The 115343-nt window shown below is 46.7% G+C and carries 103 protein-coding genes, 6 tRNA genes, 3 rRNA genes, 1 pseudogene and 1 riboswitch (2 of these 114 cut by a window edge); of the genes and pseudogenes, 30 read left to right on the plus strand and 83 right to left on the minus strand.

Annotation, left to right across the window (positions count from 1 at the left end):
* The 14 genes from AC07KQ_RS08985 to AC07KQ_RS09050 form a co-directional block, all read right to left on the minus strand.
* Nucleotides 1-691, minus strand: the 5' portion of a protein-coding gene (locus tag AC07KQ_RS08985; protein WP_011674604.1) for a serine hydrolase domain-containing protein. It extends 467 nt beyond the left edge of the window; 691 of the gene's 1158 nt are visible here — the first part of the coding sequence; its start codon is at nt 689-691; the stop codon falls past the left edge of the window.
* Between the two features lie 265 nt (nt 692-956).
* Entirely contained in the window at nt 957-1784 is an 828-nt protein-coding gene (nadE, locus tag AC07KQ_RS08990; protein WP_003566083.1) for an ammonia-dependent NAD(+) synthetase, read from the minus strand.
* Between the two features lie 2 nt (nt 1785-1786).
* Nucleotides 1787-2980, minus strand: a complete 1194-nt coding sequence (locus tag AC07KQ_RS08995) for a serine hydrolase domain-containing protein (protein ID WP_123018556.1) — start codon at nt 2978-2980, stop codon at nt 1787-1789.
* Between the two features lie 3 nt (nt 2981-2983).
* Entirely contained in the window at nt 2984-4447 is a 1464-nt protein-coding gene (locus AC07KQ_RS09000; RefSeq protein ID WP_003566087.1) for a nicotinate phosphoribosyltransferase, read from the minus strand.
* Between the two features lie 612 nt (nt 4448-5059).
* Entirely contained in the window at nt 5060-5761 is a 702-nt protein-coding gene (locus AC07KQ_RS09005) for a GntR family transcriptional regulator (RefSeq protein ID WP_003566099.1), read from the minus strand.
* Between the two features lie 24 nt (nt 5762-5785).
* Complete coding sequence (gene nagA / locus AC07KQ_RS09010) at nt 5786-6931, minus strand: N-acetylglucosamine-6-phosphate deacetylase (protein ID WP_016373103.1); 1146 nt, start codon at nt 6929-6931, stop codon at nt 5786-5788.
* 106 nt (nt 6932-7037) lie between these two features.
* Complete coding sequence (proC, locus tag AC07KQ_RS09015) at nt 7038-7835, minus strand: pyrroline-5-carboxylate reductase (protein ID WP_019894106.1); 798 nt, start codon at nt 7833-7835, stop codon at nt 7038-7040.
* Nucleotides 7836-7847: 12 nt separating this feature from the next.
* Nucleotides 7848-9824 carry a S9 family peptidase gene (locus AC07KQ_RS09020; protein ID WP_173959213.1) on the minus strand — a complete coding sequence of 659 codons (1977 nt, stop codon included), beginning with the start codon at nt 9822-9824 and terminating at the stop codon, nt 7848-7850.
* A gap of 137 nt (nt 9825-9961) precedes the next feature.
* Nucleotides 9962-10042: transfer RNA gene (locus AC07KQ_RS09025), tRNA-Tyr, on the minus strand.
* Between the two features lie 110 nt (nt 10043-10152).
* A complete protein-coding gene (locus tag AC07KQ_RS09030; protein ID WP_173959214.1) occupies nt 10153-10980 on the minus strand; it encodes a metallophosphoesterase in 828 nt (275 codons plus the stop codon).
* 61 nt (nt 10981-11041) lie between these two features.
* A complete protein-coding gene (locus tag AC07KQ_RS09035; protein ID WP_003566109.1) occupies nt 11042-12508 on the minus strand; it encodes a peptide MFS transporter in 1467 nt (488 codons plus the stop codon).
* Between the two features lie 351 nt (nt 12509-12859).
* Complete coding sequence (locus AC07KQ_RS09040; RefSeq protein ID WP_173959215.1) at nt 12860-15178, minus strand: ABC transporter ATP-binding protein/permease; 2319 nt, start codon at nt 15176-15178, stop codon at nt 12860-12862.
* Between the two features lie 426 nt (nt 15179-15604).
* Nucleotides 15605-15979 carry a hypothetical protein gene (locus tag AC07KQ_RS09045; protein WP_003566829.1) on the minus strand — a complete coding sequence of 125 codons (375 nt, stop codon included), beginning with the start codon at nt 15977-15979 and terminating at the stop codon, nt 15605-15607.
* A gap of 139 nt (nt 15980-16118) precedes the next feature.
* Entirely contained in the window at nt 16119-16541 is a 423-nt protein-coding gene (locus AC07KQ_RS09050; protein ID WP_003566828.1) for a hypothetical protein, read from the minus strand.
* Between the two features lie 562 nt (nt 16542-17103).
* Here AC07KQ_RS09050 and AC07KQ_RS09055 point away from each other — a divergent pair.
* Nucleotides 17104-18426, plus strand: a pseudogene (locus tag AC07KQ_RS09055) (MFS transporter); the annotation flags it as partial.
* Between the two features lie 10 nt (nt 18427-18436).
* Here the strand turns inward: AC07KQ_RS09055 and AC07KQ_RS09060 are convergent.
* Entirely contained in the window at nt 18437-19435 is a 999-nt protein-coding gene (locus AC07KQ_RS09060; RefSeq protein WP_016377049.1) for an IS30 family transposase, read from the minus strand.
* Nucleotides 19436-19747: 312 nt separating this feature from the next.
* Between AC07KQ_RS09060 and AC07KQ_RS09065 the strand changes: the two genes are divergently transcribed.
* Complete coding sequence (locus AC07KQ_RS09065; RefSeq protein WP_173959217.1) at nt 19748-20884, plus strand: alpha-L-fucosidase; 1137 nt, start codon at nt 19748-19750, stop codon at nt 20882-20884.
* A 108-nt stretch (nt 20885-20992) separates the two neighbouring features.
* Here AC07KQ_RS09065 and AC07KQ_RS09070 read toward each other — a convergent pair whose 3' ends face one another.
* From AC07KQ_RS09070 to AC07KQ_RS09105, 8 genes are all read right to left on the minus strand, one after another.
* Entirely contained in the window at nt 20993-21310 is a 318-nt protein-coding gene (locus AC07KQ_RS09070; RefSeq protein WP_003566825.1) for a thioredoxin domain-containing protein, read from the minus strand.
* Nucleotides 21311-21481: 171 nt separating this feature from the next.
* Complete coding sequence (locus AC07KQ_RS09075) at nt 21482-23149, minus strand: phosphoenolpyruvate carboxykinase (ATP) (protein ID WP_173959218.1); 1668 nt, start codon at nt 23147-23149, stop codon at nt 21482-21484.
* Between the two features lie 214 nt (nt 23150-23363).
* Complete coding sequence (locus AC07KQ_RS09080) at nt 23364-23531, minus strand: FeoB-associated Cys-rich membrane protein (RefSeq protein WP_003566823.1); 168 nt, start codon at nt 23529-23531, stop codon at nt 23364-23366.
* A gap of 35 nt (nt 23532-23566) precedes the next feature.
* Nucleotides 23567-25678: a ferrous iron transport protein B gene (feoB, locus tag AC07KQ_RS09085; protein ID WP_016388561.1), complete on the minus strand. Its 2112-nt coding sequence runs from the start codon at nt 25676-25678 to the stop codon at nt 23567-23569.
* Entirely contained in the window at nt 25665-26156 is a 492-nt protein-coding gene (locus AC07KQ_RS09090; RefSeq protein WP_003579810.1) for a FeoA family protein, read from the minus strand. The genes feoB and AC07KQ_RS09090 overlap by 14 nt, the downstream gene beginning before the upstream one ends.
* A gap of 199 nt (nt 26157-26355) precedes the next feature.
* Complete coding sequence (locus tag AC07KQ_RS09095) at nt 26356-27108, minus strand: SGNH/GDSL hydrolase family protein (protein WP_003594984.1); 753 nt, start codon at nt 27106-27108, stop codon at nt 26356-26358.
* 287 nt (nt 27109-27395) lie between these two features.
* Nucleotides 27396-27468 (minus strand) — tRNA-Thr (locus AC07KQ_RS09100).
* A 4-nt stretch (nt 27469-27472) separates the two neighbouring features.
* Nucleotides 27473-27544: transfer RNA gene (locus AC07KQ_RS09105), tRNA-Glu, on the minus strand.
* A gap of 174 nt (nt 27545-27718) precedes the next feature.
* On the opposite strand from AC07KQ_RS09105, the gene AC07KQ_RS09110 reads away from it, so the two are divergent.
* Together AC07KQ_RS09110 and AC07KQ_RS09115 are read left to right on the plus strand one after the other, a co-directional pair.
* A complete protein-coding gene (locus AC07KQ_RS09110) occupies nt 27719-28357 on the plus strand; it encodes an NAD(P)-dependent oxidoreductase (RefSeq protein WP_016379264.1) in 639 nt (212 codons plus the stop codon).
* Nucleotides 28358-28395: 38 nt separating this feature from the next.
* Nucleotides 28396-28908: a MucBP domain-containing protein gene (locus AC07KQ_RS09115; RefSeq protein WP_003575678.1), complete on the plus strand. Its 513-nt coding sequence runs from the start codon at nt 28396-28398 to the stop codon at nt 28906-28908.
* A gap of 152 nt (nt 28909-29060) precedes the next feature.
* On the opposite strand, the gene AC07KQ_RS09120 is transcribed toward AC07KQ_RS09115, so the two are convergent.
* The 9 genes from AC07KQ_RS09120 to AC07KQ_RS09160 form a co-directional block, all read right to left on the minus strand.
* On the minus strand, nt 29061-29585 hold the full coding sequence (locus AC07KQ_RS09120) for a hypothetical protein (protein ID WP_003566817.1): 525 nt from the start codon (nt 29583-29585) through the stop codon (nt 29061-29063).
* 168 nt (nt 29586-29753) lie between these two features.
* A tRNA-Asn gene (locus tag AC07KQ_RS09125) sits at nt 29754-29826 on the minus strand.
* An 8-nt stretch (nt 29827-29834) separates the two neighbouring features.
* Nucleotides 29835-29951, minus strand: a 5S ribosomal RNA gene (rrf, locus tag AC07KQ_RS09130).
* Nucleotides 29952-30149: 198 nt separating this feature from the next.
* Nucleotides 30150-33067, minus strand: a 23S ribosomal RNA gene (locus AC07KQ_RS09135).
* A gap of 160 nt (nt 33068-33227) precedes the next feature.
* Nucleotides 33228-33300: transfer RNA gene (locus AC07KQ_RS09140), tRNA-Ala, on the minus strand.
* A 34-nt stretch (nt 33301-33334) separates the two neighbouring features.
* Nucleotides 33335-33408, minus strand: a tRNA-Ile gene (locus AC07KQ_RS09145).
* 86 nt (nt 33409-33494) lie between these two features.
* Nucleotides 33495-35064, minus strand: a 16S ribosomal RNA gene (locus AC07KQ_RS09150).
* Together the 16S, 23S and 5S rRNA genes with 3 tRNA genes alongside form the textbook arrangement of a ribosomal RNA operon.
* A gap of 385 nt (nt 35065-35449) precedes the next feature.
* Nucleotides 35450-36733 (minus strand): serine--tRNA ligase, encoded by a 1284-nt coding sequence (serS, locus tag AC07KQ_RS09155; RefSeq protein ID WP_173959220.1) that lies wholly within the window; start codon nt 36731-36733, stop codon nt 35450-35452.
* Nucleotides 36734-37104: 371 nt separating this feature from the next.
* Complete coding sequence (locus AC07KQ_RS09160) at nt 37105-38682, minus strand: helix-turn-helix domain-containing protein (protein ID WP_263774146.1); 1578 nt, start codon at nt 38680-38682, stop codon at nt 37105-37107.
* A gap of 260 nt (nt 38683-38942) precedes the next feature.
* Between AC07KQ_RS09160 and AC07KQ_RS09165 the strand changes: the two genes are divergently transcribed.
* Nucleotides 38943-40472 carry a helix-turn-helix domain-containing protein gene (locus tag AC07KQ_RS09165; protein WP_003566131.1) on the plus strand — a complete coding sequence of 510 codons (1530 nt, stop codon included), beginning with the start codon at nt 38943-38945 and terminating at the stop codon, nt 40470-40472.
* Between the two features lie 63 nt (nt 40473-40535).
* Here the strand turns inward: AC07KQ_RS09165 and AC07KQ_RS09170 are convergent, their stop codons facing one another.
* The 5 genes from AC07KQ_RS09170 to AC07KQ_RS09190 form a co-directional block, all read right to left on the minus strand.
* Nucleotides 40536-41990: an amino acid permease gene (locus AC07KQ_RS09170; protein ID WP_003573317.1), complete on the minus strand. Its 1455-nt coding sequence runs from the start codon at nt 41988-41990 to the stop codon at nt 40536-40538.
* A 634-nt stretch (nt 41991-42624) separates the two neighbouring features.
* Nucleotides 42625-42800: riboswitch (Lysine riboswitch) on the minus strand.
* Nucleotides 42801-42859: 59 nt separating this feature from the next.
* On the minus strand, nt 42860-43570 hold the full coding sequence (gene budA / locus AC07KQ_RS09175) for an acetolactate decarboxylase (RefSeq protein WP_003566135.1): 711 nt from the start codon (nt 43568-43570) through the stop codon (nt 42860-42862).
* 58 nt (nt 43571-43628) lie between these two features.
* Nucleotides 43629-45305 (minus strand): acetolactate synthase AlsS, encoded by a 1677-nt coding sequence (gene alsS, locus AC07KQ_RS09180; RefSeq protein WP_003570709.1) that lies wholly within the window; start codon nt 45303-45305, stop codon nt 43629-43631.
* 310 nt (nt 45306-45615) lie between these two features.
* Entirely contained in the window at nt 45616-46167 is a 552-nt protein-coding gene (locus tag AC07KQ_RS09185; protein ID WP_003566139.1) for a hypothetical protein, read from the minus strand.
* Between the two features lie 119 nt (nt 46168-46286).
* Nucleotides 46287-46811 (minus strand): GNAT family N-acetyltransferase, encoded by a 525-nt coding sequence (locus AC07KQ_RS09190; RefSeq protein WP_003566141.1) that lies wholly within the window; start codon nt 46809-46811, stop codon nt 46287-46289.
* A gap of 602 nt (nt 46812-47413) precedes the next feature.
* Here AC07KQ_RS09190 and AC07KQ_RS09195 point away from each other — a divergent pair.
* From AC07KQ_RS09195 to AC07KQ_RS09210, 4 genes are all read left to right on the plus strand, one after another.
* The gene (locus tag AC07KQ_RS09195) at nt 47414-48448 is read left to right on the plus strand and encodes a DUF916 domain-containing protein (RefSeq protein WP_016379405.1); all 1035 of its coding nucleotides are present in this window, start codon (nt 47414-47416) and stop codon (nt 48446-48448) included.
* 297 nt (nt 48449-48745) lie between these two features.
* The gene (locus AC07KQ_RS09200; protein WP_003566145.1) at nt 48746-49321 is read left to right on the plus strand and encodes a hypothetical protein; all 576 of its coding nucleotides are present in this window, start codon (nt 48746-48748) and stop codon (nt 49319-49321) included.
* Nucleotides 49322-49383: 62 nt separating this feature from the next.
* Nucleotides 49384-49533, plus strand: a complete 150-nt coding sequence (gene rpmG, locus AC07KQ_RS09205) for a 50S ribosomal protein L33 (protein WP_003566154.1) — start codon at nt 49384-49386, stop codon at nt 49531-49533.
* Nucleotides 49534-49750: 217 nt separating this feature from the next.
* A complete protein-coding gene (locus AC07KQ_RS09210) occupies nt 49751-50368 on the plus strand; it encodes a superoxide dismutase (RefSeq protein ID WP_003588188.1) in 618 nt (205 codons plus the stop codon).
* A gap of 103 nt (nt 50369-50471) precedes the next feature.
* Here AC07KQ_RS09210 and AC07KQ_RS09215 read toward each other — a convergent pair whose 3' ends face one another.
* Nucleotides 50472-51353: an RluA family pseudouridine synthase gene (locus AC07KQ_RS09215; protein ID WP_016379406.1), complete on the minus strand. Its 882-nt coding sequence runs from the start codon at nt 51351-51353 to the stop codon at nt 50472-50474.
* 133 nt (nt 51354-51486) lie between these two features.
* Between AC07KQ_RS09215 and AC07KQ_RS09220 the strand changes: the two genes are divergently transcribed.
* Nucleotides 51487-52296 (plus strand): alpha/beta hydrolase, encoded by an 810-nt coding sequence (locus AC07KQ_RS09220; protein WP_016379407.1) that lies wholly within the window; start codon nt 51487-51489, stop codon nt 52294-52296.
* 151 nt (nt 52297-52447) lie between these two features.
* Here the strand turns inward: AC07KQ_RS09220 and AC07KQ_RS09225 are convergent, their stop codons facing one another.
* Complete coding sequence (locus AC07KQ_RS09225) at nt 52448-53029, minus strand: hypothetical protein (protein ID WP_016379408.1); 582 nt, start codon at nt 53027-53029, stop codon at nt 52448-52450.
* A 223-nt stretch (nt 53030-53252) separates the two neighbouring features.
* Here AC07KQ_RS09225 and AC07KQ_RS09230 point away from each other — a divergent pair, with 223 nt between their 5' ends.
* A complete protein-coding gene (locus AC07KQ_RS09230; RefSeq protein ID WP_003566163.1) occupies nt 53253-53678 on the plus strand; it encodes a hypothetical protein in 426 nt (141 codons plus the stop codon).
* Here AC07KQ_RS09230 and citG read toward each other — a convergent pair.
* From citG to AC07KQ_RS09305, 15 genes are all read right to left on the minus strand, one after another.
* Entirely contained in the window at nt 53632-54474 is an 843-nt protein-coding gene (gene citG, locus AC07KQ_RS09235; RefSeq protein ID WP_173959223.1) for a triphosphoribosyl-dephospho-CoA synthase CitG, read from the minus strand. The genes AC07KQ_RS09230 and citG overlap by 47 nt on opposite strands.
* Nucleotides 54467-55162, minus strand: coding sequence for a GntR family transcriptional regulator (locus AC07KQ_RS09240; RefSeq protein ID WP_003566168.1), 696 nt, complete (start codon nt 55160-55162; stop codon nt 54467-54469). Before AC07KQ_RS09240 ends, citG begins: the two co-directional genes overlap by 8 nt.
* A 136-nt stretch (nt 55163-55298) precedes the next feature.
* Nucleotides 55299-56702, minus strand: coding sequence for an oxaloacetate decarboxylase subunit alpha (locus AC07KQ_RS09245; protein ID WP_003599174.1), 1404 nt, complete (start codon nt 56700-56702; stop codon nt 55299-55301).
* 246 nt (nt 56703-56948) lie between these two features.
* Entirely contained in the window at nt 56949-57488 is a 540-nt protein-coding gene (gene citX / locus AC07KQ_RS09250; RefSeq protein WP_016379410.1) for a citrate lyase holo-[acyl-carrier protein] synthase, read from the minus strand.
* Nucleotides 57481-59013: a citrate lyase subunit alpha gene (citF, locus tag AC07KQ_RS09255; RefSeq protein ID WP_003566173.1), complete on the minus strand. Its 1533-nt coding sequence runs from the start codon at nt 59011-59013 to the stop codon at nt 57481-57483. Before citF ends, citX begins: the two co-directional genes overlap by 8 nt.
* Complete coding sequence (locus AC07KQ_RS09260; RefSeq protein ID WP_003566178.1) at nt 59013-59891, minus strand: aldolase/citrate lyase family protein; 879 nt, start codon at nt 59889-59891, stop codon at nt 59013-59015. The genes citF and AC07KQ_RS09260 overlap by 1 nt, the downstream gene beginning before the upstream one ends.
* On the minus strand, nt 59879-60184 hold the full coding sequence (citD, locus tag AC07KQ_RS09265; protein WP_003566181.1) for a citrate lyase acyl carrier protein: 306 nt from the start codon (nt 60182-60184) through the stop codon (nt 59879-59881). Before citD ends, AC07KQ_RS09260 begins: the two co-directional genes overlap by 13 nt.
* Entirely contained in the window at nt 60174-61178 is a 1005-nt protein-coding gene (gene citC / locus AC07KQ_RS09270; protein WP_173959224.1) for a [citrate (pro-3S)-lyase] ligase, read from the minus strand. Before citC ends, citD begins: the two co-directional genes overlap by 11 nt.
* A 1-nt stretch (nt 61179) precedes the next feature.
* A complete protein-coding gene (locus tag AC07KQ_RS09275) occupies nt 61180-61323 on the minus strand; it encodes an OadG-related small transporter subunit (RefSeq protein ID WP_003566186.1) in 144 nt (47 codons plus the stop codon).
* A gap of 173 nt (nt 61324-61496) precedes the next feature.
* Nucleotides 61497-62621 carry a sodium ion-translocating decarboxylase subunit beta gene (locus AC07KQ_RS09280; RefSeq protein WP_003566189.1) on the minus strand — a complete coding sequence of 375 codons (1125 nt, stop codon included), beginning with the start codon at nt 62619-62621 and terminating at the stop codon, nt 61497-61499.
* A gap of 14 nt (nt 62622-62635) precedes the next feature.
* On the minus strand, nt 62636-63034 hold the full coding sequence (locus AC07KQ_RS09285) for an acetyl-CoA carboxylase biotin carboxyl carrier protein subunit (protein ID WP_071252809.1): 399 nt from the start codon (nt 63032-63034) through the stop codon (nt 62636-62638).
* A 5-nt stretch (nt 63035-63039) separates the two neighbouring features.
* On the minus strand, nt 63040-63366 hold the full coding sequence (locus AC07KQ_RS09290) for a hypothetical protein (protein ID WP_003573264.1): 327 nt from the start codon (nt 63364-63366) through the stop codon (nt 63040-63042).
* Nucleotides 63367-63464: 98 nt separating this feature from the next.
* On the minus strand, nt 63465-64814 hold the full coding sequence (locus AC07KQ_RS09295; RefSeq protein ID WP_003579853.1) for a CitMHS family transporter: 1350 nt from the start codon (nt 64812-64814) through the stop codon (nt 63465-63467).
* Between the two features lie 284 nt (nt 64815-65098).
* Nucleotides 65099-65356 (minus strand): hypothetical protein, encoded by a 258-nt coding sequence (locus AC07KQ_RS09300; protein ID WP_003566197.1) that lies wholly within the window; start codon nt 65354-65356, stop codon nt 65099-65101.
* Between the two features lie 74 nt (nt 65357-65430).
* Entirely contained in the window at nt 65431-65997 is a 567-nt protein-coding gene (locus AC07KQ_RS09305; RefSeq protein ID WP_016379574.1) for an RNA 2'-phosphotransferase, read from the minus strand.
* Between the two features lie 47 nt (nt 65998-66044).
* On the opposite strand from AC07KQ_RS09305, the gene AC07KQ_RS09310 reads away from it, so the two are divergent.
* Nucleotides 66045-66539: a GNAT family N-acetyltransferase gene (locus AC07KQ_RS09310; protein WP_003579857.1), complete on the plus strand. Its 495-nt coding sequence runs from the start codon at nt 66045-66047 to the stop codon at nt 66537-66539.
* 14 nt (nt 66540-66553) lie between these two features.
* Here the strand turns inward: AC07KQ_RS09310 and AC07KQ_RS09315 are convergent, their stop codons facing one another.
* Nucleotides 66554-67171, minus strand: a complete 618-nt coding sequence (locus AC07KQ_RS09315; RefSeq protein ID WP_003566203.1) for an NADPH-dependent F420 reductase — start codon at nt 67169-67171, stop codon at nt 66554-66556.
* Nucleotides 67172-67433: 262 nt separating this feature from the next.
* Between AC07KQ_RS09315 and AC07KQ_RS09320 the strand changes: the two genes are divergently transcribed.
* From AC07KQ_RS09320 to AC07KQ_RS09345, 6 genes are all read left to right on the plus strand, one after another.
* Nucleotides 67434-67772 (plus strand): PadR family transcriptional regulator, encoded by a 339-nt coding sequence (locus AC07KQ_RS09320; protein ID WP_003566205.1) that lies wholly within the window; start codon nt 67434-67436, stop codon nt 67770-67772.
* The gene (locus AC07KQ_RS09325) at nt 67769-68626 is read left to right on the plus strand and encodes a hypothetical protein (RefSeq protein WP_003566207.1); all 858 of its coding nucleotides are present in this window, start codon (nt 67769-67771) and stop codon (nt 68624-68626) included. The genes AC07KQ_RS09320 and AC07KQ_RS09325 overlap by 4 nt, the downstream gene beginning before the upstream one ends.
* Before the next feature lie 93 nt (nt 68627-68719).
* Nucleotides 68720-69475 (plus strand): NADPH-dependent oxidoreductase, encoded by a 756-nt coding sequence (locus tag AC07KQ_RS09330; RefSeq protein ID WP_016379573.1) that lies wholly within the window; start codon nt 68720-68722, stop codon nt 69473-69475.
* A 272-nt stretch (nt 69476-69747) separates the two neighbouring features.
* Complete coding sequence (locus AC07KQ_RS09335) at nt 69748-70665, plus strand: ABC transporter ATP-binding protein (RefSeq protein ID WP_016379572.1); 918 nt, start codon at nt 69748-69750, stop codon at nt 70663-70665.
* A complete protein-coding gene (locus tag AC07KQ_RS09340) occupies nt 70652-72268 on the plus strand; it encodes an ABC transporter permease (protein ID WP_480156547.1) in 1617 nt (538 codons plus the stop codon). Before AC07KQ_RS09335 ends, AC07KQ_RS09340 begins: the two co-directional genes overlap by 14 nt.
* Complete coding sequence (locus AC07KQ_RS09345) at nt 72265-72903, plus strand: TetR/AcrR family transcriptional regulator (protein WP_003566214.1); 639 nt, start codon at nt 72265-72267, stop codon at nt 72901-72903. Before AC07KQ_RS09340 ends, AC07KQ_RS09345 begins: the two co-directional genes overlap by 4 nt.
* Nucleotides 72904-72990: 87 nt before the next feature.
* Here the strand turns inward: AC07KQ_RS09345 and AC07KQ_RS09350 are convergent, their stop codons facing one another.
* Complete coding sequence (locus AC07KQ_RS09350) at nt 72991-74400, minus strand: MFS transporter (RefSeq protein WP_016379372.1); 1410 nt, start codon at nt 74398-74400, stop codon at nt 72991-72993.
* 162 nt (nt 74401-74562) lie between these two features.
* Here AC07KQ_RS09350 and AC07KQ_RS09355 point away from each other — a divergent pair, with 162 nt between their 5' ends.
* Together AC07KQ_RS09355 and AC07KQ_RS09360 are read left to right on the plus strand one after the other, a co-directional pair.
* Nucleotides 74563-75300: a sulfite exporter TauE/SafE family protein gene (locus AC07KQ_RS09355; protein WP_012491733.1), complete on the plus strand. Its 738-nt coding sequence runs from the start codon at nt 74563-74565 to the stop codon at nt 75298-75300.
* Nucleotides 75301-75419: 119 nt separating this feature from the next.
* Nucleotides 75420-76457: a helix-turn-helix domain-containing protein gene (locus AC07KQ_RS09360; RefSeq protein ID WP_016379373.1), complete on the plus strand. Its 1038-nt coding sequence runs from the start codon at nt 75420-75422 to the stop codon at nt 76455-76457.
* Nucleotides 76458-76532: 75 nt separating this feature from the next.
* Here AC07KQ_RS09360 and AC07KQ_RS09365 read toward each other — a convergent pair whose 3' ends face one another.
* Complete coding sequence (locus AC07KQ_RS09365) at nt 76533-77399, minus strand: alpha/beta hydrolase (RefSeq protein ID WP_016379374.1); 867 nt, start codon at nt 77397-77399, stop codon at nt 76533-76535.
* Between the two features lie 175 nt (nt 77400-77574).
* On the opposite strand from AC07KQ_RS09365, the gene AC07KQ_RS09370 reads away from it, so the two are divergent.
* The 3 genes from AC07KQ_RS09370 to AC07KQ_RS09380 are packed head-to-tail and all read left to right on the plus strand — an operon-like array spanning nt 77575 to nt 79391.
* Entirely contained in the window at nt 77575-77952 is a 378-nt protein-coding gene (locus AC07KQ_RS09370; RefSeq protein ID WP_003566227.1) for a GntR family transcriptional regulator, read from the plus strand.
* Nucleotides 77942-78658 (plus strand): ATP-binding cassette domain-containing protein, encoded by a 717-nt coding sequence (locus AC07KQ_RS09375; RefSeq protein ID WP_016379376.1) that lies wholly within the window; start codon nt 77942-77944, stop codon nt 78656-78658. The genes AC07KQ_RS09370 and AC07KQ_RS09375 overlap by 11 nt, the downstream gene beginning before the upstream one ends.
* Entirely contained in the window at nt 78651-79391 is a 741-nt protein-coding gene (locus AC07KQ_RS09380; protein WP_014566578.1) for a hypothetical protein, read from the plus strand. The genes AC07KQ_RS09375 and AC07KQ_RS09380 overlap by 8 nt, the downstream gene beginning before the upstream one ends.
* Before the next feature lie 67 nt (nt 79392-79458).
* Here AC07KQ_RS09380 and AC07KQ_RS09385 read toward each other — a convergent pair whose 3' ends face one another.
* From AC07KQ_RS09385 to AC07KQ_RS09455, 15 genes are all read right to left on the minus strand, one after another.
* On the minus strand, nt 79459-80010 hold the full coding sequence (locus tag AC07KQ_RS09385; protein WP_016379377.1) for a GNAT family N-acetyltransferase: 552 nt from the start codon (nt 80008-80010) through the stop codon (nt 79459-79461).
* Nucleotides 80011-80032: 22 nt separating this feature from the next.
* On the minus strand, nt 80033-80911 hold the full coding sequence (locus tag AC07KQ_RS09390) for an ATP-binding cassette domain-containing protein (protein WP_016379378.1): 879 nt from the start codon (nt 80909-80911) through the stop codon (nt 80033-80035).
* Nucleotides 80908-81996 (minus strand): ABC transporter ATP-binding protein, encoded by a 1089-nt coding sequence (locus tag AC07KQ_RS09395; RefSeq protein ID WP_173959225.1) that lies wholly within the window; start codon nt 81994-81996, stop codon nt 80908-80910. Before AC07KQ_RS09395 ends, AC07KQ_RS09390 begins: the two co-directional genes overlap by 4 nt.
* Nucleotides 81997-82046: 50 nt before the next feature.
* Entirely contained in the window at nt 82047-82358 is a 312-nt protein-coding gene (locus AC07KQ_RS09400; RefSeq protein ID WP_016379380.1) for a hypothetical protein, read from the minus strand.
* A 103-nt stretch (nt 82359-82461) separates the two neighbouring features.
* Nucleotides 82462-83445 carry an ABC transporter permease gene (locus tag AC07KQ_RS09405; RefSeq protein WP_003584950.1) on the minus strand — a complete coding sequence of 328 codons (984 nt, stop codon included), beginning with the start codon at nt 83443-83445 and terminating at the stop codon, nt 82462-82464.
* 268 nt (nt 83446-83713) lie between these two features.
* Entirely contained in the window at nt 83714-84667 is a 954-nt protein-coding gene (locus AC07KQ_RS09410; RefSeq protein WP_003591200.1) for an ABC transporter permease, read from the minus strand.
* A gap of 104 nt (nt 84668-84771) precedes the next feature.
* Complete coding sequence (locus tag AC07KQ_RS09415) at nt 84772-86442, minus strand: peptide ABC transporter substrate-binding protein (RefSeq protein ID WP_016379382.1); 1671 nt, start codon at nt 86440-86442, stop codon at nt 84772-84774.
* Nucleotides 86443-86804: 362 nt separating this feature from the next.
* The gene (locus tag AC07KQ_RS09420; RefSeq protein ID WP_003570737.1) at nt 86805-87485 is read right to left on the minus strand and encodes a type 1 glutamine amidotransferase domain-containing protein; all 681 of its coding nucleotides are present in this window, start codon (nt 87483-87485) and stop codon (nt 86805-86807) included.
* A complete protein-coding gene (locus AC07KQ_RS09425) occupies nt 87482-87814 on the minus strand; it encodes an ArsR/SmtB family transcription factor (RefSeq protein ID WP_003566249.1) in 333 nt (110 codons plus the stop codon). The genes AC07KQ_RS09420 and AC07KQ_RS09425 overlap by 4 nt, the downstream gene beginning before the upstream one ends.
* A gap of 211 nt (nt 87815-88025) precedes the next feature.
* Nucleotides 88026-88289, minus strand: a complete 264-nt coding sequence (locus tag AC07KQ_RS09430; protein WP_016379384.1) for a hypothetical protein — start codon at nt 88287-88289, stop codon at nt 88026-88028.
* A gap of 106 nt (nt 88290-88395) precedes the next feature.
* Nucleotides 88396-90051: an ATP-binding cassette domain-containing protein gene (locus AC07KQ_RS09435; RefSeq protein ID WP_480156548.1), complete on the minus strand. Its 1656-nt coding sequence runs from the start codon at nt 90049-90051 to the stop codon at nt 88396-88398.
* Nucleotides 90041-91642, minus strand: a complete 1602-nt coding sequence (locus tag AC07KQ_RS09440; RefSeq protein ID WP_016379385.1) for an ATP-binding cassette domain-containing protein — start codon at nt 91640-91642, stop codon at nt 90041-90043. The genes AC07KQ_RS09435 and AC07KQ_RS09440 overlap by 11 nt, the downstream gene beginning before the upstream one ends.
* 422 nt (nt 91643-92064) lie before the next feature.
* Nucleotides 92065-92463 carry an iron-sulfur cluster biosynthesis family protein gene (locus AC07KQ_RS09445; protein ID WP_003566258.1) on the minus strand — a complete coding sequence of 133 codons (399 nt, stop codon included), beginning with the start codon at nt 92461-92463 and terminating at the stop codon, nt 92065-92067.
* Between the two features lie 91 nt (nt 92464-92554).
* Complete coding sequence (locus tag AC07KQ_RS09450) at nt 92555-92848, minus strand: hypothetical protein (RefSeq protein ID WP_016379338.1); 294 nt, start codon at nt 92846-92848, stop codon at nt 92555-92557.
* Nucleotides 92849-92996: 148 nt separating this feature from the next.
* Nucleotides 92997-96581 (minus strand): LysM peptidoglycan-binding domain-containing protein, encoded by a 3585-nt coding sequence (locus AC07KQ_RS09455; RefSeq protein ID WP_173959227.1) that lies wholly within the window; start codon nt 96579-96581, stop codon nt 92997-92999.
* Between the two features lie 359 nt (nt 96582-96940).
* On the opposite strand from AC07KQ_RS09455, the gene AC07KQ_RS09460 reads away from it, so the two are divergent.
* Nucleotides 96941-97702 carry a matrixin family metalloprotease gene (locus AC07KQ_RS09460; protein ID WP_016379339.1) on the plus strand — a complete coding sequence of 254 codons (762 nt, stop codon included), beginning with the start codon at nt 96941-96943 and terminating at the stop codon, nt 97700-97702.
* Nucleotides 97689-97895, plus strand: coding sequence for a hypothetical protein (locus tag AC07KQ_RS09465; RefSeq protein WP_032675251.1), 207 nt, complete (start codon nt 97689-97691; stop codon nt 97893-97895). Before AC07KQ_RS09460 ends, AC07KQ_RS09465 begins: the two co-directional genes overlap by 14 nt.
* Here AC07KQ_RS09465 and AC07KQ_RS09470 read toward each other — a convergent pair.
* The gene (locus tag AC07KQ_RS09470) at nt 97877-98644 is read right to left on the minus strand and encodes a DeoR/GlpR family DNA-binding transcription regulator (protein ID WP_016379340.1); all 768 of its coding nucleotides are present in this window, start codon (nt 98642-98644) and stop codon (nt 97877-97879) included. The two genes, AC07KQ_RS09465 and AC07KQ_RS09470, sit on opposite strands and share 19 nt — an antisense overlap.
* A gap of 312 nt (nt 98645-98956) precedes the next feature.
* Between AC07KQ_RS09470 and AC07KQ_RS09475 the strand changes: the two genes are divergently transcribed.
* The 3 genes from AC07KQ_RS09475 to AC07KQ_RS09485 all read left to right on the plus strand — a co-directional run bounded on the left by AC07KQ_RS09475 (nt 98957) and on the right by AC07KQ_RS09485 (nt 102602).
* Nucleotides 98957-100552 carry a CAP domain-containing protein gene (locus tag AC07KQ_RS09475; protein ID WP_173959228.1) on the plus strand — a complete coding sequence of 532 codons (1596 nt, stop codon included), beginning with the start codon at nt 98957-98959 and terminating at the stop codon, nt 100550-100552.
* Between the two features lie 700 nt (nt 100553-101252).
* Nucleotides 101253-101582, plus strand: a complete 330-nt coding sequence (locus AC07KQ_RS09480) for a helix-turn-helix domain-containing protein (protein WP_016379342.1) — start codon at nt 101253-101255, stop codon at nt 101580-101582.
* A gap of 372 nt (nt 101583-101954) precedes the next feature.
* Nucleotides 101955-102602, plus strand: a complete 648-nt coding sequence (locus AC07KQ_RS09485) for a DUF4767 domain-containing protein (protein WP_173959229.1) — start codon at nt 101955-101957, stop codon at nt 102600-102602.
* A 144-nt stretch (nt 102603-102746) separates the two neighbouring features.
* On the opposite strand, the gene AC07KQ_RS09490 is transcribed toward AC07KQ_RS09485, so the two are convergent.
* The 6 genes from AC07KQ_RS09490 to coaA form a co-directional block, all read right to left on the minus strand.
* A complete protein-coding gene (locus AC07KQ_RS09490) occupies nt 102747-103583 on the minus strand; it encodes an abortive infection family protein (RefSeq protein ID WP_016379344.1) in 837 nt (278 codons plus the stop codon).
* 494 nt (nt 103584-104077) lie between these two features.
* Complete coding sequence (locus AC07KQ_RS09495; RefSeq protein ID WP_152431422.1) at nt 104078-104305, minus strand: transposase; 228 nt, start codon at nt 104303-104305, stop codon at nt 104078-104080.
* 413 nt (nt 104306-104718) lie between these two features.
* A complete protein-coding gene (locus tag AC07KQ_RS09500) occupies nt 104719-104925 on the minus strand; it encodes a transposase (RefSeq protein WP_016379345.1) in 207 nt (68 codons plus the stop codon).
* A gap of 94 nt (nt 104926-105019) precedes the next feature.
* Nucleotides 105020-106831 carry an RNA-directed DNA polymerase gene (locus tag AC07KQ_RS09505; protein ID WP_173959231.1) on the minus strand — a complete coding sequence of 604 codons (1812 nt, stop codon included), beginning with the start codon at nt 106829-106831 and terminating at the stop codon, nt 105020-105022.
* Between the two features lie 107 nt (nt 106832-106938).
* Nucleotides 106939-108492: a glutamine-hydrolyzing GMP synthase gene (gene guaA / locus AC07KQ_RS09510; protein ID WP_003566292.1), complete on the minus strand. Its 1554-nt coding sequence runs from the start codon at nt 108490-108492 to the stop codon at nt 106939-106941.
* Between the two features lie 172 nt (nt 108493-108664).
* Nucleotides 108665-109591 (minus strand): type I pantothenate kinase, encoded by a 927-nt coding sequence (gene coaA / locus AC07KQ_RS09515; RefSeq protein WP_173959232.1) that lies wholly within the window; start codon nt 109589-109591, stop codon nt 108665-108667.
* Between the two features lie 155 nt (nt 109592-109746).
* Between coaA and AC07KQ_RS09520 the strand changes: the two genes are divergently transcribed.
* Together AC07KQ_RS09520 and AC07KQ_RS09525 are read left to right on the plus strand one after the other, a co-directional pair.
* Nucleotides 109747-110109, plus strand: a complete 363-nt coding sequence (locus AC07KQ_RS09520) for a hypothetical protein (RefSeq protein ID WP_016379349.1) — start codon at nt 109747-109749, stop codon at nt 110107-110109.
* A 46-nt stretch (nt 110110-110155) separates the two neighbouring features.
* Complete coding sequence (locus AC07KQ_RS09525) at nt 110156-110446, plus strand: hypothetical protein (RefSeq protein ID WP_003575717.1); 291 nt, start codon at nt 110156-110158, stop codon at nt 110444-110446.
* A gap of 63 nt (nt 110447-110509) precedes the next feature.
* Here AC07KQ_RS09525 and AC07KQ_RS09530 read toward each other — a convergent pair whose 3' ends face one another.
* The 4 genes from AC07KQ_RS09530 to AC07KQ_RS09545 form a co-directional block, all read right to left on the minus strand.
* A complete protein-coding gene (locus AC07KQ_RS09530; RefSeq protein ID WP_003570749.1) occupies nt 110510-111919 on the minus strand; it encodes a C69 family dipeptidase in 1410 nt (469 codons plus the stop codon).
* A gap of 331 nt (nt 111920-112250) precedes the next feature.
* Nucleotides 112251-112727 (minus strand): acyl-CoA thioesterase, encoded by a 477-nt coding sequence (locus AC07KQ_RS09535; protein ID WP_003566302.1) that lies wholly within the window; start codon nt 112725-112727, stop codon nt 112251-112253.
* Between the two features lie 4 nt (nt 112728-112731).
* Nucleotides 112732-115023, minus strand: coding sequence for an RNA polymerase recycling motor HelD (gene helD / locus AC07KQ_RS09540; RefSeq protein ID WP_003566303.1), 2292 nt, complete (start codon nt 115021-115023; stop codon nt 112732-112734).
* A gap of 288 nt (nt 115024-115311) precedes the next feature.
* On the minus strand, nt 115312-115343 hold the 3' portion of the coding sequence (locus AC07KQ_RS09545) for a hypothetical protein (protein WP_003566305.1). The gene runs 163 nt beyond the window's last position; only the last 32 of its 195 coding nucleotides appear in the window; the start codon falls outside the window, past its right edge — the gene reads right to left on this strand; it ends in the stop codon at nt 115312-115314.

The raw sequence follows: 115343 nt of genomic DNA on the forward strand, positions 1-115343 counted from the left end.
GCTCATATGAACGACCAGCAACTTTTTCTATCACACCAGCAAGTAACACGTAATTAACTGCTTGATAAGCGTAATTATCCTGCGGCAGATAGGTTAAGTTGGCAATCGACCATTGAATAATATTAGCATCATCCATTACAGTTGGTTGATACTTACGCAAACTAAAGCCGCTGCGCATAGCCACCATCATGCGCAAAGTCACTTGATCGCCGGTTTTGATGCCAGTTAGATATTTGCCAACCGGATCATCCAAGCTGAGCTTGCCAGAAGCGGCCAATTGCGCAAGCGCAACCGCAGTCACGGCTTTTTGAATTGAACCAATCTGAAACAGCGTGGTTGGACCGTTCCGGCGATGCGTCGTCGTATCGGCATCACCAACGCCATTGTTAAACACGACTTTGCCGTGCTTAATGATCAGGGCACTGCCAATAAACTTGTCATTGGTCAACTCTTGCTCAAGTGGTTGGCCTTCAGTCGTCGTCGCGGCACGATCCAAGGTCATGGCCAATATTTCTTCTTTTGATTTACCCCGATCCTGACGTACCGCTTTTGTGACTGTCTTTGCGGATTTTGACTTCGTATTCACGGCGGATCGGCTGTTTTGCTGCCAAAGGTACGTTCCCGCACCAATGCTGACTGCACATAAAATCAGCATGACGCCCAACCAAATATAACGATGCTTCCCCGACATCTTAAAACCTACTCCTTTAAATGCATTCACGAGCGCAAAACCTTTATGTGAGGACCTTAAACCTAAATGGCCGCTCCTATACTTCGGTTTCAAACCGGCTCAGTTCACGCTCTTATCTAAACGCGCTCACTGGCCCAGAAAACCGGCCTGCTCACGCTCTTCCAAATTTAACTTTTCTGGACGCAAAAATACCACATTATCCAGCAAAAAGACAGCCCGTCGCATCACTGATTGCTATCGGTGATGCCTTGGCTGTCTTTAAGCGTTATTTCCAAAAATTATCGAAAACCGTGATTGGTAAATGCCGCTTGTGGGCGGTTTTTTGGTACCACTTTTCAATCGTTTCAGCAGCTTGATCACTGACGTCTTTTCCTTCCAAATAATCATCAATGTCTTTGTACTTGACGCCTAACGCAACTTCATCAGGCAGTGCTGGGCGATTGTCTTCAAGATCAGCTGTAGGGGCTTTTTCATACAAGTGTGCCGGTGCGCCTAATACCTTCAAAAGCGCGGCACCTTGTCGTTTGTCCAATCGATACAATGGCGTCAAATCAGCGCCACCATCACCAAATTTGGTGTAAAAGCCAGTCACGGCTTCAGCGGCATGATCCGTGCCAATCACCGCACCGGCATTATTGCCAGCAATCGCATATTGCGCGATCATCCGCATCCGAGCCTTGATGTTGCCTTTGTTGAAATCAGAAATCTTTGACCCATCAGCCTCAACCGCCGCGACCATTGCATCAACACTCGGCTTAATATTCACACGCTTGACAACATCAGCGTGCATAAAGTCGATAGCAGCCATAGCATCGGCTTCATCGGCTTGTTCACCATAAGGCAGACGAACGGCAATAAATTGATAAGCATCGTCGCCGGTTTCTGCTCGCATTTCCTGCATGGCCTTTTCGGTCAAAGCGCCAGCAAGACTCGAATCTTGCCCGCCCGAAATGCCGAGGACATAAGTTTTTAAAAAAGTGTTCTTTTTCAAATAAGCTTTTAAAAAGTCTACACTACGACGAACTTCAGTTTCCGGATCGATTGTTGCTTGAACACCCAATGCTTTGATGATTTCTGCTTGTAATGGACGCATAGTCAAACTCCTTTAATCATATTCAGATACAAATTTTTAATGAGACCTTGGGTTATCTTGTCCGTGTTGGCAAGCAAGACAACCGCATTTTGGCCGCTGGTATCAATCATGGTACCTGCAGATTGCGAAGCCACCACCCCGTGCGTTAAGGTGTAGCTTCCAAAATTATAAACCCCCGCTGTGTACTGACCATTATCCAAATTCCGCAGTGCCTTCAATGAAGCAGTTGAAATGATTTTCCCCTGATTCACCGCCTTGATGATCTGATACAAATCACCCGCACTTGTATAAATATTGCCAGTACCCAGTTCCCGATTATAGTTCACAGAAGGCTCTGTGTACCGTTTTGCGTAAGGATTATTAATGGGACCACTATAACCAAACGCCTGATTCGACTCGTGAAACAACTCTGGCATAAACCCAGAGTGAGTCAATTTCAACTTCTTGAAAATTTCCTGTTGAATCAAATCGGCATACAGTCGGCCAGTCACTTTCTCAATCACACCAGCCAACAAAACATAATTCACTGGTTGGTAATCATAACGAACCGTTCCATAATTTAAGTTGGCAATCGACCAACGGACAATGCCAGCGTCAGAAAGCGAAGCACTCTGCGCACGCGTCAATGATAAGCCGCTACGCATGTTAAGCATCATGCGCAAGGTGACTTGCTTGCCTGTCCTAATGCCGGTCAAGTACTTACTGATCGGGTCAGACAAATGAACTTTGCCTTGTTCAACTAGTCGCATGAGCAACACGGCAGTTAACCCTTTTTGAATCGAACCAATTTGATAAAGTGTCTCCGGACCATTTAAACGTCCAGATTCAGCATCGGCATAGCCAAGTCCTGTGTTCAAAATAATTTTGCCACGTCTGATCATCAACGCAGTACCACTAAAATGATTAGCCTCCAATATTTTCATAAACGGCTTGGCTTCCGCCTGATTAACTGGCTGCATGAGCTTGTCAGTCGCGGATGTCGCTGTTCGCGTTTCATTTTGGAGGCGTTGCTCAACCGCTCGATGTCGGTTCAATTCTGTTTCATACTTACGCCGAGTCCGCTCTTCCTTAGCCTCAATCTGTGGCTTCAAATAAAAATGATCGTAACTCGCATAAGCAGCTATTCCAACTACAAGACCGACTAGTAGGCTAAGGATTAGCCAACGATGCTGCGATCGCCTTTTCGATGCCCTCATAGATTATTCCTCGCGGTCAGCCACCGCTGATTTGACTGCTTTGATTAGATCCATCTTGTTGTCCCAAACCCGTTGCGACAAGTCTACCGGGTAGTCCTGTGGGTTCAGAATGCGTCGATATTCATCCCATAATGCGTTGGTACTCCGAGTGGCATATGCTTGGACTTCTTGTAACGGTGGTGTGTGATAAACTTGCTGGCCTTTGTCATAAATCGTCTGTAGAAGTGGCTTGGCTTCAAAATTTTTAACCGTTTTATTGATGTACGGGAAGTTCGGATGGAACATATAAAGACTTCGTTGTGTATCAATGGTTTCATCTGCCAAGGCAACATAATCGCCTTCAGATTTGCCATCATCTTGACGCGTAATACGCCAAACCTGCTTTTTTCCCGGCGTTGACACTTTCTCAGCATTGTTCGACAATTTGATCGTGTCGCGCATTTTGCCGGCTGCATCTTCAATTGATACCAACTTAAACACGGCGCCCAATGCCGGCTGATCATAGGCGGTAATTAAACGTGTCCCAACACCCCAAATATCGATTTTGGCACCTTGCATCTTCAAGTTCTGAATCGTATTTTCGTCAAGATCGTTTGAGGCGTAAATTTTAGCAGATTCATAACCAGCATCGTCCAATTGTTGCCGAACTCGCTTGGAGATGAAAGCCATGTCACCACTATCGATCCGGACACCAAGAAAGTTGATCTTGCCTTTAAACTCATTCGCAACTTTGATTGCTGCAGGCACACCAGAACGCAAGGTGTCATATGTATCAACGAGGAAAACAACATCCTTATTGCTGCGAGCGTATGCTTTAAAAGCATCGTAATCATTGCCATAGGCCTGAACCAGCGAATGGGCGTGGGTTCCACTGATAGGAATGCCGAATTCCTTACCCGCCAATACATTACTAGTCGCATTGAAGCCACCAATATAAGCGGCCCGTGTGCCCCACAAAGCAGCCGCCGTTTCCTGTGCCCGCCGTGTGCCGAATTCCATCAGGGGGTCCGCACCAGCAACGCTGCGAATACGGGCGGCTTTGGTCGCAACCAACGTTTGATAGTTGATCATATTCAAAACCGCTGTCTCAACCAGCTGTGCTTGCGCCAATGGTCCCTCAATTTGCCAAATCGGCTCGTTGTTGAATACCAAGTCGCCTTCTAAAGCGGACTTAACAGTGCAAGTGAACTTAAGATGCCGTAAATAATCAATAAAAGCATCCGAATAGTCTGTTTGCGACTGCAGATAAGCTAAATCATCTTCAGAAAACTTAAGATGATTCAGGTAGTCCATCACATGTTCCAATCCCGCAAAAACAGCAAACCCCGAACCAAACGGTAAATCCCGAAAAAAGACTTCAAACACGGCATTGCGTTCGCTAATCCCCTGTTCAAAAAAGGTATTCATCATATTTAATTCGTAAAAATCGGTGTGGAGTGTAAGTCCTTCACCCAACTGTGTGGTCATCATGGCTCCCCTTCCGGATAAGTGGCAACAACAAACAAGCGCTCGTATAGGCGCAGTGATGCTTAATTTATAGTTCATCATTATATACCATTCAGAGAAAATGGGACAGAGCGCGAACAGGCGCGGTTAGAAACCGGAGCATAAGTGGCCTCAAGCCTAAAATGGCTGGGCTTTGGCCATTTAGGCTTGAGGTCCTTATGTGCAGGTTTCTGCGCCTGTTCGCGCGTTTCGGAACCAGCACACTGACGGCTGGCCTTTGCCCATTCCTGTCTGAGGTCCTTATGTGCAGGTTTCTGCGCCTGTTCGCGCGTTTTGGAACCAGCACACTGACGGCTGGCCTTTGCCCTTCCTGTCTGAGATCCTTATGTGTAGGCTTCTGCGCCTGTTCGCGCGTTTTGGAACCAGCACACTGACGGCTGGCCTTTGCCCTTCCTGTCTGAGATCCTTATGTGTAGGCTTCTGCGCCTGTTCGCGCATTTCGAAATCAGCATAGCTTAGGCTCAGATTCCTTTTCAAAAAGCATCAAAACCAACGAAAAAAGCCAAAAAACAAGATGCCATCTTGCTCTTTGACCTTTCCAAATGCCTAGCGTTTATAACCAAGCAGCAAACATTACCGTTCTAGATAAAATTCAAATCTTTCGCCAACATACTGCGTTCGAACATATTCAAACGGCGTACCGTCTTGCAAGAATGATACCTGACGCAAACGTAGGATCGCTTCGCCACGTTTGATGTCCAGATACTCTGAGATTCGTTCGCTTGCCAGCATCGCACTGACAGTCTGTTGCGCACCGCCAAGCACATAACCGCCTTTTTTCTCCAAGGTATGGTAAAAACTGGCTGTCATTTCTTTCTTGGTAAAGTTTTTGACGAGGTTGTATGGAACCGCCGCCGTTTCAAAGCTAATCGGAATCTTATCCGCGTAACGAATCCGTTCCATGCGCAAGACTTGTTCTTTAGGCTCAAGTTTAAGTTTTTCAACTTCAGAACTTGTTGGCTGGGCCACGTGGTAGGAGACTGTCTTACTGGATGGCACCTTGCCTTGTGCTTGCATCAGATCCGTAAAGCTTGTGACGCCAGACATTTTCTCTTGGACTTTCTGGTTGGCAACATAGGTGCCGGACCCGACGCGCCGTTCGAGAATGCCTTCATCGACCAATGTTTGAATGGCTTGGCGCAACGTCATCCGTGACACTTTAAACGTGACAGCTAAATCACGCTCAGAAGGAATTCGATCGCCAACGCGCCATTTGCCTGCTTCAATATCTGCCCGAATCGCGTTATGAATTTGAATATAAACTGGTGCATCCATGAATGATCGCCTCCAAATCGTGGTTCAGTCTTCGGTGTCGTGTTTAACGCCATAGCTGTAGGTTGCAACCAAATCGTTATTGCGATCCAAAACGTTGATATCGGCATCTTTCCCGACTTCAAGCGTGCCTTTTGATGTCAGGTTGAATTCCCGTGCTTGGTTAACCGATGACATTTCAACGGCATCAAACAAGGAAGCATCCATGAAACTCATCGCATTCTTAAAGGCATCTTTATACATCAGAACTGAGCCGGCAAGTGTGCCGTCTTTAAGCCGTGCCTGCTTATCTTTGACATAAACTGTTTGACCGCCTAATTCACTCTTACCTTCTGGCATGCCTTTGCTACGCATGGAGTCGGTAACCAATTCGATTCGTTCTGGTCCTTTTTGGTCAAAAGCGAGGCGGAGCATATCAGGCACGATGTGGAAGCCGTCACAGATTAATTCACAATACATGTTGTCTTCAAGCATCGCATGACCGGTAACACCAGGCTCGCGATGGCGCAGGCCACGTTGAGCATTGTAGAGATGCGTCACATGTGTTGCTTTGCTATGCAGCATCTGTTCGCGGGTAGCGTTACTGTGACCAACAGAAGGCACAATGTTGTGCGCCAACAAGTAGTCTTCAAATGCTTGTGACCCTTCGTCTTCTGGCGCATAGGTGATGAGCTTAACCAGACCACCGGATAATTCCTGCCACTGTTTCACTAAATCAACATTAGGATTCTTGATATATTCTTCAGGTTGGGCACCCTTGAAGACCTTACTGATGAATGGGCCTTCAAGATGCACGCCTTGAATAATGTGGTTGCGTTCAGCCGCCTGTTTAACGCCACGCATGGCTTTGTCAATATTATCAGTTGACTGCGTCATGGTCGTTGCAAAAAGGGTCGTCACCCCTTCGTGCGTCATCATTTTCGTTGCCATTTCATCAATCTGATCGGCATCACCGTCCATGGCATCAAAGCCATAACCGCCGTGAGCGTGAACATCAATAAACCCTGGAATCAAGGTTTTCCCTTGAAGGTCAAAAGTCTGTTCACCAGATTGGGCGCGATAATCAAACATGTCGCCAACTGCCAAAATTTTGTCATCGAAACGAACATAGCCGTCATCGATGCGTTCTAATCCAGTATAGATCGTTGCGTGTTTCAATACTGTAACCGTCACAATACCACTCCTAATTGTTTAATGCTTCATTCGACAGATAACATATACCAGTATAACTGGTATAGACCAAGATTACAAGCTATACCTTCGTCGTACAACGTCATACTTATCCTTGACGATCCTTAGCAATGGTTGCGTCCACTCCCTTGATAACGGCAGACATGAGCCCTGCTTGCTCCATCGCCAACAAGCCAGCTACTGTTGTACCACCTGGGCTTGAGACTTGATCAATCAGATCAAATGGCGATTGCTCGCTGGCCAAAACATTTTGGGCACTCCCCATCACTGCTTGAGCAGCAATGGCTGTTGCCTGTTTTTTAGTTAACCCATACTTAACGCCAGCCCGCGATAGGCTATCGATGAATAAGTAAACAAAAGCTGGTGATGACCCTGCCAACGCGACAAATGTCGAAAATTGATCCTCAGGTAACGCCATAGTTTTACCTAAGACGTTCAATAAGTCCAGTAAGCCATCTAATTGACCCGCAACACTATCATTAGCAGCGTAAGCCGTCATCCCCGCGTTGATAGCCACATTCACATTAGGCATAATTCGCAGGACCGGTTGATCTTGACTGCCAAGGGCATCTTCAAGGGTCGCCAGTGAAACACCGGTAAGCATCGAAACAATCGGTACCTGCCGTTGTTTGAGCGTTGGCCCGATTTTCTTTAGAATCGGCACACCAAGTTTGGGGGCAACAGCTAGGAAAACGATATCGGCAGTGTCTGCAACTGCCTGATTGCTCGCGACCGCTTTGGCGCCAATTTTGGCGGCATACGGTTCATAGTGAATCGGTTGCCCGCCATGCAGAACAATTTCCTCAGGCGTGACCGCATTTTTAGCTAACAAACCAGTGATGATCGCCCGTGCCATATTGCCGGCACCAATAAATCCAATTGTCATGGCCTGCCTCCTTTATGCTTGATGACTTTCTTCTGTTGCTGAATGGGTCTTGAACCAATCGACGAGGGCTGCTAATCGCGCTAGTCGCAGATTCGGTAGCCCGCTGCGAGACAGTTCATGCGTGGCATTGGGAAAGCGCATGAACTTAGTATCAACGCCATGCAACTTCAAGCCAATATAAAATTCTTCGCCTTGGCCAATCGGACAGCGTTGATCATTTTCACTGTGCATGACCAACGTCGGGGTTTGGGCAAAGTCGATATGGGCTAGCGGTGAAAAATCCCAAAGGCTTTTCACATCAGATAAATCACCGGTCCATTTTCCTTCGAGTTCCCAAGGTGTGAAGAAGTAGCCGATATCACTTGTACCGTACATACTCAACCAGTTAGCAATGGATCGTTGGGTAACAGCAGCCTTAAATCGGTGAGTATGCGTCACAATCCAGTTCGTCATAAAGCCGCCGTATGATCCGCCAGCCACATACAAACGATCAGGATCAATGGTGGTATCCAACTTCAAGGCTTCATCCACTGATGCCATACAATCCTCATAATCGCCTTGGCCGTAATGTTTAATCACGGCCGCTGTAAAGGCCTCGCCATACCCTAACCCACCGCGCGGATTCGGGCAGATGACGCCGTAGCCTTGAGCAGCCAAGAACTGCATTTCGTGGAAGAAGGTATACCCATAACCAACTGCCGGTCCGCCGTGAACATATAAAATGGCTGGATGAGAAGCTGTCGCCTGCTGTGGCGGGAAATACCAACCTTCAATCTCAAAACCATCGCGCTGGAAGTTAAATGTTTGTGGCGTCACCAACCCCATATCGCGTGTTACCCGACGATTAGGATCATAAATCACGTGTTCTTCTTCAGTCGCCAAATCAAAGTAGCTCAATCGGCTTGGAACCGTCATTGTGCTTTCCGTAAAAACAACCCCGTGATGATCCGGCGTTAAAGCGTAATCAGTTACATGCCGACGTCCGCCAATCAAAGGTGTCAGCTGCTCGTCGGGGCCGCCTGCATACAAGCTCGTTTTCCCGTGGTCAAAACCAATCGTCAGATAATAGTCGGCGGTGGCAAAATCAGCCACTTTTTCAGATAAATCCTGTTGAAAATCGCCATTAACGTGTCCCGGAATATCAAAATCAATATCATCGGCGACATCTTGCAACGTTTTGGTCGCTAAATCATAATGCCACAAGTGACTTTGCGACACATTTGGCAGATGATTGTCCGACCCCACAAGCAGCAATTGCTTGCCATCTGCTGAAAATGCTTCTGGCGATAAGGCCGCTTGCGGTAACTGATCATTAACCATGGTTACCTGTTGATCAGCTAAATTTAACAAATAAGTTGCTTGGCTAAAATCATTTGGGTCATCGGGCAAACGCTCTGCAGTAAATGCCAAGGTCTGTCCGTCTGGAGAAATCGCCCCGACTTCAAATTCATGCTCCCGGCCCATTACCAAACGACTGGTCTTTTGACGCAGGCGTTGGACCCGTAATTCATAAGCGACATGTTCTGGTAATAAGCCGATTCCATTTAACTTATAGGGCACACGTGAGACCGTCACCGGTTGTGGCCACTGCTTATCCGTCTTTTTCGGCTTTGCGCCAACTGTCGTCTGAATAAACAGTGCTTGACTGTCCGCTTGCCAACCAAAGTAGGACACGCCTTCTTTTTCAGCAGAAAATTGCTTGGCAGTACCGCCATTGACCGCCTGTAAGAAAACTTGAGTCGTTTTATCGGATGCTTGACTCAAAAAGGCCAACCACTGCTGATCTGGACTAAGCAGCGGATGCCGATCATGTTTTTGATCAAAGCCATACGCGATAGTGCCGCCACGATGATTGACGAAACAAATGCGCTGATAATAAGTATTATCGGCCTCCGAAATGCGATTTTCCTGAACAAAATAGCCATCATCTGTCGCACTTGGATACGACAATGATACCAATTTAAAAAGATCTGTCGCTTTAATTGCCATACGATCACGCCCTTCCTCATATTGCTTTAAGCGTAGCGGTTGGGCTATACCATGTCAATTAGCTGGACCGCTTGAAATAAAAAAAACGCATGGCCTCCGCCATGCGTTTACGTCTTCTATCGAACTTTAATACTGGATGGAGGAGATAGGATTCGAACCTATGAACCCGAAGGAGCGGATTTACAGTCCGCCGCGTTTAGCCTCTTCGCTACTCCTCCGTGTGATTGCTGCGAATCAACTTAAATAGCATACAAAAATGCGATTCAAAAATCAACAGCATTTGCCTGATTTTTGACCGCATTTTTCGTATCCTTAAAGGTGATAGCGTTCAAGACAACGTTGGCACGGTTAATGTCACAAGCGTCTGCCGCCATTCAGTCCACCAATCTTGACTCTGCCACTCGAATAATCGTTTTAAGCCATATCCAAGCGGCTGATGATAATACGTAGTACCGCTTAAAAGCTTAGGTGCATCGCGAAAATGCTCATGGCCGAACACCACTGCCGACACTCTACCTGTCAGCAAATCGCCGAGTTTGGCCGACCCCATTAGCGCCGTTGCCATCTGCCAAGGCGGACGATCAACTGTATACACCATTGCCTCACGAATCGGCACAAAATGCGTCACATAAATCATCTGGTGCGTCTGATTCGCTTGCAGCGCCGCCTTCGTGGTGGTCAAAACCCGTTGCATTCGCGCAGCATCAGTGACAGGCGCGTCAATGGCACTATCAATCCAAAAGGCGCGTTTCCATTGAGCATATTCCGCATCGGTTTTCATATTGCCCAGCTGTCCTAGCGAATAATCATACCAGCCATTGTTGCCAATAATGACAGCATTGGTGCCAGGCACCGGCAAAATCTTTTCATGCAGATACAGCGGATCAACCGCTGATTGAATTTCATCGTACGTTGCGCCATTCACCATATCGTGATTGCCCGCCAAAAAGCGAATGGTGACTGCAGACCCAACTTCTGCCTGCAGTGCGCGAAAATAAGCCAAAGATTTGGTGAAGTCATTGTAAGTATCACCGGCATTCACATAGATCTGATAATCATGTTCAACCAGATAAGCGGCCTGCTTCTTCAGCATCTCAAAGCCATCGACGCGATTCACATCAAAATGGTTGTCAACACTGAGCGCAATTTTCACCATCAGCGCACCTCCACCAAATTTTGTCAGCAGCATGGACCAAATGACGTTGAAGCTTCGAAGCCTAATTAACACCTTGCATTAATTTTTCGATCCGTGGTGTGAAGAAGGCTAGGACAACCGCAAAGCCAACGGACACCAAACCCACAATGGCGAAATAAGCCACCTCGTGATTTGGCGTATAAAACCGGACAATCTGCGCATTCACGGCTTGTGCCGAGGCATCAGCTAAGAACCACATGCTCATCATTTGTGACGAATAAGCTTTCGGTGCCAGTTTGGTTGTGACTGACAAGCCAACCGGGGAAATTAACATTTCCCCGATTTCAACAATCGCCCAACTCATGACCAGCCATAATGGTGAAACTTTGGCGCTGCTGCCAAACAGCATCACTGGGATAACCATCCATAAATAAGAGGCACCCGCAAAAATCAAACCAAGATAAAACTTTTTCGGCGATGTCGGTTGCCGTTTACCGAGTTTCATCCATAACCATGCAAAAAGCGGCCCATAAAGCAAAATAAACAATGGATTTAAAGTTTGAAAATTACCAGGGAGAATTTTAAAAAAGCCAAAATCCAGCTTTGTCTGTTGGGCCGCAAAAAGCGCCAACACGACAGACCCTTGTTCTTCAATGGCCCAAAAAATCATTGCTGCTAAAAACAGCGGGATATAGGCAATCACCCGTGATCGTTCAGTCTTCGTGACTTTTTTACTACGAATCATGAGCACAAAGTACCAAATCGGCAAGCCAATCGCGATTAAGGTAATCAGGCTGATCACGTTGGCAATCGTCAGCGCATTGAACCCGGCCATCGCCAGTAAAATGACACCCACAGCTGCAATTGCTACCACCACACGGATCACCAACGGGCGAACATCTTCAGGCTTCAACGGATCAGGTGCAGTATTGTCAGCTGGGTTAATATATTTACGCCCGTCAATCACGTAAAAGATCAGGCCGACAAACATACCAATGGCTGCTAGCGAAAAACCAGCATGAAAATTGACTTTATCCGCCATCCACGGAACAAAAATAGGTGCAATGAGCGATCCGAAGTTGATCCCCATGACGAAGATACTAAAGCCAGAATCGCGTCGCAGGTCATCTTCCGGATACAGACTACCGACCATTTCAGACACATTGGGTTTTAATAAGCCCGTGCCCAGAACGATTAAAACAATCGAGCCAAACAGTCCAGTCGCCCCAATTGGCAATGACAAAACAATGTGGCCTAGCATGATCAACACGCCGCCCCAAAAAACGGTTCGCCGTGAGCCTAACAACCGATCACTAATGAAGCCGCCGATTGTAGCACTTAAATAAACCAGTGACCCATAAATCGACATGATCGATAACGCAGTCGGCTGATCAAAACCCAAGCCGCCCTTCTCCACCGCGTAATACATGTAGTAGATCAGAATTGCCCGCATGCCATAGTAACTGAACCGCTCCCAGAATTCAGTCATCGACAGGGTTAATAGCCCCCGGGGATGCCCCATAAACGTGCGATCCTTTGAATTATTCAATTGAAATACATCCTCTCACTAGGAAATGATCCCCTAGCTGCTCTCATGGCACTTCCCTCAAAATGCCAATCAATAAACTATCATTATAGATGTATTTTTTGGTGAAGACAAATAGGCAAGAGCGTGAGCTGGTCCGAGTAGAAACCGGAGCATAAAGTGGCCGCGTTCCTTATGTGTAGGTTTCTGAGCCAGCGAACGCGTTTATGAAGAGCGTGAGCTGGCTCAGTTAAAAAACCAGCACCAAAGCAAAAAAACTGAGTCAACATTCCCAGATGACCGCCTGTTCGTCAAAAACGGTGTGTGGCGCAAATCATCGAGATATGTTGCTCAGTTCTTTTACCTAAATATGCGTTAATCCGCGCGTAAAGCAATCGCAGCGTCTTTGTTGGCTGCCATGCGGGCAGGAATATGACCGCCGAGGACAGTCAGGATGGTACTAATAAGAATGAGGATCACGGCATGAATCGGATTAAGTTGCGCGACATTCGGCAACTCTGTCATGCTATAAAGAATGGCATTGATTGGGAAGGTCAATAACCACGCGATAATGATCCCTAGAATACCGGAACTAACGCCAAGGATAATCGTTTCAGCATCAAACACACGCGTGATATCCTTACGCCGTGCACCCAAAGCCTTCAGTACCCCAATTTCCTTCGTCCGTTCAAGCACGGAAGTATACGTCAGAATTGCAATCATGATCATCGAGGTCACCAGTGAGATGCCAGCGAAGGCCACTAGGACGATAGTAATGGCTGACATAATGCCACCGGTCATGCTGGAAATTGTCCCCGCTAAATCTGTATAGACAACCTGATCGGCTTTTTTCTTACCGCGATTGAATTTATCAAGATAACTCAGAATCTTGTCTTTATCCTTGAAACTGGTTGGATAAATCGTAATCTGCGTGGGTGTTTCCGAACCGCCTAATGCCGTGATCAACTGATCCTTAGTCGCTTTGTCCACACTTTGATTGGTAAAAATGTTCACGTCACTGGCTCGTTGTGCCTTGACGACATCAGAGTCTTTGTTCAATGCCACAAGATCTTTTGTTAACCGATCAGAATAAGCAAACCCTTGGCTAAGCAAGCCATCACTTGTTTTCGAGCGCGTCCGCAGAACACCAGCCACCGTCAGTTCGCGGTTGTCGTTTTGTTTATAAGCATTTGCGTAATCTTTCGTTGGGACATAGACATTGCCAGCAACATTCTGGTAATAGGCATTATTCGAGATTGCCTTGATCTTAGTGCCAACAATCTGGTTAAATTTCACTTTTTGACCATCTTTAACATCAAAACCGAGGTTCTTCAAAGCATTGATGTTCGTCGAGTTGTCCCGATCAACAATCAGAATAACATCCCCATCATGCTTCGGATAACTACCGGCAACAACCTCATAATTTTTCTTCAGATAACTGGTACCGCCTTCTCGATCAACCGGATAAACTGATGAACTAGCGCTTGCCAAGCCACGTTGAGTTTGATTACTGCTTGGCTTAGCTGTCGAAAATTGGACTGGCTTGATGGTACCATTCACGTCACGTAACAGATTCATACCAGTGCCATAAGTGTAGCCAATGTTGTCGGTTAGTTTCTTGCTAATGCCATTAACATAATCAATATACTTTTGATTTAACTTATTGGTGTGCTGCGCCTTATCACTAGCACTTTGCTTAGCCACAACTGTTGAGGTTGTTTTAAAAGTCGATGTCTTTGTATTATCCGCCGCTCCCGCTGTTAAGCTAGTGGCGTTAGTCGAGATCGTAATCGGGAATTGCGCCAAAGTCTCCGCTTGCGTATTATCAATCTGTTTTTGAAAGCCCGAGGAAAGTGCTAAAACCACGGCAATGCCAATAATCCCAATACTGGAAGCAAATGCCGTCAAAAAAGTGCGACCTTTTTTGGTCATAATATTAGTAAATGACAATTTAAGCGCCGTGAAATAACTCATTTTGGTGCGATGCAGGTCAAAGCTGGCAGTTTTTTCTTCGTCTTTGAATGGCCGTGAGTCAGAAAGAATTTTGCCATCCTTGAATTCAATCGTCCGTTCTGCATATTCATGCGCCAGTTGAGGATTATGCGTGACCATGATTACCAACCGCTCGCGAGATAAATCAGCGATTAAGCGCATAATTTCTTCACTAGTTTCGGTATCTAGTGCTCCCGTCGGCTCATCGGCCAATAGAATCGACGGCTCCGAGACAATTGCACGCGCAATGGCCACCCGTTGCATCTGGCCGCCGGAAAGTTGATTGGGTTGCTTACCCATATGTGCCTTCAAACCGACCTTCGTCAAAGCAGCCTCGGCCTTTTTACGGCGGTCTGTTGCTGACACACCACTCAAAGTCAGACCAAGTTCAACGTTTTCCAAAATACTCAGATGCATAATCAGATTGTAGCTTTGAAAAATAAACCCAACCGAGTTATTACGATAGGCATCCCAATCGGCTTCTTTAAAATTTTTGGTTGATCGCCCGTGTAAGAGCAAATCACCGGAATCATAACGATCAAGGCCACCGATTACATTCAGTAACGTCGTTTTCCCCGACCCACTGGGGCCCAAAATGGCGACAAATTCTTGTTCCCGGAATTGAACTGAGACATCGTCAAGCGCTTTGGTCGTATAGTCGCCTGTCTGGTAATATTTTTTAATATGTTTTAAGTCTAGCAATCGTTGTTCTCCCCTTAATGCGTTTTCTGAAATAGAAAATAGTTGAAACGTTCGCTCGCAATCGTGATCTCCAAGCGGGTGTTAACGGCTAATCACTGATCGCACTTTTCTGCCTACGCCAAATCACGCGTTATATTAATGGTGCCCGTTTATACTTTGGAATGAAATAACTTGCCATATCTTAGCATACTTATGAACTACTTGATAATCAGCCCATGGTCTGAATTGGTGCGCTAGTCTAAAAAACGCGCTACTATTTCTCAATGAGATGTCACGCGCAAACTAATCATGCCGCTAACTATCGTTGCATTTAAACGCCAACGATGAGTCGATACCGGTCATGAGCAAAAAGTGGATACGAAAAAACCGAGCCGGGCTACCTGTTCAACAGGTTTGCGGTTCGGTGAATGCATATGTCAGCACTGATTAAGTGGGCTCCCTCAGTAACGGCTGCCAATAAATCAAATCCAGACTATGATCCGGATAGATGTAATAACTAATATTTAATTTTGCGAAAGGATTCGCCATTGCGGCAAGATAAATGGGTTGCGGAGCGTGAGCCAACCCAGCGACTGCGACCAGAATATACTTTGCCATCTGCTCAAATAAAGGTTGTGTGAGCCCAGTGGTTAGCTGAAATTCCAAGTCGACATAAATGAGTTCGCGGGTTTGTCGAGTAAGCGTGATGCGATGAATCGGCATGCCGCCAAAATTACCTTCACGATTGAGATCATCGACCATGCGCTTAATTTGTCTGTGCTTAAACTGTGGCCGCGCAAACATCATGCGCCAAACTGCCATGCCGTCATCCCCTTCTTTGAACGCACTCGCTGGCGCAGAAACCTGCGTGGCACGGTCTCAATCACGTTGAGACTTCGGTTTCTAACCGCGCCAGTTCTAGCTTTGCCTCTATTATGCCACAAAGAAGCGGGTGATCGGCTTAAAAAATTGGGTCGAGGATTTTTGAGAAAGCTGTATCGATCTCAGCTCGAGCAGCCTGTTGTTCGGCTAAACCAGCGGCAAATCGGTCATGATCTACTTTGTCAGTGCCGATTGCTTGAAGCATGTTCAAAACACCGCCACGAATACCGCGCAAACCATTCACCAGTACTTTGTGGAAGGCCGCATAATTACAAGGTGCTGCTTCCGCATCCACACTGTCAACGAATGTACAAAATTTCATCACATTCTTGGTGAAGTACAAACGCAAATGATCGAGACTTTCACTTGCATAGCAATTTCCTTTCTCGATGTTTTTGCACGTGTGCACATATTCCTTAAAAACGGTTTCAAAAACAAGCAGTCGTTCCAAGTTCTGGTTCACAACTTCAACATAGTTTGGTTCTTGGCATCGTGTATGCATTTCATAGTCCCCCCTAGTCTTGTGACTTCATCAACTTACGCTCTTAATTATACCCACTAATGTCTTATAATCAATATAATTATTGTCTAATATTTAAATACCTAACGTTATATAACCCTCCAAAAGCCTATTATTATTACGATTTGCAAACATGACAGCAGTCTGTGAAAACCTTTTTCCTTGATATTGCACGCAATCTATTCAATTATGAAAACTTGTTTTATTTGAGTTGTGCCCCCATGTCTTGACAGACAACTAATTGTGATTTTCATGTTTCATGGCCAGTTGCACTGAAAATAAGATAACAAAAATATTTTTTAAATATTGACAATTTATATCTTAATATTTGACTTCCGGATGCTTGATCTGATTGGCAATTTGAATTTTGCGCCATTAGTTGTTAATTCAGTTACTTTAAAAGAACCTTTCAACAACGTTTCCTCGCAAGTTCGCAGAACATCACCTATAATTTAATCAAGCTGTTCGGTGTTATCCATACAAACATGGGTTACGCACTCTGGCTTTTGCAAGCGCACCGAGACGGCTATCTGGGAGGAACGTTATGAAAGGTTATCCAAAGCAATATCCGCTCGATCGACAGACTTTATTTGGGATCAACACTATGGGGTTAATGAGCACAACAGCTTATTATTTATACACGGCAGTTCTGATGATGTTCATAACTGACTACTCAGGGATCTATTCCGGTGTACCCGGCAAAGCCGCTGCTGTGGCAACGACCCTGTTATTTGTTGGCCGGTTATGGGACGCTGTTAACGACCTCTGGACTGGCTATCTGATCGATATATCGCCGCGAACCCGGTGGGGAAAGTTTAAACCATACGTGTTAATAGGCAGTTTGTTAGCCGGTATTTTGGGTATGATGCTTTTTCACATTCCCCAAAACTTCTCCAATTTCGGTAAAGAGGTTTACCTCTATATCGTTTATTTTCTCTTTATGTTTGCTGCCACGATTATTGTGACGGTTCCGTTGACCAGTACCATGTCAGCCGACCAGGAAGTGCGTGCAAAGTTAATTTCATGGCCACGGATCACCAGCAATATTGTCGGGGTGGTTTTCGCCTTCTTCATGGCGATCGCAACGTATCTAGGGACAAAGCGCAACCCCAATATTCCCTTAACTGTCGATCTGATCGTCATACCATTTCTGATTTTGTCGTTGATCGGCATTGTCATGGTCAAAGAAGGTCCGGTTACCGAGGAGGCTAAGCCGCCAAGATTGCGAGATATTGGTCAGATGATCAAGATCAATCACCCTTTCCGTATCAACTTGTACTTTACCTTTGTCGGTGGGTTTGTTTGGGCATTACTGACCGCAACCTCGCTTTATTACATCAAGTATGCCTTTGGGGTGAAAAATCTCGGCACACAGTCCATGTATTTTGGCCTGCTAACCTTGATCACACTGGTCGCAGGCACTCTTATTTCTCAAAAAGCAATGCAGTACATTTCGGCTATTCGCGGTGTTCAGTGGTGCTATCTGGCCATGGCACCGTTTCTAGTCATCATGTTTATCATTAATGAAATTCATGTCATTGATAATCCGTGGGTCTTCTACTTACTCATCGGTATTGTCATGACCATCGCCGGAGCACAGTTTGTCCCTGCCAATTTAATCATTATGGAAACAATGGACTACAACCGACTCAAACTTAATGCTGGTATGGAAGCGACTATCAATGCCGTGAATATGTTTCTGCAAAAACTGCAATCAGGACTAGCCACAATCGGCGTCGGTGCTGCACTACTGATCGTTGGTTACAACGCCCAAACGCTTGAAAAGGCAACGCATGTGCCAGGCAACTTGTTGCAAAGTTTAGGCGTTGTCCTCTTCGCTATTCCTGCTGTGTTTTCTTTTTTAGCCTGACGAATTGTCAACTCAAGTGCAACTTTTTACCCATGAAGACTTCTGATGGCGTCTTCCAGCCTAAGACCTTGCGTGGTCGATTATTCAGTTGTTCAATGTAAGTCTCAATTTCCTGGTCGCTCTGAAGGTCTAGGTCTGTGTTCTTGGGAAAGTATTCTCTAATCAGTCCGTTGGTGTTTTCGTTAGTTCCTCGTTGTTGAGGCGCGTGTGGGTCAGGAAAGAAGACCTTTGTATTCAGACGTTCTGCCAGCTCCCTGTACCGGGCAAACTCCCTTCCACGGTCAGGAGTCACTGTTCTTACTCGGTTAGCTGGTAAGGCACCAAGCAGCTCAATCATGACGTCTCTAACAGTGTCAGCTTTTGCGTTGGCCGTTCGCTTCGAAAGCAGATAGCGTGATTTACGGTCAACTAATGTTACTAATGCAGAGTGTCCTGTTTTACCGCGTACTGTATCGCCTTCCCAGTGACCAAACCAGCTGCGATTTTCTGCCGACCGGGGTCGGTCGTGAATTGATGGCACGTCATTGAAGCGCCCCCGGCGTTCATTTATGGTGCCTTTGATTTTGCGCGTCTTGCCTCGGTGTCGAAGCAGCCTTGGTAGCCCGCGAGCACCATGGCTCTTCAATGGAACACCGAGATTATCTAGGTAGATACCTCTGTAGATAGTCGAATAGCTGATGCGAATAGGACTGCCTTCTAGTGACAAGCGACCGGCAATCTGCTCAGGCGACCAATGTAGCACCGTGATATATCGAATGACAGCGTCACGAGTCCCCGGTCGATCGAGGATCCGAGGACGCCTGCTAGCCAAGCGAACCCGCCGGTAGCGGTCCTGAGCGGTGGCTGCCGAATAGTTCCGCCAGCCGCCGTTACGTGCAATTTCACGGCTGACTGTACTCTTGGAACGACCTATCTCTTTGGCGATGGTATCAAGAGTTTTGCCTGTAGAGATACCAAGCAGTATCGATTCACGGTCTTTTAAGGTAAGATGGGTGTACGGACTCATAGTCGAGTTCTCCTTGTAGTTGGTCTTGTGGTGATTCCATTTTACAAGGACTCAGGCTATGAGTCTTTTCTATTTGACTAATTTGTTGCACTTGAATTGTAAATCCGTCCTATCTGATTGCCCGCCATTATCCATTGCAAGGTGCCGCTCGTGATGAGATGTACGCTGCTCTAGCTGCTAAACGGGTGACGAATACGCAGTCATCAAAATCTAAATGATGCATCCATCAATCATTTAACTGGCAACACTTTTTCGACCTGAGCAGAAGTGACAGCTTTCGACGTGTATCATGCTCTCAAGGAGACGATCTTCATGACCAAACCTTCAGCTGTTAATATTCATCGCACTAATCCACCAGACTGGTTTAAACAAGCGGATTTCGGCATCATCATTCACTGGGGACCCTATAGTGTGCCAGCTTACGCGCCAGTTAATATTCCTGATTACGGCACTTTAATCAAAACCAAATCATTAGGTTATTTGTTTGAACATCAACCTTATGCGGAGTGGTATGGCAACAGCATGTTATTGCCAAACAGCCCCGTAGCAGCCTATCACCGGACGCATTATGGCAACACCTCTTATGCAGATTTCGCAAAAACGTTCAAGCAGACCGCCCAGAATGTCGATGTGCAGGCCTGGGCCGCAGCATTTGCCAATGCTGGCGCCAAATATGTCGTGATCGTTACAAAGCACCACGACGGCTTTGTCATGTTTGATCCGCACACCAAGAATCCGTACGAACCTGACTATCATTTGAACTTCGACTTTGTCGGTGAACTGGCCCAAGCTGTTCGTGCCCACGGAATGCGTTTTGGAACCTATTATTCATCTTTATTGGACTGGACTTTCCCGCATCTGCCAATCAAAGATTACGGCAGCTTTCTATTGGGCAACGACAAAAGCCAAACTTACAAAGATTATGTATGGCATCAGTGGCACGAATTGATTGATCGATATCACCCAGATGTGCTTTGGAGCGATATCGGCTACCCAGATGATCACCGCTTGGAAACGCTGTTCAAGTATTATTATCAACAAGTCCCAGAAGGTTTAGTGAATGACCGCTGGCAACAATTTCCTGATTGGATGCGAACCAGTTGGATACGACCGATTTTCAATCTCGTTGCGGCGCAGGTTATTAAACGTGACCAACATCACTCAGACGATCTCAGCGAGGTTAAGTTCTATGACTACCGCACCCTTGAATATCGTACTGACTGGCCGCAAACAAATCGTTATTTCGAAATGACACGCGGCATGGACAAAAGTTTTGGTTATAACCGCCTCAGTCGGCCAGAGGACTATATTACTGCAGATGACATCAAGCAATTGATCGCAGAGCTTAGGTCTAAACGCGGTCGACTTTTACTCAATGTTGGTCCGGATATGAACGGCCAAATACCATCTGCCCAGCTCAGCATTCTTCAACAGTTAAGCGATAGGTAGTGGCGTATCTAAAATCATGCCCAGTTTCCTCGTCATGATCATGCAAATCAAAAAGCACCTGACCGCACAAAAACGGTTAGGTGCTTTTTCATGTCAGAAGCTGAAGCCTTACCCAAGTTGATTAATAGCTGTCCAGCTAGCCAACGCTTCAGGTCGGAAACCGCTCCATGTTGCCAATACATCACCCGTCGCATCGTCGCGAACGCGCACAACTGGAAAACGATCATATCCGGCCTCACGAAATTTGACAATTTTTTGGTGACTCCACGCCCGTTTTAACGGATCATTGGCGTTAATATCAACAAGGTTTGATTCACCTCGGTGGTTCGTCGTACGAAAATGTTGACCGTGTTCTGCGAGCCAGCGTTTGGTGAGCCGGCATGACTCGCAGTTAGGCTTTTCATAAATCACAAAATGAATCGCCATACGCTGCACTCCTTTGCATGACGCTGCCATCTTTTTAGTGCAATGGGCTGCGTGTATTGAGGTTAGCTTTACTATCCCCTATTTTAATCATTCATGCAATGCGTATGGGTTTGTCCATGGTTAAATGACGATGGTTACCATCCTAAAACTTGGGGGGTGGGTCTACCTTGCTCACATTGCGGCGGCTTGTTGGTCAAGGGCAGCGATGACGTCTTCAAGCGCACGGCTGGCATCAATAGGCAAACGATCATAACCATCATGGTCAACGTCTTTAGTCGCAATAAACGCCAACCTATCTTCCAAACGTTGACGGAGACGAGCGCGATAATCGTTGTCGCCAAAATCAACATTAAAACCGGATAACGGCAGATACCGCATCTTTGGTAGCAGGCCAAATGGTTTGAAGGCAGCTGTTTCGTCAACAATCTTGGCAATCGCGCCTAACGTATCGGCTGGTTTCACATTTTGACCGTTGTAAGAACCAGTATTCAAAATATAACAAGCTGTTTGGCGTTGTTCAAAGAGTTGGTGGAAATCTTGATAATCCTCCCCCAACGGATAGCTGCGGAATGGGTTCGCAAACGGTTCGATGACAAGATGATCACGATCAACATCACCGATAACGTTTTCCGCTGTTGAGCGTTTGGTTGCCAGCGTCACGCCAAAAGCAGCGGCAAGATCAGGATCTTCCAGTTTCACCACCGGCGGCAAGGTATCATCCTTCATGATCCAGAAAATAGCATCGATACTCTCCGTAAGATGATCCACGCGATTCGGCGTGACGTAACGTGACTTCACGGTTCGTCCATTGCCGTTGCGAATATCTTGCGTCACCAGCGTTTTCTTACCAGCGGCATCTAGGGTCACCCCAACATTTTGAACCGTCAGAAAATACTGAATGCCCGGATCACTCAACGGATAATCCTGAGTTTTATCAAAATATGAAGGCTCAAGCGCCGTTGTTGCACCCGTTTGTCGATCAATCACAAAGGCATCGTCATGTAAGACCTTCACGGGATACTGATCGCCATGACTGGCCAACGTGATCGTTGACTTGCCGGAACCGGACAAGCCAAACGCTGCCATCGTAAAATCGCCGTCCTGTCGCGTATATTGTTTCATACCGCCATGACAGGCGACAAAACCATTCCGATGCGCTGTCGCCCACGCAAGCGTCAACGTGCCTTTTTTCAACTCGCCAAAGTAGCGTAAGCCTAACACGATGGCGGCATTATGCGTTGGATCAAACACGGCCAACCCGTTTGGATACGCCGGATCATGCCAATCGGGATCGGCATAAAGGTAAATATCATCTTCTGGAAGTGGGCGCGATTGTTCATATTCAGCATTGCGTTTTGGCGTATCAATTTGAAAATTCAGCAAGTACGTATACAAATTATTTGCATACGCCTCAGGCAACATCAAATGCGCCTTGATAGCAAAATCAGAGGACAAGCCAACAGTGACATCCCCACGGAGAAAAGTCTTGCGACTCCCTAAAAAGACAGCTTCCCGAGCAATCGCCGCCAGTTTAGTCTCATCCACATCAGGCTGACCAATAATCTGGCGGGCAGCTGCCGTCCGACCAACTACACGGCCGTCATTAGCCACTAATACCTTGGCATCTGGCGGCAATCCCAGTTCAGCCGTATGTTTGATCGGTAAATCCGTGATAATCACACCCGGCGCTGTTTTGGCTAAAGCATAGGCTTGGGCGATGGTAGTAACCTGCTTCACATTCTCCCCGTAAAATGCTGTTTCAACCGTGGCCTTAAGCGCTGAAAAATAGCCGCTCTGACTGGTGATGTCACTGCTTGAAAAACTTTGCTTACTTGTCATGGTTGAATCCCCCTCTTTGAACGTGCTCTTCAGCCCAGGCTGAATCACGCACTATCTTTTTAACAACATGGATGCCAAATGAAAATGTTTGCATGGTTCAATTATACCGAGACGAAGCAGCGGACGCGAGTTTTAAAAAACCCAAACTAGCGATTTGCTTCACTAGTCTGGGCTCGCGCGTTGTTAGCTGTGATACGTTAAAAAATCATGCGGGTTAAGCCTTCCGCCGATTGTTCGCCTGCACCATTTTCGCATGATCGATCAGCGGGCATCCGACTTCTTCACATTGGCTACAACCAGCCTTATTTTTTTTGAAAAATGTACGGTATGCTACAACCGCAATAATTAAAACAACGATACCGCCAATAATCCATGTTGCCATGAGCTAAGACTCCCTTTTTTAAATGAGTTGACAAGTTAATAACTTGAAGCAATTGCCGGAACCGGCCGTTTGATTAACAGCCCATAAACAATGAGTAAAATTGCGACTAAAACTAGCCCGATGCTCATGACACTGGCTTGGCCGGATACCACGAGACTGCCTTGATAAATCAACATCGTGAGAAGATAAGCCACGCCAGTTTGATAGCCCACGGCACGCCATGTCCACCGTGCATCACCAAACTCCTTGTACATCGTACCAATCGCCGCAAAACATGGGGCACACAGCAGATTGAAAACCAAAAAGGCATATCCTGCCATCGCCGGATAGGTAGCGCGCAAGGCCTGCCCAAAGCCGCTGGCACTGCCTGCCCCAAAACTGATATGTAAGGTACCGACACAATTTTCCTTCGCGATCAAACCGGCTAAAGTGGCCACGGTAGCATGCCAGTCGCCAAAACCCAGCGGTGCAAAAACCGGTGCAATGATGGTTCCTAACGCGCGCAGCATACTGTCATTTTCGTCAACCATCTGTAAACCGAAATTGAAATTAGATAAGAACCACAGCAACACGCACGACAGAAAGATAATAGTCCCTGCTTTCTGCACAAAAGCGCGTGCCCGCGACATGACACTGCGATACAAGTTGGTTAGGCGTGGCAAGTGATAGGCTGGCAACTCCATCACAAACGGCGCTGGTGGACCAGCAAATAAGGCTGTTTTTTTAAGAAAAATTCCCGAACAGATCACGGCAATGATCCCCATGAAATAAGCGGATGGTGCCACCCAACTGTTGCTTGGAAAGAACGTGCCGCTGACCAGCGCGATCACCGTCAACTTAGCTGAACACGGCATAAACGTCGTCAACATGATACTCATTCGCCGATCTTTTTCGCTTTCAATCGTCCGCGTCGCCATAATCCCAGGAACCCCGCAACCAGTCGCTATTAAAATTGGAATGAAGCTTTTACCGCTAAGATTAAACCGATGAAACAGCCGATCCATGACAAAAGCAATGCGGGCCATATAGCCGCAGTCTTCTAAAATACCCAAACATAGAAAAAGCATCATAATCTGCGGCAAGAAGCCCAATACGGATCCAATACCGCCAATCAGACCATCGACAATCAGACCGGATAGCCATGGGGCAACAGCCCAACTTTTCAAGGTGCCGCCGACGACACTTGGCAGCCAGCCACCAAAAACCGTGTCATTGAGATAATCACTGCCGATTGTACCAATGGTTTGAATCGATAAATAATAAACGGCCCACATGACCAAGACGAATATTGGCAAAGCCAAATACCGATCTGTCACAATGCGATCGATTTTGTCGCTCATCGACATCACAAAGTCATCTTTGTCAACCACACACATCGCAATGACGCGCGCAATGAAGTCATAACGGGCATTCACAATAATGCTATCGGTTGTATCATCAAACACATGCTCCGCCGTCCGTAAAATTTCATTAATCTGATGTTGTTCGTCTGAAGAAAAGGCCAATTGCTTGACCACTTGCGGATCTTTTTCAAAAACCTTAATGGCATACCACCGCAACCGATCGGCAGGCACCTTCTGGTCAATCACATCTTCAAGCATCGTCAGCGCCGATTCGAGTCGCGCATCATACTCAGGAAAGGCATAAGGCTTTGGTAGCGGCGCCTGAATGGTTTGCACCAACTCCTGTAAGGCAGCCGGTTTAGTTGCTGTCGTGGCAATGACAGGCACCTGTAATGCGTAACTCAGCTTTTTTAAATTAATCGTTCGATGGCCCGTTTTGACCAGCACATCCATCATGTTTAAAGCGACAATTAACGGCCGCCCGGTTTCCATAACTTGCAACGTCAAATAAAGATTACGCTCAAGGTTGGTTGCATCCACCACATTCAAGACCAAGTCTGGTTGATCATTTAGTAAAAAGTCGCGCGTCACGATTTCTTCACTGCTATAAGGTGACAATGAATAGGTGCCTGGAAGATCTTGAATGACTAAGGCATTATCCGCTTTCAGCCGGCCAGATTTACGCTCAACTGTCACCCCTGGCCAGTTACCAATATGCTGCTTAGCGCCGGTTAAGGCATTGAACAACGTGGTTTTCCCGCTGTTAGGATTGCCTACCAATGCTAACGTTTCACGTATCGCCATCGCTTGTCACCTCCGTCACCAGCACATGTGCCGCATCCTGCTTGCGAATGCTCAATTTGTAACCACGGACCGCTAGCTCAATCGGATCACCCAAAGGCGCAATCTGATGAATTTTGACCAACGTGCCTTTGGTGAGACCCATATCCATTAGGCGGTGACGCAACGGTGGATCCCCTTTAATCGTGCGGATCAAGCCTGCCTGCCGCAATGGCAGATCAGCCAAGGCAATGGCAGGGGTATCAGCATCCATGGCAAACGGTCGAACCACGAGTAACGAGGCAATTTCATCGCTAATTGCTAATCGCTGACCTTGAAAAAAAATCACCATGCCTGACAACTTGCTTGCAGGCTGAACCACGGTCACTTTTTTGCCCACGACTAAGCCCATTTCGGCAAGATGCCGCCGCAAAGCGCCACTGCCACCAACGCTCATCAGTAAGTAAGCGCCCGATTCCCGTACATCTATCAAGGCCTGCATCGCACTCATCCCGCTTTCGTCACCAATTTTGTGCTACTGGTAGCATAGCATGTTTTCGCACGAGCAAGGAAAAAAATCAAACAAATGCTAATCTGACAGGCCACTTTTGCATACATGGCCTTGCTCATAGGATTTGAAAAAGCGTCTGTGATCAGTCTCAAGTACTGCGCACAGACGCTAATCGTGACTCCAATTGACTTTATTTAACTTTCGCCAAAACCGCTTTTGCAACGGTTGCGACATAATGCGGCTGGCCCTCTGTGGTCGGGTGCGTTTTGTCCGCTACGAACCAATCATCATGGCCTTCTGACGCCTTGTGCCAATCAACAATGTGCAGATTTTGATAACGATGACTCATTGAAACAAGATCGCGATTAACTTCATCTGTCCAAGTCGTATCTGCATGGACATTAATCCAATATACCTGCCGCTTGCTGCCGAGAGTATTCATAATTGACGCGAACTCAGCATCGGTAAATGTGCCATTGCTTCCCAAGCCGATAATCACCGTGTCAGCAAGCTTGCCTGAAGCCGCTAATGATTTGAACAAATCCGGTGCTTCATAAATTTGTCGACTCACACCAGCATCAAAATAAATCTTCGGGAAAAGTTCCTTGTATAAATATTCGCTACCCAGCATGACCGAATCACCCACTGCTGTCACATCCAGTTGCTTGGCCGCTTGCACTTGATTAAAACTGAGGCCGTCAGCGGCAAAGTCTTTATAAACTGGATCTTTGGCCTTCTCAGAAGCTTGTGTTGCCTCCCGCATCTTTTTAGCCGAAGCTCGCGAGCGAACCGCTGCTTTAGAGCTTGAAGCAGAGGCGGCCGCCGCCTTTGCTTGTGCCTGTTGGTGAACTCCAAACCAAATACCGCCGCCCAATAACACAACAGCCAAGATGGCAATACCCCAGATGAGTCCCTTTTTCGATTTTGTTTCCTGTCTATGCATGCCGCACCCCTTCAAACAATTAAGTTACCGTATGATGATATCATAGAAAGTAGCATGAGTGCGCGAGCGATATATGTAATGCGTGGTGGTTAGTTCAGTGCTTAACCGAAGAAATGTTGATGACAAACGTCTGTCACGAATCAGTTTTGACCTCTTCACGCTGAGTTAATGGCGGCATGTCACTCGAATGAAGCTACACATTGAACAAAAAAATCCTTCCAGTTAATAACTGGAAGGACTAACGTGTTCAATGAGTGACGTTCCACGAAGAATCACTCATGAAAAGATGCCGGCTGCAGGAGTCGAACCTGTGACCCTCGGTTTACGATACCGATGCTCTACCAACTGAGCTAAGCCGGCATACTGACCCGTACGGGATTTGAACCCATGTTACCGCCGTGAAAGGGCGGTGTCTTAACCACTTGACCAACGGGCCATTGCTGAACAACAAGTAAGATTATACAGGAGCACTATCGCACTGTAAAGCATTTTTTGATGCTAAATGAGATCATTGGCAGAATCGTTTTCTAAGTTAAAATGATTGTCCATCTACTTTTTGTAAGTGTATCATGAAAAAGAAACGAATCGTCATGAAAGGATGTTGTTTTAGATGAAGATTGCGATTATTGGTGCCACAGGACATGCAGGTTCGGCTATTTTTAAGGAGGCCCTCAAACGAGGCCATGAAGTGACCGGTTATGTTCGCCATCCAGATAAAAGTGTTGGAATCTTGCCACCGGATGCAGATCTGATTCAACAAGATGCGTTCACGTTGACGCGCGAGCAGTTGACGGGTTATGACGCTGTTATTGATGCTTTTGCGACAACTGTTGAGCAAGCTTATCTCCACATTGATCTGGCCGACCACTTAATTCATGAGTTACGCAACACTGATAAGCCACGTGTGATTTTTATTCTCGGCGCAGGCAGTCTAAAGAATGGCGACCAGACATTGTATGATACACTAAAAAAAGATCCACACGCTGCTGCTTTTATTAATACACCATTGAATCAATTTCGGGAACTGCAGTTGTTACGGTGGACCGATAATGTAAACTGGCTTGGTATTTCGCCAAGCGCTAACTTTCAGCCTGGACCAGCTACAGCCTACGTACGTGGTAAAGACGAGCTGTTGAAAGATGATAGCGGCAAATCTGTCTTAAATAGCGGCACACTTGCCGTTGCCTTGCTAGATGAGCTCGAAAACCCGACCATCAAACAAGCACGCTTCACAGCTCGCAATGCTTAACCGCAACATTTTCTGGACATCACAGAGGAAGGGACATTTTGGCACAAGTAAAATTAACCATTCATTATGTTGATGAGACCGGCAAGTCGCTTGGACCTGAGAACCATCTAACGAACGCGGTGGGTCAGCGTTTTCGGCTAACGGCACCGACTCTGATTGGCTATAACTTTCAGAAGGCTGTTCTACCAGATGGCAGTGAGGTTGGCGATCCTACAGTGGTCGGAGTCATGACCAAAGATGAACAACAACTGATCTTTATTTACAGCGCAACCGCCTCTTTAACGTCACAGCCGACACCAGCAACATTGGTGATTAAATATGTGGATGAACATCAACAAGACTTACGTGATGTGCAGGTCTTGCACACAAAGACAGGTCATCAGTTTGAACTAACGGCACCTTTTTTCCCTGGTTATCAGTACCACCATGCATTACTGCCAGGTGGCATGGTGATGTCAGACCAGACAGTATCAGGCCGATTGATTCGCGCACATAACGAACTCATTTTCTCGTATCGCGTTCACTCACAAAATCACCCCAACAAGATTTAAGATCAAAAGCCATTTCTTCGGGAGTGGCTTTTCTTTTACATAAAAGTGCCTCTTACCTTTTCACACATTCGAGGTGCATTCTTATTAAAAAAACCTGCAACACAACATTCAGCTTTCGAATGATTGTGTTGCAGGTTAATCAATGCTCTGAGTCATTGTCCTGACAAGAAACTAGTTAAGGCGCTTGTTCCACCCTGTTGTTGCAGCGTTTTAGCATCTTGATAAGCCTGATAGTAATCGCCTGATGCAATCGCTTGGCGAATTGGCGTTACAGAACTCTCCTGAAAAAGCGCCGCAGCAGCCATTTCTGCTTGACTATGATTAACACCAGATGCCTTTTGTAAAAGTGAAGCAGCCTGATCTTGATCCTTAGCCGCAGCCATAATCGTACTCATTTTGGTTGCTTTCAACGTATCGGCAGCCCGTTGGATAGCTGCATCGGTTGTCGCATCACCAGTCTTTTGAGCTGTAATGCCGGAAACGAGACGAGCTTTAACTGCAGAATCAACAGGCGTGTCATTACCCGTCACATTACGAACCGTGTTATTCAGTTGAGGGAAAAAGAAAACCCCTGCGATAATGAGCAAGATCAACACACCCATGATAATTGAAAAGATCTTAAGTCCACGATGGGCGTGCTTTTTATTTTGTTGGCGTAATTGTAATCGATTGTCCATGTCTGTCACTTCTTTCATTTGTGATGGCTGGTACATATTATGAGAGTGATCGTACAGCGGGTCAAGTTAAACCAGTTATTCATGACTGGTCCAGCCTGTTCTTAATCCTTGTTTAAAGACCTGCAAATAATATTAAAAAAAGACACCCTTTGCAGGATGTCTCATGAGCTCCGGTTGTCAGGCTCGAACTGACGACAACCTGATTAACAGTCAGGTGCTCTACCAACTGAGCTAAACCGGAATAAAAAAGCGTGGCAGCTTCCTACCCTCGCAGGCAGTTTCCCACCAACTACTCTCGGCGTGAAGAAGCTTAACTTCTGTGTTCGGCATGGGAACAGGTGTATCCTTCTTGCTATCGCCACCACACTTATGAGAACTTTGCGCTCTCAAAACTGGCTATCATTGTTTAATTGCTGCCTTGAACTTAACGTACTTGTCATCGAAACGTGTTCGCAGTCGCAGAAACCTGCACATAAGGACCCTGACCGCAATGGCCAAAGCCCGGCCATCACGCTCAGGCCCGCTTATGCTCCGGTTTCTAACCGCTCCTGCTCACACTCTTACTTGGTTAAGTCCTCGACCGATTAGTACTGGTCCGCTCCATGCATCGCTGCACTTCCACTTCCAGCCTATCTACCTGATCATCTCTCAGGGGTCTTACTTCCATATAGGAATGGGAAATCTCATCTCGAGGGGGGCTTCACACTTAGATGCTTTCAGCGTTTATCCCTGCCGTTCATAGCTACCCAGCGATGCGCCTGGCGGCACAACTGGTACACCAGCGGAACGTCCATCCCGGTCCTCTCGTACTAAGGACAGCTCCTCTCAAATTTCCTGCGCCCGCGACGGATAGGGACCGAACTGTCTCACGACGTTCTGAACCCAGCTCGCGTACCGCTTTAATGGGCGAACAGCCCAACCCTTGGGACCGACTACAGCCCCAGGATGCGATGAGCCGACATCGAGGTGCCAAACCTCCCCGTCGATGTGGACTCTTGGGGGAGATAAGCCTGTTATCCCCAGGGTAGCTTTTATCCGTTGAGCGATGGCCCTTCCATACGGAACCACCGGATCACTAAGCCCGACTTTCGTCCCTGCTCGACTTGTCAGTCTCGCAGTCAAGCTCCCTTATACCTTTACACTCTGCGAATGATTTCCAACCATTCTGAGGGAACCTTTGGGCGCCTCCGTTACATTTTAGGAGGCGACCGCCCCAGTCAAACTGCCTACCTGACACTGTCTCCCGCCACGATTAGTGGCGCGGGTTAGAGTGTTCATACAGCTAGGGTAGTATCCCACCAACGCCTCCATCGAAACTAGCGTTCCGATCTCTACGGCTCCTACCTATCCTGTACAAGCGGTACAAACACTCAATATCAAGCTACAGTAAAGCTCCATGGGGTCTTTCCGTCCTGTCGCGGGTAACCCGCATCTTCACGGGTACTATAATTTCACCGAGTCTCTCGTTGAGACAGTGCCCAAATCATTACGCCTTTCGTGCGGGTCGGAACTTACCCGACAAGGAATTTCGCTACCTTAGGACCGTTATAGTTACGGCCGCCGTTTACTGGGGCTTCAATTCTGGGCTTCGCTTGCGCTAACTCATCCTCTTAACCTTCCAGCACCGGGCAGGCGTCAGCCCCTATACATCATCTTACGATTTAGCAGAGACCTGTGTTTTTGATAAACAGTTGTTTGGGCCTATTCACTGCGGCTGACCTTGCGGTCAGCACCCCTTCTTCCGAAGTTACGGGGTCATTTTGCCGAGTTCCTTAACGAGAGTTCGCTCGCTCACCTGAGGATACTCTCCTCGACTACCTGTGTCGGTTTGCGGTACGGGTAGTTTATTTCTCACTAGAAGCTTTTCTTGGCAGTGTGACATCAGGAACTTCGCTACTATAATTTCGCTCCCCATCACAGCTTGTCCTTAAGACTGCAAGCATTTCACTCGCTGTCAGACTTGCTGCTTGGGCGCACATTTCCAGCCGTGCGCTTTCCTTAGCCTCCTGCGTCCCTCCATCGCTTAAACAAAATAAACTAGTGCAGGAATCTCAACCTGCTTGTCATCGACTACGCCTCTCGGCCTCGCCTTAGATCCCGACTAACCCTGGGAGGACGAGCCTTCCCCAGGAAACCTTAGTCATACGGTGGATCAGATTCTCACTGATCTTTCGCTACTCATGCCGGCATTCTCACTTCTAAGCGCTCCAGCCGTCCTCACGATCGACCTTCAACGCCCTTAGAACGCTCTCCTACCGCGCACCCTTACGGGTGCACCCACAGTTTCGGTATTATGCTTAGCCCCGGTATATTTTCGGCGCAGTGCCACTCGACTAGTGAGCTATTACGCACTCTTTAAATGGTGGCTGCTTCTGAGCCAACATCCTAGTTGTCTGTGCAACGCCACATCCTTTTCCACTTAGCATAAATTTAGGGACCTTAACTGGTGATCTGGGCTGTTCCCCTTTCGACAATGGACCTTATCGCTCACTGTCTGACTCCCGGAGTAAGATCGATGGTATTCGGAGTTTATCTGAATTCAGTAACCCTTGATGGGCCCCTAGTTCAAACAGTGCTCTACCTCCATGATCCATCCTCCGAGGCTAACCCTAAAGCTATTTCGGAGAGAACCAGCTATCTCCAAGTTCGTTTGGAATTTCACCGCTACCCACAACTCATCCCAGCATTTTTCAACATACATGGGTTCGGTCCTCCAGTGTGTTTCACCACACCTTCAACCTGGTCATGGGTAGGTCACTTGGTTTCGGGTCTACATCTGCTTACTCATTCGCCCTGTTCAGACTCGCTTTCGCTACGGCTCCGACTTTTCATCTTAACCTCGCAAGCAAACGTAACTCGCCGGTTCATTCTACAAAAGGCACGCCATTACCCATTAACGGGCTTTGACTAATTGTAGGCACACGGTTTCAGGAACTGTTTCACTCCCCTTCCGGGGTGCTTTTCACCTTTCCCTCACGGTACTGGTTCACTATCGGTCACTAGGGAGTATTTAGCCTTGGGAGATGGTCCTCCCGGATTCCGACGGAATTTCACGTGTTCCGCCGTACTCAGGATCCTGGACGGAGGGTTCGACGTTTCGCTTACAGGGCTTTCACCTTCTGTGGCGCAGCTTTCCAGCTGACTTCGACTACGTCGGACTTTGGTAACTCCAATGTCCAGTCCTACAACCCCGAGAAGCAAGCTTCTCGGTTTGGGCTCTTCCCACTTCGCTCGCCGCTACTATGGGAATCGAGTTTTCTTTCTCTTCCTGCGGGTACTGAGATGTTTCAGTTCCCCGCGTCTGCCGCCGGCCAGCTATGTATTCACTGACAAGCAATACACTGATGTGTACTGGGTTCCCCCATTCGGAAATCTCCGGATCAAAGCTTACTTATAGCTCCCCGAAGCATATCGGTATTAGTTCCGTCCTTCATCGGCTCCTAGTGCCAAGGCATCCACCGTGCGCCCTTTGTAACTTAACCTGTACTGACTTGCGTCAGCGGTTATGCGATGCGAATTTCTTTTTCAGAAACTCATACAAATACGCTGTGTTCTCGGCAATTTAAAACAATTAATACAATGATATCCAGTTTTCAAAGAACAAGGTAGCCGACTTTCGTCGGTCATTGGCCTTTCGGCCAATGGAGGATAACGGGATCGAACCGATGACCTCCTGCTTGCAAAGCAGGCGCTCTCCCAGCTGAGCTAATCCCCCATAAGGGTTGTTCAATTAACAAGCGTACGCTTGATGGGCCTAGATGGACTTGAACCATCGACCTCACGCTTATCAAGCGTGCGCTCTAACCAACTGAGCTATAGGCCCGATAGGCGTGAAGAGGTTATCCTCTCAAAACTAAACAAAGTTTCGTGTGTGCAGGTTTCCGTCAGACTTTCAGTCTGTTTCCTTAGAAAGGAGGTGATCCAGCCGCAGGTTCTCCTACGGCTACCTTGTTACGACTTCACCCTAATCATTTGTCCCACCTTAGACGGCTCGCTCCCTAAAAGGGTTACGCCACCGGCTTCGGGTGTTACAAACTCTCATGGTGTGACGGGCGGTGTGTACAAGGCCCGGGAACGTATTCACCGCGGCGTGCTGATCCGCGATTACTAGCGATTCCGACTTCGTGTAGGCGAGTTGCAGCCTACAGTCCGAACTGAGAATGGCTTTAAGAGATTAGCTTGACCTCGCGGTCTCGCAACTCGTTGTACCATCCATTGTAGCACGTGTGTAGCCCAGGTCATAAGGGGCATGATGATTTGACGTCATCCCCACCTTCCTCCGGTTTGTCACCGGCAGTCTTACTAGAGTGCCCAACTAAATGCTGGCAACTAGTCATAAGGGTTGCGCTCGTTGCGGGACTTAACCCAACATCTCACGACACGAGCTGACGACAACCATGCACCACCTGTCATTTTGCCCCCGAAGGGGAAACCTGATCTCTCAGGTGATCAAAAGATGTCAAGACCTGGTAAGGTTCTTCGCGTTGCTTCGAATTAAACCACATGCTCCACCGCTTGTGCGGGCCCCCGTCAATTCCTTTGAGTTTCAACCTTGCGGTCGTACTCCCCAGGCGGAATGCTTAATGCGTTAGCTGCGGCACTGAAGGGCGGAAACCCTCCAACACCTAGCATTCATCGTTTACGGCATGGACTACCAGGGTATCTAATCCTGTTCGCTACCCATGCTTTCGAGCCTCAGCGTCAGTTACAGACCAGACAGCCGCCTTCGCCACTGGTGTTCTTCCATATATCTACGCATTTCACCGCTACACATGGAGTTCCACTGTCCTCTTCTGCACTCAAGTTTCCCAGTTTCCGATGCGCTTCCTCGGTTAAGCCGAGGGCTTTCACATCAGACTTAAAAAACCGCCTGCGCTCGCTTTACGCCCAATAAATCCGGATAACGCTTGCCACCTACGTATTACCGCGGCTGCTGGCACGTAGTTAGCCGTGGCTTTCTGGTTGGATACCGTCACGCCGACAACAGTTACTCTGCCGACCATTCTTCTCCAACAACAGAGTTTTACGACCCGAAAGCCTTCTTCACTCACGCGGCGTTGCTCCATCAGACTTGCGTCCATTGTGGAAGATTCCCTACTGCTGCCTCCCGTAGGAGTTTGGGCCGTGTCTCAGTCCCAATGTGGCCGATCAACCTCTCAGTTCGGCTACGTATCATCGCCTTGGTGAGCCATTACCTCACCAACTAGCTAATACGCCGCGGGTCCATCCAAAAGCGATAGCTTACGCCATCTTTCAGCCAAGAACCATGCGGTTCTTGGATCTATGCGGTATTAGCATCTGTTTCCAAATGTTATCCCCCACTTAAGGGCAGGTTACCCACGTGTTACTCACCCGTCCGCCACTCGTTCCATGTTGAATCTCGGTGCAAGCACCGATCATCAACGAGAACTCGTTCGACTTGCATGTATTAGGCACGCCGCCAGCGTTCATCCTGAGCCAGGATCAAACTCTCATATAAATATGAGCTGTTCGAATAGCTCGATTTGTTGTTCTAGCGAATTGACTTCGCAAATGTTACTTCTTGCCTCGGTACCGAAGTACCAAGGACCCTGCACATTTAAACGAAACTTTGTTCAGTTTTCAAAGGACGACCTTGTCAAAAGACAACTTTCATATATTATCACTAGCTGTTGAAATATGTCAACAACTTTTTGAATAAACATGCAACCGATATGAATCTCGCAATCGGTTATGAATTTGACAACGGAGAATATATTATCAACTTTACGAACCCGCGTCAACACTTTTTAAATGAGGTTTTGCTAAGAATTTAAAGTCCGAACGTTTGCATTAAAAAAACAGTGAATCATTTGCGATTCACTGCATAAAGATGCATGAAACAATTAATCTTCCTTGGTGATTGCGGTTTGTCCTTGCATGTATGGTACAAGCACATCAGGAATTTTCACAGAACCATCAGCTTGCTGATAATTTTCCAAAATAGAAGCCACTGTTCGCCCTACAGCAAGCCCTGAGCCATTGAGCGTGTGGACAAACTGCAATTTGCCGTCGTCATCACGATAGCGAATTTGTGCACGACGCGCCTGAAAATCAGTGCAATTGCTGCAACTTGAGATCTCACGATAGCGATCTTGCGCTGGCATCCAGACTTCCAGATCATTCGTCTTCGCACTGGTGAAGCTAGCGTCATTACTTGCCAGCGTGATGACATGATAAGGCAATCCGAGCTTTTGCAAAAGATCTTCGGCATCGTGAATCAAGTTTTGAAGTTCTTTCCAAGAATCTTCAGGCTTGCAGAACTTGACCATTTCGACCTTATTAAATTGATGCATCCGGATCAAGCCGCGAGTATCGCGACCGGCACTGCCAGCTTCAGAACGAAAAGCCGGTGTAAGTGCGGTGAAATTAACTGGAAGTTTTTCAGCATCAATAATGTCATTCCGATAATAGTTGACCAGAGGCACTTCTGCTGTTGGAATCAGAGTCAGTGGTTCACCATCATTCGTGATCGTATAGGTCGCATCAGTAAACTTTGGAAATTGACCAGTACCGAACATAGAATCATTGTTAACGAGGTATGGGGGAATGATTTCTTCATACCCTTCTTTTTGGTGCTCATCCAAGAAGAAGTTATAGACGGCGCGTTCAAGACGTGCACCAGCGCCCTTATAGTAAACAAATCTGCTACCGGCAACCTTCGCCGCGCGTTCAAAATCCAGAATGCCTAATTTTTCACCAATATCCCAGTGATGCTTTGGTTCAAAATCAAACGTTGGCATGTTTCCCCATTTGTATTCTTCACGGGAATCGTCTTCATTTAACGACATTGGTACGTCATCGGCCGGAAAGTTTGGCAATCGGACGAGAATATAGGTTACTTTTTCATTTAGCTGGGCGAGTTCTTTGTCTAAAGCCGCAATCTTTTGGCCTACTTCCCGCATGGCCTTAATTTGATCGTCAGCATTTTCTTTGTTCCGTTTCATAACCGCAATTTGGCCTGAAACATCATTGCGCTTGGCTTTAAGCTCTTCAGTTTGAACGGTCACCTGACGCCGGCCCGTATCCAAAGCTAATAATTCATCAATCTCTTCACCTTTAATCGCACGTGCAGCTAACTTTTCCTTGGCCCATTCCGGTTTTTGCCGGATCAGTTTTAGATCTAACATGGTTTGTCCTCCTCATATGGTCATGATGCGTCTGAAATCTCAGTGCACACAAAAAGCCTTCCATCTCGTTGGGACGAAAGGCCATTCCGCGGTGCCACCCAAGTTTGACGCCTATGCGCCACCCTCAATAACTGATAACGGTCAGTGGCCGTGCAGTTCATCACTACCCACTAAGGCGCTGGAATATGGATGGCTAACAGCTTTCACCAACCGCTGTCTCTCTTGATCATCCAATAGACGCTTCAGACGTGTTTGCTATTCATTCTTAAAATTACCGCATTTAGCACTGATTAACAAGCGCCCACACTGTTTTTATTCAAAAATAATGGGAGCCAGTCCTCTTGGCCCAAATGCAAGCAGCTATTTGTCTTTTAATAAATGAACCGGGCATCTTCTAAAACTTTTTTATCCCAAAGTTCACGGAGTAAGGCATACAGTTGGCCGTAATGGTCATTGCTAACATTGATATGCCATGGGAATATCTGTGCCTTGCCGGCTACTTTTTTGACTGGCGCAACCGAAGTCGTGATGACCAAGTCGGCATCTTTCAGATTAGCATTGGGCGATGCTAATTCGACAAATGGAATAGCGTGCAAAAACGCTAGCAAGTCAATATAGCCGGTAATCGTTTGTTCAACAACTGGCGCAACCACAATTTTCTTTGGCGGCTGAAATTGGATGAGTAGTTGGTGCAAGTTGCGATACAGCGCTTCGGCCAAAACATCAATGTACCCGTCAAACGATTCGAGATGTTCTTCATCCACTACTTTTTCAAGCGTGGCTTTGATCTGAGCATAGAAAGCCGGATCATCTTTGGTCTGCTGCATGTTGGAACTGAACTCAGCGAGTAAAGTTGTTGTGAAGTCTTTTTTGAACACCAGCACGCTGACGGTGACACTCAGCATATTGGCTAACAACAAATTATACGTCTCTTCTGGCAACTGCAGATGTAGCTTAAAGTTATATGGAAAACACGCAAAGAAGGCTTGAATCAACTGATAAATTTCGGGATTATAGCGGTTGTACCGTTCGATCACACGTCGCTCAAGCGGGCCATCACTGACAATATACAGCGGCGCAAAATTAAACAGAAAATAGAGCGCATCGCTTTCCCCTTGTTGCTGCTGCTCAGATAAGCCATCTAAAACTGGATGTTCGTCAGTCAGCGCTTCAGCAATTGGTGAAAACAGATTTGGCATTGGATACCGTAAAATCTGTGAATCCGGATCATGCGTCAACACCTGCCCTGTCAAAATGCGTTGATGTGCCACCGCAATGTAATAGAGCAACAATTCACGTGTAACGACATTCACATCGCCGCCTTTAAAGGCTTTAAGAACGGCATCAAGAATTTCGCTGGCACGCTCATGCGTCATATTTTCAAATGGCCAATCCGCGCCATTCGTTGCTAACCAATATGTTAACCCCAAAAAAATTCGGATATTTAATTCTGACCCAATAAACGACAATGTCTCATATGAAAATTGAACCCCACAGGTTTTGGCGTAACCGCGAATAGGTTTCAGATGTCGCAAAATGGTGGCTTTGGAACTATCGGACGCCATTAAAAAGTCATCAAAGTTTTGATAGCGCTTATATAAAACTGCGTCCAAAAAACGATATGGGTTCGACTTTTTCACCAGATCATAGCGAAATTCATCAATTGGAATGGCAAACAACATTTTAGTGGACGCATGCTTGCGACCCAGTATCTCCTCCAGAGAGTTAACCAACCCAGTGTAGGTATTATAGACACTCCCATAGTTACGATTAGTAATCGCCGCAATTTGTTTTAAATTCACATCGCCGACAACCGAATAATGTGCGTGATCACCAGCCAACTGCGTTCTCACCGGCGTCTGCGCAATTCGTGCCGAGATAATGGCGTGAAACAAATTGAGCTTTTCAGCGTCGGACATCGACAAAAAGATGTCGTGATTGGCTTCCATGGACTCCCCACCCCTAAAATACGATTTTGTGTCTTTTATTATACGTCATACTTTGTCAAGACGCAGGTATTCACCCCTGTTACGAGTACAAGTCGGGTCTAAAAACTATACCAAATTGTTATTGTTCATTTACTCGGCTTTAGAAAATAGCGGGTTTCCCTAAAGTTCAATGTTTCACTAACAAACTGTCATCATTTTTACTTTTTTTGTTATAATTGACGTAGGTAGGGGTGAATTGCTTTTAGATAAGGGGGTGTACCATGCTGTATGAACAAACTTTTTTAGATCGCGCTGATCTGCAGAAGTTCCAAATGTTCGCAGCGATCAAAGATACCAATGTGCAAACATACACGATCAATACCCTCAGTCAGCACCTAGACCTTTCCTATCAGCAAGGGTATAACATCTTGCAGGAACTTTTCCGCGACTTGACAGTTTTAACAAAACATCCAGAAAAAATGAAACGGAAACAAATCAGTCTTCTGGTCGATATCGATATTACAGTGGACGATTATCATCTGTATTTGTTGCAGCACGCTATCGCGTTCCAATTTGTCGATTACATTGTGCAAGCTAATCACCCGTCCACAGACAAGTTCTGTCGTGCCCATTATATCAGCCGTTCCACGTTGGTTCGCAAGACGTCTGCTCTCCGTAATCTTCTTAAACGATATCAGCTTAAGTTGTCCTTTAGCGACTTAGGCTTTGCCGGTCAGGAAAGCCGCATCAGATTGTTCTTGTTCGCCTTCTATTGGATTGGCTACCACGGCGTCGATTGGCCATTCAAAGTTTTAGATGAACAAAAAATTGTTCAGGAATACACCGCCTTACCCAGTGCCAAAAAGAATCCGGTCGATATTCTTGAAGAAGTATTGTTTTGGGCCATCAGCCGCGTACGCATAAGTGGCAACCATTTCGTTGACGGCGCGGCGCCATTTGACAAAATTTTCGATGAGTATTCACCTTTTCAATATCCGGTTTACACGAAAGAAATGTTTCCTGCTTACGACACACGGTTTATGAAAAGCGAAAACGACTTCTTCTACTTTCAGCAAAATCGCACCATTACATTTTTACCAACTGACGCCACGAGTGATGCTTTTATCCGCTACCTAAGTGACAAAAAAACCGTGACGACAGATTTCACTAAGCGACTCTTGGCTTTTTTGAATGCTCATGTTCGACCTGACAGTGATTTCGATGTTTATCACGAACACGAGCTAGTTCTGAATCTAGCTCGGATCGCGTTGAACAATGAGTTTCTGGGCGGCGATTTCATGCACATCGTGGATTACTATCAACCTGAAGGGCTGCCATACACAGAGACTAAGCTGTACCATACCTTGCAAACGTTCATCGCTGGTTTGCCAGACACCCCTGCCTACCGTCGTTTTCTTGGTAAAAATGCAGGATTTTTGCGCATTATTCATTATCTTTTGGCTCCTTATTTGCGATACTTCTCAGAAACACCAGTTGTGCAAGTGAAGCTGGTTTACCTAGGACATGATCTCCTCAATCGCCGTTTGGTAAACTTTCTGGACGATCTTAGTGTCGTTGATTTGTTGCCAGATGATGCGCCTTGTCAGGAAGCTGACTTGGTGATTACCAGTGTCGACAATGAAGCCGCCATTAGAGCAGCAGCACCATCGGATTTCAAAGGCGAGGTTGCCACTTGGATTATTGATGATGACGACAGTGCTATTTTCCAACTTTATATGTTGATTCGCCGCCTTTATCTCGGCAAAACAGCTTCAGCACGCTCATCAGAAACTGGTACTTTTAAGTGGTGATAGCATCACCTAAAAAGGCAGTTCCCACTCAGTTCAATGTGTGGAAACTGCCTTTTTGCATCGTTAATTTCGGTGATCTCGGTGAGCGGACAAATCAACTTGGTCTAACGGAATCATTTTTGTCCGATGCTTCACTTTGTACCAGACGAATAAGACAATAAAAAGCGGGATTGACATGTAAGAAACCAGTAATCGACCCCAGGCAAAATTTTGAACTGCCTGCAAATCCTGACCAACGATGACAATGAGACTCATAATAATCGCCAGAATTGGGCCAACCGGAAACCATTTTGCATGATACTTGAGTTCACTCAGATCGTGTCCTTGCTTCACGAAAGCGCGCCGAAAGCGAAAATGTGAGACAGCAATGCCTAACCATGCAAGAAATCCAGTCAGACCAGAAGCTGCAACCAGTAGTTGATAGACATGCGGTCCCATAATGCTGGTTAAAAAGGTGAAAGCACCAACCAAGGTTGTTAACAGCAGTGCTGCAACTGGAATCCCCCGGTTATTCGTTTTCTGGAAAACGCGCGGCGCAAAACCGGAACCACCCATTGCCCACAACATGCGGGTCGAGGCATACATCCCTGAGTTAGCCGAGGACAAAACCGATGTCAAGATGACCGCGTTCATGACGCTGGCCGCTCCTGCTAACCCAATGCGATCAAATACCAAAGTGAATGGCGAAATCGCAACTTGATCGACACTCGCACCTAATAAATTCGGGCTGGTATAGGGAATGATGGCAGCAATGATCGCAATAGATAAAATATAAAAGAGCAAAATTCGCCAAAACACCTGTTTAATCGCTTTAGGAATACTCGTTTCCGGCGTGGCACTTTCTCCCGCGGTAATGCCAATCAGTTCAGTCCCTTGAAAAGAAAAACCAGCAACGACGAAAACGGCTAGGGTAGCTGGCAACCCACCAACAAATGGCGCCGCTCCGGTTGTGTAATTTTTCAAACCAATCGGGCCATTGCCGCCCATGATCCCAACGATGGTCAATAAACCAACAACGAGAAAGACCAGCACTGTGACAATTTTGACTAATGAAAGCCAATACTCAGTTTCACCAAAGGACTTAACAGAAATAATGTTGATGACAAAAATCAACGCTAAGAACCCCATTGAAATCAGCCATCCAGGCACATCTGGCAGCCAAAAATGCATCACGATTGCGGTGGTGGACACATCAACGGCCACCGTGATTGCCCAATTGAACCAATAATTCCAACCAAGTGCGAACCCAAATGCCGGATCAACAAATCGGCTAGCATACTCGGAGAACGACCCCGAAACGGGAACATAGGTAGCCATTTCACCGAGACTGGTCATTAGGAAAAAGACCATCAACCCGATGCCGACATACGCAGCAATGGCCCCGCCTGGTCCAGCGGTGGCAATCGCACTCCCACTGGCAACAAAGAGACCAGTGCCAATGCTGCCGCCTAAGGCAATCATGGAGAGATGGCGAGTTTTGAGTTCACGTTTGACTTGATTTGATTCTGACTGTGCCAATAGTTTGCTCCTTTTGAAGTTTTTGATAGGTTGAGAATGCGAGGCTCGGGGAGCGAGGTTAGCTTTCTGTAACGCGCGAACCAGCCCAGAAACCTGCGCATAAGGACCTTGGACGCGATGGTCAAAACCCGGCCGCCCGTTTAGATTTAAGGCATCTTCGACTGGCGGCCGTAACTGATACTGGGTTAGCTTTCTATAACGCGCTCGCAGTCGCAGAAACCTACACATAAGGACGTCGGCCCTAACGGCTGGCCCGTTTAGATTCACAGCATTTTTCGACTGAGTGGCTCATAATCGGCTCTTGGGTAGCTTTCTATAACGCGCGAACCAGCCCAGAAACCTACACATAAGGACCTTGGACGCAATGGTCAAAACCCGGCCGCCCGTTTAGATTTAAGGCATCTTTCGACTGGCGGCCGTAACTGATACTGGGCTAGCTTTCTATAACGCGCTCGCAGTCGCAGAAACCTACACATAAGGACCTTGAACCTAAATGGCCAAAGCCCGGCCATTTAGGTTCAAGGCCACTTATGTTCCGGTTTCTAAGCGCTCCTGCTCGCGCTCACAAAAAAAGCCAACGGGCGAGAATCAACCCATCAGCTTATCATTTTTCTAACAATGACTAAACGTGATCCGATTCATTAGCGCCCCGCGATGTTCGCGACAGTCCAGCAGATGTTGTCCAACTGGCCCAATGTCGGATTTCTGAACAAATCCGGCATCTCGGCATCCGCCCCTTTTGCAACCGCGCATCTGGCGTTCAGGCCATTGCGGTTGGGATTCATGACAAATGCAACCTCTAATCGTTATTGTTTTACACGTTAACATGTTCGGCCTTCAACAGCAACTGCCTCTCACAAGGCTTTAACTCAATTCTCAGCCTTGCGAATATCGGCTACCAGTGTTGCCGTGTCAAATTTTTGCTTTAAAAAAGCATCGTTGGTTGTCGGCAGATGTAGCTGGAAGTCACTAAACTTTTGCAGAAACAATTCGCCACTGTCGAGTTCGAAGCCAAGAATATGGCCACCCATGTGATGATCAGCGTCAAGAAAATGCAAGTGGAACCCCGGTGACACCGCACCCGCATAGAGATCAGGCGAATAATACCCAATCAATGTACCCTTGATATTCTCAGCGTTGAATTCTTTTTGACCTGAAGCTGTTTCAGTAAGCGTTGGATACGGTGGCTGTTGCGGCAACACCGCGCGTGTATGCATCTGCGTAAACCGCCCCTCAACGCGTACTGCAGCAAAAAGATTGGCCGTTTGAAGGCGTTCCAAAACCGTTTTTTGAAAGCCTGACAAATCAAGTCCTTGTAGTTTGCCTACAGATTTATCAGCTTGATAATGCACGTTTGCAAACGGTACTTCTTCTTCTGACCCGACTTCGCGAACAGCGCCTTGTGCATTGACTTGATAAACTTTGCTATCAATGATCACAAGTTCGCCATCTAGCCCCGTCAAAGTGCCAATACCAGTATTGCCATGCTGCAGCAGTTCTTCAATCTTTTGCGTACCAGCAAACAATCCGGGTACAAGCATTGCCAATGTGCCATGTTGATATAACCGATCAGTATTCACAGATGGTCTCCTCCTATTACGCGATCGCCAAGCGCAATGCTGACGAATGAACAAAAGCTTAGTAAATTTGGTCAGGAAGCATCGCCGCGCCAAGCTCCGCATTATCAGAATAATCAACTGGAATATCAACTAAAACTGGGCCTGGTGTAGCAAACGCCTCATCCAAAACCTGCCCTAATTCACTTGGTTTATTGACCCGCAGTCCCTTTGCTCCAAATGCTTCTGCATACTTCACAAAGTCAACCGGACCAAAGTCAACGCCAGCTGCACGACCGTACTTCATTTCCTCTTGAAATTTTACCATATCATAATGGCCATCATTCCAAATAATATGCACTAAGTCTGCATGCAGGCGCACTGCTGTTTCTAATTCCTGTCCGGAAAAGAGAAAACCGCCATCGCCAGAAACTGAGACCGCCTTTTTCCCTGGGCGAACCAACGTTGCAGCAATCGCCCATGGTAAGGCGACACCGAGCGTTTGCATCCCATTGGAAAACAGCAAATGTCGTGGTTCATAACTTCTGAAGTGCCGGGCCATCCAAATATAATGACTCCCAACGTCAACAGCAACGGTCATTTCATCCGTGACCCGCTCCTGTAAGGCAGCAACAATGCTGAGCGGATGAAGCACTTTTTGATCAGCAATTGCCGGTGGTACATCGCTATCCTGCAGTTTTGCCTGAAGGTCTTCTAAATAACGCTTGCTGCCAGGTGCAACTTGGTAGCCACGTAACAATGGCACCAAAATATCTAACGTTTGCGAAATATCACCAATGAGTTCAGTTTCCGGCTGGAAGTTATGATCAATCTCAGCTGGAACATCATCAATGACAATGATGCGCGCCTTGCCATCCGCATTCCAGTTACGTGGTTCATATTCAACGGGATCGTACCCAATAGCAATGACCAAATCACTATGTTGTAACAACATGTCACCTGGTTGATTGCGGAACAGGCCAACCCGGCCGAAAAAGTTGTCAATCTGACGGTGAGAAATGATGCCAGCACCTTGGAAAGTTTCCACAACAGGTAGTTCCGTTACTGAAAGTAATTCGCGAATCTCTGCTGTTACATCACTTGACGATGCCCGCATTCCTAACAACAACACTGGCAATGACGCTTCCTTGATGGCGTGCGCCAGATACGTCATATCACTGGGGCTAGCCGGTCCAAGTTTTGGTGCGACCAGTGGTTTTATCGGTTCCGAGTTGACTGGCGAATCTGTGACATCTTGCGGAATAGAAACAAAACTTGCACCTTGCTTGCCAGATTCAGCCGCTTGATACGCGTTCGCAATTATTTCACTCACGTTATCGGGGTCCTGAACTTCAGCCGCATATTTGGTGATCGGGGCAAAAAGATCGGCGTTACGCATGCTTTGATGAGAACTTCGCAGCAAATCAGCGCGTTTGACCTGACCGGATAAAGCCAAAACCGGATCACCTTCAGCCGTTGCGGTTACCAAGCCGGTTGCCAAGTTTGATGCTCCCGGTCCTGAAGTTGTCAGAACAACCCCTGGTTTGCCGGTCAAACGACCGATGCCAGCGGCCATAAACGCCGCATTTTGTTCATGTCGCGCAACGATTAGCTGCGGGCTCTTTTCTGATTTAGGATGCTCCAGACTTTCAAAAACCCGGTCAATTTTGGCTCCAGGAATCCCAAAAACATAGTCAATGCCGTGATTCGTTAAACTTTCGACGATCAAATCCGCGCCATAGCGCTTCTCTTCTGCCATTTTGCCACTTCCTCCTGATTGATGTGTTTCATATTACGCTTATTGTGTTTCGATTCAACCCTATTTTTATTGAAAAACAGCAATTAAACAGCAAATTGCTGTTACATTATTTCCATAAATCTGTTTCATTCCATTGACAATGCGGCGTACTTTTCTTACGAATGGTTTGCTAACGCCATCATGCCACAAAAGTTGATCACGACCCAATAGTTTGCCTAGTCTTCGCTGAGCCGCAACACATTAGTTAAAAAAAACACCGCCTCTAAAAGACGATGTTCATTAAATACACTGCATAAGCTGGATAAACAGATCATTGCATCTTACGACTGATTTTGCCAATACCAGTCTGCGGATCAGTCAGTTTAATTGTAAAACCAAATTTAGTGAAAATATGCCGCAGCTTTGTCAAATTAACCTTGTCAAACGAACTAATCGTACCGTCGACTTGGGCAATGTCAGCTTTCGTTGCCAAATTAATGAAAGCTTTCAAAGCAAGCTGGGCCAAGCCCATATTTTCAAAATCGTAGAAAGCGAGCCGGCTCTCCGACCCAAGGGTCTCCAAGACAGTGATGTGCATGCCGTTATCCCAACGATTGGTTTCAAACAAAAGTTGTGACTGATAATCCGCTTTGGAATGGCCATATTTATCAACATTTTCAAAAGGCGTATAAACGTAAATTGAATTTGTTTTTTGCTTTTGCTCATCGAATTTAAAATCAGTAAACACAATATATTGGCTTACCTTTTTTTGGGCTGCGTCCTGCGGTTGATTCATGCTAGACAGCACGGTTAGCCGTGGATCTGCCTCGATCGCTGCAAGCCGCTTGTTATACGCTTGCTGATACTCTGTTTGCACAGTCATCTTGAAACCTCCAGACTATTACTCGTTTTCATTATAACATTTTTCAAACCGATACCTATCTAAAAGAGAAAAACCGGGATGAATTCACCCGGCTTTCATAAAATAGCTATAGTAATTTCTCATTTTTCAAACTGATTGGGGAGTAATCGGTAGTATCGCTCATTGCGCGGTTGATCAGGTGTCAACCCACGAGGGAGCGGCACTTCGAACTGAAAATCAAAGCCAAGACGCTGTAACAAGTTGATGGAAGCGATATTTTCTGGAAAGACACCTGCCCAGACGGCTTGAATACCGTTATGAAATTGATCATCGATCACCAGTCGCAAGCCTTCGGTCATGAAACCACGATGCCAAAAATGGGGATGCAGGATATAGCCGATTTCCCGCGTCATATCATCCCCGGTCAACGGCGATAAATCACGCGGATAGACGCCAATGTTGCCGACAACATGCTGCCGATACACCAATGCCAAATCCTGCTTTTCACGGGCAAATCGTCGAATGTGTTCTAAGGCGGCTGCTTGTGACTTTAAGGGGGTCATGCCGGCTGGTAATGTGGCTTGTTTTAAATGTGCATAGGCGAAATAATCCTCAACGTCAGTCAATTCAAATGGCCGGACAGCGACTCGCGATCCTTTCAGCATCAGCAGCTCCTTTCAGACTAACGGTCTCATGAATTGGAAAGATTTTTCTACTTTGTGAGATCGTCGCAGCTTTTTTTTGGTTTTTTCGCCATATTTTAAAGTGACGAAACTATTTTTCTTTTCATATTATCGAGTATTCGCAACCAGATAACAAGCCCTAGCTCCTTTCATGATGCGTCCATCACAAGCTTCCAACGCTTTGTTTATTGAAATAATCGGTAAAATAAAGTTGTTATCTGGTAACTGTCCGTTATCGCCGACTATATTGAATGCAGTTTAAGCTAGTGACCAACACTTGGACTGGGATTTTTTATAAGAAAGGAGGACGCACCGACCAGAAATGAAACACACATATGTCAAGTTGATGAAACGACTTAAAACAATCGAATCCGAAAACTAGCGACCTTATTCATGCTTATATTTTCGCCAGATGTAGTGATCTTCATTAAAATGGCTGCACTGGTGTGTCGGTTCATCACGATCAACCTGAGCAATTCAACCTGCAGATAGTCACTGACAACTATCTGCTACATAAAAGTTGGATAAAAACATCCACCAATACCGCTTCGACGACGGTATTAGCGGTCTGTGGAGGGTTTATCATGAAAAGAATCGCTTTGTTTGCACTAATGGTGCTAGTGATCAGTCCATTTCTCATTGCAGCAGGGCAAAAGACTACGGCAACAACACCAGAGTTTGCTGTTACACCTGTGCTGCCAAGTAATCAAAAACAGGCAGACGCAGGCTATTTTGACTTGCAGGTCGATCCTGGCCAGCAAGAAGATTTGCAACTTCGAATCAGCAACCTATCTGATCAGGTGCAAACTTATACAATTGCCGTGAACCCTGCTTATACTACCGACAGCGGTGCCATCGCCTTTGATCGCGCTATGCCGCCTTTGAACCAAGATGCACGCCGTTTGAATACGCTCATTAGCGGGCCGGAAAAAGTAAGTGTTCCAGCCAAAACAGAGCGATTGGTCACTTATACGTTAAAAGCACCGAGCCAGCATTTTATTGGCGTTATTTCTGGCGGTTTCTATGTGACGCCTGAAAATGACTCCAGCACCAACAAGTCGGCAAGCGGCGTTAGCTTCACAAATCGTTTTGCTATCGGGATCACCACTATTTTGCGCCAAGATTTCAAGACGCCTAATCCGCCACTACTGGCAATGACAAAAGCAGGCATTGGTACGATTAACCACTATGCCGCCGTCCAAGCAACCATCAGCAATCCTTCTGGCAATCAGTTCGGTGACATCACGAGTGACTATGCCTTAAGCAAAACAGGAACAAAAAAGGCCTTGATAACCGGTCATTTTGTGGGGCAAGCCGTCGCTCCGCACTCCTTTTTCACCCAAAGCATCCTGCTCAATGACCGCAAACTCATGGCTGGTGACTATTCCCTCAAATGGACAGCTAAATCAGGCGACTTTTCTTGGACAAAGACACTTGCCTTTCACTATAGCGGTCATTTACCAAAAAACACCCTACAACCTGTTGTCAACAAACCAAAGACAAAAGCACCTGACAATCCACAACTGCCTTGGATCATTAGCGGTATCGCCATTGCGCTTCTCCTCATCTTGACCGGTACATGGGGCTGGAGCACTTGGCATCGGCGGCATAACCAGTAGAAAAACGTGCTGCCTGCGCGCGATTGGCTTATGATAAAGGGAGAGCGTGAACTGATGCGGTTAGAAACCGGAACATAAGTGGGCTGGGACGCGATGACTGCACTTTGGTCATTGTGGCCAAGGTCCTTATGAGGAGGTTTCTGCGCCAGTGATCGCGTTTAAAAAGAGCGTGAATTGGCGCGGTTAGAAACCGGCATATAAGTGGCCTCAAATGCAATGATGCGCCATGGTCATTGTGCTCGAGGTCCTTGTGAGACGGTTTAGGCGTCAGTGAGCACGTTTAAAGGAGGACTTCCCATGTCAAACAATCGCATGCTCGGAAATGAGTTTCAAACAGCATATGAAAGTGCTGGCGGAACGGATATTTTAAAATTTTTAGCGAATGTCAAGCAGGCATTCCAGTGCATTACGGACTTAACTGCACGAATCACTGGTATGCCAGATTCGGTTAAAAGTGAGTCTGTTTCTCAGTTATTAGTTCAACAATTGGATCAGACAACCTTCGCCGAAAGTGCCGTGCGTCAATGGGAAGACGATTTGCATCGCTTTGCTGCTTATCTCACACCACTAGAACCACCTATCGCAATTCTTGATAGTTGGGATACATTAAATGACTTTTTGGAAGCGAATCAAGCATTATTGAGCTCATTGCAAAACGTGCCTCTATTGACCCAAGAAACTCAAGAAGTCAAAACAACATCGCAGTTGTTCGTCTATCCAGCAGAACCCCTCTTCCAAGTCGTTCAGGCCGACACTGGCGAAAGCGACTCAATTGATTTGGCCGGTTTGGCAGATGCTGATCCTGAAGGTGTCGCTGAAATTGCGCAAAATCACGGTGTTACACCTTTTGCAGCGTTTAATGCCCAGCCTTGATTTTAGGCTGTCAATCCTGTATGCTTGACAGGTTAAATTATGAAAAAGTGAGGTGCTAAAACATGCGGAATAACATCATCTTAGGCAACAATGAAACCGGCGAACGGATCTATTTGACTTCCAAGAACAAGCGGAATACACCTGATCGTTTGCAACTCAAGAAGTATTCACCGAAGCTGCGCAAGCGCGTGGTTTTCACCGAAGTTAAGTAATTATTCAATGACTTCATCAGTCTATATCGCCTCCTATCAGTGTTTATCCTTGGTGGGACGCGATATTTTTTTGTCTTTTTACGACTGCTGATGAGCCACCACTGGCACAACATTATTGTTAACATGAGCAAGTTATTAGGCTGGCCATTCTTCAACATGCTAAAGTTACTTATAGTAAGTGTGTGACGCTGTCCTCAAACAAGAAAGGTTGATTCCTATGACATTTGTTTTGCCAGATTTACCTTTTGACTACGCAGCTCTTGAACCTTACATTGACGCAACAACGATGCACCTTCACCATGACAAGCATCATCAGACATACATTGATAAACTTAATGCCAGTTTAGATGGTGTTCCTCAGGCGGCCGGCAAATCCATTGAGCAACTATTGACAGGGCTTGATGCGCTGCCAGAAAGCGTGCGCGTTTCCGTCCGGAACAATGGCGGCGGACACTATAATCACTCATTGTTTTGGACGATGCTGAGTCCTGAAAGCACCATCAAACCGGACGGCCAATTATTAGCAGATCTTGAAAGTACCTTCGATTCATTTGACAACTTCAAAGCCGAATTCAGTCAAGCAGCTTTATCTGTTTTTGGATCAGGTTGGGCCTGGCTTGTCAAAGACAATGCGACCTTAAAAATTGTGACGACAGCAAATCAAGATTCACCAATCACGTATCATCAATACCCGCTGCTAGGCTTGGACGTCTGGGAGCACGCGTATTACTTGCATTATCAAAATCGCCGACCAGAATATGTGGACGCCTTCTTCAAGGTCATCAACTGGCAGACGGTTGAAAATCGCCTGATGCATCCTGATACAAATGCCTGACGACGTTTGGTCACTAACCTTAATAAAAGCCGAAGTGCAAACACATTTTGCACTTCGGCTTTTTTTCATGTCTTCGTCTGAATCTACTGCACGTCATACTAGGTCAGATTGTTGGCTCAATTTGGGGTGCTTCTGTCAGCAGTTGGTTAAACAAAGCCGGCACCGGCAATTCAGCCGTAATCCGCTTTTCCGAAAAAGGATCCGTAAATTTCAACCGCGTCGCCTGCAAGGCTTGATACGGTATTCGCGCATCTGGCTGACCATAAAGGTGATCGCCAATTAATGGATGACCTAAACTTGCAAAATGAACGCGAATTTGATGTGTCCGACCGGTCAGCAACTGGACATCAACCAAAGTATTGGTTTTTTCTTTTAAAACCCGGTATTTTGTCAGCGCCGTCTGGCCATCAGCTGCCACAATTCGGTGAATGCCATCCGCCGCTAATTTCAGAGGTGCATCAATTTCACCTTTTGGGGATGGCAATTGACCGCTGACAACCGCCAAGTAATGCTTCGTCAGTGTGCGCTGATGTGCTTGATCAAACCGGCCTTGTGCGTATGGATGTTTTGCAGCCAGCACCAGTCCGACAGTATCGCGATCAAGTCGAGTCATGATGGCTGGTTGTGGTGCGTCAATTTTTTGCTCAACCAAATAGCCCGCAATACGATTCAATAAACTCGAATTCGGTGTGTGGGGTCCGGGAACGCTTGTCAATCCAGCTGGTTTTGAGACAATTAGCCAATTAGCATCTTCATAAATGACTTCTAAAGGCGCAAACTCTGGCGTCAGCGTTTTGCTAGTCGGAATTTCAAAGCGGATAATCTGGCCAGCTTCAACCGGACCATTGTCAGATGCTTGCCCATCAACCCAGATCAAATGATCCACTAGCATTTTTTTGAACAAGCGATGACTGACGCCTTGCTCTGCTAGCCAGCGTTTGACCGTTGTCGACCGTGTCACCTTTGTCGTAAATGAATATCGCATACCTTTTTCCTTTCACCATCCCTCTTCCGCACTTAAAACCGAACGAATCGGAATCCAGATTTGCATTTAAACGGGTTTTGGGACTATGGTTAGACTATGGTTAATGTACAAGAATAAGGAGGAACAGGCAAATATGCAAGTGGAAAAAGACGTGATCTACGATAGCGCCTATAATTTAGCCGCCGATCTCTATGTACCTGACGAAGCCAATGGCGGTGCCATCGTGTATGCACACGGCGGTGGCTGGTTTCGCGGCGATAAGGAAAATGAAAGCGATTTAGGTGAATATTTTGCTGATGCCGGCTATCTATTTGCGATTCCGAACTTTCGCTTAGCCCCTAAATATTTATATCCAACAGCACAAAACGATTTCGATCATTTCATCAATTGGTTACTTGCTTCCCCTTATGATTTTGATCGTGAGCGTTTGGGACTTTTGGGGGCAAGTTCAGGCGGCACCATGGTTCTGCAAAACAGTTTAGCTTCCGGCTATCCGCTCGTTGCATGGTCCCCTGTTGTTGATTTTGCCAACTGGGTTCAAAAAAATCAAATGGTAAAGGCTTCTGTGGATGGGAAAAAAGAACTTGGTCTTACCGAGATCCACGAAATTCATGATTCATTTTATAAGTATTTCGTGCAGACTTACCTTGGCGGCTTAGACCCGCGTTTGTTGACCGCGGTCAATCCCACCAACCATTTAACCGATCAATTAGGTCCGGCATTGTTGTTCAATTCAGCTGATGAATTGATGCCACTGCCAAGTGCCTTGCACTTTTTACAACAAGCTGCCATGTTTGGTCGCGATATCGGACTGCATGTTGTGCCCGGAACCGGTCATGCCCGCGACTACACAAGTTTTGCCTTGCCAGAAACCAAGCGCTTTTTTGATCATCACTTGTTTACGACGGTTGAAGACAAAACGTTGAACAAAGCGACAGACTGAGCTTAACAACAAATTCGGCCAGTAAAATAGCGTTGCGATCAACCTTCATTCCGAATGGTGATCGCAACGCTATTTTTATGCGTCAATTTTAAAAAACATCAACCGTCACCGGGTGCAAAGGTCGGTTCACGGTTATCTTAAGTAAAGAACTTCATGCGTGATGCAGAATCAATGGCGATGCGACACCGGGTGCGACCCATTCAAGGCCACCACTAACTGGCACCAAATAAATGGCATCAGCGCCGACATCTGTCGGGATCAAGACAAAACCATTGCCTTCTGGCGTTACCTTATAGCCGGTTTTTGTTGTTACGCCAGCCTGAACAACGGTCAGCTGGTCTGCCGTAATTGTCAGCGTCACGTGCTCATTCTGCCATGTGCCGAGATAAACCGGTGCAGTGTTGCTGACATCCTCAGCTTTGACCGAAGAAGTTGCTTGAGTCGTACTTGCTGTCGAAGCTGTCTCGGTGTGCACAGTCGTAACCGTGCTCGAACGGCTGATCTCTTCAGAAGGTTGTGTTGTTGCCGCTGAGGAATTTGTTACAGCGACTGTCGAAGAGGCGGTCGCATTCTCTTTTTTAGGTTTTACTGTTGCAGCTGGTTGCTTTTTAGGCGTTGTGACAGTGACTGTTTTTGTGTCAGTCCCGGCATTTGCCTGATGCTGATAAAGAGCAGCACCGGAAACCCCACTGAAGGTCAAAATCGCTGTTGCCAACAAAAACCACTTTTTCATGTCATTCACTCCCAACCAGACATACTGTCGTCGACAGGTCCGTTTTTCTTATTATCTCTAGCCTATCATGCTGCCTAATCAAATGTTACAAAACGATGTCAACACAAGCAAATCTTAATAATTGCGGCATTCTCGCTGTCATCTTTTTGTAACATTTAAAAAGCGGTGGTTTCCTCTTGTTGGAGCAAACATATGTTCGTATAATCGATTTGAGGTGATCATCATGACTTATGAAGAAAAAATCGGCACCGAAAGATTCGATGCCATGGTGGCGGATTTTTTCGCAAATCGTTACTTTGATCGCGGCATGCGTAAATGGCAAGGCTACTATCTTTCTGATCATACAGCCGCTTTAAAGAAGCAATCTAAAAGTGAAGCGCTGGTTTATCCCCCGCTGCCCCTTCAGGATCAAGCGGTCATTCGCGCAATCTTGCTACAAGCCTATGCAGAAGGCCAAACAGTAACAGCCCAGCTTAACCTGCAAACGCCTAGTGGTCAGATGCTGCCACCGATTCGCGGCAAGGTTGGCGGTTTAACTGACAGTGACGTGGTTAATATTGCGGATCAAAATATGGCAATCGGATCAATTCGGCACATCGAACTCATCCCATTTGCTGCATCAACGCATCAAAAAAATACGCCAGACTAAGGTAGTCGGCCGTACCGCCGGGGCTCAAATTTCGTGCAATCATTTCGGCGTTTAAAGCGCGCAACCCATTAGGTAGCCGGGACGCCGGTACATGTAACAACGCTTTGGCCGCATCCTGAACAAACCGTAACCCAGCTGGCCCCCCACGGTGCAACACATTAGCATCTTCAACTTGTGCCATCAGATGAACCATCAGCTGCAGATAGCACAGATCGCCGCGTGTCGTGGTTTGCCGTAAGTAAGGCAGGATAACCGTCCGGATCGTCGGGTAGCCGGCTAACGCCTCACCACGCACGCCAGTCACACCATGCTTCATATACAACGCCTCGCCATGACTCAACTGTTTTTTTTCACTGAGATCGCGAAAATCGCCGCTTACGCCTTGTGCAATTTGCGCCACTGCCGGAAAAAGCGGGGCAAAATCATGCATGACTAACTGCTTAAGACTTTGCTTTTGCAACAACCATCCCAAAGCACCCAGTAAAAACCCAAAAGAAAAATTAGCCCCGCGATGCGTATTCACACCTACTGTAGCTGTCATCATCGCTTTTTCAGCCTTTACCCCGATCGTCCGCAATTGCTGGTACAACTGTGGTACCGTTGCCGCCGTTAATCCAGCATGCAGATACTGACCAAAATAAGGGGCCAGCGCATGAATGCTGGCCTCAAAGGTGGTGACGTTCATATCGCGATGAGCGCCATTGGACTCCGGATCAACTAAGCCCGGCTTCGGCGCCAGCAAAACCTCTGCCCGCAGACTCGTGACCGCTGCTTGGGCGATTGTTTGTTCATTCAATGTTCTTTGCCTTCATAACTTTCAGAATATATTGCAATGAGTGGCCCAAATGTTCACGCGTGATCAGTTTGATTTGATCATCATCGCGGTTTAACATCCCCCGATAAATCAGCCAATGTTCCTGAATCGCAAGATTACGCCGATCATCCCCGTTAATACTGATGTCACGAAAATAGATCAAGTAATTTTGTAATTGGTTGACAATCATTTTCAGGCGCAACATATGGCTGGCATCGTAAATAAAGTTATTAAACTCGGTAAATTTGGCCATGACTTCAGGCACCCGTCCAGCATCATTCAACCGATCCGTTTCTTCCAGAAGCGCACGCATCTGTTTAAATTGAGCCGGCGTCATTAGCCGCATTGCCTTACGTGTTGCTAAAACATCTAATTCCTTGCGAATATCAAAAATCTCGTAGGCATCGTTGATCGAAATGCCCTTCACAATGACACCGATACCGGTTTTACGTTCGACCAGATCTTCTTCATCTAATCGTTCAAGCGCATACCGAATCGGTGTCCGACTGATATTGAGATTCTCGGACAAATTCTTTTCGTTAATACGCTCGCCGCTGGGTATTTCCCCTAACAAAATCGTCTTGCGAAGCGCTTCGTACACCGCCTCTTTAATCGGCCGATTCTCCGAAAGATCCAGATTCCTTTTGACTGCTGGCACCACTTGATTCATCGGTCGTTCCCCCTCGCTTCGTGGCCTATTATAGCAAAAAAGCCGTTAACGGGGGTGTTAACGACTTAAGGGAAATGAAGCTAGGAACAACTGGCAACTAGTGTAGCAGGCTCACGCAACGACGGTCAACATCAGATCAATCATGCGTCGGCTCAAAACTTAGCGACACCTTCTGCTCCGGCACATCATAAAACGGATCTTCGCGCCGGCCAAGAAAATCTTTAGCTTGATCTGGGAACAAAGCATAGCTTAAGACATCCTCTTCGTCGTGCGCATATTGCGCAATCGCTTGACGGAAATCAGGCATTTGCGGCTTGATTAAATCCGCGGGACGTTGTGTGACAACCGGTGCATCACCAATGATCTTTTTCACCATTTCGGGTGCAATTGCCACTGGCGGCCGACCATAAAGGCCGCGCACGTAATCCTTAATTTCATTTGGAATCAACTTATAACGCTCACCGCTCATGACATTCATCAAACTTTGTGTGCCCACCATCTGCGACAGCGGTGTGACCAACGGCGGATAGCCTAAGTCAGCTCGGACACGCGGCACTTCCTTCAAAACATCGCCATAGAGCGCTTCTTGTCCTTGATCTTTTAGTTGCGCCAACAGGTTAGACAACATTCCGCCTGGCACCTGATAGATCAAGGATTTAGGTTCAACATCTTTCACGCGCGGATTCAGTTGACCGGACTCGCGGAATCGATCGCGAATCGGCGCAAAGTAAGTGGCGATGTCACTGACCGTGCTTAAATCAACATCAGTCGGATAGCCAAGATCTTGCAACGCAACCAGCATGGATTCTGTTGCTGGCTGACTGGTGCCGCCAGCAAATGGCGAAACCGCGGTATCAATGATATCAGCACCGGCGCGAACTGCTTCCAGATACGTCATCTCAGCCATACCAGCGGTGGCGTGCGTATGCACTTCCAGTGGCACGCTGATTTCCTGCTTAATACCAGTAACCAGATCAAACGCCTTCTGTGGGGTCAAAATGCCTGCCATGTCTTTGATTGCAATTGAATCTGCACCCATGTCAGCCATGTCTTTGGCTAACTTGATGAAGTAGTCGATCGTATGGAAATCACTGGTTGTGTAACAAATAGCAAGTTGGGCATGCCCGCCTGCTTGCTTCGTCGCTTCAAGCGCCGTTCGCAAGTTGCGTGTATCATTCAACGCATCGAAAATACGAATGATATCGATCCCGTTTTCAACTGACTTTGTGACAAAGTCAGTGACCACATCGTCGGCATAGTTCTTGTAACCTAACAAGTTTTGCCCGCGCAAGAGCATTTGCAATTTGGTGTGCTTGACCGCCTTACGAATCTTGCGCAACCGTTCCCACGGATCTTCATTCAGATAACGGAGACAGGCATCAAAAGTTGCCCCGCCCCACATTTCCAAAGATGCATAGCCGGCAGCATCCATCTTATCGAGAATCGGCAAAATATCACTGATCGGCATCCGCGTGGCAATCAGGCTTTGTTGCCCGTCACGCAAAACGGTTTCCATGAATTGGACTTTCTGTTTAGGCATGGGGTTGTCCTCCTTTTAAAACGCATTCACTGACCCAGAAACCTGCACATAAGGACCACAAGTGCAATGGGCAAAGCCCGGCCATCACACTTGTGCCCACATATGCTCCGGTTTCTAAGCGGTCTGGCTCGCGCTCTCTTTAAACGCGCTCGCTGACCCAGAAACCTTTGTGTAAGGACCTCAAGCGCAATGGCCAAAGCCCGGCCACCGCACTTGAGGCCACTTACACGCCGGTTTCTAACCGGGTCAGCTCGCGCTCTCTTTTACGATTGTTTCCACCACTTGTTGTACCTCTGGCAAACCGTGCCGCCGTGATCGGGCACAGGCCTTGGCGTCGCCGCCGCAAACCAGACAGGCACGTGGTGGCAAGGCAAGATCCGTGCGAGAAACTTGATACAGTTCCGCATCGCGTAACGTGATAACATCAAGATCCAGCAGGTCACAGAACCGTTGCTGATTTTCAAACGCGACCATGAGCCGCTTGAGTGACAAAGGTGACAGCGTGGTCAAAAAATAAGCTTCCGGTCCAGTTGGCAATAAGTCAATGTCCGAAGATCGAACGGCCTCGCCAAGTTGCTGCGTCAAGGTCTGCATGACCGCCGAAAAAACGGCTTCAATTCGAGTACCGGTTTTAACCGGTCCAGGAATGCGTAAAGTCACGTGCAAGAGCGTATTGGTTGGTGCAGTCACCAACAACGCTCGCTCTTTAACCACGCGAGCATCTTTGGCAGCCAGCATTTGACCAAGATCAACTTGCGGACCATTTAAAATGGTTAATTTAAACATTGTGAACCACATCGATCAAGGTGCCATCGCGATATTCGATCAAAGCGACCACTTTATCGCCATATTCGATGGCTTCCGGTGTACCAGTAATTTGATAGGCCATCTTTTTCAGATCTTCAATTGAAAACAGCGGCACTTTCAGATTTTTAAACATTTCAATCAAATCAGTCCGTGCGGGATTAATAGCGACGCCGACTTCGGTCACGACAACGTCAACACTGGCACCCGGTGTCACAACAGTATTGACATTTTCAACAATCGTTGGGATCCGACCGCGAACCAGTGGCGCAATCACCATGCTCATTTTGCAGGCAGCACTTGTGTCACTATGGCCACCAGAAGCGCCACGGATAATGCCGTCAGAACCCGTGATCACGTTAACGTTAAAGTTAGTATCAATTTCCAGTGCCGATAAAATCGCAATATCTAACTGATTGATAACTGCACCTTTGCTTAACGGTGACGCGTACATATTAGCATCAATCTCGTAATGATCTGCGTTCTCGCCTAATGAAACCGCAGAGGGATGGTCAAAGTCCTGCACATCGATAATCTTTTCGACAAGGCCTTCCTTCAACAATTCAACCATTGAATTGGTAATGCCACCCAACGCAAAACTAGCTTTGATGTCTTGGTCCAACATCGCTTGCCGCAGAAAACGCGCAACAGCCAGCGAAGAGCCGCCAGTACCGGTCTGGAATGAGAACCCATTTTTGAAGTAGGCCGATTTGGTAATGACCTCTGCCGCATACTCCGCAATTTTTAATTCCTTCGGGTTCTTCGTGAAACGGGTCGCACCTTTGGCAATCCCAGTTGGATCGCCAATCGCATCAACTTGCACGACATAGTCAACGTCGGTTTGCGGAATGCTGATTGGCGTATTCGGATATGGCATTAAACTGTCAGTAATGGCAACAACTTGATCCGCATATTTTGCGTCAATCATGGCATAACCTAACGAGCCACAGGTCGCCTTACCTTTTGTGCCGTTAATGTTGCCGTACTCATCACTGCTAGGGGCACCAAGAAAGGCAACGTCAATATGAATATCGCCACGAGCAATGGCTCGGGCCCGGCCGCCATGTGAGCGAATCACAACTGGATTCTTCATGATGCCGCTTGAAATTGCTGCCCCCACTTTGTCGCGCAAGCCGGAACTGGTGATGTTGGTCACCACACCGTTTTTGATGTGCTCAATCAATGGTTCATGTACATTGGCAATCGAACTTGGCGCAATTGACAGGTTCTTGATCCCCATTTTGGCAATCTCAGCTAGGACCATGTTCATCACATAGTCCCCTTCACGAAAATGATGGTGAAAAGAAATGGTCATGCCGTCCTTCAGCCCAGTTGCTACAATGGCATCGTGAATTGACGCCACGAGTTTGCTGTGATCCGGCTTAACCGGGTTGATGTGGCGGGCATGTTCATCATAAGGCTTAATGTTGGCAAACTCGCCGCCATAAACACCGTATTGATCCGCATATGGTTCTGGGATATCACGGTTGAGTGTATTCTTGACCATCAGTCTACCTCCATTCCTGATGCCTTTGCGAGCGCGATGGTATACTGTGCCCGTTCGACAACTGGCTTATCAACCATCTGCCCGTTCACAGAAACAACCCCCGCGCCCTTAGCTTCGGCTTCTTTCAAGCCAGCAACAATCTCACGTGCTTTTTGAACTTCCGCCAAAGCAGGGGCAAAAACCCCATTAATGACTGGAATTTGCCGTGGATTGATGACGGACTTGCCATCAAAGCCAAGCTGTTTGATTAAGGCGGTTTCGTGGCGCAAACCTTCTTCGTTGTCCACTTGTGTATAGACCGTATCAATCGCCGCGATGCCAGCTTCTCGCGCAGCATGCAGGATATAGTTACGGGCAAAAGACAATTCAGCGCCATCCGTCGAGCGGTGGGTATGTTGACTCGTCAGATAATCTTCTGCACCCAACGCAATCCCAATCATACGTGATGAAGCTTGTGCGATTTCGCGAGCATTCAAAACCCCTTCAGCCGACTCAATTGCAGCCATCATGTGCGTGGTGCCATTTTGAATGCCGTACTTCTCTTCAACTGCTGTGATGACAGCATCAACATCAATAATGTCTTGAGCAGTTTCGGTCTTTGGCAGGCGCACCACATTAATGCCGCCAAGAACCATCGCTTCAATATCTTGATCTCCGCCTGCATCTAACGCATTCACCCGCACAACTGTTTCCACGCTACTGTAATCAAAGGTCTTCAGGGCTGAATAAACCAGCATTCGTGCCGTGTCTTTTTCCTTCAAAGAAACAGCATCTTCAAGGTCAAACATGATCGCATCAGCACCATAAATCGGAGCATCACGTAACATGCCCGGATTGGCACCAGGCACAAACATCATGGTTCTTCTTAATTTATCCATGCGTTGATCTCCTCCCAGTCAAACGTCTTATTGTCAGACGCACGATAAACAGCGGCGATCGTCCGCGCCTTGATGGTACAATCCAAGGCGCCTTTGTCATTCGCGTCAACGGCAACATTTTCGATTCCTAACTTGGCCAAGGTGGCCTCAATGACTGATCGAATTTGATGACCAAACTGTTTTTCTACACTGCTTTGCAGTTGAATGGCGACCCCACTGGTAGCCGGTGACAAGGTGATTTGAATATCACTTGATTCCAGCGTACCAGCAGTCGCAGGATGCTTAATTTCCATGTGTCGATCGCTCCTTTATTTCTTGATAAACTTCTGGATAAACCAATTGCTGCACGGTTTTCCAATCTTGTTGTGCCATTGCCGCGCGAACACGGGTAGCACTAACAACATCGCCGTCAATCATGAGCCGCGGCACGACGATCAGTTCAATTTCCGAACCAAATGTTGCCGCTAGTTCCCGATTGTAAATGGCCGTTACCGGCGACAGCGGTTCCTCACCGACATAGCGACGAGTAATCCCCAATACGGGTGCAATTGCTTGTTTAAAAAGCGCAGCATCCAGCCGAGCTTGGACAGCAGCCACATCGGCATCTGCCCGTTCTTTGAGAAAATAACTCGGAAAAGTAGTATTTGAGACCATATAGTCATTGGTTGGCAACACCACGACGTTTGGCCAGCGAGCGGCAACTTTTCTAACTAGCGTCAACCGCTCATCAGCTGCGAACAAAGACCGTTCCGCTGACAGGACGAAAACATAAACAACTGGGTTGGCTTTGGCCGCCGTCTCAATCAGATAGGCATGGCCACGCGTAATCGGATTGGCATTCATGACAATCGCTGCCGCTGGTTTTTCTGGCCGCCGCTGGTTTTCTAACGAAGCAACATAATCGGTCAAGTTGGGATAACCGCGTTCAAGTAACACAACAGCATCGGTTGCTGCCAGTTGCTTGAAGCCCAATGACAGGAAAAATTTAACGGTGGTCGGTTTGGTATAGACAAAGCTGTGGGTCACACCATCATCGTCAAGCCGATCCAGTAATGCCTGAATTACCTGTGCCAACAAGTTTTCATGCTGGGTTGCCGGTGTAACTGCCACTTCCTTGATGATGTTACCGGAAAGCGAACCAGTTGCCAGTAACGTTTCTCCTTCAAAAATACCAACTGTATAGTCAACCTGATGATCCGCAGCTAACCCGGCAGTCGTCAGCAAGGCTTGCCATGCTGCTGCTTCTTGCGGATTCAATGCCAGCCAGATTCGTTTTAAAGTTGCCATGTTACTTCGCCGCTTTTTTAGCTGGGGCAAATTTCAGTAATAACTTCGCCACGATATAAATAATGAATAAAACGATGAAAACGCCGCCCATACCGATCAGCATCAGTTCACCCGCTTGTTCAACGGCAACTGGGTCAATTTTCATGGAAGTACCTCCCTTTTTAACATGCTCACCAGCGCAGTAACTTGCGTGGGTCTAAACGCGATCTCCAGCCCAGAAACCTGCACATAAGGACCTCAAGCCAAACTGGCCAAGACCCAGCCGGTTTGGCTTGAGGCCACTTATGCTCCGGTTTCTAACCGGGCTGGCTCACGCTCTTATGCGCCAAAGAATGATAGTAACAGTCCGCCGGCAATGACAGAGCCGATTTGACCGGAAACATTAGCGCCAACGGCATACATCAAAACAAAGTTCTGTGGATCTTCATCGGTTGCCATTTTTTGAATCACTCGGCTCGACATTGGGAAAGCGGAAATGCCGGCCGCCCCGATCATTGGGTTAATCTTATCTTTACGGAAAAGATTCAATAATTTGGCGAACAATACACCCCCGACAGAGTCCATGATGAAGGCGAATAATCCAAAAGCAATGATCATCAATGTTTGAATGTTCAAGAATTGATCAGCTTGTAATTTAACGGAAATCGTTAGCCCAAGCAGAATCGACACAATATTGACCAATTCGTTTTGCGCGGTGTTAGACAGCCGATCGAGCACCCCACATTCTCGCAGCAGGTTACCAAACATCAGGAACCCAACTAACGGTAAGGAAATCGGGGCAATAAACCCGGCAATAATCGTGATAATGATTGGAAACAGAATTTTTGTCGTCTTTGAAACGCCTTCTGCCTTATAAGTCATCCGAATCCGGCGTTCATGCTTTGTGGTCACTGCCTTGATGGCCATTGGCTGGATGATCGGCACCAATGCCATATACGAATACGCAGCGACTGTGATGGCCCCTAACAGATTTGGCGCAAGTTGGTTCGAAACGAAAATCGAAGTCGGGCCGTCTGCGGCACCGATGATACCAATTGAAGCCGCTTCTTTGATATTGAAACCGAAGAAGACAGCAACAAAAACGGTGGCAAAGATCCCGAACTGTGCTGCTGCACCGAACAGTAGCATGAATGGGTTTTGTAATAACGGTCCAAAGTCGATCATGGCGCCGATCCCGATGAAAATTAGCAGTGGGAACAGTTCTGTATTGATACCGGCTTTGAATAAAACATCAAGCACCCCCTCTGCTTTGGTGCCGCCAACAACTTGGGTCAAGACGCCTGTTCCTGGAAAGTTGACCAGAATGGCGCCCAAGCCCATGGGAACTAAAAGGGTTGGTTCATATTCTTTTTTGATTCCCAGATACATCAGGAGCGCGCCGATCAGCATCATGGCGATTTGACCTAATGTGATCGTGGTGATTCCGTGAATGAGCGCTTCCATGCCATCCCTCCTCCTTAAATAATGCTGATGAGATTGTCGCCGGAATTGACATTCTGGTTAAGTGTTGCAAACACCTGGCCGATGGTACCTGCCTTAGGCGCCACAATTTCGTTTTCCATCTTCATGGCTTCCAGAATCATCAGCGGCTGATTTTCCGTGACTGCATCACCGTCTTTAACCAAAATCTTGGTGACCGTGCCTGGCATCGGTGCAGTGACAACTTCACCTTCCCCAGTCGGCGCAACCGGAGCTGCAGGTGCTGACGCAGCTGGTGTGGCCGGTGCCGGTGTCGGCGTTGCCGCTGGCGTAGCTGGTGCGGCCGGCGCAGGCTGGGCGGCTGGCGCACCGCCAATTTCTTCCATTTCGACCAAATAGGTTTTCCCATCAATCGTGATCTTGAATTTTCTCAACATCTTCTTCATTCCACCTTTTTCTTGATTGACTTGACCACATAATTGGCATGGCCATCACCAGCCGCAATGGCGCTGGCGATCAAGCCGACGCGTTTTGCTTCAGGATTCTCGACATACAGATGCTTCAGCACTAACTGCGCATCAGGAGCTGTATCGGCTGTGACTGCTGCGGCAATCAGACTGACGGGCAGTTCTGATGCCGGATCAACAGCTAAATAGTTTGGGACATCAATCCAATCATCATCAACCGGCGCGGCCGGTGCTGACATTTGGGGTGGCACTTGTTCTTTTGTAGACGGTGTTTGCTTTCGTCGCCGCAGCCAATTAAACATCTGGACACCTCCTCGCAATATTTTCTTGTTGATAAGTTATATAGTACGGGGAAAAGCCAATCATGATTGGCTTTTCGGTGTATTTTTCAGTTAGGACGTTATTTTTGCGGCAGGTAGAATGGCACGTGACCGAATAACATCACCGTGACAACGAAGATAGCGAACACACCTAACGCATATTTACCAGCTTCGCGCTGCCATTTACCCATGTCCAAGCCGGTCAACCGGAGTAACAGATAGATGAAGGCAACTAATGGTGACAGTAAGTGGAACGCCTGACCCATCAAGGAAGCCAGCGCCATCTGCATGTTGGTGAACCCATATGCTCGACCAGCTGTAGCCAGAACCGGCATCACTCCGAAGTAGAAGCCGTCGTTACTCAGGAAGAAGGTCCCTGGTGCTGAAATCAAAGCAATGACAAGGCCCCAGAAGCCAGCCAATGAATCAGGAATAATGGAAGTGAAACTCTTGGCCAGCGCTTCGGCCATCCCAGTACCTTGGAACAGACCCATGAAGACACCAGCAGCGAAAACAAGAATAACAACTTGGACAGCATCGCCACCGTTGGCACCGATCCGCTTGCTTTGGTCGCCCAGTTTCGGATAGTTGACCATTAAAGCGATACAGGTTCCAACTAAGAACAACAACAATGGTGGCATTGCAATGGCTTTAATGAAGGAACTTGCAACCAACCAAGCAATCAAGACGATTGTCAAAATACCATTGAAAAGGAATAAGTTCGGGCGCCGAATTTCAGAAACTTCTGGGTCGACAACGGAAGTCATTTCATCGATTTCAGCATCCGTTAACTCTCGGACACCCAACCGTTTCCGTTCTGCTCGGCCCATGCGCGGTGCAACGTAGAAAACAACATACGCTAAGGCAAGAATCATACCTGGCAACAGATAGGTCAGAATATCAGCGTCAACTTTCAACACGGCCATTGCTCGGGCAGTTGGGCCGCCCCAAGGCAGTAAGTTCATGATGGTGTTCTGCAAAATAATCAAAACACCTAAGTTCATCATGTTCATGTTGAGCTTTTTATAGATTGGAATAAATGCGGAACAGCAGATCAAAGTTGTCGTCGTACCGTCCCCGTTCAGTGACACGGCCATCGCAACAATCGCGGTTGCCATCAAGACTTTCATCGGATCGCCCTTCGCGATTTTGATCATCCGGGCAGTGATTGGATCAAACAAACCAGCGTCTAACATAATTGAGAAGTACAGAATTGCGAATAAGAGCATGATCCCCGTGTTGGCAGTTGTTGTGAGTCCCTTCAACACGAAATCGCCGATCGTACCTTTATTAGCCACCCCGGCCACCATCGCAATAATCGCAAACAGCAGGGGAATCATAACCAAGGAAGTAAATGGTGAAAGTTTCTTAGTCATGATGACATACATAAAGACCACGATCATGGCGTAAGCAATGACGGTGAGTAACATAGTCCCAACCTCTTTTCATAAGTTTTTGTCTCTACCGTCATAGTACGTGATTATCGTCACGAAATCGCCTCTTTAGCCCGTTTAGAACACTAAAAGAACAATCACTGATCTTCCGATAAGAAAAATGTCAAGGAAAATAGAAAACGCCTCCATCGGCTTAAAATTAACCTTTTAAGTCAATGGAGGCGTCCATCAGTTATGAATCATCTTTGGAAAAAGATAATGCTGGCGTGATGTTCATATATTCACATACCACTAATACAGGTGCGTAATTCTGTATCAGTCTACCAGTCTTGGAAACGTTCTTCTTCGAGCTTTTTTAACAACTCCTGGTAATTTTTCCGCGATGGTGCATGGCTCAAGGTCGTCTGTTGCAGCTCATTAAATCGCTCTGCTAAGTAATATGCAGTCAGATAGAGCGTCAGTTTTCGCTTGACGATCGTCTCTGGATCTTTGTCGTCAGGCACTTGGTGCGATTCAACAACAAGGTTCGCGAACTGTTTCGGATTTAACCGTAAATCATCGGGTTCATCGGCTTTCATCGTGATACCTCCTTTTTTAAGTATGCCTAATACTAACATAAAAAAACGACCGTAATCTGTCATTGAAAAACATTTTACGGTCTTCGAAAGTATGAAGTTAGATAATGTAAAAATCTTGCTGGCAGCTCAGAAACAAGCCACACACGACTGCTCGTGGGATAAAAGAGGATCCCGTTTTTGGCTGCATCACGGGCGGCAATGCGATAAATAACTGGATGAGTGTCATGACGGGCACCGACTTGCTGAGCAGTGGCGACATCTTCAGACAGATGCACAAAATCCCGATTCATCGGCAGTAAGCCTTCCTTAGCAATCACAGTGGCCGCCTGATGTGAGGTGCCATGATACAGCCACTGCGGTGGTTCAGTTGCTGGTGTGAGCGGCATGACTGGCACACTGTGACCGTAAACCGCCCGAATCGTTGTTCCTTCCAATGCAAATCGCTTTTTAGTGCTTTGTGCCATAATAGCTTGTAAGACTTGGCGATCAAGATGCATTTGATAATGCGCATTGAAGCGTCGCACCAATGTTTTCCAATCTGTCCGACCATACTGATCTAACACCAAGCCCAACTTTTCTGGATGGTGGCGCAAGAGCATGCTTAACGTCTTGCTAATCTTGACTAATCGCTTATCCATCATTGTCCGTTCCCTTTTACACCCTTTAACCTTAACTAGGAGAGAAAACGATGAAACTGCATTTTTCAAAAGCACAATTGAACGACCTTGATACGATCATGACTATCGAAACAGCAGGATTTACGCCACAAGAGGCCGCCACTAGAACCAGCATGGCAGCGCGCATTGCCAACTATCCGGACACCTTCATTGTTGCCCGCGCTGGTGGCACGATTGTTGGTTACGTAGTCGGGCCAGCAACTGATCAACCAACGATTACAGATGATCTTTTCAGTACTAGTCAGCCCAATCGGCCCGATGATCCGTACATCGCTGTCTTAAGCCTCGCTGTGTCCCCGCGCCATCGTCATCAAAATGTCGGCTCTCAATTACTTGAGCAACTAACCCAGGTCGCACGTACACAAAACCGCCAAGCGATCACCTTAACCTGTCTACAACGGTTGATCCCTTTTTACGAACATCAAGGCTTTCAAAATGAAGGTCGTGCTGCCTCTACTCATGCTGGCGAAATCTGGTACAACATGGTTAAAAAGATGCTCTACTGACAGCCTTCATCAGCTTATTCGGGATTCAGATGTTGGCGCAACACTGGGGCGGTTTCGTTGACCAGAAAAAGCGGGCCATCTGCCTGCGCCGGAAAACTCGTAGCCAAACCGCCTAGATCAAACGGTTCAAAACCAATCGTCCAGATTAACGACGCCACCACTTTTTTCGCCTGTTCATCGTCACCAGCGTACGGTACCGCAATCCGATCAACTGGTTGTTCAGGTTGTGCCAGCCTAGCGAGAACGGTCATCCCAATCGTATTAAACGCTTTGACCACTTTACTTGATTGAAAATGCTCGGCGACGATCTGAGACGTCGTTTTTTTATGACGTTCAATCTCAGCAATCCACGCATCGCGATCAGGAAAATAATTGGTGGCATCAATGATGATCGGATCTTGAGCCAATGGTTCCGGTAAAGCCTTAATAGCCAAAAAAGGCACTGCCAAGACGACAATTTCTTGTGCTTCGGCTTGTTCAACTGTGCCAGCTTCTGCTCCTAGAACGCGCGCTAAATCCTCTAGCGCATCGACTGAACCCCGATGTGCGATGACAACCTCATTGCCTGCTTGCACGAAAAGTTGCGTCAGAACCTGTCCGACATTGCCTGATCCGATCATACCAATTTTCATCCGATATCACTCCACCCTGTTATTATTTTCATTATATCGCGACACCTCTTTTCAGGGCAAATAAGCCTTGTTTTTTTATGTATCGGCTTTTCCGGTTTGGCTTTGACTGGATGTCAAACGATGCTCATGCTGGTGACGCTGAGCCAATCACTTAAGATCAGTTAACAAATAGTTTTCAGGCTTCAACTATTTTGCTTTACATACTAGTCAACGCTCTTTATACTACTAGTAGGCAATACATATTAGTTGGGAGGTACATGTGATGGCAACAGATACCAATAGCCAAATGCTCAAGGGGATTCTTCAAGGCTGCCTGTTAATTCTGCTTTCCCGAGAAGAGCTTTACGGCTATGCCATCAGTGAGGCGCTTAACGATTTTGGCTTTGTTGATATTCCCAAAGGCACGATTTACCCACTCCTGATGACAATGGAGAGAAAAGGGTTGTTAATCAGTCATCTGCGTCCCTCACCTGACGGCCCCAGCCGCAAGTACTACGCCGTCACAGCAGAGGGTATGGCTGCGCGTCAAACTTTTCAACAGCAGTGGTCACAACTGAAAGACCATGTCGATCAGCTCATCAACGAGGAGGACAAGCCATGAAACAACGGAAACAGGAAACGCAACGATTAATTGATGAAAATGACCAATTGCGAAAACAGCTTAATGTGGAAAGTCGCCATTATTATGAAGACTTAATCGTCTATATGCGTGCTCATACGCTGTTTCGCGATGATCATATTGTTGAAGAAAACTTAATGGCCATTCTTCAAGACTTGATTGATGCACAACAGAATGGCATGGATGCTGAAACGTATTTTGGGAAAGATCCCGCGCAAACGGGGACAGAGATGCTGAAAGCAATTCCCATAAATATTGTTGACTTTGTTTGGTTTAATTTGAAGTTAATGATGATGTTAATCCTTCTCACGCTGCTGCCTAGCCTGACGACTTCCGAGGTAAAGCTTGATGGTGGTAATCTTCTATTTGTGAGCATCATCATTTTGATAGCGACATGGAGCCTTCTCTGGATAGTCGGCAGTAACGCATTCACCACACCATCACGCACTCAAAAAGTAGGCTTTTTCATTGGTGGTGGTGCCATTTTTGCTGGCACAGTGGGATTGCTTTTCTTTTTTAAAACAAGTTGGCAACTCACAATTTCACCGCAAATTTCGTTCATTCTAATTGTCAGTGGCTTGATTGTTGGTGCGTTGCTACCGTTCTTCTCTCGCCCCACTGGAATCAAGTTGTTCCTTTACTTTTATTCGATGGGTTATTTACTACTGGGTCTGCTCGTCCATTTACCATTCACCCGCAAAATTATGACGGCAAAAATTCATTTAGGTGCTTGGCAGTGGTTGCTCTGGGTTGGTCTGGCAATTTTTGCAATTTTGATAGGACTAGTTTCTTGGTGGTTCATTCGCCGAGAGCGTAGGCATGACCCAGATAGATAAGATGCCGTGATTAATTTCGTGACGAGGCAAGTTGCCTCGTTTTTTAATGTAAAATAACCTTAATCCCAATCAACCCAAAGGAGTGACCACTACTTGGATCTCAATGACACCCTTCGTCACCAACTGCACCATCGTTCCATCCGCCAGTTCAAGCCGCAGCATTTAAGCAGCGCCACCATTCGAACATTACTGGATGTGGCACAACATACAGCGAGTTCAATGTACTTGCAGCTGTTTTCGGTTATTCACATTATCAATCCTGAAATTCGTGCACAAATTGCTAAAATCAGCACGCAGACCTATTTGAACGGCAATGGTGAACTGTTCATTTTCATCGCAGACCTCAATCGCGTTGCGAAACTGACAGCAGCTGCTGGTCAATCACTGGATCGTCTTGGCCGAATGGATAAGTTTCTGCAGGCGAGTGCCGATGCTACACTTGCCTTACAAAATATGGTTGTCGCTTCCGAGAGTCTTGGCCTCGGAACGGTAACCCTTGGCAGTATTCAAAATGATGCGCAGGCCATGATTGAGCTTTTGTATCTACCTAAGTACACCTTTCCACTACTTGGTCTGGCGATTGGTTTTCCCGACGATGATCCAGACGAAAAGCCACGGATGCCACAGCAATTGGTTGCTTTCACCGACCACTATGATGAACCTGTCCCTTCACCAACAGCCATGACTGACTTTGACCGCACTGTTAGCCACTACTACGCCACTCGCCGCGGCGATCCGCGCGAAGAAAGCTATACCGATCTTGCGATTGGCGCTGCCAGCACCACGCCGGCAAAACGCGGCGATCTCTTCAAAGTCTTAAAACACCAAGGCTTTTTCCCGGAAAGCTGAGGTTAGTCTCACCCCCAACCTATAAAAACATGCCGCACCGAGTTCTGTTTAACGTCAAACAGGGTTCGGTTTTTTGCTGTCAACAAACGTTAAGCTTGGGCCATATCTCAAGTCGTCTCCTCTTCTCAATCATCGTATAAGAATTATTGACTGACGAGTCAACAATTCGTTGACTAGCCAGTCAACCGCGACTATACTGCAGGCGAAAAGGTTGATCAGACACCGACATATTAAAACGTGTTTCAAGTTTGACCTTAAGGAGGACGATAAAAATGACAACAGCTATTATCGAACTTGACCATCTTCAAAAAAACTTTGGCAAGTTTGCCGCATTAAAAGATGTCAGTTTCACGTTGGCACCCGGTCAGGTTCTGGGTTTTCTAGGACCTAATGGGGCCGGCAAATCCACGACCATTCGAGTTATTTTAGGCTTATTAAAAAAGAGTGGCGGCTCAGTGACCGTCTTCGGCAAAGATGCCTGGCGGGATGATGCGGCGATTCATCCACGCATCGCCTATATTCCTGGGGATGTTTATTTATGGCCAAATCTTTCTGGCGGCGAAATTATTGATCTCTTGCTACGTTTAAATGGCCGCCAGCATAATCAAAAGACCGATGAACTAATCAAGGCCTTTGAATTTGATCCGAAGAAAAAAGCTCGCACCTATTCAAAAGGCAATCGTCAAAAAGTAGCGTTAATTGCTGCGTTGTCGCAAGATGCCGATCTGTATATTTTTGATGAACCCACTTCTGGGCTTGATCCATTGAATGAGCAGACTTTCCAGCAAGAAGTTTTAAAACTGAAAAGAGCCGGTAAAAGTGTGCTGCTATCAAGCCACATTTTGTCCGAAGTCGAGCGAATGTGTGATTCAATTGTTATCATCCGTGATGGTAGTGTGATTGAGAGCGGCAATCTTGATCAATTACGGCATCTATCGCGGATCAAAATTGAAGTCACCACCGCTACCCCAATGACTGATTTGGCAAAGCAAGCTGGCGTTCACGACCTCACTTATCGCGATTCCAAGCACACCAAGGCGGTTTTCACCGCTGATCGAGACGCGCTTGGCACCATCATGACCACACTGGCCGCCAACACCGTGGTCGACATGCAATCAACGCCGCCAACGCTTGAAGATTTGTTCCTGCGTTATTATGGAAAGCAAGGTGAGACCCATGCGGCACAGTAATCGGAACGCAGGTTATCTGCTTCGGGCAAACCTCAAACAAAATCTAAAATTTTCACTCATCTGGCTTGCCATTTTGATCATGATGATTGCCAGTGGTGCTGGCAAATTGGAAGCAGCCTTTGCAGGCGGGGCCTCGGGCTCTAAAGAGATTGTCAAAATGCTGCGAGCGCCGGGCATGGCGGCAATGTTTGGCGCGATGCCAAAGGTGGACACGTATAACACAGCGATTGTGTTTGCTGGTGTGATGGTCGTCTTCATGATTATTTTGCAGGCCTTATGGGTTATGCCGCTGATGATTCGCAACACCCGCGGTCAAGAAGAAAGTGGCTTGCTCGAAATGGTTCGCGCTCGCAATGTTGGGCGAACGGCTGCCATCACCGCCGCTTCGCTTGAGCTTCTCATCGACAGTGCCATAATGGGTATCCTCTATTTTGTCTCGTTGGCCGCTGTCAACATGGGTGGTACTGACTTGTACGGTGACTTCCTGTTTTCACTGGGGATGGTGATCGCCAACTTGCTATTCGGAACCATTGCGTTGCTATTCGCGCAACTAACCAATAACACACGTACAGCCAATATGTTGAGCTACATGGTGCTGACTGCCGCTTATTTGGTTCGGCTGGTCACCGATATCCAGCATCAAAATCTGACGTGGTTATCACCAATTGGTTGGTTCGAAAAAGCAAACTTCTATACTGATAACAACGTCTGGGCTTTAGGTTTGGCCTTGCTGGTCAGCATTCTGCTTGCGGCCAGCGCCACCATGATTGCCCGCAACCGCGATCTGGGCGCCGGGATTATTGCTGAACGCACCGGCCGAGCCAAAGCTGCCGGCTGGCTTCGCTCGATCCCTGCCTTACTGTGGCGAACTGAGCGCGGATTATTTGCTGGGTGGTTAATCGGCGCCGTGGTGTTTGGCGGCGTCATGGGTAGTGTGCTCGGCGGCGTTGGCGACATTCTTAAAACGAATCCGCTTTATCGTAAAATACTAGATGTTGGCCAAATCAACGCTGCCAATCAGACCATGGTCCTGTCATTCTTAGGCATGTATCTCGGCATTTTCGTCGCATTAGCCGTGACTGCTGGCGTCCAAGTGGCATTCCGACTCAAACGCGATGACAACCTTGGTTACTTGAGCGTCATTCATGCCGAAAAGCCAACGCGAACCACGATCAGTGTCAGCTACTATTGCTTTGGTCTGCTGGCAGGCGTGTTCGTCCTTTCTGCCGGGCTGCTGGCCTTGTTCTTCACTGGGAACACTGTTCTCAGTCACCCGTTGCCGCTTAAGTACCTCGGTCGCCTATTCGTGGCTAGCGTTCCGGCTGTGATATCGTTTATCGCCCTTGGCATCGCTCTAGTCGGTCTGTGGCCACGCTTAAGCAGTCTATTCTGGCTGTATATGGGAGCCGGTCTGATCGTTCAAATTTTCCGGGGATTGTTTGATTTGCCAAAACACGCAGGCAACTTCACACCTTTTGGCTGGATTGCCAATGTACCGGTTGAAAACGTTGATCAAACATGGCTAATCGTGATGGTTGTTAGCGCTATAGTATTATTTATTCTTGGTATTGTCGGTTATCGTCGTCAGGATCTGAGCTTATGAAAAATGTTGTGACAGATCCCGAAAAAGTCACCCGTATACTCAAAACAGCGACGGAAATTTTCGGCCAGCAAGGCTTCATCAAGAGCAAAACCGATCAGATTGCCAACCAAGCACAAGTATCTAAGGGCTTGCTCTTCCATTATTTTGGCAATAAACAAGCGCTGTATCTTGACGCTTTCAAATATGCCTATCATCGGATTTATGATCACATGGACCCCAAAAAGTGGCAGAATGCCCCTGGCTTGGCTGCCATGATGACCACTGCAGTTAAGTATGAGTTGAAACTGCAATTCAAATTCCCGGCTGAATACCGCTTGATGATGCAAGCCTATGCTGATTTACCGCATTTTCCCGAACCGTTGCGACAACAAGTGCAGCAAGAAACAACTGCCATATCCGCTGAAGCCGATCGCATTTTCCGCGAGAAAATTGAACAGCTGCCTCGTCGTGAGGGCCTGTCAGTCGATGACGTTTTCGGTGTCGTTTCTGCCTTAATCGCCCAACAAACAGCGGTCACCACCAGACTCATTGCCAGTGGCCATTATCGCAAGTTTGAAGATCTGCAGTCCGTGGTTGAGACGATGGCACGCCAGTTATTGATTGTCGAACACGGCTTTTTACCAGATGAAAGTTGACGTCAGCTGATAGATTAAAAAAACCGCCTGCACTGATCTGATTCAGTACAGGCGGTTTTTTAGATCATAAACCAGAAATGCCTTACCTTATTCAACCTTTTTTGTACTTGTCAGCTTGAACAGACGAGCATACAACCAGAAGTTTAAGATGCCAATCGCTAGTAGCAGGCCAAAAGCCAGCTGACTGCCAATCCCAACATTTTGGGCGTGAGACAAGCCTGGGACAGTAACAGCCGTCATCATGCCAGCTAAAACGGTAGTCCCCATTGAACCTGTCACTTGCTGCCCTGTGCTATATAAGGCATTCGCGTCGCTTTGATCATCAGGTTGGATGACTTTCAAGCCATATGCTGTACTGTTGCCAAAAGCCATGGAACGGCCGATGGCAAAAATCAGATACAAGATCGTGACCCAAAGTACGCTGATGTGGCGGCCAAAAATCGTAAAGCCGAGCACGCCGAGCGTAAATAGCGTGTTGCCAAGAAATAACGGCAACCGTCCACCAAAATGGTCTAACATCCAACCGTAAACCGGCTGACCTAGTCCATTGAAGACACTGCCAGGCAAGAGAATTAATCCGCCAATAAAAGCACTTGCCCCGTCAACAGTTTGCACATAGTTCGGCAGCAAAAAATTAATCCCAACATTCGAAAACTGCAAGAGAATATATGGCAGAAAACTGTATAAGAACCCTGGATCGTGGAAAACATCCAACTTAAACAAAGTTTTGGCGTGATGATTTGACAACCAAACGAAAACTGTCATGGCTGTAACCACGATCAATAAACCCACACACGCAGTTAACCATTTCCGATCACTGACACCATTCAATGCAACGGTCAAACTGATCAAGGCCACACCGAGAGCCGTAAAACGCAGCCAATCAAAAGCAAAATCTGAAGTTGGCGTGTATTGTTTGATTCTTCCCTGTCCCAGCACAAGTAACAAAATTGCAAACGGCAAGGTGCTCCAGAAAATCATTCGCCAATCAAAGAAGTTTGCCACGGCACCGCCAAAGGTTGGTCCAAGCGCCGGTCCAATCAGAATAATGAGGTTCGCAACGCCCATGTAGGTACCAAGTTTACTTGTCGGTACCGTATCCAAAATAATATTGACCATCAGAGGACTACACAAACCGACACAACCTGCTTGAACCAGCCGGCCCGCAAGCAACACCCAGAACACTGGTGCCATTGCGCACATCAAGTCGCCAATAATGAACAGCAATGCTGCCGTCACAAACAGCTGTCGGTTGGTAAATCTTCTTTTCATGTAAGCAGAACTCAGCATGATTAGCGCCGCGGCCAAAAGATAGCCCGAAGTCACCCACTGGACGGTCGTCAAAGACACATTAAAATCATGCATCAAAGTTGGAAAAGTGACATTCATTGAAGTTTCGGTTAACACCCCCAAAAATGACATGAGCGCTACAATGCTGATCACAAGCAATGCGTGCCGAGCATTAGTTTCTTTTACTTCAATCGTTGTCCTCGCCATGATCAATCCCCTTCGGTTTCTATCATAAGACGCAATATTTTCAGTAACAACGTCAAATTTTAAAAGGGCTTATGAAAGCGGCCTGAAATAGCAGCCATTTTAACAATCTTTCCATCCATAAATGCGATACGATAGAAGCATTAGTTAACGGAGGAATCATACATGACAATCATCTTGCTTTTCCTCGGCTTTTTGGTCGGGGCATTTATTATGACAATGGGCGGCGGTGGCGGTGCTTTTTACCTTGGCATCATGACCGGCGTCGCGCATCTGTCACCCGGCACCGCTGCGGCAACATCGCTATTTACCGCCATTCCGGCCTTGGCGGTTGGGTGTTACAGCCATTATCGTACAGGAAATATGCGTTTTCACGCGGGTAACGAAATCCTGATGACCGCCGTGCCCGCCACGATTATTGGCAGTCTTGCAGCGCCACATATTCCCGAAGTCGTCTATTCATGGGCGATCGCGGTCATTTTTGTGGTGCTCGGTGTCCAAATGTTACGTCAATCGTTCGCGCGCAAAGTCAAAAAAGCCACCCAACCTGCGTGGTTCGCCTATGTCCTCGGCGCAATTAGTGGCCTCATGGTTGGTGTTGCTGGATTAAGCGGTGGCGGCCCGATCATGGCCGGTCTCATGTTAATGGGGCTCGACATGCCTCATGCGGCAGCGACTTCTTCGTACGCTTTAGTTGCTTTGTCAGTCATCGGCTGCCTTTTGCACGCCACCCAAGGCACGATTGCTTGGCAGGTCGGCGGCTTATTGATGTTAGGCTCGCTGGTTGGTGCCGCGATTACCCCGCGTATTCTCAATCGCTTCGATCCGCGCCTGCTGACAGCTATCTTGCGGCCAATTCTTGGGATCATGCTTCTGATAATGGCAGTAACCCAGGTTTGGTAACGCAATTCAACTAACTTAACCAACAGTTAATTTTTCTGTGCCAAACTTGAAAACAGCGCGATTGTTTTCCTTCACCTTGGCAACGATAATGAAGGTGAATAAGGAAGGGGGGAACGATCATGCATATTGATCAAGTGATTCGCGAACGGCGCCTAGCTTTAGGACTCACGCAAGAGGAACTCGCCAATAAAATTGGCGTTTCGGCCCCAGCTGTTAGTAAATGGGAAAAAGGGGTGTCATATCCTGACATTACCTTGCCGCCAGCGTTGGCTCGCATTTTAGGCACGGATGTTAATACCCTGCTTACTTTCAGTGTCACGATGGATCCAGAAGAGAGTCGCCACCTATACGAAAAACTGATGACGACTGCCAAAGATGCCGGATGGCAAGCGGCCGTTGATCTCGCCGAAGCGCAGATTGCACATTACCCGTCAGTGACCATGATGCACTTGATGAACGCAGCTTTTTTACAAACCTTGAAAGACCAAATACCTGAGACAGCTTGGCCTGCTGTGTATCAACAAATTGTTGCCATTTATCAAACTGCGGAAAAAAGCACTGATCTGCCACAGGCACAAGCAGCGGCCCAAAGTCTCTTCTACCTGTACCTCAAGGAAAAAGATTTTGATGATGCCGAGAATCAACTGAAGATGTTACCAACTGAAGTGGTGGCTTATAACGCTATGAGGCCAAAGCTGCAATTACAACGCGGTCAACTCAAGGAAGCGTATATCAGCGGTGAAAAGTTGCTTAGCACCGGTTTGAGCGCTGTTTCGCTTGTCCTGAATGTGCTTACCAAAGTTGGAATAGCTGATCACCAACTTGAAACGGCGAAACGCTATGCTGACATGAGCCAAAAAATAGACAACTTGATACCTATCACCAATCCGTTTACATTTGAATCGCAACTAAAAATTGCAGAAGCAAGTGATGATCCTGGTCAAGCCGTCACAATCCTTAAAGAATTATTGGCTAATATCATTGACCAGCCACAACCAGCGATCCTGCAGCATCTCACACTCGTCAAGCCCAAGAAAACGACCGCACCTGCTGAAGCTCGGCGGCAACTCCTACAAATCTTCACCGCCGATCCCGAAATGGCTTTTCTCCAAAAAAGTCCCAGCTTCCAACAGCTACTCCATCAATACAATCTCTAACAAAATGACATCATGACTAAAACACGAAAGGCCTTCGACAGGTAGCAAGTTGTCGAAGGCCTTTTAATGTCTCATTCAATTAAATCGGTTCGTAATTTTCCCATTATTCAGAAATTCATACAGATACCGATTCACCAATGGGTTGTGCTCATGTAGCTGGCTATGCTGCGCCTTGCTATTGGTAATCTCGCGCTCAGTATAACTTTTCGCCCGCCCGGCAACAACATACCGCAAGGAACGTGCTGAATTGACTGGCACTCGGCCATCTGTGCCCTTGCCTAGGTTACCAAACAGATTCAAAACGGCGGCAGTTTTGGGAAAATACCTGCGATTGTCATACAACGGTTTGTACCGATCCGACATAACGTTAGGCCGCCCATCTTTAGCAAGGGTAATATGCTGTCCGCCGTTCATTCCCGGCATACCGGGAAAACCGTTAAACGGCCCGGCAATTGTGATTAGTCGCCGCAATTGCGGCATCCCCTGCTTATCTGCCGTCACTGCCCAGTTTGCCCAAGCAGCTGAACCGGCCGAGTGCCCGACAGCGTTGAAGTTCTTGATACCATAACGTTTCTTCAGTTGTTTGAGAATTTTACCTAAGGTTGGCGCATCTGGTCGGCCGCTGCTGAAGACAACGGCAATCAGTGGGTGTTTCACACTGGCAGACCAAGAACCGCTCACGGACAATTGCCCAGTGTTGGTGACGGTATAGCGTAATACTTGCTGATACCCGGGATGTTTGCTGAGATCAGCAATCATATCTTTTTCCGATCCATAGCCACCACCAAAACCATGAACAAACAATGTTGGCGTTTGGTACGTACCTGCTGCTCGCGCAGTGGACGGTGCCGACCCGCGATTCATCCAAAACCACGCACCGCCACTAATGATGAGTACGATGACCACTGCCAGTATGACTTTGATCCATTTTTTCATGAGCATAAGCCCTCGCCTTCATTTGAAGCTTCATGCTTTGCATTCTAACACGATCTCACTAAATTAAAACCACAAACGCTCTTGCTTCGTCTATCAACTATTTAAGTGAATTAACTTGCCAAAACACAAAATCCTTGGTATAGTGTATTAGCAATCTAATACACTAGTAAGGAGGCACACCGTGGAATTTGACGATAAGATCCCAATCTATTATCAGATCAAACAATACTTGTATCAGGAAATCATCACCGATCGACTTAAATCAGGCGATCAACTACCGGCTGTTCGGCAACTTGCCGCAGACCTAACCGTCAATGTCAACACGGTTCAGCGCGCCTTGACTGAACTCATTCAGGAAGGCGTCCTTGAAACAAAACGGGGACGCGGCAATTTCGTCACAAATGATATGAAAGTGCTAATTGATATGAAAAAACGCGTCATTGCGACAGAATTAGATCGCCTTTATCACCAACTATCAGAATTGAATTTAAGTGATGAGGAAATGAAAGACGCATTCGCCGCTTATGTTGATGAGCAGGAGGTAAAACATGACAACTAACATGATCACAGTCAAACAATTGACTTATAAACGCAATCGTAAAGTGATTCTGGACGACTTGAATCTTGACCTCGTTCAAGGTCACTTCATCGGCTTATTAGGTGCAAACGGTGCCGGCAAAACCACATTGATGCGACTGTTAAACGGGGTCGCGACCACTTTTCATGGCACCATTCAAATTGGCTCATCAGAAAGTATTGTTGAACGGAAACAACTAAGCAGCTTCAGTGAATCGTTAAATGGCGTCAACCCAAATCGAACGCTCAAGCAAATTGCCACTTATTATGCCGACATGTATCTTGATTTTTCTGAAGCCGAGTTTGCTAACTTCCTGAAAACATTTGATCTTGATTCCCACCAGAAGCTGGCGGCCCTGTCAAAAGGTAACCGCAAAAAACTGATCGCAGCGCTGACTCTTGCCCGTCAAACCCAACTTTATCTGTTAGATGAACCTTTTGAAGGTATCGATAGCATGACGCGCAAACGGATCATCAGTAACTTGATTGCGTGGAAACCGGCAGCGGCAACCGTGATTATTTCGGATCATCACGTAGGCGACGTTGCCAATGTGTTGGATGAGGTTGTCATCATTAAAGACAAGCACGTGGTGGCACAGAAAAATGCCGAAGAGCTGCGAGAAGAAACCGGTATGAGTATTGAAGCCTATTATGAAAGTTTCTATGAAGGAAGTGACCAACGTGACTAACACTTGGACGATCATGCGAACACTGACACGGCAACGGTCATTGTCTGCCTTTAAAACATTTATCGTGACTTTGGTTGCGACCGCTGTATCTCTCTTAGTAGGGATGTTCAGTGGTGAAGCCAAAATCACGCTTGATCTTAGCTTATCTTTTCTCTTCGGATACGCTGTTCTCGGCGGCTTCGTGTTCTTTGTCAGATTGGCGACCATGCAGGAACGAGTTTGGGTTAATAACTACTATCGATCAGTACCAACCACCAACTTAAAACTTTATACAGCGAACCTGCTGGCAACCTGCCTTTCTTTTCTATTTTACGCTGCCATCGAAGGCATTGTTCTTTTCGCTCTCGCGGTGATGCGTTGGGGGATGCATGTACCAACAGGTGGCCCCGTCACCACCTTGGCCGAAATGGTGGTACTCCTGATTGCCTTGGGGATCTTTATCTGGGCATTTATCAGTCTCGTTCACCTCTTATCAGTGACCATTATGGCCTTCTTGCCTGAAACTCGAATCCGACTTGTTCAATGGGGCATCTATCTGGTAGTCATCATCGTTGCCTCGACCATATTCGATCAAGTTCAGCGCCTGATCTTAATGCCTTTTGGCGGTTATGACAATGATGCCTTGACTGGCGCCTCAAGCATCGGCGTTGGCATTGTCGTCTTTATCATCGCAACGTTACTGATCTCAGCAGTGAATGTTTACCTGCTTGAAAAGTGGGTTGAAACTAAATAATGTGCTCTGCCTAGCAACCACAAAAAAACAGCGTCCCACCGCGTTTTAACGATAGCGGGACACTGTTTTATTGTGGTTTTATCCACTCACTGCGTAGTAAGGAATACTCATTTTCATCATGGAAACCATCTGCCAGTTTTTCCCCGGCGCGATGGGTGCCATCGTGATGAAAGCCGGCCTTTTGAGCGACGGCATTGCTTGGTGCATTGTCAACAGCGGCGCGAATGATGACTTTATTGACGCCATACTCTTCAAAACCGATCCGACACATCGCCAACACCGCCTGATGCACTAGGCCGCGACCACGAACTGATTTTTTAAGCCAGTAACCAATATCACCACTTTCATCACTCGGGCGAAAATGATTGAAGCTGATCATCCCAACCGGCTCATCCCGATACCATAAAACCAAGTTCACTGACTCCTCACGGCCAAAATGATCATTGACGCTCCGCAAAAACGCTGCTTCCTCGGCCTCTGTTTTTAATCCATTCGCCCAAGGCAAAAATCGACCAATATCATCGCGTTCTTGATCGATAATTGCAAAGAGCGGTGCTGAATCCAGCCGCGGACGCGGTAATGCCAACTTAAAATCGTCATCAATCACATAACTTAACATGCTAAACACCTTCATCTCGCGTTTATTGCGCTAACACCCAATGCGCCGGTGCTGCTTCGACCAGTGAGGCAGTCGGATCAAGCGCCTGCCGGTCAAAGTGCAACACCGGTTTTTGCTGCTCAAGCATTGGATCAGCCTGCGGAACCGATGACAGCAGCGTCTGCGTGTAAGGATGCAGCGGATGGTGATAAATCGCATCTGTATCGCCTACCTCAACGATGCGACCTTGATACATGACCACAATTTTATCACTAATGTAGTGAACCATCGATAGATCATGGGCAATAAAAAGATAGGTTAAGTGTTGTTCATGCTGAATTTGCCGCAACAAATTGACAATCTGTGCCTGAATCGACACGTCCAACGCTGAAATCGGCTCATCAAGCACTAAAAACTTAGGCTGTACCGCCAAAGCTCGAGCAATGCCTATTCGTTGCCGTTGTCCGCCAGAAAATTCATGGGGAAAACGATTAATCGCGTCTGCAGGTAAACCAACCTGCGTCAACAGCCGTAAAACATGCGCCAGCCTTGCTTCCCTCGAGGTGGCCAAATGAAAATTGTCGATGCCTTCAGCAATGATATCGACCACTTTTTGCCGCGGATTCAAGGATTCGAACGGATCTTGAAACACCATCTGGACCTGACGGCGAAAGTCTTTGCGCGCCGCATGTGAGAAATGACGGATCGACTGACCGCCAAAAAGAACATCACCACCGGAAATCGGACCAATCCCAGCGATAGCGCGGCCAGTTGTTGTCTTACCTGACCCAGACTCGCCAACCAAACCGACTGTGGTTCCGGCATTGATCGTGAAGTTAATTTGATCAACGGCTTTGATTGCTTGCCGCCCTTTATAAAAAGTGACACTTAGATCGTTCATCGTCAATAACGGTTCTGTCAAACTGGCACACCTCCCGCTTGCTGGCTTTCAACTACTGGATCGTTTGTCTGTTCAGCATGCAACTGAGCAAATCGCGCCCAACGTTTCTGAATAGTGACTGGTGGCTGATAGTGTGGGGTTCGCGGATCTAATAACCACGAACGTACAAAATGTGTCGGCGATACTTGAAACAACGGCGGTTCTTTTTTAAAGTCGATTGGCATTGCGTAAGGATTGCGCGGAGCAAAAGCATCCCCCTTAATAGGTTGATGCAAATCAGGTGGCGTTCCCGGCAAGGTAAACAATTGGTCACGTTGATCATCTGAACTAGGAACGGCATCTAGCAATCCCCAAGTATAGGGATGCTGGGGATGATAGAAAATCTCGTTAGCTGTCCCCACTTCGACAATTTTTCCCGCATACATAATCGCCACACGATCCGCAATGTTGGCGACTACGCCTAAGTCATGGGTGATGAAAATGACACTCAAATCATGTTTGGCTTTTTGCGCTTTAATCAACGCCAAAATTTGTGCCTGCAACGTCACGTCCAACGCAGTGGTCGGTTCATCAGCAATCAGAACTTTGGGCTGCATCACCAGCGCCATGGCGATCATCGCGCGTTGACGCTGACCGCCAGAAAGTTCATGGGGATATTTGCGGGCAATCAAAGCTGGGTCAGCTAATCCGACATCTTCAATCGCCGCAAACACCGCCTGCTTCAAGGCGTGACCGTGAACATGGTGATGCACCTTCAAGCCTTCGCCAATCTGGCGGCCAATGCGCATCGTCGGATTCAAACCGCTAAGTGGATCTTGAAAAATCAGCCCCAGCTCTTGCCCGCGCAGATGGGTGTACTGACGCCGACTCGTCTGCAATAAATCCGTCTCGCCATACAGCATCTCGTCAGCAGTCACCACAGCATCCTTGCCCAACAACCCCAGCAAAGCATGGGTTGCCACCGACTTGCCTGATCCCGATTCGCCTACCAACGCTAACGTTTCGCCTTGATGCAAACTTAAATCCACGCCGTTAACGGCGTAAACTTGTTCGTTGCCTTCATTAAAAATGACCTTTAAATTTTTAACTGTGACGATGTCCGTCATATGTTTACTTCCTTCAATCGCATTTTGAACTTAACAATGCCGCTAACCACTTACTTTTCATATAGAAATAGATCGACGATAATGCCGCCAAACAAATTGATCGCCGTTAGCACACTCGTCTCTAAATTTGTCGGTAAGTGTTTGATAAACTGTGCGGTCAGATGGCCATGCGGTCGTTCAGTATGCCAAATCAATCTCATAGCCAGCAAGAACACCGTCACACCTGCAAGAAGCCAAAAGGTTTGATGAAGCCCCCACAACAAGGCTAGCAGGAAATGGTTCTGGCGCAGTGCAAGGCCTGTTGTCACCAACAAAAGGCCAGCAAACGCACCTGCGACAATTTGCCAATGATGTTTCTGCATCACTCAAAAAACCTCCTTTTCTTCGCATTGATTTCAGGCACATACCAGTAGCTTTTGGGTGAGACAAAAGTCGTCTCTTACTGTCATGTGCGCTAAAATTAGCCTAGCTTTGGAATTTAGGGTCAAGCGCATCCCGCAAGCCGTCTCCGACAATGTTGAAAGCAAAAACAATTGCAACCAACACTAGAATCGGCACATAAAGCTGCATGGGGTGCTGCAACATCTGATCCTGACCATTTGAAATCAAAATCCCTAAGCTGGTATTGGGTGCCTGAATGCCCATTCCCAAGAAACTTAGACTTGCTTCACCAAAAATATTCTGTGGAATGCTTTGACCGATGTCCAAAATCAAAATGCTCATCATGTTGGGTACGAGATGTCGTGTCATAATCCGCCATAGCGGGGTGTCTAACATCACTGCGGCCGTCACGTAATCCAACCCGCGCAATTGCATCACCAAACCGCGCGCCTGCCGTGCTGAACTCGACCAACTAGTCACTGCCAGCGCAAACAACATCGTCCAAACGCCGTCGCCTAGCACGATCATCAGCAGCATCGTAATCAATAAACTCGGAAGTGAATTGAAAACTTCAATGATCCGCATCATCACTTCATCCACCCAGCCGCCAAAAAATGCCATAGTCATGCCGTAGATCGTTCCGAATCCAATCGCCAAAATTGTACTTAAAATGGCGACCAATAAGGACACTTGAACCCCAAGGCATAGACGGGTAAAAAGATCTCGTCCAAGTCGATCGGTCCCCAGCCAATGCGCAGCACTCGGACCAATATTCCGACTGTCAACTCGGATTAGATTTGGATCATAGTGTTGTATTTTTGGCCCAATAAGCGCAACCATGACAATTAAAATCAAAATCACGGTCCAGAACATGGCTAACCGATCTTTGAATAGCTTGTGACGCGCTGAGGCCCAGAAACCAACACTTTTAGGCACACCCTCGTGGACATTGATTTCTGGCGTTGCCCCTGACTGATCAAAAGTTGCGTCAGAGCCAACCGATGCAGCTTCACTACCAACTGTCGGTGCTTTTTTGAAAAATTGAAAATCCTGATTACTTGCGGCCATGTGTTGATTAGCCTCCTTAATGGCACTTTGTTTAAACGCGTTCGTTGACCCAGAAACCTCCGTGTAAGGACCTTGGTCGCAATGGCCCAAGTGCGGCCCATCACGCCCAAGGCCTCTTACACTCCGGTTTCTAACCGGGTCAGCTCACGCTCTTCTTTAAACGCGTTCACCAGCCCAGAAACCTCCGTGTAAGGACCTCAAGCGCAATGGCCAAAGTACGGCCATCACGCTTGAGGCCTCTTACACTCCGGTTTCTAACCGGGCTGGCTCACGCTCTGTCATATAATTTAATGCGTGGGTCTGCCAAGGTGTATAGCATATCGGTGATGAACATCGTGACGATGTAGAGGATGGCCAGTAGGACGGTTTCGCCCATGATGATGGGCACATCGCGGTTGTTTAAGGCGGTAACGAAGTATTGGCCGACACCAGGGATCACAAAAATGCTTTCGATGAAAATTGAACCCGTGATGCCGAATGCCAAGGTCACCGGCAAAGAAGTGATGATGGGAATTGAAGCATTGCGGACAATGTGGTGCAACACTATCTGCGATTCTGATAGTCCTTTTGCCCGAGCCGTCATGACATATTCGCTAGAGGCAACATCCACCATCGAATTTTTTAAAAGGCGGGCATAGATTGCGATGTAAGTCACGCCGCCAGCAATGGTTGGCAAAATCGTATAAATCCAGCCGCCCCACCAAGTTTGATCGCCGCTGGGCCAACCAATGATTGGAAACCAGCCAAGTTTGCCTCCAAAGTAGCTTTGCAACAACAATCCCAGCACAAGGCTCGGGATTGACATCAGAAAAAGCGCTACAATGGTGACCGCCCGATCAAGCCATGTATTTTTATACACGGCTGCTAAAATACCTAGTAACAACCCCAGTGGAATGCCAAACAGCATCTGTTGAATGCCCAATCGAGCCGATGCGGGCAAGCGATCCCGAATCAAGCTGCTAATCGTCACTGACGGATCAGAAATTGATTCACCAAATTGACCATGAAGCATGTTGTTCATCGTGATACCATAACGTTCCAAGACTGGCTTATCTAAGCCCGTATTTTGATACACCTGTGCTCTGGTAGCTGCTGGCAATTTGTCGGTTTGCGCACTCAACGCATCTCCCGGAACTGCTGCGACCATAAAGAATGTGGCCGTTGCAATTAAAAAAGTAGCAATCAGCAATTCAACAAATCGTCGAACAATCAATTTGACCATGGTGCTAATTGCCCCCTTTTGACATCGTCATGCCGCATAAACTGACATCTCCTTTAAAACCCTATGGACACCAACCGCCAACATCAATCAGCATCAAAAAGTCATCATTCTTTTGATGCGTAAGTGTAATTAAACGTACCGCCGAAGACCGTCGTTTGGAGATTCTTGACAGACTTATTGATATAAATCCGCGATTGCGGGTTGGTCAATGGTACGACACCGAAGTCCTTGGCAACCAACTGATTTTCAAGCTGCTTGTAGAGCGTTAATCGTTGCGCCGTCGTGAGGTTACCGTTTAATTGGTCGTCCAGATCATCAAAAGTCTTGCTGTTATAGCCACCAAAGAATTTTTGGAATCCATTGCCAGAATTCCATAGGCTCAAGTAGGCGTTCGGATCAGCCGTTGCTAACCAGCCATTAGCCAGCAGATCGTATTGATTGTCATTTCGCATTTGGATAAAGCTGGCAGTATCAGGTGCTGTTTTGACGGTCACTTTGACACCAAGATTTTCCTGAATCGTTTGCTTCAACCACGTGGCCGTATCATCACTGCCAAGCGTCAAATAAACAAAGTTCAGTTTAGTCAAATCAGTCGACTTCCCTAATTCTTGTAAACCTTCTTTCAACAATGCTTGTCGCTTCGCCTTCGTGTTGTATTGTGCCTGTGCCGTTTTCAACGGATTGCCGACGTACTCGCCATAATTGGTCCCGCTCACATCCAACGACTGCGGCACCATCGTGTATGTTGGCTTGTCCCGACCATCATTCACTGCCTTGTTATAGCTCGTTCGATTAATCGACAAGGAAAAAGCTTTACGAACCTTCACATTTTTGAAAAGTCCTTGGGTTCCACCGTTGTGTTGATTCATGATCAACACTTTCGTTGTCGAACCGTTCTGTTTTCGAGAGACGAGTTTGCTGCTTTTGGCGAGTTGATTAAAATCGCTGATCAGCTTGCCTGAGGCAGATAGTGCGTCCAACTGACCACTTTGCATGAGCGAAAGAACCGTTGATGGTTTTTTCACCGTTGTGTAATTCACGGTCTGGAGCTTCACTTTCTTAGCGTTCCAGTATGTTTTATTTTTCTTGAGCGTGATCTTGTCGTCCTTTTTCCAAGACGTCAATTTAAACGGGCCATTGAAAACTTGATCTTGCACGTCGGTTTTCCACTTTTTGTTGCCGACTTTGTTAATCTTGTCCAAGCGCACTGGGTAATAAATCACGGTCGCCATATCTGACAAAAGTGATGGATAAGCATAGGCCAGCCTGATTTGCAGTGTTTTCGCATCCAAGGCTTTCACCCCTAAATCGGCCGCACTGCCTTTGCCGGTGTTATAGGCTTCGGCACCTTTGATAAAGTACGCGCTCGAAGCCTGCGCGAAAGCATTTTCTTTCTTCAGCAGACGCTGAAACGAATCAACATACTGCTGGGCAGTCACAGCTTTTCCGTCTGACCATTTTGCATCGCGCAACTTGAATGTATAGGTCAACCCATCGGCCGACTTGGTATAAGATTTGGCGCCGGTCAGCACCACCTTATCCTTGCCATTCGTCGATTCAATGGTCGTCAGCCCTTCTTGCACCTCAGACAAAATGTCATTTTCGTTCGAGTTCCGCATATCATTCACATCGAGTGTGGTTGGATCATCTGTTTCTGACAAATTCAAAGTCTGCCTTGAACCCGACGCCGAAGTGTTTTTACTGCCGCAAGCGACGAGAATGGTGGCGAGTGCCAAGCCGGTGATAAGTGCTGTTACCAAGTGGTTCTTCTGCATAAAAAATTCATCTCCCAAAACAAAATAAAACTGGCGATGCATCTAGAGTTCTAGATACACCGCCAGTTTTGTCCTTCGTTCAAGTCAAGTGATCCCGTCACCCAAACCAAACCCTAGCCATGTAAATAGAACTGCTGTGTGATTCACAGCAGCAGCACATTGACATGGACATGGCTTGGTTAAACTTTGTCATCACGGCGACTCCTTCCGAAGAAATTAGCAACAGCATACTTTTAAAAAAATAGTTCGTCAATGTGAAAATTTAAAAAATTGACTCATTGGCATTGCATCATCGTCATCATTTGGCAACAAAAGTTCGATGTATCAGTGCTTATAGGCAACATAAAATCAGCATTAAAAAACTAATGTTTGAGTTGCGGTACCAGTAAATCAGTCAGTGCTTTGACAGAAAATGGGTTTTGTCCGGTAATTAGCTGACCGTCTTGAACTGCAAACGACTTATATGCTCTTTTTTGTACAAAATGAGCATTGTGTTTATTTGCAACCGTTTTGTTTAAAAAAGGAACAACTTTTTGTTTACCGGCTAAAATCTCTTCAGCATGTGTAAAACCTGTGATCTTCTTACCAGCAATCAAATACTGACCAGCTTGGTCTTTGATATTTAGCAAACCAGCGACGCCATGACAAACTGATGTCACGTATCCTTGATGCTGATAAATTGCCAGCGCTATTGCTTGGAGTGCCTGATTGTCTGGAAAATCCCACATAACGCCATGGCCCCCAGTGAAATAAATGGCGTCATATTCAGCTGGATTGACTTGCTCTGGCCGTAATGATGCTGTCAAAGCGCGTTCTTGAAAATCGTGATCTTCATATATTTTCATGATTGCTGGGTTCGTATATTTCATGCTTCGTGGATCAAGGGGGACAAAGCCGCCTTTCGGACTCACATAGTCAACCGCGATGTTGGCTTGCTGCATCGCATCAACAAATTCTGCTGCTTCTCCCAACCACAATCCGGTTGGTGCATCTGTATGCTGATAACGGGTTGTATTCGTTAACACAACAAGTACTTTTGTCATTTTGCTGCCTCCTGAATCACGGATGTCACATCATCCAAAACTTGTTTCAGCTGATTAATTGAGCTTGTATCATGGGATAAATAATAATAATTCCGCGTTCCCTCGCGCCGGTATGCCACTAATCCCGCCTGCTTTAAGATTTTCAGGTGATGTGAAACCGCAGGCCGCGATAACGCAGTCGCCGTCGTCAGTTCACTTACGCGTTTTCCCTGACAAGGTTGATCCGCTAACAAAGCGATGATAATCGCTTGACGCTTTTCATCGCCCAGCGCGACAAGAAAATCACCAACATCAGATAGTTCTTTTTGCAACTGTTTTAGGCTTGACATTTCTTCACCCTTTCGTTTAATTATTTAAACCATTAAAGCATGTAATGTTGTTAAAGTCAATAAATCGACACTTGGAGGTGAGACCACGATTACTGGGATTTTCCTTCCACAGAAATGCGCTTGTCTACTCCTGACCGGCAACAAAAAAGCTGATCACAGCGTGTTGCCGCAACCAGCTAAACTGAACCAAAAATACCATCTGACTTGACGCCTATGCGTGCGCTGATTTGCGCATCAAAACTGCTAACAAGCCAATTCCTGCAAGTGTGAACAAAATTGCCGGCATCAAATTAGCGGCCGTAAACATCACGAAGGCCATCGTGGCGAACAAGCCGCCGATCGACAAACCAATGCCCCATTTTTGAACGGCTGTCAAGCTATGGAAAGAGGTGCGGAAACCTAGCGCCAGCAACAATGAACCAGCAAAAGCAACGAGTCCAAAAATAATGTGGCCTAAAATCAACCAGTTGAACATATGTGTCTCCCCCTTATCGTTTGCGGACAAATGCCAACTGCAAAAGCCCGTGTGTCATTTAAAAGTATGACGCCTTAACTATACGTGAGACTATCACCCCTGCCAACTAAATCTTTCGAGAATAATCACCCGGTAACATTTCGCCCGCCACATGGAGTTGGCCGTCCTTCAACACGACTGCATGATCCCAAAAACGGCTAATATCATGTCGATGTGAAATGACAATCATCGCCACCGGCAGCTGCCGCAAGAGGAGGCCAAGTGTCTGTGCCGAGGCCGCATCAAGATTTGCGAACGGTTCATCCAAAAGCAACATCGGCCGCTGATCCAGCAAAGCGCGGGCAATCCCAATTTTTTGCAATTCCCCAGCCGACACATTGACACCATCTTGGCCATGCACAGGCGTGGCCAGTCCTTGCGGGAGACGCGCAACAAAATCGGTTAGCCCAACTTGGTGTAGGACAAGTGTCAGTTGCTGATCCAATACCTGCCGGCCAAGCGTGACATTATTGGCCAATGTGTCCTCAAATAATGCAACAACCTGCGGGACAAAGCTCATGCTGTTTGCTGATGCCGCCAGATTGCGCTTGTCTGTATCTTCAAACTGAATCGTTCCAGCTTGTGGCACCAATAAACCTAGCATGAGGCGAAGCAAAGTTGATTTGCCGCCACCACTTGGACCAGTTATCAACATTTTCGCGTGTGCAGCCATGTCGAGCTTTAACTGTAGCTGGTTCAAAGTCGGTTGCGTAGCATCAGGATACGTGTAAGTGACATTGCGAAGAACAAATTTAGCTGGTTTTTGTCGCGACTGTCCACCTGCCAACTCCTCTTTATGCAGCGATTGGATCAACGGCAACAACCGTTTGGCAGACACCAAGTTGCGCGTCAATTCAGCATACTGACTTGGCATACTGTAAAACAACCAAGTAAAACTCGGTGTCAACATGGAAAATGCAGCAAATTGACCAATGGTGATGACCTTGAAGCCAACAAATAGCAGCTCAATGCCTAAAATCGCAATGTCAAAAACGAGCCCCAACGAAAATCCCATCACAACTGTTTTGACTTGTTGCATCCCCGTCTGATACTGTGCCTGAGAAAACCTCTGATAGGCGCCGCTGAATAGTTGCATACCAAACTGTTCTTTTTGATAGCTTTTTAACAATTCGCGGCCGTTCAAAATTTGCAAGAGGCTTTCCTGCATCTGACTATTCTCAATCTGTCGCTGATTTTGCACTGTTTGCAAGCGACCGGACATCATCTTCGGAATCAAAAGTGCCGTTGCACACAGACTGATGATCAATATCGTTAGTTGCCAAGAGCTGAATAGACCAAATGTTCCAGCAGCTAAAAAGGAAAAACCACCAACCACCAAAGCCGTCATGGAGCGCATCAACAACGGCGCAGCAGTCTGCGCATCCGTGGTGAACCCGTTGACCCGCCGCCCGCTAGCTTGATTGTCAGTTGCAATCGGCCCATTCATCAAAGCTGCCATCAATTGCGTTTGAATTCTTTGAATCAATTGATACTGACCGCGCGTTTGCAGCTTTGCCATCACAGAGCGACCTAACCCTATCGCCAAAGCTGTAGCTGCAGCTAACGTGATCATGCTGACTGTAAAAGCAGCATGTTGCATCACACTTTGAATCACTTGTGCCAGTGATAACTCAAGACCAGCACACCCCAAGGCCAGCAACCATAAAATCGAGACAAGTGGACTGTCAACAAGCCGCCAAACTTTTTTCAAATCAGTTATCATGGTGATCACCCACCTTCAACACCTGATCGGCCGCAGTCACAAAATCAAACGTGTGCGTAATGATCACAACCCCGCGCTTCTTAGCTTCCTGCCGCAGCAGTTGCATGACTGCCTGTTGATTAACCGCATCAATGTCCGAAAATGGTTCATCCAAAACAATAAATGGACGATCTGCGGCAATACCGCGAATAATTCCTAATCGGCGCTGTTCACCCGGAGACAATTGATTAGGTTGTAACGTCTGGTCAAGATCGGCAGCATACCGATCAAGTTGCAGTTGCTGTAATAATGCTGGCAACTTTGTCGGATCAGCCTGAGAAGCCAATAGCAAATTAGCCGTCACGGATGCCGTAAACATCACACTCCGCTGCGGCACAAACGCAAACAACGATGCTGACTTGATTTTAGCAGGCACACCCTGAATCTCGATTTTGCCGGTCGTTGGCTGCAATTCGTTGAGAATCAGCTTCAGTAAGGTGGTTTTCCCAGCACCATTTGCGCCGATCAAAAAGGTGATACCTTGATTATGAATTTGAAAATCCAAATGTTGCAAAATCTCCCGATTCGTTTGCGGATAATGGAAACTCACCTTTGTGCCGCGAATTTTGATCGTATCCGGCTGATAGTCCCTCTTCATAGGCGAAAATACCGGCATTACCTGCTGTGTCAGTCGTGGCAATACGCGATCAATAGAGGTTCGTTGCTGAGCCAAGAAACCAATCGTCGGCGCTAATCCCAAAAATGGCCATAGGATTGAACCCACGCCAGCATTCCAGGCACCTAACAGACCGGCAACTGAGCTGCCAGTGACGGTTAACATGGCAAAACCCACCATCAACGTTAAGACCTCAGCCAAATAGACGCCACCATTGAAAATACCGGCAAGCGCGCCAGAGGCCGTTGCCATTTGCCTCATGCTTGGCGCCGCTTGCTGAAAATAATGAGCGTGTCGCTGACGACTGTAAGCAAACACATTCAGATTGCGAACCACAGCGACATTTGCCAAAAAATCATTGAAAAACGCTTTGTGCTTGTCATCAATTTGAATAAAAGTCGTTTGCGCTTGATTTTGTTGACGAAACAAGCCCCGCGAAACACCGGCAAATAAACCGCCGAATGCTACAAACATCAATGCCAACTGCCAAGACTGCGTCACGACATAAATGACGCCAAGAAAAACCGTGATCCCAAAATCGACCAGTGGCAAAACCCCTGCATCCAAAAATTGCATGATATGCTGCGTGTCCGTTACGATCAGATTAGTAGCAGTTCCATTATCGGGGGCCTGTGTCGCGTCGTCTTGCAAAAAGTTAGCCATCAAAGCAGTCGCAATGTCACCACTGACTCGTCGTTTGAGACGTTCTGTGACAACGCCTGACAAAAAATAAATCCCAGTGTAGACAACCGCTGCCGCTAACATCCCAGCAAAAATGGCCACAAGCAAGTTGACCTGTCCTGAAAGTGCAACGGTCAAACCAAGCTGTATCAGCATCGAAATTAAAACGTTAAAACCATCAATCAGCACTCGTAGTGTCAGTAAGCCAAGCAACCAGCGATATCGGATAGAAGTGATTCGTAGAATAGTTTGCATGCTTTAAGTCCCCTTCAAGCGATTGGTCTGGCCAATCGCTAACTGGTGGGACTGCGCTTTTGGCAACATCATGCACCTACGCGACAGCTTCAAAACACACTTGCTCGCGGCCACACAAAAAGACGGCTTCGCAGCCGCCTTTAATCAACGCAAATAAAACATACACATGATTAACGACCAGAAGCATCCCCGCGAACCGCAACCAAAAAAATGATTGCCAACGCAGTCCCTGCGTTCAAATTTGATAGGGTAAAGCGTCCATTGATCCGCATTGGAAAATGCCTCCGTTCTGTTTCAAATTTTATTAGCTGTAGCTTAGCAAACGACAAAACCATCGTCAATTAATTTGCCTCATCAGCAACACAAAAAGTGTACCCATTTCATTTTCACTAATGCGCTAAATCATCACAGCACCAATTTTGCTAACAAGTTGCGCCGCTAACCATGATTCCCTTTTTGAAGGCTGCCAACACATCTGCACCATTGGCAATTCGAACACTGCCATCCAAATAAGCGTGAGCATCATCCTTAATGCTGATCGCTCCATTTTGAAAATCCATCGCTAAACCGCTGGCAAAGAAAATCATGTCATAGTCAGACGTGTATAGATCCAGACCCGCATCATTTTCCAATTTCACCTGATAGTCCGAATCCGGTTGATCAAGCACAATCAACGTAAACTTCGTCCCGATACTGCAGGCGCCGCCTTGCAACGAATACCGCCCGCCACCATCATCTGTAATCAGCAACAACGTCTTCTGATCAAGATGCTTCTTCTTCATCAAATCAACAAAAGCCTGCGATAATTTGATCGTTGCCATTGTATCGTCACCTTTCTTGTTACTTACTTTTAGTGTGACACTTTCAGGTGGAAAAATCAATTGTGCGCGAGTGAATTAACCATTCATTTGATCATACCAGTGATGAAACAAGTTCGATTGCATTTTGAAAAACGCCTGCAAGACTAGCTTGCTCATTGATGACAATCAACAACCCCTTCACCAACCAAAGCTGAACCGTCATCAGAAAAAGATGGCGGTCAGTAATTTGAATCCCAGATAAAGCCAAGAATTCATTCAAATATGCCGTCAGATCCTGTTTATTTTTCGGCATAAAACCTTGAAACAACGCCGCAAAGTCCAACAACTTCGGGCCAATCCGAGCTTCACCAAAGTCGATGACAACGACTTGCCCTGAGTTAGTCACCAGTAAATTCCAATCCTGTTTTTTGGAGAAAGAATCCTAAGATTATCCATCCAGATGTTTGATACTTTAGAACCACCGCAGGAATCGAACCCGCGTGCGAAAGAGATTCCGCAGCACCAGCGTGGTTGAAGATCATTTTAGGCAAACATTAATTGCCGTTGTAAGTCCCATCATTACCTGTAGCAACGGCGGTTGACGCTGCGTAGTAGTCACCCTGATCAACGACATAAACTCCGATAACAATATTCTTGAAACCAGAGTTAATGATGTTTTCGTAGTGACCGCCTGTTACGCCGTGATTGTTTTCTGGGCGTTCATCAACAATGTACTGTTGGAACATCGCATTGGCAATCAGCGTGCTGAGTTTATCAGCACTGCCGTCAACATCCTTTTTCCAGAGCGAAGAAGTCGAGATGTTTTCAGTGCTGCGATTCATGTAGACTTCGCCCTTTTGGTAGGTGACATCTTGCGAGCCAGTTGCTGGTGGATTGACCGGACGGGTGTGGCTGAATTTATACATAACTTCGACCGCGCGCGGCGCTTCCATCTTGTAGGCTTTTGGATCAGATGTGAGCACAGTCTGTGTACGACCAGTTCTTGCTTGCTCGCCATTAACCAGCACATTGAACTTCTTGGCAACTGCTAGCGTCAAATCGGCGTCAGTGTATGCTTCAGCTTGTTCAATGGAGACCTTCTGATCATTTGTCTGAATCTGTTTTTCTATGAGTTTCGTTGTCGCATCGTTGACACTCTTGATGGCGCCGATGATGGTTCCGGCAGCCTCAACGTTGCGCCAAATATTGGTTGTCGTGACCGTGGTAACGGTGTCCCAGTTGCCTGCGAGGGCCGTCGTAGAAGTTGGCGTAGACGAAACCTTGATATAACCAGTCTTGTCTGTCAACGGATAACCGCCCTCGTCCAGATCAACTTCTTTATAAACGGTCGTGGCTTGCGTTTTGTGATACTTGTTTGTGACTGTTACAGTCGTGGTGCCCCCACTAGAAAGCCATGTTGTCCCACTTCCTAGGAAGTAATAGCCATCTGTCGAAGTCAACACTTTGTTATTTTCATCAACATTAATCGTCTTGTTAATGACATTGTTACCTGTCGTATCCTTCTTCCAGATAATCGTGGTCGTGAAGGTGGTCGTCACATCTCCAGTTGCAGGGTCCGTGACATCCGTTGTCTTGACAGAACTGGAGTCCTGATTGTAACCATTCGTGTTGGTCAAAACCTTCCCTGACTCATCCAGGTTCACGGTTTGGTTCTTGATCAAACGCTGAGCCGTCTTTTCCCAAACAACGGTTGTGGTAACAGTTGTGGTAATGTTACCGGTCTTAGGATCCGTTGCATCAACCGACTCTTTAGAGCTGGATACAATTGAATAGCCGTCTGTATTTGTTAAAACATGACCCGATTTGTCCTCATTAACTGTCTTAAGATCGTACGTGTGTGTTGACGCTGGGGTCTCGTTCTTCTTCCAAACAACGGTTGTCGTAATGGTCGTGGTTATATTGCCGGTCGTAGGATCGGTGGTATCAACAGATTTCTTGGAACTGGATACCTGCGTGTAACCGTCCGTACTCGTTAAAACGTTACCTGACTCATCCACATTAACTGTCTTATTAACAGTGACGTGCGTCGGTGTCTCAGTCTTCTTCCAGACAACCGTTGTCGTAATGGTGGTGGTTATATTGCCGGTCGTAGGATCGGTGGTATCAACAGATTTCTTGGAACTGGATACCTGCGTGTAACCGTCCGTACTCGTCAAAACGTTACCGGCTTCATCCACGTTCAAAGTCTTATTGACAGTCACATGAGTCGGCGTCTCAGTCTTCTTCCAGACAACCGTTGTCGTGACTGTGGTTATGATGTCACCGGTCTTAGGATCAGTGGTGTCAACGGATTTATCCGAACTGGAGACCTTTGTGTAACCGTCTGTGCTGGTCAAAACATTGCCGGCTTCATCCACGTTCACGGTTTTATTGACAACTTGATGCGCAATCTTGTGATAGATATTGGTCGTAGTATAAGTCGTAATGGTATCACCATTAGCCAATGTTTCTACCGTTTTAACTGGGGTACCAGCCGTGAGCAACTTGTAACCAGTAAGATCGGTTAGGACCTGACCATTTTCATCTTTGTTAATCGTAACCTGCTTTTCGGTATCCTGTGGAACATGGATTGTTGGAATTGTCTTTTCTGCATCAGCAACTGTTTGCTGAACTGCTGGCAATGTCTGTTGATGGTCTGTCGTATCAACCTTGGATGCTTGTGTTTCAGCAGTTGTTATATTGGTCTTGGCTGCTTCCACATTGGTTTGGGCTGTGGTCAACTGATCCTGCCATGTAGCTATCTGGGTATCTAAAGTCTTAATCTTTTGATCAAGCTGGTTGATCTTCGTATTCAGATCAGCGAGTTGTGCTTTGACTGCTTGCGCGGCTTGACTATTTTGGCTGGCAACTGATGTCGGAAGTGCCTTTAAGGTCGTTTGTGCCTGTGCAAAATCGTTTTGGGCCGCCTTGGCTTCATTGTCAACGCTGATCAGTGCCTGATTAGCCGTGTTTAGATTTTGAACCGCTTGGTTTGCAGCCTGTTTGGCTTCTGCCAAGGCAGCTGTTGCATCAGCTAATTGGCCTTCATAACTAGTCAGCTTGCCTTGTGCAACTGCTAGCTGAGCTTTAACAGTCGTAATCGTTGCTTGTGAGTCCGGATTATCTTTGGTTTGCTCGGTCAACGTGTTCAGTTGATTCTGTAAATCTGTCATCTGAGCAGAAAGTGTTTTAACCTGCGCAGATGCTTGATCAACAGCAGCCTGCTTAGCATTCACAGCTGCATTGGCGGTGTCAAAAGCGGCTTGCGCTTGGGCCACTGCAGTTTGGGCTGCTGGCAATTTTGCTTGGGCCGCATCAACCTTGGTTTTGGCTGCGTCAACAGCAGCTTGGGCAGCTGTCCGCTTGGCTTGAAGATCGGTCAATGTTTGAGCATTCTCAGTATTGAGCAAAGCCGTCAATTTGGCTTCAGCTTCTACTTTGGCTTTTTCGGCCGCTGCTTTTTCAGCTTCTGCTTTCGCCTTAGCTGCCGCAGCTGCCTTAATGGCGGCGTCATTATCTTTGGCAATCTGATCAATACCTGTTCCTGAGGTAATTCCTTGCTGCCCAGCGCCAGAACCTGAGCCACCAATAGTTGTGTATTTCACTTCAGCCTGTTGCGCTGGCGTTAAACGTGCCGGTTTAGCTGGATTCAGATTAAACGTCTGATTCGTCCCGGCAGCATTTTGCGTCGTTACTGTTGCGTTGTCGCCACTACCTTGAAGTGACAACTTAGCACCAGCGTAAATCAAGTTCACGTTGGCAATCCGGTTGATGGCAGCCAGACGATCAACTGAGGTTGTAAAACCTGTGTGGTTCAGCGCTTCACTGATCGTTGACAGTGTATCGCCCCACTGAATGTCATAAACCTTACTATTTGAAGCCTTAATTTGCGCCTCTATCTGACTGACTGGCCGTAGCGTCCAAACTCGTCCATTGTTTGCCTTCGATTGTTGCGAAGTTGAGGGTTGATCGCTTGCATGCACAACCTGACCGCTAGTTGCCAAACTGAAGCCCGCTGTCCCCAATGCAAAAGCGGTCAATCCAATGGCCAACCAACCATGATGCTTACTATGAACCAAGGTAACCTTATGTTCTTTATCTGTAAGTGCTGACCAAAGTTGTTGTCTCTTTGCTCTCATCTTTACTCCTCCAAGTCTTTTTCATTCAAATACAATTGTTATTATACTTCCTTATTACCTGGGCTTGTAACTATTATTTAAAATCAAAGTGTTTTCTCATAAATGACTTTTCCCTTGCTCAAAAATCATTAGCCATTGTCCAATCTAAAGCTAATCTTGAGATCTTGTTTAGTGTGATTATTGACCGATTAATGGACAAACCATGTCATCAAATAACAGTAAGGTAAAACTTGTCAAAAAAGTGTCTAAATCCTGCGATATCCTTAAAAATTCAGTCCAAAGCTGCACGACAAACTGCGATAAGGTAACATACAATAACAGTATGCTTTTGCAAACTCATTTTGGAAACGAGGCCACTCATGAAACATCGCAACCGTTTATTTTGGCTGATTATGCTTGTGGCTGGGATCTTTTTAATCTATAGCACTGAAAGTCCGGTGCCGATCGCTGCTCGCAACACCGTCAAGCAGGGCATTAGCAATGTCTGGACCGCCACAACTGATACCGTCAGCACTTGGCTAAACGGCGGTCCGCGATCTGTCGCAAAAAATGGTGCGTCAATTGCCAGCACCGCGCCAAGTCAACCGAGTCAGGTACCTTCAGCCACACCGAGTCAAGCGGTCGATGCCACACCAGCCTTGAGTATTGTTCAAGGGCACCAACTTCGAAGTGTCTATTACTACCATTTTGATGACGACTTGCCACAGTCTGAACACGATGTCTTTTTAAAAGCCGTCAAAGCGTATAACGCAACGGGCATCGTCAAACTGGTTGCCGGTCAAGGTAAAAAAACCGATAACCAGATCACGTTTTCCAGTTATAAAAAAGAAATGTCAGCAGAGAGTTTTGGCTCAACGGAACTCGGTGCTGGCGGCCCGACAATTATTGTTGAAACCTATGGCAGCCAAGTCACTGTCATCAACCACGCCCGCGCCAGTCTGAATCTTTCTTATCCTTTACAATCGGTCAACGATGCAGTCGCGATGCACGAGCTCGGCCATGCGTTGGGACTCGATCACAGTCAGTCAAAAGCATCCGTTATGTATCCAATTACGCAAGGTGTTAGTCAGCTGTCGGCAGGCGATATTGCGGGATTGAAGGCGATTTATGGCAGTCGATAAAACTGTTTTATTTAAAACAGTCAATCTTGGTACTATCTGCATTTTTGTAAAAATTGCGTTACTCAAATCAGCATCATTATTTTTAAATGGGAAATCATTAAATACTACCAAAAACCTCGGGCAAAATTTTCAAATTTTGCCCGAGGTTTTTATTATTTGTCAAACTAATTTCCCTTACCAAACGGTCACTTGAATGACGTTGATACCTTTTCTGCGCGCTTGCTGCAACACCGCTTCATCTGCAAAACTATCTGTGATTAAAATATCAACCTTACCAAGATCAGCAATGTGATACTGCTGGGTAGCACCGATTTTTCGATAATCTGCTAGGCAGATGACACATTTTTTCGCCTTTGTAACCATCATTGAATCGATCGCTGCCGCCTCTGCATTACTTGAAGTTAGGCCACCGTCAACCGAGATACCATCACAGCCGATCACGGTGACATCGGCTATCCTTGACGACAAAAAGTTCAGCGTTACACTGCCAGCCAGCACACTTTTCTTTGTACTAACCCTACCGCCTGTAATCATAATCTTAGTGCCCTCATGCCGCGCACAAGCAGTTGCACACGGATTGTTGGTGATAACGGTCACTGGTATTTTAGCCAGTTCATTGATGACTTGCAGACACAACGAATTTGCGTTCATGAAAAGGGTGCTGTACTGCGCAATGTAATTGGGAACAGCCGCCGCAATCCTTTGGGCAATCACCGCCAAAGTTCTCTGCTCACCCCCACCTTGTCCGGCAATCGCTTCAACAAGACCGTTGTGCCATTTAACCCGCCCCATGGCATGCAATATTTTCAGGTCCCGCCTGATCGTGATTTCGGAAACCTTGAGCCGAAGTGCCAATCCTTTCACAGTTGCAATTCCGTGCCGATCAACCAGTCGTTCAATGTCAGCTCGCCGCGCTTGAACGTTGGCCAGTGAATTTTTCATTAAGCTTGCTCCTATATTGTGACTATTGAAGTTCCTGTCATATTGGTAACCCACCACAATTGTTTGCATGTTTGATTGCCAAATACCCTAAAAATGTGCAATCCCACTTTAGACTCAAGTCACTTTTCGCTTCAACGCCATCCGACTCGTTGTCTATCAAAACCAGCCTTTCACTTTCAAAAAACTGAAAAATAATCATAAAACCTGCAAATGATCTTATACCGCAATTGTGTTAACTAGGACGGTCAGCGTACACTTTTGTATGTTAATCGTAATGATTACGCTTTTCAACTTCGAAAGGGTGTGTTTTTTATGTCTAGTTCCTCGCATCTGCCACTCCCAAGTACCCTCATAATTGTAGCTGCCCTTGCCGGTGGTGGTATTGCCACCAGTACGCTGGTCACGTTGCCGGCTACCGTCAACGCAGCCAGTGACGCTGACGCAACGCCGGTTTACACTGACTTTTCAACTTTTAAGCCAATCGCCGGCCCCATCACGGTGGTCACCCCCGGCGCAACGCCAACGGCTCCGCCAGAAAAAATCAGCGCCAATGGTCATGATTATTTTTATAATTATACGTCCGGAAAACGGTTGCTCTACTTACCGATTGCGCAAGCCTATCAGCCAAACTTAGCGCACATCAAATCACTCGTTGACGCCGTCCTCCAACAAAAAGGTAGTCAGCATGATGATACAGTCGCTCAAATTGCCGCATCTGATCTTGCCAAGGCCATCCAAGCCGACTCAGTGCTCCGGCCCGATAACACTGCGAATAACAAAGCCTTCACGGACGCCGGATTAGTAGCTAAAGGCGGTTCGGTCGAAACATTTAATCCCGACCCTAGTGCCGTGAAGTGGACAGATGAAGTGGTGGCGAATCGCATCACCGCCTCCTTCCCCAAAGGCGCAACCAGTTACGGCCTCGCAATTGGTCGGCTGCCAAGTGGCGAATTTGTCGCCTACATCAACTACGCAGCAAAACCTACCGTCTCGAGTCAGGACACCTACACCGTTGCGTACAAAACCCTTGATGGCAAGTCGTTCAAGCCAGACGATCAAGTAGCCAGTGACAAAATCGCCGTCCTGCCATTTCCAGACTTTTCATACATCTACTGGAAAAAAGACGATGCTGCCCACACCGTCACCATGTACTATCAACCTGCCGATGGCGCCTATCAACCAGAGATGAGCGATGTCACCGACACATTCTACCGGCTACTAAACAAGGAGCGAGCCAACAAAGGTTTAGCCCCACTCAATCTAGACCCGCAGCTCCAAAACGCCGCGCAACAAACGGCCAGTGCCAACGCTAATCAGCTGGCCAACCCGCAGAATCCACGAACCGTCACGCCAGCAGATCCGTCATCCCCTGATACAAACCTCATCACATTATCGAGTGACACCATTCCATTCGAACACGACGAAGGCGAAGATGCAGAAGATTTAGTCGCAACCGGCATCCTGCAACTCGATGATCGTCCGGGCACACTCAACCTCGGCGACCTTTATCAACCAGATGTAACCGCAGTCGGTTTTGGCGCGACGATGGGCCAAGACGGGCACATGTACTACTCCATTCGACTCTCGGAGAAGAAAAACACGTCAACGAATGAAAATTCAGCTGATGATCCCTCACAGTCAGCTTCTGATCCTGCCACAAAGAACGATCAGGCAGGTGTTCCTCCAACGGCTGACAAACGAGCGAATGCTCCGAGCTCACCAACACCCCAAAAGACGAATGCGACTCCTTCAGCTGATAACGCCAAACATGAAGAGCAGAAAGCTTCCAAAGATTTACCTGAGACTGGTAATCGCGTTTTCGAAAAAGGCGGTATTGTAGGCTTCCTAATGTTGTTAGCGACATTTGGGCTTGGGATGGTTCAGAAGCTGCGATCGAAGCGGTTCTAATTCCGGCAATCTTTGAGAGAGAATCCTTCTGATCCTTTTATTAACCCCTTCACCAAAAACAACGTTGGGAATGTATCCCAGCGTTGTTTTTGGTGCTCGGTCAAATTTTTTAACTAGTTTAACTGGTCCACCTACTACAATCTAAAAAAGCACCCCATCAAATTGATGAAGTACTACTGCTGTGAAAAACAGCCAAATCCAAGTCGGCAAGTTATAAACTGCTGACTATTTAAGTCCTGTTTATCGTCGAAAACATGCCACCCCAAATGACCGCATTCAACTTTTCTAAACAGAACCTCTTTTATTTAATTGTGAGTCATGATAAGCGCCCCACGCACTTTTCAAGCTCACAAAACGATAACCGGCCACCATCTCACCAGCCACACCGTTATATCAATTCGGTTGACTACCCCGCACAAGACCTAATAGCATTGAAGGCTGTTGGCCCTGATGCTTTCTAGATATCGATTTTCCTAGCGATATCTGTTTTTATTATGAGCTATCGCCGCAGTGGCTAACTTAATGTCATTAGCCTACGTGCAACTTTTATGCAATGGCTATCCATCACACGTGTTATTATAAACTGATATGGTCTAATAAGTCCATATATATTTAAAAAGTGTTTCAATTAGCACTAATCCTTCAATCCTGAGTCAGGTAGCGTTGATATTATGACGAATGCCTGATAGGGGGTTAAACGGTGTCATTACAAGAAAAAATTGCACATCGAATTCACAACCTGCGCCTCAGCAAATCAATGACGCAAGAACAATTAGCCGAAAAAGCCAACATGGACGTCTCCATGTTGGCCAGAATTGAACGCGGCAGTCGCGGCGATATACGAATCAGTACCTTGGAACGAATCGTGAAAGGCTTGGATGTCAGTTTGCAGGAATTTTTTACGTTTGGTGATGACCAAGATGAAGTCATGACGCTGGCTGCTTCTGTTACCCTGATCAAGGATCCGGAAATGATTCGGGCATTGCAGAAGATTGTTGATGCGGCGCTGGGTAAAACTATGAAGCGCTAAAACTTCGTGCCTGCCTCTATCTTACACAACTAATGCTTTAATTTTTTGTCGATAAAGAATCTAAATTAAGACAATATTCCTTTCACTATGTGACTTCTTATTCCCCACTAGCAATTAGACCAATTTGATCACGTTTTATCGTATTAAAACTCGATTATTTTTTTTACCGGTCCCGCCTCTCGTCGCTCAATCATAGATTGTCATTCTGTCATTTAGTTGGTGTGCAAGCGACATGTACCTTCTCTTGCCGCAAAATAACGTTCTCTTCTCTTTGCTGTGTTCAGGACTTGCTGTTTTCAGAACAGGTCAGTTAAAGCATTACGCCGTTCATGTATAATAGCTTCTGGAAAGTCATTACTTTGGAGGTCTATTATGCAAAAATCATTCATTGCTGTTTGTACGCTTTTCCTTGGATTAGGATTGGTCGGGTGTGGTCATCAGCAACAGGCAAGTCCTTCAAGCGGTTCAAAGAAAACTAGTCAGCAGACTTCAAGCAGGCAGGCTTCGCAATCATCCTCCCGCTCAAGCAAGATCGCTTCGAGTAGCAGCGATGCCAGCCACTCAACCACCAAGCAACCCCTCTGGTCTAACGCCAAAAGCGCAAAGCTAGCTACTTTCATGGCCAGCTGGAGCAAAACAATGGGGCAGCAATACGAAAGCTACTGGCAAGGGCACAGTGTTGATATGTACGGGTTGAAGATTCCCGATGAATTAGGTCAAGCTGGCAACAACCAACCCGGCTCCATGGCAATGGCGGTTGGTGATAAGGCGGTCACCTGGGCACTGAGCACCAGTGGTGAAAGCAATGCTGAATATACAATTGTCGCAATCTATTCAGATGCGGCCCATGAACCTTACCTAGGGAAACATGTTTATCTTTTTACGTTACACAATGGTCAGCCAGAGGTGCTCGTGACTCAGCAGAATCAGGGTAATGACAATAACTGGTTGTATTTTAGTGAGACGCAGAATCAGGAGTTGCGGATGGGATTTGCGAAGATTGTTCAGGGAGACTATTAATTTTAGGAGCAGGGGTACATTTAATTGTACATGAAATCGGTCTAGCATTCTTCTGAGGAAACGCTGGACCGATTTTTGTTGAAATTAATTAATTATACTGTAGTATTATGCCACGACTCAGTTTCGTTCCGACCATGTCCCTCCTCAGTTACCAAAGTCTTGATCAATCTGTTCGCTCGCCTTACACTGATCTACCCTTTGGACGGTCTCGGTCAAGAAGTTTATTAAAACACTTGCAGAACCGACAGCAAGGTTAGCATACCTCCGCGGGACAACAACTGCCCCTTCCTGAGTGTGGCCTCTACCATGTCCCCTTCCGAATTGATTCCGTAATTCATTCATTCCGTTTGCAACTTGATTTAAGTTGCCGAGTATTTTTGCCGAAATCAAACCAAGAGAATTTAACCTGTCTTGTTTATTTGGAGTCAAACCTAGGACATCATTGACCTGACTCAACAATTTTGTCATATTTGCCTTCTCTTGATAATGAATTCCATAATGTTCCAAAATTCGCTTATAGACTGTCTCCAGAAGGTCTTTCGTCTGACCAATGACAGATGCCGGATTTGAATCTGCATTACTCATCAATTCACCAATAAGACTAGTTAGGTAGAAATCATTTGAAAGACTTGAAAAATCTATTCTACTTAAATCAAAAACAGAATCTTTTTTCAAAGGGGCTATCATAGTCTTTATCATCTCATATTGTTTGGACTGACTACCTATATATTCATCTTTATTAGGCATTACCAATTCAATATAGTCGACAAGATCTCGTGTAAGGTGAAGCACCGTATTCTCATCTTCGTGAAGAAAAAACTCATCAAGCGAGGCTCCTTTCGAGCCTCCATACTTAGCTTGCACATCAAAGCCAACTGACTCAATGGTAAAGTTCGCCATTGAACTATTGCTGAAATCTAGAACGTATCCTCCTCTATTAAAAAAAGATCCGAGCATAGTTCGCGTAATACGTGCTAACAAGGACTCTCCCCCCTTCTAACACTATCTTACTTTTAAAGGTATCCTAAGGGTCACCTATCAAGCCTGAATCGTTCGGATACACCATTCAGTGTCATCAGCCTCATCGAGATTGTATATTGCTGAATAGTGATGACTCAGCCAATATAACTTTACATTTATATCATCAAAGACTTACGACTTTATATGACTTCTCCTTCCTCCTGATGACTCCAAATCATGATTTCTGCTGAGTAGTTCATTAAGATACCTTTTTCTGTACTGAGTTTTTAACGTGAATTATTCACAAGCTGTCGTTGACTTAGCAATTACTTGAAAATGTGAAATACAACTCTGTTATTTTGCCTAAAAGTGATACTTGAAAGACTTTGAACTAAGCCAAATAAGCTCAGCAGATTTTCTTGCTTGATTGGTGGCTGTTCAGTTGGTATTGATTATAGCCGCAAGTTTTGGATCATTTTAAACAAATGCCAAAACCAGTAACGGTAAACATGATTCTAGACAAGATGGATCTCAATCTGATGGGCACGGCGGGCGACTTTCCCAGCAATATGAAATAGACTGAACCGCAACGAGGCCATGGTGATACCCCAATTTTCCGGAACTAATAACAGTTTGAATAGCTGAATCAGGTTGTAGGCTGCCCCGCTGATCAAAAGTCTGGCAGTGTTTCGGATAATGTCGGGGCTGTCGGTTTTGTCAAAACCAGTCTTGAGTTCCTTGATGTTGTTTTAGACGGTTCCGCGACCCTATTAGGCCTTGAAAAGGGCAGTGGGATCACTTTCAACCATATTGGTCACTAGGAAAATATGTGTCCAAGCCACCACTTCACTCACCTACTTTGTTGACAGAACGCACGATCACGCGATAAGTCCGTGACCAAGTGGCCGGTTGATAGGCAAGCGATCTATAAACGACTTTTGCTTCGTTTAAATCCAGCGGCTCGTCAGTCATGCACTTCAGCTTCGGCTAAATGTCCTAAACAAGGATTGGTCTTCAGTCGTACAACGAAGTAAAAGTCTCGTTCATCACATGCTTCATAAAATGCCGGTGCTGATAACCCAGAATCTCCCGGATGACCACGTCCACGCCGTCTGGGAGCGCTTGAAGGCGGTCAAAGGTTGCTTGGACGAATCGATCAGTCTTTACTGGTATAAATGTTGTCAGGCCGGGCCAAGTCATCCAACAGCATCCTGAATTGGTAGTCAACCAAGATCTGAGGATGGTAACCTTTGGCCATATAGTGGGCGTTGTCAGCTGAGGATTCCTGCTTGCCAAATGTATCGGCATGAGTCGAGTCGATCTCCACCACAAACTGTGATTGATGATTATGTTGAAAAGACAAGTCGGCAATTTACCAAAGCAACTTCCTTAGCTCATCCAAATTATTGGAAGGAATGCCACCAAAGAAGGGCGATAAAGAGGGTTGTGAAACCAGCTTATCCTGTCTTAGGTTGACTATTTTTTTGTGATTTCATAGCAGTTAAAGTTGATAACCTCAAGAATTCAATAATCCCCAGTTTATCCCACTGTATCTTTGATCCATTGTTAGAAATAAATAACTTTCTAATGTTGTTATCGTCAATATGACCGTCCAATGATATCCATAATTTGCTCAATGGTAACCACCACTTTGTTTGAGATACAGTAGTCCAGTCATCAATCACTCTTATGATTGATTTCGCAATTCTAGTATTAGCTTTTTTACTTTTGCGTTTAATCATCACACAAAGTAAAAGCGGGCTCAAATCTTCTGTGCTTTTCAAATATCTGGTAATAACTCTGCCAGTTTCTCGAGAAACACCAGCAATAGTTAACACATAAAAATACCAAACTTCCAAATCTGTATCCGAAAAGTTTGCCCTGACATAATCAAATTCTGAAAACAAACGATCCCAACATTTGCGTTTAGTTTTGGAACTAACCGAGTTGAGAACTGCATCAATTAGTTTATACACTTGCATAGAAACCAAAGGAAGAACGTATGCAGTCTTGACAAGAAATTCTAACAATGAAAGGACAATTTGATCATTATTAAAGTTTATCAAACCCTTTACAACTTTATTTTTAAGCACAGTTAAAACTGCTTTTAAGGTTGGAATATCGTTATCTTGGAGCATTTGTGCAAGAGTATCATGAATACGCAAATAGTTCTTAAAATTAAAGGAGATTCTTTTGTGACGATGAAGAATCGATCCTAACCTCGTATAATTTTCAAAGTGGGCTTGTTTTTGGATTTCAAATCCTTTATAAAGTTTTATTTTATTCTCATTAAACGATAATTCATGATCTCTAAAAATCTTGATCAAATCATTCTTTACGATTTCCAGATCAGTAATGTTCTTACCAAAAAAACGATAATCATCAACATATCTTGTAAAAGTTACTTTCAATTTCTTCTTCTCTAATAAATTGGATATCTGTTGATCCAATGAAAGTCGCAGAAGTTCTGACGTAATCTTCGAAGAAATTGGGCCTTGAATTATTCCTTTCGTATGATTGTCGTTGATTTTTTGATTATATTCATCTATCCATTTTAGGTATGACTTTAACTCTGGGTCTGACTTTTCTAAAGAACTCGGAAGACCAAACAAATTAATGTGAGCCAGTAAATGAGTATAGATATTTTCAAAAAACTTACTCAAATCAATTTGCAAAATATATGGATACGTGGCCTCTATTCGAAGTCGATGTAACTTGCTTTCTTCAAAAAAGTTATTTGTCTGGTCATACCCAATAAAGCCAATCGCTTCATCAGTTTGTTCATCGACAACGTCATAAAGCATTGCTGAGAACAAACCGTCTCGCCCAATTATTGGTGATTCCGAATGGCTAGTTTTTCCTTCCAATCTGTTTGTTTTTGAATACAGGTGGTTCAAGGATGTTTCAGCCACCATCAGGCTATTATACGTAAACATTAATGAATGTTTAATGTTCGGAATTGCCATCGGTCGCCAAGAATCATCAGCTTTTAATGTAAAGAACTTCACTGACTCTGCAGCCCAATTGTCCCCAAAAATATATTCAGGAGGATGAATACCCTTGTCCAATCTATCAACAAGGTGTGTGGTGTCATTGATTTTAAAAAGAGTTTTCTTTGGATGCGAAACTATTTCCTCAATTAGCTTGGTTAACGAATCTTTGTTAAATACTTCATCTAAAAGAGGCGGTAATTGTGTGGCAAACATTCCATGCATCAAAGTAAATACGTCTTCCTGCTCGGATACACTTAAAGACGCATCCTTTAACATTTTGCACCTTTTTCTCAGAGTTCAAGTAAAAAAATTGATAAAGAAAAAACCGAAACATAAATAGTATATCATTCCGTTTCGGTCATTCAAATTCTATTTTGTACCGGTCATTCCCACTCAATCGTTGCCGGCGGCTTGGAAGTAATATCATAAACCACCCGATTAACGTTCTTAACCTCATTCACAATCCGGCTTGAGATCTCCTGTAAGACATCCCAGTTGATCCGGGCAAAATCAGCGGTCATGCCGTCAATTGAGGTGATGGCGCGGATGCCAATGGTGTAGTCGTAGGTTCGGCCATCGCCCATGACACCGACGGATCGGAAGCCTGGTAAGACGGTAAAGTATTGCCAAATGTCTTTGTCCAAGCCATGCTTAGCGATTTCTTCACGGAGGATATAATCGGAATCGCGCACGATTTCGAGTTTATCTTCGGTAACTTCGCCGATGACGCGGATGCCGAGGCCTGGGCCTGGGAATGGTTGGCGCCAGACGAGGGCGTGGGGCATGCCGAGTTTTTCGCCGAGTTCACGGACTTCATCTTTGAAGAGCTTGTTCAGCGGTTCGATTAGCTTGAACTTGAGGTCTTCTGGCAGGCCGCCAACATTGTGGTGAGACTTAATGGTCTGAGCGGTGTCGGTACCAGATTCAACCACGTCGGTGTAAAGTGTGCCTTGGGCTAAGAAATCGATGCCGTTGAGCTTGGCTGCTTCTTCATTGAAAACTTCGATGAAGTCGCGACCGATGATTTTACGTTTCTTTTCGGGATCAGTAACCCCTTTGAGGTCGCCGAGGAAGCGATCTTTGGCGTTGACCTTGATGATGTTCAGGCCGAACTTGCCTTTGAGGCTTTCCATGACTTGATCGGCTTCGCCTTTACGCAGTAAGCCGTGATCAACAAAAATACTGGTCAGCTGGGTGCCGATGGCTTTGTGCAGGAGCACGCCGACAACGGATGAATCAACCCCGCCGGAAAGGCCGAGGAGAACGCGCTTGTCGCCGACTTCTGCCCGAATCTTGTCGATTTGTTTGGTGATGAAGTCGTCCATGCTCCAGTTGGCTTCAGCCTTGCAGATGTCGAAGGCAAAATGGTGGAGGATTTCATGGCCATATTGCGTATTTTGAACTTCAGCATGGAATTGGATGCCGTAGAATTTACGATCATCGTCATCCATGGCACTGATTGGACAGTTGATGCTGGTTGCGGTTCGCCGGAAGCCTTCTGGTACGCGGGTCACGAGGTCGCCGTGGCTCATCCAAACGGTTTGATCTTTTGGCAAATCGCGGAAAAGCTTGGCGCTGTCATCGGTAACTTCAATGTCCGCTTTGCCGTATTCACGGTTATCAGCCGGTTCAACATCCCCACCGAGCCGTTGTGCCATCAGCTGCATGCCATAACAGACACCCAGAATCGGAATGCCGAGCTTGAAAAGATCCTCATCAACACCTAACGCGCCTTCGTCATACACACTGTTAGGACCGCCTGAGAAGATAATGCCTTTAGGCGCAATCTTCTTGACTTCCGCTGCCGTGATCGTATGAGGCTTTAATTCAGAGTAAATCCCAAATTCCCGGATTCGCCGGGTGATCAATTGATTATACTGACTGCCATAATCGAGGACGATGATCTTGTCGTAATCCTTGTTCTGGTCATTTGCCACAGTCCGCCACACTCCCTTGTTTGAATGCACTAATTTTACAGAGTTTTCACATGTCGGTCAATCACGGGTGAGAAGCCTCTCATCTAAGCGTTGCCAGCGATAGGCTTCAGAAAAGCCAGGCGTGTCCGACACTGCTAGCCAGTTGTTTATCAACTGACTTATCAGCCATATCTTACCATTTTCGCAGCGAAACTTGGTCAATTTCATGTCCCGTTGTTTTGTGCAAAATAATATCAGCACGATTTTTGGTTGGCAGGATGTACTCATTCAGGTTCTTGAGGTTCACATCGCGCCAAACTTGCCGCGCCATCGCGAAGGCATCGGCTCGGTCGCCGATCGCGTATTGATAGTAATAGTTGTTCGGATCCGTGAAGGCCGTGTCGAGCAGGATGCCGAAACGTTCCAGATACCATTGTTCAATGAGGTCAGGATTGGCATCAACGTAAATCGAGAAATCAAAGTAGTCGCTGACGTAGATTGGCTGCTTGCTTGGCAGCTGGAGCACGTTGATCCCTTCGACAATCAGAATATCTGGTCGATCGATCAGCTCATATTCGCCTGGGACAATGTCGTAAATCTGGTGGCTATACTTTGGTGCACGCAAAGCGCCGCTCGCATTTTTGACGTTGTTCATGAAATGGATTAAAAGTTCCATATCATAGCTTTCAGGGAAGCCTTTACGATCCAGAATTCCCCGACGTTCTAACTCAGCATTAGGATATAAAAAGCCGTCTGTCGTCATCTGTTGCACGCGTTTTTCCGGATAAGCCCGGCTCAGCAACAGTTGCAGCAAGCGCGCGGTGGTGCTTTTACCAACTGCCACCGATCCAGCAATACCAATAATGAATGGTGTGTGCGGATTTCGTTGCATCCCTAAAAAGCGGCTCAAGGTGAACATATCGCCTTGATAATCCTCATAGCGGATGTGAATCAGGTGTCGCAATGGTGAGTAGATCATTTTGACATCATCAAGACTGATTTCATCATTCAATGATCGCAACTGCGCCAACTCTCCATCAGTGACATTGGTGAAGTTCTGGGAATGGAATTGCGACCATTCTGCACGATCAAATTTATAGTAATTCATTTCGGATTGCATAACTTACCGTTTCCTTGCGTTTAATGTTCTCATTTTAGCATAGAAAGCCCCAGTTGTTCGGCCAATCCTTTTCTTGACAACAAAGAAAAAAATCTTCACAATCAACCTATCAAAACGACGCGATGCCAGCTCGAACACTGACGGAGGTGCCAGTAATGCTTGAACTAGTAGGCGAGTTTCTCCTTTCCTTTTTCATTGAACCGATTTTAGATGGCGTAATTGCCCCACTTTTAGCGCCCACTTTTAAACAAGAAAGTTCCTTACGAACTAATTCAATCAGACTGGTCATCACGCTCATCCTTAATAGCGCGATTGCAGGCGGTGGCGGCTGGTTGTTGTTCGAATCCGCGACGGCCTCACCGGTTTCTGGGGTGGCGATCATCGTCGGACTAAGCATTTTCTCGCTTGGCTTCGTCTTAATCGTGCGTGCTATCATCAAATATGGGGCTTACATCCGCGAGTTGCGTCATATTCGGACGGCCAAGCGTGATGCCGAAAAGCCTTATCAGGAACTTTAACATTGAGGGAGTATACATTTGCCTAACATCCAAGGAGGCACGCTGAATGCTTAACCAAATTGGAAAATTTATTTTATCGATTTTGCTGGCCCTTTTCCTCGTGCCAACATTCCGCCGCAGTCCATCCCCGTTTTGGTACTGGGCATGGTATGTGTTACTGGTCATTTTTTGTGTCAGTGGCACTGGCTTTGGTATCTGGCTGCTTGTCCTCGCGCGGTTTCGCACCACGGCCGGCATTATCGTCTTTGTTGGCATCTTATTGATAGTGTTGATGCCACTCTTCTTAATTCGCGCGACCACCCAATTTAATCGGTATCGCCATCGTAGTCAAAAATAGGCAAACAAAGAGCGCTCTTCATCGAGCGCTTTTTGTTTGCCTTCAATTGGTGCCAGTCATCACCTAGTCGTGCAAGGTGAACTGTAACTTCATTTTTGGCGCTGCTGCCGCCACCATTTGACCTAACAACTCATTGCTGTTGGCCATGGCGATCGTTGCCATCTGCTCATTGGCAGCTGTCAGATGATCGGCAATATCCTTGGCATCTTTGACAGCTTCATCAGTTGTGAGCTGCAAGTGCCGGCAAGCGGCGACTGTTTTTTGTTCAAAAACATCTTCCTGATCCTTAAATAACGAAAAGTCGTAGTCACCAAACGTTGCTAACAGGTTGCTTAGCCAGTACATTTTCGTCACATCGAACTTGTCGCCGGTTTCGCGGTATGCTGCTGGTGTGTCATTGACATTAGCGTAAAACGGCACAACGGCATTAAAGGTGTTCGGGCCAAATGCCAACCAGTGAATGCCGGCAACTGCAGCTGGCACATTGTTGCGAATCTGCAAAATGTGAAGTTCCTGATTACGGTTGATGCCGATTGGCCGATAAAGCTTCTTCTGTGCTGGCGTGCCTGTCGTGCCGTAAACATCGTATGGCGTATTTTCATAGTGGGAACTTTCCACAAACTTCACGTCTTCGATGCTGATTTTTTTGCTAGTCCGGCAAATGAATGGCAGATCCTGATCGATCGGTGTCGTATCGAATTCAGGGTTGAAGTATTTCTGACCGTACCAAGCACGTGGGTTGTTGTAACGGGTATCCTTGATCGTAGCGGAGCCGAAAATGTGGCGCAAGTTGTACCCTTCCGCATCTGGATTGAGGTGATAGGTTTCAATCAGATCGCGCAGATCGGCACTACTCATCGTGTCATCGCTAGCAAAATCGAAATCGGTGATATTGAAGCGGTTCGGCGCCACCACATAGGCATCGTCGGGAATTCGGATGGCTGCCCAATGATGACCGCCAATACTTTCAAAGTACCAAACCTCATCTTTGTCAGCAAATGCGATCCCGTTGCTTTCGTATGTGCCATATTGTTCAAGCAAACTGCCCAAGCGTTGAACCCCGTCCCGCGCGCTATGAATGTATGGTAGAACGATCGTTGGCATGTCTTCTTCGCCAATCCCCGCTGCCACCAGCGGATCAACACCAAGGACACGGCTATTGGTTGTAATCGTTTCGGTTGAGGTCATGGCAATATTTTCGCTATTAATCCCTGCTGCCGCCCAGATACCGTGGCCGTCTTCTGCTTCCGGGGTGGCCGTGTAGCCCAAGGGATCGGCCGGCAAATCAATCGCGAACTTGCTGAGCACGGATTGATAGTGACGCGGCTGATCTTCAGGTTTCACGTACACGAATTTCTGCGGATGCAATGGTGACTCACCGTCTTCGTTTCGGGCAATGATCGTGGAGCCATCAATTGAAGCTTTCTTGCCAACAAGCACCGTGGTACATGAACCGACATATCGTTTTGCCAAAATAATCGTCCTTCTTTCAAAATGAATCCGCATATGTGCAGCACTGTGCGGGAGTTGATTTATGGTTTACTTTACCGCGCGAAAACGGGTTTGCCAAGCGTGCCCGAAAACAAGTAACAAAAATAGCCATCCCTAAAGTTTAACCGCCTTGGGATGGCTATTTGTAAATTCAGAGCCGCTGTTGACGGCGTTGTTGGTTCATAGAGGCTAGTGACTGGAAAACGGTAGCTTTTTTACAGACTCATTTATCATGCATTTTAATGGTGCGTCTAGTCAAACTGTTCTGGTCTCTGGACTGACGATCTTTTTTAACTTTTCAAAATCCAAGCTTTCAATCCAACGGCACCTCGCCGAAGCTAGCATTGATTTTCCGATAGTCGGCGCGTCGTTCATCGTAACCGGCTAGCAAGCGCTTTTCAAACTCAGATTCTGCTTCGACCGGCGGCAGTGGGCCGTCTTCTTTGTGGCGGGCTACAAAGGTTGCAAAGGCGGTGCCGACTTGGAAGCGTTCGCCAGTGGCTAGATGTTCACCAATTAACTGAATGAAAACTTCCAGTGAACGGTGACCCACGCCGCTGACCATGCACCTAATGACCAGTGCATCCCCCATTTTAACCGGTGCAGCCAGATGCACCATGTCCAATGAGCCAGTCGCTAAACCACGGCGGCCGAGTCGTTGTGCGGCAATTGAGCTGACGTCATCGATCCAAGTAAAGATCTGGCCGCCAAACAATGTCTGATGCGCATTCAGCATACCTGGAAAAACACGATAACTAGAAACAGCTAAGGTGTCATGCATTTTGACCATCTGTTTACCCCCGCTCGTACAAGTCAGCCGGTACTTTGTCTAACAACGGCGTCACATCAGGACTAGCCAGCATGGTTAGTCGATGCATGGCCCGGGACGCCACCGTGTACAACAACTCACGTTCATCCTCTTCATGGTAATTGGCCGCATTGATTTGCCAAAGCACAACGGCATCGAATTCGAGCCCCTTAGCCAAAAAGCTTGGAACAACGATGACGCCGGCTGCGAGTCGTTGATTTTCAGACTTGATCAAAGTTACTTTGATGCCAGCCGCCTTCATTTGTTCATAAATGGCTTCTGCGGCTTCCAGCGTTTTCGCAATGACCGCAGTTGTCTGCTTCGCTTCATTGTTAATTTTCAATTGATCCTGCAAAGCCGCCATCAACCCGGCTTCATCTGGACGAACGACCAACTTTGGCAATGGTCCTTGGCGATTGAACGCCACGATTTTTTGACCAGACGTGAGAATCGCTTTCGTAAAGTCGGTGACCTGTTTGGTAGACCGATAACTTTGGGTTAACTGCACGACGCGGGTTTTTTCTGGATCAAACAGCTTGCTGGTTTCGTTAATCAGCGTCCGCGAATCGTCTTTTGTGAAAATAGCCTGATTGAGATCGCCTAGCAACGTAAACTTCGCCCGCGGGAAGCTGTCCTTGAGGTAGGCGAGCTGGTATGGTGTGTAATCTTGAATTTCATCAATGAAGACATACCGCATCTCGCGTTCACCATGGCGACCAGTGATCAAATCATACAAGTGCAGATATGGCGTTGCGTCTGCCATTGGTAGTTGGCGTTCCTTAAATAAGGTAATAAAATGATCGACTTCTGCCTGCCAGTCATCAGCACTAATGCCCTCGGCCTCGAGGTCATAAATAGCTGGTACTTCACGCAAGAAACTAACATACTGTCCGCGAATATTAAGGAAGCGATTACGGACAATATCTTGTTGAATTTCGTTGAAGCCACGCATCACCAGTTGGCGGGCGAAGAACCGATATTCGTCATCACTATTCTTAAACTCTTTCGGGCCGTCTTGTTGCATGGAGCGAATCTCTTCACCGCTTAGATTTTCAACGGCTTCTTGCACCCACTGGGATTTCATTTCGGATTCAATTTTCCGATTGAGCATTTTGATCAGCCGTTCCTTGGTGGCGGTTAGGCGATTGCCCATGTGATAATTTTCGTTGTAGCTATAAAAGATTTCATGAATCCGCCGGCGTGAAAAGAACACCTCACCACGGAAGCGAATGTCACGGAAGCGCAAGCCTGATTTTTCAAGACTTGTCGCATATTTCTTGGCTGTCTCAAAAAAGTCTAAGCTACCTTTGACACGTGCAATTTTCTTTTGAACTGGGGTTAGCTGTTGCTCGAACTGAGAGAAAAGGTTTTGGACGTCAATGTGTGGTAACCGTCGCGTGACATATTGGTAATAAGTGAATTGCACCATGTTCTGTTCGCCAAGTTCTGGCAAAACATTGCTGATGTAGTCAGAGAAAAGTTGGTTAGGACTGAACATAATCACCTGACTACTACTCAGGTTGCCCCGGTACCGATAAAGCAGATAAGCAACCCGCTGCAACACGGCACTGGTTTTCCCGGAGCCAGCTGCGCCTTGCACAAACAATAAGTCCGCTTTGGTGTCACGGATAATCTGGTTCTGTTCACGCTGGATCGTGGTCACAATCGTCTTCATTTGGGTGTCTGACTTTTCGCCTAACACTTCCAACAGCATCTGATCGCCGATGGTTTCGGTAGTATCGAACATTGTCTGAATTTTGCCGTTTTTAATGACAAATTGACGCTTCAAAGAAACCGTGACCTGTTGCGGGCCATCAGGCGTTTGATAGGTAACCTTGCCCAAACCGCCATCATAGTAAATTGAGCTGATCGGCGCGCGCCAGTCGTAGATGAGAAACTTACCAGCTTCATTGGTGAAGGAACCTAAGCCGATATAAATCGTCTCCGGCTTTTCCCGGCCTTCTTGGAAATCAATCCGCGCAAAATACGGATTGCCCATCAACCGCTTAACAGTCGCGAGTTGCTGCGCGCTTTGCTTCCACGCATTGGTTCGCTCATCAAGCACGCGTTGCTGTTGCTGAATTGAGGCCGCAGTTTCAATCGTTTCAGCGTAGTCGGTGAAGTTCAAGGAAAAATCATTGAAGAAGTTGTCACTGATGTTCTTCTCTTCAGACTTTGTCTTAGCCATCTCTTTTGAAAGACGGCTTTCGGCACCGGAGAGCTCCTTCATGATGCCTGTCAAATGTGTCTGCTCTTTTGCTTGTTCGTTCTCAGCCACGACGTCATCCCCTTTAACGGTTACTAAATAATCGTTATAACATCTTATCACTTATGCGTCTTGGTAGCAAAAGAGCTTGAGTAGAAGAGACTGTAGCGCAATCTGATTCTATTTTAGGCGTCAGAACACCGTAAGTCCGAGTTGGCTACGCGGCGATTGGGCTGGAACGCCATGGGCACAGCTGAGCCCATCGCCGCTCCGCCAACTCGGACTATCGGGCATCCTCCGACTGAGATAGAAAGACAATTGCACACGGCCTTGCTCAAACTAGCCGTCAATGGAAGCGGTCTAAAGCTTTCCCCTCAACAACGGCGTCCATG

The sequence above is a fragment of the Lacticaseibacillus sp. YLM2-1 genome (assembly GCF_056583465.1).

Excerpts from the sequence above, each read along its gene's own strand:
- nadE (WP_003566083.1), bottom strand. The coding sequence starts at position 1,784 with ATGCGTCCATTACAAGCAGAAATCATCAAAGCATTGGGTGTTCAAGCA.
- AC07KQ_RS08995 (WP_123018556.1), bottom strand. The coding sequence starts at position 2,980 with ATGAGGGCATCGAAAAGGCGATCGCAGCATCGTTGGCTAATCCTTAGC.
- AC07KQ_RS09000 (WP_003566087.1), bottom strand. The coding sequence starts at position 4,447 with ATGACCACACAGTTGGGTGAAGGACTTACACTCCACACCGATTTTTAC.
- AC07KQ_RS09005 (WP_003566099.1), bottom strand. The coding sequence starts at position 5,761 with ATGGATGCACCAGTTTATATTCAAATTCATAACGCGATTCGGGCAGAT.
- proC (WP_019894106.1), bottom strand. The coding sequence starts at position 7,835 with ATGACAATTGGATTTATTGGTGCCGGCAATATGGCACGGGCGATCATC.
- AC07KQ_RS09020 (WP_173959213.1), bottom strand. The coding sequence starts at position 9,824 with ATGGCAATTAAAGCGACAGATCTTTTTAAATTGGTATCATTGTCGTAT.
- AC07KQ_RS09030 (WP_173959214.1), bottom strand. The coding sequence starts at position 10,980 with ATGGTGAAAATTGCGCTCAGTGTTGACAACCATTTTGATGTGAATCGC.
- AC07KQ_RS09045 (WP_003566829.1), bottom strand. The coding sequence starts at position 15,979 with ATGGCAGTTTGGCGCATGATGTTTGCGCGGCCACAGTTTAAGCACAGA.
- AC07KQ_RS09050 (WP_003566828.1), bottom strand. The coding sequence starts at position 16,541 with ATGCATACACGATGCCAAGAACCAAACTATGTTGAAGTTGTGAACCAG.
- AC07KQ_RS09060 (WP_016377049.1), bottom strand. The coding sequence starts at position 19,435 with ATGAGTCCGTACACCCATCTTACCTTAAAAGACCGTGAATCGATACTG.
- AC07KQ_RS09065 (WP_173959217.1), top strand. The coding sequence starts at position 19,748 with ATGACCAAACCTTCAGCTGTTAATATTCATCGCACTAATCCACCAGAC.
- AC07KQ_RS09070 (WP_003566825.1), bottom strand. The coding sequence starts at position 21,310 with ATGGCGATTCATTTTGTGATTTATGAAAAGCCTAACTGCGAGTCATGC.
- AC07KQ_RS09075 (WP_173959218.1), bottom strand. The coding sequence starts at position 23,149 with ATGACAAGTAAGCAAAGTTTTTCAAGCAGTGACATCACCAGTCAGAGC.
- AC07KQ_RS09080 (WP_003566823.1), bottom strand. The coding sequence starts at position 23,531 with ATGGCAACATGGATTATTGGCGGTATCGTTGTTTTAATTATTGCGGTT.
- feoB (WP_016388561.1), bottom strand. The coding sequence starts at position 25,678 with ATGGCGATACGTGAAACGTTAGCATTGGTAGGCAATCCTAACAGCGGG.
- AC07KQ_RS09090 (WP_003579810.1), bottom strand. The coding sequence starts at position 26,156 with ATGCAGGCCTTGATAGATGTACGGGAATCGGGCGCTTACTTACTGATG.
- AC07KQ_RS09095 (WP_003594984.1), bottom strand. The coding sequence starts at position 27,108 with ATGCATAGACAGGAAACAAAATCGAAAAAGGGACTCATCTGGGGTATT.
- AC07KQ_RS09110 (WP_016379264.1), top strand. The coding sequence starts at position 27,719 with ATGAAGATTGCGATTATTGGTGCCACAGGACATGCAGGTTCGGCTATT.
- AC07KQ_RS09120 (WP_003566817.1), bottom strand. The coding sequence starts at position 29,585 with ATGGACAATCGATTACAATTACGCCAACAAAATAAAAAGCACGCCCAT.
- serS (WP_173959220.1), bottom strand. The coding sequence starts at position 36,733 with ATGTTAGATCTAAAACTGATCCGGCAAAAACCGGAATGGGCCAAGGAA.
- AC07KQ_RS09160 (WP_263774146.1), bottom strand. The coding sequence starts at position 38,682 with ATGGAAGCCAATCACGACATCTTTTTGTCGATGTCCGACGCTGAAAAG.
- AC07KQ_RS09165 (WP_003566131.1), top strand. The coding sequence starts at position 38,943 with ATGCTGTATGAACAAACTTTTTTAGATCGCGCTGATCTGCAGAAGTTC.
- alsS (WP_003570709.1), bottom strand. The coding sequence starts at position 45,305 with ATGGCAGAAGAGAAGCGCTATGGCGCGGATTTGATCGTCGAAAGTTTA.
- AC07KQ_RS09185 (WP_003566139.1), bottom strand. The coding sequence starts at position 46,167 with ATGACTGTGCAAACAGAGTATCAGCAAGCGTATAACAAGCGGCTTGCA.
- AC07KQ_RS09190 (WP_003566141.1), bottom strand. The coding sequence starts at position 46,811 with ATGCTGAAAGGATCGCGAGTCGCTGTCCGGCCATTTGAATTGACTGAC.
- AC07KQ_RS09195 (WP_016379405.1), top strand. The coding sequence starts at position 47,414 with ATGAAAAGAATCGCTTTGTTTGCACTAATGGTGCTAGTGATCAGTCCA.
- AC07KQ_RS09200 (WP_003566145.1), top strand. The coding sequence starts at position 48,746 with ATGTCAAACAATCGCATGCTCGGAAATGAGTTTCAAACAGCATATGAA.
- rpmG (WP_003566154.1), top strand. The coding sequence starts at position 49,384 with ATGCGGAATAACATCATCTTAGGCAACAATGAAACCGGCGAACGGATC.
- AC07KQ_RS09210 (WP_003588188.1), top strand. The coding sequence starts at position 49,751 with ATGACATTTGTTTTGCCAGATTTACCTTTTGACTACGCAGCTCTTGAA.
- AC07KQ_RS09215 (WP_016379406.1), bottom strand. The coding sequence starts at position 51,353 with ATGCGATATTCATTTACGACAAAGGTGACACGGTCGACAACGGTCAAA.
- AC07KQ_RS09220 (WP_016379407.1), top strand. The coding sequence starts at position 51,487 with ATGCAAGTGGAAAAAGACGTGATCTACGATAGCGCCTATAATTTAGCC.
- AC07KQ_RS09225 (WP_016379408.1), bottom strand. The coding sequence starts at position 53,029 with ATGAAAAAGTGGTTTTTGTTGGCAACAGCGATTTTGACCTTCAGTGGG.
- AC07KQ_RS09230 (WP_003566163.1), top strand. The coding sequence starts at position 53,253 with ATGACTTATGAAGAAAAAATCGGCACCGAAAGATTCGATGCCATGGTG.
- AC07KQ_RS09240 (WP_003566168.1), bottom strand. The coding sequence starts at position 55,162 with ATGAATCAAGTGGTGCCAGCAGTCAAAAGGAATCTGGATCTTTCGGAG.
- AC07KQ_RS09245 (WP_003599174.1), bottom strand. The coding sequence starts at position 56,702 with ATGCCTAAACAGAAAGTCCAATTCATGGAAACCGTTTTGCGTGACGGG.
- citX (WP_016379410.1), bottom strand. The coding sequence starts at position 57,488 with ATGTTTAAATTAACCATTTTAAATGGTCCGCAAGTTGATCTTGGTCAA.
- citF (WP_003566173.1), bottom strand. The coding sequence starts at position 59,013 with ATGGTCAAGAATACACTCAACCGTGATATCCCAGAACCATATGCGGAT.
- AC07KQ_RS09260 (WP_003566178.1), bottom strand. The coding sequence starts at position 59,891 with ATGGATAAATTAAGAAGAACCATGATGTTTGTGCCTGGTGCCAATCCG.
- citD (WP_003566181.1), bottom strand. The coding sequence starts at position 60,184 with ATGGAAATTAAGCATCCTGCGACTGCTGGTACGCTGGAATCAAGTGAT.
- citC (WP_173959224.1), bottom strand. The coding sequence starts at position 61,178 with ATGGCAACTTTAAAACGAATCTGGCTGGCATTGAATCCGCAAGAAGCA.
- AC07KQ_RS09275 (WP_003566186.1), bottom strand. The coding sequence starts at position 61,323 with ATGAAAATTGACCCAGTTGCCGTTGAACAAGCGGGTGAACTGATGCTG.
- AC07KQ_RS09280 (WP_003566189.1), bottom strand. The coding sequence starts at position 62,621 with ATGGAAGCGCTCATTCACGGAATCACCACGATCACATTAGGTCAAATC.
- AC07KQ_RS09285 (WP_071252809.1), bottom strand. The coding sequence starts at position 63,034 with ATGTTGAGAAAATTCAAGATCACGATTGATGGGAAAACCTATTTGGTC.
- AC07KQ_RS09290 (WP_003573264.1), bottom strand. The coding sequence starts at position 63,366 with ATGTTTAATTGGCTGCGGCGACGAAAGCAAACACCGTCTACAAAAGAA.
- AC07KQ_RS09295 (WP_003579853.1), bottom strand. The coding sequence starts at position 64,814 with ATGTTACTCACCGTCATTGCTTACGCCATGATCGTGGTCTTTATGTAT.
- AC07KQ_RS09300 (WP_003566197.1), bottom strand. The coding sequence starts at position 65,356 with ATGAAAGCCGATGAACCCGATGATTTACGGTTAAATCCGAAACAGTTC.
- AC07KQ_RS09305 (WP_016379574.1), bottom strand. The coding sequence starts at position 65,997 with ATGATGGATAAGCGATTAGTCAAGATTAGCAAGACGTTAAGCATGCTC.
- AC07KQ_RS09310 (WP_003579857.1), top strand. The coding sequence starts at position 66,045 with ATGAAACTGCATTTTTCAAAAGCACAATTGAACGACCTTGATACGATC.
- AC07KQ_RS09315 (WP_003566203.1), bottom strand. The coding sequence starts at position 67,171 with ATGAAAATTGGTATGATCGGATCAGGCAATGTCGGACAGGTTCTGACG.
- AC07KQ_RS09320 (WP_003566205.1), top strand. The coding sequence starts at position 67,434 with ATGGCAACAGATACCAATAGCCAAATGCTCAAGGGGATTCTTCAAGGC.
- AC07KQ_RS09325 (WP_003566207.1), top strand. The coding sequence starts at position 67,769 with ATGAAACAACGGAAACAGGAAACGCAACGATTAATTGATGAAAATGAC.
- AC07KQ_RS09335 (WP_016379572.1), top strand. The coding sequence starts at position 69,748 with ATGACAACAGCTATTATCGAACTTGACCATCTTCAAAAAAACTTTGGC.
- AC07KQ_RS09340 (WP_480156547.1), top strand. The coding sequence starts at position 70,652 with ATGCGGCACAGTAATCGGAACGCAGGTTATCTGCTTCGGGCAAACCTC.
- AC07KQ_RS09345 (WP_003566214.1), top strand. The coding sequence starts at position 72,265 with ATGAAAAATGTTGTGACAGATCCCGAAAAAGTCACCCGTATACTCAAA.
- AC07KQ_RS09350 (WP_016379372.1), bottom strand. The coding sequence starts at position 74,400 with ATGGCGAGGACAACGATTGAAGTAAAAGAAACTAATGCTCGGCACGCA.
- AC07KQ_RS09355 (WP_012491733.1), top strand. The coding sequence starts at position 74,563 with ATGACAATCATCTTGCTTTTCCTCGGCTTTTTGGTCGGGGCATTTATT.
- AC07KQ_RS09360 (WP_016379373.1), top strand. The coding sequence starts at position 75,420 with ATGCATATTGATCAAGTGATTCGCGAACGGCGCCTAGCTTTAGGACTC.
- AC07KQ_RS09365 (WP_016379374.1), bottom strand. The coding sequence starts at position 77,399 with ATGCTCATGAAAAAATGGATCAAAGTCATACTGGCAGTGGTCATCGTA.
- AC07KQ_RS09375 (WP_016379376.1), top strand. The coding sequence starts at position 77,942 with ATGACAACTAACATGATCACAGTCAAACAATTGACTTATAAACGCAAT.
- AC07KQ_RS09385 (WP_016379377.1), bottom strand. The coding sequence starts at position 80,010 with ATGTTAAGTTATGTGATTGATGACGATTTTAAGTTGGCATTACCGCGT.
- AC07KQ_RS09395 (WP_173959225.1), bottom strand. The coding sequence starts at position 81,996 with ATGACGGACATCGTCACAGTTAAAAATTTAAAGGTCATTTTTAATGAA.
- AC07KQ_RS09400 (WP_016379380.1), bottom strand. The coding sequence starts at position 82,358 with ATGCAGAAACATCATTGGCAAATTGTCGCAGGTGCGTTTGCTGGCCTT.
- AC07KQ_RS09405 (WP_003584950.1), bottom strand. The coding sequence starts at position 83,445 with ATGGCCGCAAGTAATCAGGATTTTCAATTTTTCAAAAAAGCACCGACA.
- AC07KQ_RS09410 (WP_003591200.1), bottom strand. The coding sequence starts at position 84,667 with ATGGTCAAATTGATTGTTCGACGATTTGTTGAATTGCTGATTGCTACT.
- AC07KQ_RS09415 (WP_016379382.1), bottom strand. The coding sequence starts at position 86,442 with ATGCAGAAGAACCACTTGGTAACAGCACTTATCACCGGCTTGGCACTC.
- AC07KQ_RS09420 (WP_003570737.1), bottom strand. The coding sequence starts at position 87,485 with ATGACAAAAGTACTTGTTGTGTTAACGAATACAACCCGTTATCAGCAT.
- AC07KQ_RS09425 (WP_003566249.1), bottom strand. The coding sequence starts at position 87,814 with ATGTCAAGCCTAAAACAGTTGCAAAAAGAACTATCTGATGTTGGTGAT.
- AC07KQ_RS09430 (WP_016379384.1), bottom strand. The coding sequence starts at position 88,289 with ATGTTCAACTGGTTGATTTTAGGCCACATTATTTTTGGACTCGTTGCT.
- AC07KQ_RS09435 (WP_480156548.1), bottom strand. The coding sequence starts at position 90,051 with ATGATAACTGATTTGAAAAAAGTTTGGCGGCTTGTTGACAGTCCACTT.
- AC07KQ_RS09440 (WP_016379385.1), bottom strand. The coding sequence starts at position 91,642 with ATGCAAACTATTCTACGAATCACTTCTATCCGATATCGCTGGTTGCTT.
- AC07KQ_RS09445 (WP_003566258.1), bottom strand. The coding sequence starts at position 92,463 with ATGGCAACGATCAAATTATCGCAGGCTTTTGTTGATTTGATGAAGAAG.
- AC07KQ_RS09455 (WP_173959227.1), bottom strand. The coding sequence starts at position 96,581 with ATGAGAGCAAAGAGACAACAACTTTGGTCAGCACTTACAGATAAAGAA.
- AC07KQ_RS09460 (WP_016379339.1), top strand. The coding sequence starts at position 96,941 with ATGAAACATCGCAACCGTTTATTTTGGCTGATTATGCTTGTGGCTGGG.
- AC07KQ_RS09465 (WP_032675251.1), top strand. The coding sequence starts at position 97,689 with ATGGCAGTCGATAAAACTGTTTTATTTAAAACAGTCAATCTTGGTACT.
- AC07KQ_RS09470 (WP_016379340.1), bottom strand. The coding sequence starts at position 98,644 with ATGAAAAATTCACTGGCCAACGTTCAAGCGCGGCGAGCTGACATTGAA.
- AC07KQ_RS09475 (WP_173959228.1), top strand. The coding sequence starts at position 98,957 with ATGTCTAGTTCCTCGCATCTGCCACTCCCAAGTACCCTCATAATTGTA.
- AC07KQ_RS09485 (WP_173959229.1), top strand. The coding sequence starts at position 101,955 with ATGCAAAAATCATTCATTGCTGTTTGTACGCTTTTCCTTGGATTAGGA.
- AC07KQ_RS09505 (WP_173959231.1), bottom strand. The coding sequence starts at position 106,831 with ATGTTAAAGGATGCGTCTTTAAGTGTATCCGAGCAGGAAGACGTATTT.
- coaA (WP_173959232.1), bottom strand. The coding sequence starts at position 109,591 with ATGCAATCCGAAATGAATTACTATAAATTTGATCGTGCAGAATGGTCG.
- AC07KQ_RS09520 (WP_016379349.1), top strand. The coding sequence starts at position 109,747 with ATGCTTGAACTAGTAGGCGAGTTTCTCCTTTCCTTTTTCATTGAACCG.
- AC07KQ_RS09525 (WP_003575717.1), top strand. The coding sequence starts at position 110,156 with ATGCTTAACCAAATTGGAAAATTTATTTTATCGATTTTGCTGGCCCTT.
- AC07KQ_RS09535 (WP_003566302.1), bottom strand. The coding sequence starts at position 112,727 with ATGGTCAAAATGCATGACACCTTAGCTGTTTCTAGTTATCGTGTTTTT.